At 73.7% G+C, this 113,686-nt stretch carries 107 protein-coding genes, 1 tRNA gene and 2 pseudogenes (1 of these 110 only partly in view); 67 read left to right on the top strand and 43 right to left on the bottom strand.

All coding sequences use genetic code 11. The features are described 5' to 3' along the window. Positions 1-657: 657 nt before the first annotated feature. Together ABT006_RS06175 and ABT006_RS06170 are read right to left on the bottom strand one after the other, a co-directional pair. Positions 658-1,125, bottom strand: a complete 468-nt coding sequence (locus tag ABT006_RS06175; RefSeq protein ID WP_350703466.1) for a hypothetical protein — start codon at positions 1,123-1,125, stop codon at positions 658-660. A 145-nt stretch (positions 1,126-1,270) separates the two neighbouring features. After that, positions 1,271-1,483 carry an acyl-CoA carboxylase epsilon subunit gene (locus tag ABT006_RS06170; protein ID WP_350703464.1) on the bottom strand — a complete coding sequence of 71 codons (213 nt, stop codon included), beginning with the start codon at positions 1,481-1,483 and terminating at the stop codon, positions 1,271-1,273. Between the two features lie 92 nt (positions 1,484-1,575). Here ABT006_RS06170 and ABT006_RS06165 point away from each other — a divergent pair, with 92 nt between their 5' ends. Further along, complete coding sequence (locus ABT006_RS06165; RefSeq protein ID WP_350703462.1) at positions 1,576-3,486, top strand: serine/threonine-protein kinase; 1,911 nt, start codon at positions 1,576-1,578, stop codon at positions 3,484-3,486. Positions 3,487-3,575: 89 nt separating this feature from the next. Beyond that, positions 3,576-3,806 (top strand): hypothetical protein, encoded by a 231-nt coding sequence (locus tag ABT006_RS06160; protein WP_350703460.1) that lies wholly within the window; start codon positions 3,576-3,578, stop codon positions 3,804-3,806. A gap of 113 nt (positions 3,807-3,919) precedes the next feature. Here ABT006_RS06160 and ABT006_RS06155 read toward each other — a convergent pair whose 3' ends face one another. Together ABT006_RS06155 and ABT006_RS06150 are read right to left on the bottom strand one after the other, a co-directional pair. Further along, positions 3,920-4,675 carry a GH25 family lysozyme gene (locus tag ABT006_RS06155; RefSeq protein ID WP_350703458.1) on the bottom strand — a complete coding sequence of 252 codons (756 nt, stop codon included), beginning with the start codon at positions 4,673-4,675 and terminating at the stop codon, positions 3,920-3,922. Between the two features lie 105 nt (positions 4,676-4,780). After that, positions 4,781-5,047 carry a Uma2 family endonuclease gene (locus ABT006_RS06150; protein WP_350703456.1) on the bottom strand — a complete coding sequence of 89 codons (267 nt, stop codon included), beginning with the start codon at positions 5,045-5,047 and terminating at the stop codon, positions 4,781-4,783. A gap of 27 nt (positions 5,048-5,074) precedes the next feature. Between ABT006_RS06150 and ABT006_RS06145 the strand changes: the two genes are divergently transcribed. The 3 genes from ABT006_RS06145 to ABT006_RS06135 all read left to right on the top strand — a co-directional run bounded on the left by ABT006_RS06145 (position 5,075) and on the right by ABT006_RS06135 (position 7,458). Continuing rightward, positions 5,075-5,818 (top strand): M50 family metallopeptidase, encoded by a 744-nt coding sequence (locus tag ABT006_RS06145; RefSeq protein WP_350703454.1) that lies wholly within the window; start codon positions 5,075-5,077, stop codon positions 5,816-5,818. A gap of 244 nt (positions 5,819-6,062) precedes the next feature. Continuing rightward, positions 6,063-6,563: a SigE family RNA polymerase sigma factor gene (locus ABT006_RS06140; RefSeq protein WP_350703452.1), complete on the top strand. Its 501-nt coding sequence runs from the start codon at positions 6,063-6,065 to the stop codon at positions 6,561-6,563. Beyond that, positions 6,556-7,458 (top strand): hypothetical protein, encoded by a 903-nt coding sequence (locus ABT006_RS06135; RefSeq protein ID WP_350703450.1) that lies wholly within the window; start codon positions 6,556-6,558, stop codon positions 7,456-7,458. The genes ABT006_RS06140 and ABT006_RS06135 overlap by 8 nt, the downstream gene beginning before the upstream one ends. Before the next feature lie 48 nt (positions 7,459-7,506). Here ABT006_RS06135 and ABT006_RS06130 read toward each other — a convergent pair whose 3' ends face one another. Continuing rightward, a complete protein-coding gene (locus ABT006_RS06130) occupies positions 7,507-9,090 on the bottom strand; it encodes an acyl-CoA carboxylase subunit beta (RefSeq protein WP_350703448.1) in 1,584 nt (527 codons plus the stop codon). Between the two features lie 136 nt (positions 9,091-9,226). Between ABT006_RS06130 and ABT006_RS06125 the strand changes: the two genes are divergently transcribed. Then, positions 9,227-10,102, top strand: a complete 876-nt coding sequence (locus ABT006_RS06125) for a biotin--[acetyl-CoA-carboxylase] ligase (protein ID WP_350703446.1) — start codon at positions 9,227-9,229, stop codon at positions 10,100-10,102. Positions 10,103-10,275: 173 nt separating this feature from the next. Further along, complete coding sequence (locus ABT006_RS06120; protein WP_350703444.1) at positions 10,276-10,848, top strand: PH domain-containing protein; 573 nt, start codon at positions 10,276-10,278, stop codon at positions 10,846-10,848. A 59-nt stretch (positions 10,849-10,907) separates the two neighbouring features. On the opposite strand, the gene ABT006_RS06115 is transcribed toward ABT006_RS06120, so the two are convergent. The 3 genes and pseudogenes from ABT006_RS06115 to ABT006_RS35070 form a co-directional block, all read right to left on the bottom strand. Beyond that, on the bottom strand, positions 10,908-11,636 hold the full coding sequence (locus tag ABT006_RS06115; RefSeq protein WP_350703442.1) for a GtrA family protein: 729 nt from the start codon (positions 11,634-11,636) through the stop codon (positions 10,908-10,910). Between the two features lie 64 nt (positions 11,637-11,700). Continuing rightward, entirely contained in the window at positions 11,701-12,273 is a 573-nt protein-coding gene (locus ABT006_RS06110) for a GtrA family protein (RefSeq protein WP_350703441.1), read from the bottom strand. 128 nt (positions 12,274-12,401) lie between these two features. Continuing rightward, a pseudogene (locus ABT006_RS35070) lies at positions 12,402-12,491 on the bottom strand (GtrA family protein); the annotation flags it as partial. 156 nt (positions 12,492-12,647) lie between these two features. On the opposite strand from ABT006_RS35070, the gene ABT006_RS06105 reads away from it, so the two are divergent. From ABT006_RS06105 to ABT006_RS06090, 4 genes are all read left to right on the top strand, one after another. Continuing rightward, positions 12,648-14,489 (top strand): phosphoenolpyruvate carboxykinase (GTP), encoded by a 1,842-nt coding sequence (locus tag ABT006_RS06105; RefSeq protein ID WP_350703439.1) that lies wholly within the window; start codon positions 12,648-12,650, stop codon positions 14,487-14,489. A 43-nt stretch (positions 14,490-14,532) separates the two neighbouring features. Further along, positions 14,533-15,411, top strand: a complete 879-nt coding sequence (locus ABT006_RS06100; protein ID WP_350703437.1) for a hypothetical protein — start codon at positions 14,533-14,535, stop codon at positions 15,409-15,411. A 545-nt stretch (positions 15,412-15,956) separates the two neighbouring features. Beyond that, positions 15,957-17,099, top strand: a complete 1,143-nt coding sequence (locus tag ABT006_RS06095) for a geranylgeranyl reductase family protein (RefSeq protein ID WP_350703435.1) — start codon at positions 15,957-15,959, stop codon at positions 17,097-17,099. Between the two features lie 31 nt (positions 17,100-17,130). Continuing rightward, complete coding sequence (locus ABT006_RS06090; protein WP_350678538.1) at positions 17,131-17,901, top strand: isoprenyl transferase; 771 nt, start codon at positions 17,131-17,133, stop codon at positions 17,899-17,901. 27 nt (positions 17,902-17,928) lie between these two features. On the opposite strand, the gene otsB is transcribed toward ABT006_RS06090, so the two are convergent. From otsB to ABT006_RS06070, 4 genes are all read right to left on the bottom strand, one after another. Then, a complete protein-coding gene (gene otsB, locus ABT006_RS06085; RefSeq protein WP_350703433.1) occupies positions 17,929-18,744 on the bottom strand; it encodes a trehalose-phosphatase in 816 nt (271 codons plus the stop codon). Between the two features lie 103 nt (positions 18,745-18,847). Further along, positions 18,848-19,201, bottom strand: coding sequence for a hypothetical protein (locus tag ABT006_RS06080; protein WP_350703431.1), 354 nt, complete (start codon positions 19,199-19,201; stop codon positions 18,848-18,850). After that, positions 19,198-20,763, bottom strand: a complete 1,566-nt coding sequence (locus ABT006_RS06075; RefSeq protein ID WP_350703429.1) for an RNA-guided endonuclease InsQ/TnpB family protein — start codon at positions 20,761-20,763, stop codon at positions 19,198-19,200. Before ABT006_RS06075 ends, ABT006_RS06080 begins: the two co-directional genes overlap by 4 nt. A gap of 109 nt (positions 20,764-20,872) precedes the next feature. Continuing rightward, entirely contained in the window at positions 20,873-21,313 is a 441-nt protein-coding gene (locus tag ABT006_RS06070; protein WP_350703427.1) for an XRE family transcriptional regulator, read from the bottom strand. 263 nt (positions 21,314-21,576) lie between these two features. Between ABT006_RS06070 and ABT006_RS06065 the strand changes: the two genes are divergently transcribed. The 7 genes from ABT006_RS06065 (at position 21,577) to ABT006_RS06035 (ending at position 28,586) form a co-directional block, all read left to right on the top strand. Further along, positions 21,577-21,921, top strand: a complete 345-nt coding sequence (locus tag ABT006_RS06065) for a hypothetical protein (protein WP_350703425.1) — start codon at positions 21,577-21,579, stop codon at positions 21,919-21,921. 31 nt (positions 21,922-21,952) lie between these two features. Then, positions 21,953-22,288, top strand: a complete 336-nt coding sequence (locus ABT006_RS06060; RefSeq protein WP_350703423.1) for a hypothetical protein — start codon at positions 21,953-21,955, stop codon at positions 22,286-22,288. A 381-nt stretch (positions 22,289-22,669) separates the two neighbouring features. Then, a complete protein-coding gene (gene phoH2 / locus ABT006_RS06055; RefSeq protein ID WP_350703421.1) occupies positions 22,670-24,085 on the top strand; it encodes an RNA 5'-3' helicase PhoH2 in 1,416 nt (471 codons plus the stop codon). A gap of 268 nt (positions 24,086-24,353) precedes the next feature. After that, positions 24,354-25,052, top strand: coding sequence for an aggregation-promoting factor C-terminal-like domain-containing protein (locus tag ABT006_RS06050; RefSeq protein ID WP_350703420.1), 699 nt, complete (start codon positions 24,354-24,356; stop codon positions 25,050-25,052). 133 nt (positions 25,053-25,185) lie between these two features. After that, positions 25,186-25,839, top strand: coding sequence for a rhomboid family intramembrane serine protease (locus ABT006_RS06045; protein WP_350703418.1), 654 nt, complete (start codon positions 25,186-25,188; stop codon positions 25,837-25,839). 116 nt (positions 25,840-25,955) lie between these two features. Beyond that, positions 25,956-26,927 carry an NAD(P)/FAD-dependent oxidoreductase gene (locus ABT006_RS06040; protein WP_350703416.1) on the top strand — a complete coding sequence of 324 codons (972 nt, stop codon included), beginning with the start codon at positions 25,956-25,958 and terminating at the stop codon, positions 26,925-26,927. Between the two features lie 66 nt (positions 26,928-26,993). Next, positions 26,994-28,586 carry a hypothetical protein gene (locus ABT006_RS06035; protein WP_350703415.1) on the top strand — a complete coding sequence of 531 codons (1,593 nt, stop codon included), beginning with the start codon at positions 26,994-26,996 and terminating at the stop codon, positions 28,584-28,586. Between the two features lie 18 nt (positions 28,587-28,604). On the opposite strand, the gene ABT006_RS06030 is transcribed toward ABT006_RS06035, so the two are convergent. Continuing rightward, positions 28,605-29,303: a TetR/AcrR family transcriptional regulator gene (locus tag ABT006_RS06030; protein ID WP_350703413.1), complete on the bottom strand. Its 699-nt coding sequence runs from the start codon at positions 29,301-29,303 to the stop codon at positions 28,605-28,607. Positions 29,304-29,444: 141 nt separating this feature from the next. Between ABT006_RS06030 and ABT006_RS06025 the strand changes: the two genes are divergently transcribed. Further along, positions 29,445-30,389, top strand: a complete 945-nt coding sequence (locus tag ABT006_RS06025; protein ID WP_350703411.1) for an NAD-dependent epimerase/dehydratase family protein — start codon at positions 29,445-29,447, stop codon at positions 30,387-30,389. A 79-nt stretch (positions 30,390-30,468) separates the two neighbouring features. On the opposite strand, the gene ABT006_RS06020 is transcribed toward ABT006_RS06025, so the two are convergent. Together ABT006_RS06020 and glpX are read right to left on the bottom strand one after the other, a co-directional pair. After that, the gene (locus ABT006_RS06020) at positions 30,469-31,446 is read right to left on the bottom strand and encodes a DMT family transporter (protein WP_350703564.1); all 978 of its coding nucleotides are present in this window, start codon (positions 31,444-31,446) and stop codon (positions 30,469-30,471) included. A 14-nt stretch (positions 31,447-31,460) separates the two neighbouring features. After that, entirely contained in the window at positions 31,461-32,495 is a 1,035-nt protein-coding gene (gene glpX / locus ABT006_RS06015; RefSeq protein WP_350703409.1) for a class II fructose-bisphosphatase, read from the bottom strand. Positions 32,496-32,648: 153 nt separating this feature from the next. Here glpX and ABT006_RS06010 point away from each other — a divergent pair, with 153 nt between their 5' ends. From ABT006_RS06010 to ABT006_RS06000, 3 genes are all read left to right on the top strand, one after another. Then, on the top strand, positions 32,649-33,347 hold the full coding sequence (locus ABT006_RS06010; RefSeq protein WP_350703407.1) for a DUF4245 domain-containing protein: 699 nt from the start codon (positions 32,649-32,651) through the stop codon (positions 33,345-33,347). A 113-nt stretch (positions 33,348-33,460) separates the two neighbouring features. Beyond that, entirely contained in the window at positions 33,461-34,276 is an 816-nt protein-coding gene (locus ABT006_RS06005; protein WP_350703405.1) for a hypothetical protein, read from the top strand. A 241-nt stretch (positions 34,277-34,517) separates the two neighbouring features. Then, positions 34,518-35,372: a hypothetical protein gene (locus tag ABT006_RS06000; protein WP_350703403.1), complete on the top strand. Its 855-nt coding sequence runs from the start codon at positions 34,518-34,520 to the stop codon at positions 35,370-35,372. A 78-nt stretch (positions 35,373-35,450) separates the two neighbouring features. Here ABT006_RS06000 and ABT006_RS05995 read toward each other — a convergent pair whose 3' ends face one another. Both ABT006_RS05995 and xseA read right to left on the bottom strand, forming a co-directional pair. Continuing rightward, positions 35,451-35,663, bottom strand: coding sequence for an exodeoxyribonuclease VII small subunit (locus ABT006_RS05995; RefSeq protein WP_350678613.1), 213 nt, complete (start codon positions 35,661-35,663; stop codon positions 35,451-35,453). A 37-nt stretch (positions 35,664-35,700) separates the two neighbouring features. Beyond that, on the bottom strand, positions 35,701-36,921 hold the full coding sequence (gene xseA, locus ABT006_RS05990) for an exodeoxyribonuclease VII large subunit (protein WP_350703402.1): 1,221 nt from the start codon (positions 36,919-36,921) through the stop codon (positions 35,701-35,703). Between the two features lie 178 nt (positions 36,922-37,099). Between xseA and ABT006_RS05985 the strand changes: the two genes are divergently transcribed. Both ABT006_RS05985 and ABT006_RS05980 read left to right on the top strand, forming a co-directional pair. After that, on the top strand, positions 37,100-38,086 hold the full coding sequence (locus ABT006_RS05985; protein WP_350703400.1) for a 4-hydroxy-3-methylbut-2-enyl diphosphate reductase: 987 nt from the start codon (positions 37,100-37,102) through the stop codon (positions 38,084-38,086). 44 nt (positions 38,087-38,130) lie between these two features. After that, positions 38,131-38,574, top strand: coding sequence for a hypothetical protein (locus tag ABT006_RS05980; RefSeq protein ID WP_350703398.1), 444 nt, complete (start codon positions 38,131-38,133; stop codon positions 38,572-38,574). A 353-nt stretch (positions 38,575-38,927) separates the two neighbouring features. Here the strand turns inward: ABT006_RS05980 and ABT006_RS05975 are convergent, their stop codons facing one another. Then, positions 38,928-42,197, bottom strand: coding sequence for a S8 family serine peptidase (locus ABT006_RS05975; RefSeq protein ID WP_350703396.1), 3,270 nt, complete (start codon positions 42,195-42,197; stop codon positions 38,928-38,930). 160 nt (positions 42,198-42,357) lie between these two features. Next, the gene (locus ABT006_RS05970) at positions 42,358-43,530 is read right to left on the bottom strand and encodes a DNA recombination protein RmuC (RefSeq protein WP_350703394.1); all 1,173 of its coding nucleotides are present in this window, start codon (positions 43,528-43,530) and stop codon (positions 42,358-42,360) included. 53 nt (positions 43,531-43,583) lie between these two features. On the opposite strand from ABT006_RS05970, the gene ABT006_RS05965 reads away from it, so the two are divergent. Next, positions 43,584-44,357 carry a hypothetical protein gene (locus ABT006_RS05965; protein ID WP_350703392.1) on the top strand — a complete coding sequence of 258 codons (774 nt, stop codon included), beginning with the start codon at positions 43,584-43,586 and terminating at the stop codon, positions 44,355-44,357. A gap of 74 nt (positions 44,358-44,431) precedes the next feature. On the opposite strand, the gene ppc is transcribed toward ABT006_RS05965, so the two are convergent. Both ppc and ABT006_RS05955 read right to left on the bottom strand, forming a co-directional pair. Next, entirely contained in the window at positions 44,432-47,218 is a 2,787-nt protein-coding gene (ppc, locus tag ABT006_RS05960) for a phosphoenolpyruvate carboxylase (protein WP_350703390.1), read from the bottom strand. Positions 47,219-47,322: 104 nt separating this feature from the next. Further along, positions 47,323-48,342 (bottom strand): hypothetical protein, encoded by a 1,020-nt coding sequence (locus tag ABT006_RS05955; RefSeq protein ID WP_350703389.1) that lies wholly within the window; start codon positions 48,340-48,342, stop codon positions 47,323-47,325. An 83-nt stretch (positions 48,343-48,425) separates the two neighbouring features. Between ABT006_RS05955 and ABT006_RS05950 the strand changes: the two genes are divergently transcribed. After that, on the top strand, positions 48,426-49,466 hold the full coding sequence (locus ABT006_RS05950; RefSeq protein ID WP_350703387.1) for a S66 family peptidase: 1,041 nt from the start codon (positions 48,426-48,428) through the stop codon (positions 49,464-49,466). 177 nt (positions 49,467-49,643) lie between these two features. Here ABT006_RS05950 and ABT006_RS05945 read toward each other — a convergent pair whose 3' ends face one another. After that, positions 49,644-50,558, bottom strand: a complete 915-nt coding sequence (locus tag ABT006_RS05945) for a cyclase family protein (protein ID WP_350703385.1) — start codon at positions 50,556-50,558, stop codon at positions 49,644-49,646. A gap of 232 nt (positions 50,559-50,790) precedes the next feature. Here ABT006_RS05945 and mfd point away from each other — a divergent pair, with 232 nt between their 5' ends. From mfd to ABT006_RS05925, 4 genes are all read left to right on the top strand, one after another. Then, positions 50,791-54,453 carry a transcription-repair coupling factor gene (gene mfd / locus ABT006_RS05940; RefSeq protein WP_350703383.1) on the top strand — a complete coding sequence of 1,221 codons (3,663 nt, stop codon included), beginning with the start codon at positions 50,791-50,793 and terminating at the stop codon, positions 54,451-54,453. 146 nt (positions 54,454-54,599) lie between these two features. Continuing rightward, positions 54,600-55,373 (top strand): hypothetical protein, encoded by a 774-nt coding sequence (locus tag ABT006_RS05935; protein ID WP_350703382.1) that lies wholly within the window; start codon positions 54,600-54,602, stop codon positions 55,371-55,373. Positions 55,374-55,375: 2 nt separating this feature from the next. Beyond that, positions 55,376-56,347 carry a nucleoside triphosphate pyrophosphohydrolase gene (locus ABT006_RS05930; RefSeq protein ID WP_350703380.1) on the top strand — a complete coding sequence of 324 codons (972 nt, stop codon included), beginning with the start codon at positions 55,376-55,378 and terminating at the stop codon, positions 56,345-56,347. 130 nt (positions 56,348-56,477) lie between these two features. Next, entirely contained in the window at positions 56,478-58,097 is a 1,620-nt protein-coding gene (locus ABT006_RS05925; protein WP_350703378.1) for a DUF885 domain-containing protein, read from the top strand. A 23-nt stretch (positions 58,098-58,120) separates the two neighbouring features. Here ABT006_RS05925 and ABT006_RS05920 read toward each other — a convergent pair whose 3' ends face one another. Both ABT006_RS05920 and ABT006_RS05915 read right to left on the bottom strand, forming a co-directional pair. Then, entirely contained in the window at positions 58,121-59,053 is a 933-nt protein-coding gene (locus tag ABT006_RS05920) for an NAD(+) diphosphatase (protein ID WP_350703377.1), read from the bottom strand. Continuing rightward, on the bottom strand, positions 59,050-59,742 hold the full coding sequence (locus ABT006_RS05915) for a hypothetical protein (RefSeq protein ID WP_350703375.1): 693 nt from the start codon (positions 59,740-59,742) through the stop codon (positions 59,050-59,052). Before ABT006_RS05915 ends, ABT006_RS05920 begins: the two co-directional genes overlap by 4 nt. A gap of 234 nt (positions 59,743-59,976) precedes the next feature. Here ABT006_RS05915 and eno point away from each other — a divergent pair, with 234 nt between their 5' ends. The 9 genes from eno to ABT006_RS05870 all read left to right on the top strand — a co-directional run bounded on the left by eno (position 59,977) and on the right by ABT006_RS05870 (position 66,106). Then, positions 59,977-61,260 carry a phosphopyruvate hydratase gene (gene eno, locus ABT006_RS05910; protein WP_350703373.1) on the top strand — a complete coding sequence of 428 codons (1,284 nt, stop codon included), beginning with the start codon at positions 59,977-59,979 and terminating at the stop codon, positions 61,258-61,260. Positions 61,261-61,291: 31 nt separating this feature from the next. Further along, the gene (locus ABT006_RS05905) at positions 61,292-61,933 is read left to right on the top strand and encodes an FtsB family cell division protein (RefSeq protein WP_350703371.1); all 642 of its coding nucleotides are present in this window, start codon (positions 61,292-61,294) and stop codon (positions 61,931-61,933) included. A gap of 34 nt (positions 61,934-61,967) precedes the next feature. After that, a complete protein-coding gene (locus ABT006_RS05900; protein WP_350703369.1) occupies positions 61,968-62,525 on the top strand; it encodes a DUF501 domain-containing protein in 558 nt (185 codons plus the stop codon). 2 nt (positions 62,526-62,527) lie between these two features. After that, positions 62,528-63,064, top strand: coding sequence for an amino-acid N-acetyltransferase (locus tag ABT006_RS05895; protein WP_350703562.1), 537 nt, complete (start codon positions 62,528-62,530; stop codon positions 63,062-63,064). Between the two features lie 83 nt (positions 63,065-63,147). Beyond that, complete coding sequence (locus ABT006_RS05890) at positions 63,148-64,077, top strand: Ppx/GppA phosphatase family protein (protein WP_350703561.1); 930 nt, start codon at positions 63,148-63,150, stop codon at positions 64,075-64,077. 47 nt (positions 64,078-64,124) lie between these two features. Further along, positions 64,125-64,328 (top strand): FitA-like ribbon-helix-helix domain-containing protein, encoded by a 204-nt coding sequence (locus tag ABT006_RS05885; RefSeq protein WP_350703367.1) that lies wholly within the window; start codon positions 64,125-64,127, stop codon positions 64,326-64,328. Beyond that, positions 64,325-64,702 (top strand): type II toxin-antitoxin system death-on-curing family toxin, encoded by a 378-nt coding sequence (locus tag ABT006_RS05880; protein ID WP_350703366.1) that lies wholly within the window; start codon positions 64,325-64,327, stop codon positions 64,700-64,702. The genes ABT006_RS05885 and ABT006_RS05880 overlap by 4 nt, the downstream gene beginning before the upstream one ends. A 71-nt stretch (positions 64,703-64,773) precedes the next feature. Continuing rightward, positions 64,774-65,310 (top strand): VOC family protein, encoded by a 537-nt coding sequence (locus tag ABT006_RS05875; RefSeq protein ID WP_350703364.1) that lies wholly within the window; start codon positions 64,774-64,776, stop codon positions 65,308-65,310. Next, positions 65,303-66,106, top strand: a complete 804-nt coding sequence (locus ABT006_RS05870) for a MerR family transcriptional regulator (protein ID WP_350703362.1) — start codon at positions 65,303-65,305, stop codon at positions 66,104-66,106. Before ABT006_RS05875 ends, ABT006_RS05870 begins: the two co-directional genes overlap by 8 nt. Before the next feature lie 140 nt (positions 66,107-66,246). Here ABT006_RS05870 and ABT006_RS05865 read toward each other — a convergent pair whose 3' ends face one another. Then, complete coding sequence (locus ABT006_RS05865; RefSeq protein WP_350703361.1) at positions 66,247-66,636, bottom strand: DoxX family protein; 390 nt, start codon at positions 66,634-66,636, stop codon at positions 66,247-66,249. 94 nt (positions 66,637-66,730) lie between these two features. On the opposite strand from ABT006_RS05865, the gene ABT006_RS05860 reads away from it, so the two are divergent. After that, positions 66,731-67,375 carry a TetR/AcrR family transcriptional regulator gene (locus ABT006_RS05860; protein ID WP_350703359.1) on the top strand — a complete coding sequence of 215 codons (645 nt, stop codon included), beginning with the start codon at positions 66,731-66,733 and terminating at the stop codon, positions 67,373-67,375. Positions 67,376-67,509: 134 nt separating this feature from the next. On the opposite strand, the gene ABT006_RS05855 is transcribed toward ABT006_RS05860, so the two are convergent. Beyond that, positions 67,510-67,707: a DUF397 domain-containing protein gene (locus tag ABT006_RS05855; RefSeq protein WP_350703357.1), complete on the bottom strand. Its 198-nt coding sequence runs from the start codon at positions 67,705-67,707 to the stop codon at positions 67,510-67,512. Then, positions 67,698-68,507 carry a helix-turn-helix domain-containing protein gene (locus tag ABT006_RS05850; RefSeq protein WP_350703355.1) on the bottom strand — a complete coding sequence of 270 codons (810 nt, stop codon included), beginning with the start codon at positions 68,505-68,507 and terminating at the stop codon, positions 67,698-67,700. Before ABT006_RS05850 ends, ABT006_RS05855 begins: the two co-directional genes overlap by 10 nt. Before the next feature lie 152 nt (positions 68,508-68,659). Here ABT006_RS05850 and ABT006_RS05845 point away from each other — a divergent pair, with 152 nt between their 5' ends. From ABT006_RS05845 to ABT006_RS05790, 12 genes are all read left to right on the top strand, one after another. Continuing rightward, positions 68,660-68,959: a hypothetical protein gene (locus ABT006_RS05845; protein ID WP_350703354.1), complete on the top strand. Its 300-nt coding sequence runs from the start codon at positions 68,660-68,662 to the stop codon at positions 68,957-68,959. A 58-nt stretch (positions 68,960-69,017) separates the two neighbouring features. Then, positions 69,018-69,350 carry a PadR family transcriptional regulator gene (locus tag ABT006_RS05840; RefSeq protein WP_350703352.1) on the top strand — a complete coding sequence of 111 codons (333 nt, stop codon included), beginning with the start codon at positions 69,018-69,020 and terminating at the stop codon, positions 69,348-69,350. Beyond that, positions 69,347-70,402, top strand: a complete 1,056-nt coding sequence (locus ABT006_RS05835) for an HAAS signaling domain-containing protein (RefSeq protein WP_350703350.1) — start codon at positions 69,347-69,349, stop codon at positions 70,400-70,402. Before ABT006_RS05840 ends, ABT006_RS05835 begins: the two co-directional genes overlap by 4 nt. A gap of 118 nt (positions 70,403-70,520) precedes the next feature. Then, the gene (locus ABT006_RS05830) at positions 70,521-71,000 is read left to right on the top strand and encodes an LppU/SCO3897 family protein (RefSeq protein ID WP_350703348.1); all 480 of its coding nucleotides are present in this window, start codon (positions 70,521-70,523) and stop codon (positions 70,998-71,000) included. A gap of 207 nt (positions 71,001-71,207) precedes the next feature. After that, positions 71,208-71,894 (top strand): dienelactone hydrolase family protein, encoded by a 687-nt coding sequence (locus ABT006_RS05825; RefSeq protein ID WP_350703346.1) that lies wholly within the window; start codon positions 71,208-71,210, stop codon positions 71,892-71,894. Between the two features lie 19 nt (positions 71,895-71,913). After that, positions 71,914-72,627, top strand: a complete 714-nt coding sequence (locus ABT006_RS05820; protein WP_350703559.1) for a uracil-DNA glycosylase — start codon at positions 71,914-71,916, stop codon at positions 72,625-72,627. 80 nt (positions 72,628-72,707) lie between these two features. Beyond that, a complete protein-coding gene (locus tag ABT006_RS05815; protein WP_350703344.1) occupies positions 72,708-73,451 on the top strand; it encodes a DUF4129 domain-containing protein in 744 nt (247 codons plus the stop codon). A 43-nt stretch (positions 73,452-73,494) separates the two neighbouring features. Beyond that, the gene (locus ABT006_RS05810; protein ID WP_350703342.1) at positions 73,495-74,079 is read left to right on the top strand and encodes a hypothetical protein; all 585 of its coding nucleotides are present in this window, start codon (positions 73,495-73,497) and stop codon (positions 74,077-74,079) included. Then, complete coding sequence (locus tag ABT006_RS05805) at positions 74,076-75,083, top strand: AAA family ATPase (RefSeq protein ID WP_350703340.1); 1,008 nt, start codon at positions 74,076-74,078, stop codon at positions 75,081-75,083. The genes ABT006_RS05810 and ABT006_RS05805 overlap by 4 nt, the downstream gene beginning before the upstream one ends. Next, a complete protein-coding gene (locus ABT006_RS05800; RefSeq protein WP_350703339.1) occupies positions 75,083-76,498 on the top strand; it encodes a DUF58 domain-containing protein in 1,416 nt (471 codons plus the stop codon). Before ABT006_RS05805 ends, ABT006_RS05800 begins: the two co-directional genes overlap by 1 nt. Further along, on the top strand, positions 76,495-77,055 hold the full coding sequence (locus ABT006_RS05795) for a hypothetical protein (RefSeq protein ID WP_350703337.1): 561 nt from the start codon (positions 76,495-76,497) through the stop codon (positions 77,053-77,055). The genes ABT006_RS05800 and ABT006_RS05795 overlap by 4 nt, the downstream gene beginning before the upstream one ends. A 102-nt stretch (positions 77,056-77,157) precedes the next feature. After that, complete coding sequence (locus ABT006_RS05790; RefSeq protein ID WP_350703335.1) at positions 77,158-78,489, top strand: NAD(P)/FAD-dependent oxidoreductase; 1,332 nt, start codon at positions 77,158-77,160, stop codon at positions 78,487-78,489. Positions 78,490-78,586: 97 nt separating this feature from the next. On the opposite strand, the gene ABT006_RS05785 is transcribed toward ABT006_RS05790, so the two are convergent. Further along, positions 78,587-80,425 (bottom strand): DUF6311 domain-containing protein, encoded by a 1,839-nt coding sequence (locus ABT006_RS05785; RefSeq protein WP_350703333.1) that lies wholly within the window; start codon positions 80,423-80,425, stop codon positions 78,587-78,589. A 102-nt stretch (positions 80,426-80,527) separates the two neighbouring features. Between ABT006_RS05785 and ABT006_RS05780 the strand changes: the two genes are divergently transcribed. From ABT006_RS05780 to ABT006_RS05765, 4 genes are all read left to right on the top strand, one after another. Further along, positions 80,528-80,608, top strand: a tRNA-Leu gene (locus ABT006_RS05780). A 113-nt stretch (positions 80,609-80,721) separates the two neighbouring features. Continuing rightward, positions 80,722-81,537 carry a Bax inhibitor-1/YccA family protein gene (locus tag ABT006_RS05775; protein ID WP_350703331.1) on the top strand — a complete coding sequence of 272 codons (816 nt, stop codon included), beginning with the start codon at positions 80,722-80,724 and terminating at the stop codon, positions 81,535-81,537. 151 nt (positions 81,538-81,688) lie between these two features. After that, complete coding sequence (locus ABT006_RS05770) at positions 81,689-82,447, top strand: Bax inhibitor-1/YccA family protein (RefSeq protein WP_350703329.1); 759 nt, start codon at positions 81,689-81,691, stop codon at positions 82,445-82,447. Positions 82,448-82,503: 56 nt separating this feature from the next. Continuing rightward, the gene (locus tag ABT006_RS05765) at positions 82,504-82,824 is read left to right on the top strand and encodes a hypothetical protein (RefSeq protein ID WP_350703327.1); all 321 of its coding nucleotides are present in this window, start codon (positions 82,504-82,506) and stop codon (positions 82,822-82,824) included. Positions 82,825-82,878: 54 nt separating this feature from the next. On the opposite strand, the gene ABT006_RS05760 is transcribed toward ABT006_RS05765, so the two are convergent. The 3 genes and pseudogenes from ABT006_RS05760 to ABT006_RS05750 form a co-directional block, all read right to left on the bottom strand. Further along, positions 82,879-84,141: an acetyl-CoA C-acetyltransferase gene (locus ABT006_RS05760; protein ID WP_350703325.1), complete on the bottom strand. Its 1,263-nt coding sequence runs from the start codon at positions 84,139-84,141 to the stop codon at positions 82,879-82,881. A 124-nt stretch (positions 84,142-84,265) separates the two neighbouring features. Beyond that, positions 84,266-85,069: an SGNH/GDSL hydrolase family protein gene (locus ABT006_RS05755; protein ID WP_350703557.1), complete on the bottom strand. Its 804-nt coding sequence runs from the start codon at positions 85,067-85,069 to the stop codon at positions 84,266-84,268. After that, a pseudogene (locus ABT006_RS05750) lies at positions 85,058-86,118 on the bottom strand (SGNH/GDSL hydrolase family protein); the annotation flags it as partial. The gene ABT006_RS05755 and the pseudogene ABT006_RS05750, both read right to left, overlap by 12 nt. Positions 86,119-86,266: 148 nt before the next feature. Between ABT006_RS05750 and ABT006_RS05745 the strand changes: the two are divergent. Both ABT006_RS05745 and ABT006_RS05740 read left to right on the top strand, forming a co-directional pair. Beyond that, positions 86,267-86,623: a YkvA family protein gene (locus tag ABT006_RS05745; RefSeq protein WP_350703323.1), complete on the top strand. Its 357-nt coding sequence runs from the start codon at positions 86,267-86,269 to the stop codon at positions 86,621-86,623. A gap of 78 nt (positions 86,624-86,701) precedes the next feature. Then, positions 86,702-88,072 carry a cystathionine beta-synthase gene (locus ABT006_RS05740; protein ID WP_350703322.1) on the top strand — a complete coding sequence of 457 codons (1,371 nt, stop codon included), beginning with the start codon at positions 86,702-86,704 and terminating at the stop codon, positions 88,070-88,072. Between the two features lie 96 nt (positions 88,073-88,168). Here the strand turns inward: ABT006_RS05740 and ABT006_RS05735 are convergent, their stop codons facing one another. From ABT006_RS05735 to ABT006_RS05700, 8 genes are all read right to left on the bottom strand, one after another. After that, positions 88,169-88,678, bottom strand: coding sequence for a GNAT family N-acetyltransferase (locus ABT006_RS05735; RefSeq protein WP_350703320.1), 510 nt, complete (start codon positions 88,676-88,678; stop codon positions 88,169-88,171). Continuing rightward, entirely contained in the window at positions 88,675-89,604 is a 930-nt protein-coding gene (locus ABT006_RS05730) for a ribonuclease Z (RefSeq protein ID WP_350703318.1), read from the bottom strand. The genes ABT006_RS05735 and ABT006_RS05730 overlap by 4 nt, the downstream gene beginning before the upstream one ends. Before the next feature lie 337 nt (positions 89,605-89,941). After that, positions 89,942-91,126 carry an osmoprotectant NAGGN system M42 family peptidase gene (locus tag ABT006_RS05725; protein ID WP_350703316.1) on the bottom strand — a complete coding sequence of 395 codons (1,185 nt, stop codon included), beginning with the start codon at positions 91,124-91,126 and terminating at the stop codon, positions 89,942-89,944. Further along, positions 91,123-92,934 carry an N-acetylglutaminylglutamine synthetase gene (ngg, locus tag ABT006_RS05720; protein ID WP_350703314.1) on the bottom strand — a complete coding sequence of 604 codons (1,812 nt, stop codon included), beginning with the start codon at positions 92,932-92,934 and terminating at the stop codon, positions 91,123-91,125. Before ngg ends, ABT006_RS05725 begins: the two co-directional genes overlap by 4 nt. A 2-nt stretch (positions 92,935-92,936) precedes the next feature. Continuing rightward, a complete protein-coding gene (locus ABT006_RS05715; protein WP_350703312.1) occupies positions 92,937-94,721 on the bottom strand; it encodes an N-acetylglutaminylglutamine amidotransferase in 1,785 nt (594 codons plus the stop codon). Between the two features lie 203 nt (positions 94,722-94,924). Continuing rightward, entirely contained in the window at positions 94,925-95,587 is a 663-nt protein-coding gene (msrA, locus tag ABT006_RS05710; RefSeq protein WP_350703310.1) for a peptide-methionine (S)-S-oxide reductase MsrA, read from the bottom strand. A 212-nt stretch (positions 95,588-95,799) separates the two neighbouring features. Then, complete coding sequence (locus tag ABT006_RS05705; protein ID WP_350703308.1) at positions 95,800-96,210, bottom strand: HIT family protein; 411 nt, start codon at positions 96,208-96,210, stop codon at positions 95,800-95,802. 9 nt (positions 96,211-96,219) lie between these two features. After that, complete coding sequence (locus tag ABT006_RS05700; RefSeq protein ID WP_350703306.1) at positions 96,220-96,603, bottom strand: hypothetical protein; 384 nt, start codon at positions 96,601-96,603, stop codon at positions 96,220-96,222. Positions 96,604-96,797: 194 nt separating this feature from the next. On the opposite strand from ABT006_RS05700, the gene ABT006_RS05695 reads away from it, so the two are divergent. The 3 genes from ABT006_RS05695 to ilvA all read left to right on the top strand — a co-directional run bounded on the left by ABT006_RS05695 (position 96,798) and on the right by ilvA (position 100,733). Further along, on the top strand, positions 96,798-97,940 hold the full coding sequence (locus ABT006_RS05695; RefSeq protein WP_350703304.1) for a cystathionine gamma-synthase: 1,143 nt from the start codon (positions 96,798-96,800) through the stop codon (positions 97,938-97,940). A gap of 15 nt (positions 97,941-97,955) precedes the next feature. Further along, positions 97,956-99,353: an amidase gene (locus ABT006_RS05690; RefSeq protein WP_350703303.1), complete on the top strand. Its 1,398-nt coding sequence runs from the start codon at positions 97,956-97,958 to the stop codon at positions 99,351-99,353. 159 nt (positions 99,354-99,512) lie between these two features. After that, complete coding sequence (gene ilvA / locus ABT006_RS05685; RefSeq protein ID WP_350703301.1) at positions 99,513-100,733, top strand: threonine ammonia-lyase; 1,221 nt, start codon at positions 99,513-99,515, stop codon at positions 100,731-100,733. Positions 100,734-100,824: 91 nt separating this feature from the next. Here the strand turns inward: ilvA and greA are convergent, their stop codons facing one another. Continuing rightward, entirely contained in the window at positions 100,825-101,322 is a 498-nt protein-coding gene (gene greA / locus ABT006_RS05680; protein ID WP_350703300.1) for a transcription elongation factor GreA, read from the bottom strand. A gap of 152 nt (positions 101,323-101,474) precedes the next feature. Beyond that, entirely contained in the window at positions 101,475-101,909 is a 435-nt protein-coding gene (locus tag ABT006_RS05675) for a DUF4307 domain-containing protein (protein WP_350703298.1), read from the bottom strand. 192 nt (positions 101,910-102,101) lie between these two features. Between ABT006_RS05675 and mca the strand changes: the two genes are divergently transcribed. The 6 genes from mca (at position 102,102) to purE (ending at position 109,944) form a co-directional block, all read left to right on the top strand. Further along, on the top strand, positions 102,102-102,983 hold the full coding sequence (gene mca, locus ABT006_RS05670) for a mycothiol conjugate amidase Mca (protein ID WP_350703296.1): 882 nt from the start codon (positions 102,102-102,104) through the stop codon (positions 102,981-102,983). A gap of 48 nt (positions 102,984-103,031) precedes the next feature. Next, complete coding sequence (locus ABT006_RS05665; RefSeq protein ID WP_350703295.1) at positions 103,032-103,325, top strand: hypothetical protein; 294 nt, start codon at positions 103,032-103,034, stop codon at positions 103,323-103,325. Between the two features lie 241 nt (positions 103,326-103,566). After that, positions 103,567-106,035, top strand: a complete 2,469-nt coding sequence (locus ABT006_RS05660; RefSeq protein WP_502890866.1) for a putative bifunctional diguanylate cyclase/phosphodiesterase — start codon at positions 103,567-103,569, stop codon at positions 106,033-106,035. A 77-nt stretch (positions 106,036-106,112) separates the two neighbouring features. Beyond that, a complete protein-coding gene (locus ABT006_RS05655; RefSeq protein ID WP_350703291.1) occupies positions 106,113-108,164 on the top strand; it encodes a thioredoxin domain-containing protein in 2,052 nt (683 codons plus the stop codon). Between the two features lie 77 nt (positions 108,165-108,241). Then, positions 108,242-109,423 carry a 5-(carboxyamino)imidazole ribonucleotide synthase gene (locus ABT006_RS05650; RefSeq protein ID WP_350703289.1) on the top strand — a complete coding sequence of 394 codons (1,182 nt, stop codon included), beginning with the start codon at positions 108,242-108,244 and terminating at the stop codon, positions 109,421-109,423. Between the two features lie 50 nt (positions 109,424-109,473). Further along, a complete protein-coding gene (gene purE, locus ABT006_RS05645; RefSeq protein ID WP_350703555.1) occupies positions 109,474-109,944 on the top strand; it encodes a 5-(carboxyamino)imidazole ribonucleotide mutase in 471 nt (156 codons plus the stop codon). A 20-nt stretch (positions 109,945-109,964) separates the two neighbouring features. On the opposite strand, the gene ABT006_RS05640 is transcribed toward purE, so the two are convergent. Further along, positions 109,965-110,309, bottom strand: coding sequence for a cupin domain-containing protein (locus tag ABT006_RS05640; protein ID WP_350703287.1), 345 nt, complete (start codon positions 110,307-110,309; stop codon positions 109,965-109,967). A 49-nt stretch (positions 110,310-110,358) separates the two neighbouring features. Continuing rightward, positions 110,359-113,686 carry the 3' portion of an SCO7613 C-terminal domain-containing membrane protein gene (locus ABT006_RS05635; protein ID WP_350703285.1) on the bottom strand. 1,589 nt of this gene lie beyond the right edge of the window, so only the last 3,328 of its 4,917 coding nucleotides appear in the window; its start codon lies off the right edge, out of view; the stop codon is at positions 110,359-110,361.

Here is a 113,686-nt window from a genome sequence, read left to right as displayed (position 1 = left end):
GGGTAATCGGGACCGGCACGATCGGCGGGATCACCGGAGCTTGCAGACCTGGCATTTCGGATACAGGCTGACCGCCATCGATTCTGGGTTTGGTGGGCGGTGGCTTTTGGAGCATTACTTGGGCGTGTTGGAGTTCGCCGCTGAGGCCGTACATGATGCCCCGCGCCTGGACGTTGAGCCGTTCCAGGTCGGCGTCCGTCACCGGGCGGTCGGGGACCCGACTGCCCATGGCCGCCTTCGGGTCCGCGAGAGTCGCCTCGTACGTCCGTTTCTCCTGGACCTTGACGGCGTACTCGTCGTAGATCTTCTTGAGCTCGGCGCGAGTGGTCCCGATGGCCTGTGTCGCGGCGGAGAGCGCGGTGTAGTTGGCGCTGGCCGCGTCGTGGGTGCGCTGCACCTTGTCGATCAGCTCGTCGAGCTCGCGGACGTACGCCCGGGCTGCCTCGTTGGTCTCCGGGGGCCATGCCTCCGCCAGCCCGCGCCGGTATTCCTGGAGCCGGCTCAGGTGGGTCCGGGCGAGGTCACAGACCTTGCGCCAGCCGGCGACCTGCTTCCAGTGGTTGGTGGTGTCGTGGTCCTGGAGGCAGGCCCACATGCTGGCGACGTCCATCAGTCGCCAGTCGGTCAGGCCGGACGTGCGGCCGCTGCCCCGCTCGATCACGGCAGCACCACCGACCCCGGCAGCGGACCCGTCTCGGGACCGGTGGGGTCGCGCAGCACCGGCACCGGGCCGCGCGCCGTGGCGGCCGCCGGGTTGGCGAGCGCCCGCTCGACGTCGGCCACCCGGGCGGAGGAGAAGGCGTCGGACTGGGTGTAGCTGTTGGCGACCGTGCCTGCGGCGACGGCCAGGTGGCCGGTGGCGTCGCGGACGCCCCAGACCATGTCGGCGGTGGCCTGCTGGGTCTCGTGGTGGGCGCGCAGGAAGCTGACCAGCTCGATGAAGGCGTCGGCCGGGTTGGGCACCGGTGCCTTCATGTCCTCGGCGATGTACGACAGGTGGGGCGCGTAGTTGCGTTCCACCTCGGCCTGGAGCTTGTCGGCGAACTCGCGCAACCGGCGGATGTCGGCCTCGATGCCGCCGTAACCGCGGAGCCAGGACGCTGGACGGTCCTCCTCGGGGATCATCGGCCCTCCCTACCCGTCACTGCGCCGTTTCCCTGAGTGAGGTTAATGGGTGCCCGGCGATGTCGGCAGCCCCAACCCCGCACACCCGAGCCGTTCGGCAGGTGGGCAGGGGCACCGAGCTGGGGTGATCCGTACCGGGAAAAGGTCAGCGGGGCAGGCCGGAGGCGCGCCACCCGCCGGGACCGGCGACGGGCGTCGTGGTGGCCGGTCGCCCGCTGCGCGCCCAGGCGGACGCGGCGGCCGGCGAGGATGCCGCGGCCGGACGGGACCGGACGACGATCGCGCCCACCAGCGCGGCCAGTTCCTCGGCGGTGGGGACCCCGCGGACGACCCGGAACAGCGGCTCTTCGGCAGACATGGCGTCAGCGTACGCGGCGGCACGCTTGACCTGAACCGCACAGTGGCGTGCCGGCGGTGTGAGCGTCGTGCCCGCCGGGTACCGTCTGGGCGATGTCTAACGCGCTGCCCCAACTCGTCGCTGACCGATACCGGCTCCTCTCGCCGCTCGGTCAGGGCGGCATGGGTCGGGTGTGGAAGGCGCGCGACGAGGTGCTGCACCGGGACGTGGCGATCAAGGAGCTCGTCCCGCCGCCCAGCCTCACCGACGACGAGCGCCGCGAGATGCGGGAGCGGTCGCTGCGCGAGGCCCGGGCCATCGCCCGGCTCAACCACATCAACGTGGTCCGCATCTTCGACGTGCTGCGCACCGACGGCGACCCGTGGATCGTCATGGAGTACGTGGCGTCGAGGTCGTTGCAGGACACGCTCGCCGAGGACGGCCCGGTGCCGCCGGCGCGCGCGGTCGAGATCGGGCTCGGCGTGCTGGGCGCGCTGAACGCGGCGCACAAGGCCGGCGTGATGCACCGCGACGTCAAGCCGGGCAACGTGCTGCTCGGCAACGACGGCCGGGTGGTACTGACCGATTTCGGTCTCGCCACGATCCCCGGTGACCCGAACGTGACCCGGACGGGCATGGTGCTCGGTTCGCCCGCGTACATCGCGCCGGAGCGGGCCCGCGACGGCACCGCCGGGCCGGAGGCCGACCTCTGGTCGCTGGGCGCCACCCTCTACGCCGCGGTCGAGGGCAAGTCGCCGTACGCCCGGCCGTCGGCGATCGCCACCCTGGCGGCGCTCGCCACCGAGGCACCCCCGCCGCCGAAGAACGCCGGCCCGCTCAAGCCGGTGCTCAACGGCCTGCTGCGCAAGGACCCGAACGAGCGGATCACCGCCGAGGTGGCGGAGAAGCTGCTGCGCCGTGCCGGCGGCAAGCGCACCCGCGCCATTCCGCTGCTCGACGGCGTACGCCGGCCGGGGCCGAACGGCCCGCGCGAGCCGCGCCCGCCGCTGGTGCCGGCGCCGCGACCGGCCGAGGACCCGGCGGCCAGGCCGGTCAGCCCGCCGACGCCCCGCGCGCCGCAGGAGGCGGCCGCCTCCGCCGGTGTCACCGTGGCGGCCGAGAGCGCGTCCGCCGCCTCGGATGTCGCGCCGACCGCCAAGGTCGAGTCGTCGACGTCCGACACCGCGCCGACGGCGAAGGTCGAGGCGCCGAAGCCGGCAGCCGGCGCCTCGCCGGCCGAGCCGGTGAGCCCCGCGCCGCGCAGGCCGGTGAACCCCACGTCGGTGATGTCCGCGCCGGTGAGCCCGCCGTCCGGCCGCGCCACGGTGGTGCCGTCCGACGGTACGAAGCCCGACAACACCCGGCGCAACGTGCTGATCGGGGTGCTGGTGGCGCTGCTGCTGGTCGGCCTGGTGCTGGTCGTGCCGATGCTGACCAGCGGCGACGGCGACGGCGACACCCCGCAGGCCGACCCGACCACTGTCGCCTCGCAGTCGCCGCAGACGTCGGGGCCCGCCGCGCCCCCACCGACCAGCGCCGCCCCCAGCCCGACCCCGTCCGTCACCCCCTCGGCGGCGGAACTGCCGGCCGGCTGGAAGCTGCACAAGGACCCGGCCGGGTTCGAGTTGCCGCTGCCGGCGAACTGGGTGCGCCGGAGCGGCGGAGCGGACACCGTCATCTTCGATGAGCCCGGCGGTGTCGGCGAACTGCTCGTCCAGTGGACGAGCACGCCGAAGTCGGACGCGGCCGCCGAATGGAGGCGGATCGAGCCGGACCGCAAGAAGATCGTCAAGAATTACGAGTACCTCGACATCCAGCGCTGCGACTTCTGGAAGACCTGCGCGGACTGGGAGTGGTTGGAGACCCGCGACGGCACCCGCATCCACGTCCGCAACCGGGGCTTCGTGACGGCCAAGAATCGCGGTTACGCCCTCCGGTGGGAGGTCGCCGCGGCGGACTGGCAGGCCAACCTGCCCAACTTCGACCGGATCGCGAGCGGGTTCGTGCCCGACCGTAAGGACTGATCCGCGGGATTCGCGCCGCCGCGAGGTTCGTTCGCATGACCTTCCGTCGTACGGGGTATCTGACCCGCACGACGGAAGGGAGGCACGACATGGGTTACCGACGGAAGGACGTCTGGCCCCGGGTGGCACTGTGGATGTTCGTGGCCCTCGGCGACGTCTTCCTGCTGCTCGTCGGCGCTGGCCTGCCGGCGCTGTTCGCGCTGCTCAGCGTCGTCACCGTCACCCTTGCCGCAGTGGTGGCCTGGCGGATCAGGCGGCGTGGCGGGCTCGCCCACGACAACGCGGTGACCGTTCCGGTGGCGGCCCGGAGGAGGGCCTGACGCCGTCGGGCCTGACGCCGGCGCCGGGGGTGTGGCGGCAGCCGGACCAGTTGTCGACCGTACGGTGACAGCCGATCCCGCTGCCGCCAGCTGCCTCCCGAGGCGAGTCGGGCTCAGGCGGTGTTGTTGGCCAGCGCGATCAGCCGGGTACGGTCACCGTTCCAGTAGTTGCGGTCGACGGGGCCGCTGATTCCGGCGACGCTGCCGCTGTCGGTGTACTGCCAGAAGCTCCAGAACGGCGCGCCGGCCGGCAGGGTGCCGGGGGAGGTGGACCAGCGGGCGATCCAGAGCGGGTGGTTCGCCCAGGGGCCGGTCCAACTGCCGGTGCACTGGTTCCACCAACTGGTGGTCGTGTAGATGACCGCGTAGCGGCCGGTACGCGAGCGGTAGGTGTTGAGGAAGTCCTGGACCCAGCTGCGCATCCCGGACGTGCTCAGGCCGTAGCAGTACCCTCCGCTGTACGGGTTGGCCTCCAGGTCCAGCGCGGCGGGGAGGGTGCGGCTGTCGGCCGACCAGGCGCCGCCGTTGGAGGCCAGGTAGTTCGCCTGGATCGCCCCGGAGGAGATGTTCGGCCGGGCGAAGTGGTACGCCCCCCGGATCACCCCCGCGTAGTACGAGTTGGTGTAGTTGCTGTTGAAGTTCGGGTCCTTGTAGCTCGTGCCCTCGGTGGCCTTGATGAAGGCGAACTGGATCCCGGCGTTGCGCACGCTCGTCCAGTTGATGGTGCCCTGGTAGCGCGAGACGTCGATGCCGGGCGTGGTGGCCGCGGCCGCCGGGGTGCTGGTGGCGACGAGCCCCGCCGCCACGGTGGCGAGCACGGTGAGGCCGGTGGCGAGCATTCTGCACAGCGATGGTCTGGTACGGGTCATGGATGCCTCCAAGGACGCCGATGGAATTGACGACCATCTTTGGAGGTATGCGTCCTCGATCGCAAGGGGCGCTAAACAAATTTACATTGACGACTGCCGTTGGACTCAGCGGAGCGAATCCGGGTCGACACCCCAGCGGAACGGCTCGGTCAGGATGAGGTGCTCGCCCGCCTTGGCGACCTGGTCCTCGACGTAGTGCGCACCGTCCAGCCGGAACAGCCGCAACGAGTGGGTCTGGCCGTCCTGCTCGACCAGCAGATACCAGGGAATCCGGGCGATGGCGTAGAGCTGCATCTTGACCAGTCGGTCGGCCGCCGCGTTCCCCGGAGAGACGATCTCGCAGACGACGGACCCACGAGGGCGTAGCGACACAGGTCCGGGCCGGTAGGCTCGCGCCCCATGGTGTCGATCGACGGGCTCGGCGGTCTCTGGGACAAGCTGTTCGCGGCGCAGCCGGACCCACCGCCCCTGCTGGTGCTGCTGACCGCCGCCGTCGCGCTGGTGGTCGTCTCCACCCGGCTGCCCTGGCGGATCGCCCGAAACGCCGTCACCATCGCCCACGAGGGCGGGCACGCGCTGGTCGCGCTGCTCACCGGCCGCCGGCTGCACGGCATCCGGCTGCACTCGGACACGTCGGGGCTCACCCTCTCCGCCGGCCGGCCCGCCGGCCCGGGGATGATCCTCACCCTGCTGGCCGGTTACGTCGCCCCGCCGCTGGTCGGGCTGGCCGGCGCGTGGCTGCTCGGCGGCAACCGGATCACCCTGCTGCTCTGGGTCGCCGTGGCGCTGCTACTGGCCATGCTGGTCATGATCCGCAACGTCTTCGGTGTGCTCTCGCTGCTGGTCACCGGCGGGGTGGTGCTCGCCGTCTCCTGGTACGCCACGCCGCAGGTGCAGGCGGCGTTCGCGTACACCGGGGTGTGGTTCCTGCTGCTCGGCGGCGTGCGACCCGTGGTGGAGCTGCAACGGCTGCGCTCCCGGGGACGGATGCCCGCCTCCGACGCCGACCAGCTCGCCGGGATCACCCCGCTGCCGGCGTTCTTCTGGGTCACCGTGTTCGCCCTGGTCAACCTGGTCGCCCTCGGCGCGGGCGCGCTGCTGCTCGCCGGCCCGATCCTCGCCGAGGCCGGCATCACGCTCTGAGCGGCGCCGACCCGGCACGGGGAAGTACGGGGCAGACACCACGCCCGACCAGGCAGCCCGCCGTCGCCGGGCAGGGCGCGGAAGCGCGGGCGGGCAGAATGGGCCCGTGCGACACGTGATCATCGGAGCGGGCGCGGTCGGCGGGTTCCGGCCGGCGGAGCCGGCGAAAAAGATCGGTTGACCGGGCAACCGACGGCCCCGGCCGACGCGTGTCCCCTGCGACCGTCACGGGGGAGGTAGCAGGGTGCCGGACGTCGACGGCTTCGACGAGTTCTACCGGGGCAGCCGGCAACGGTTGCTGGGCTTCGTCTACGTGCTCACCGGTGACCTCGCCGAGGCGCAGGACGCCGTGCAGGAGGCGTACGTGCGCGCCTGGCAGCGTTGGTCGACCGTGAGCGCGTACGAGGAGCCGGAGGCGTGGGTGCGGGTGGTGGCCAGTCGGATCGCGGTCAGCCGCTGGCGCAGCCTGCGCAGCCGTGCCCGCGCCTACCTGCGGCACGGCGCCACCGAAACCGTTCCCGGCCCGGATCCCGACACCGTCGACGTGGTCGCCGCGCTGCGCCGGCTGCCCGAGGAGCAGCGCACCGCGATCGCCCTGTACTACCTGGTCGGCATGCCGGTGGCCGAGGTGGCCCGGCAGACCGACGCCCCCGTGGGCACGGTCAAGGCCCGACTCTCCCGGGGGCGCGCCGCGCTGGCCGGGCTGCTCGCCGTCTCTGATCTGAAGGAGGCCGCCGATGCGTGACGAGACGAGGTTCGTCGACCGGCTGCACCGGGACCTGCGGGACGTCCGCTGGCCGGAGCCCGCCGAGATCCGCGCCCGGGCCCGTCGGCGCAGCCGGCGTACGGTGCTGACGGCGGCGGTCGCGGTGCTCGCCGTGATGTCGGGTTCCGCGTACGCGGTGGCCGGCCGGCCGGTGTCGCCGCCACCCCCGGCCGCCGCCACCCTGGTGTCTCCGGTGCACGCCGCGTCGGCCGAGATCCCGCAGGAGGCCCTGCTCGCCCCCTGGGACGTGCCCCTGAAGACGGGTGTGCAGCTCGGTGAGACGGGCGTGGTGGAGCCGGTACGGGTCGACCCGGTGCTGGAGTCCTGCGGCCGCGAACGGGGTGTGCCGTCGGACCCGGCAACGTCCCGCTATTCGCGGTCCCAGACCCTGCTCCGGGCGCCGGTGGACCCGACGGCGCGACAACCGGTGCTCACCCAGGACGTGTACCGGGTCGACCCGGGCCAGGGGCGGCTGGTCTTCGGCCTCGTCGGGCTGCTGCTCAACGCCTGTGCGGAATGGCAGCACGCCGGCTCCGCGTTCGTGGACGGCCGCACGGTGCCGACCGTCCAGACGCACCGGTGGGAAACGCCGGCCAGCGGCTTCGCCGGCGACGAGTCCGTGATGCTGCGACACGTGTCGCTGGCCCCCGGCAGCGCGGGCGGCGGGAAGGTGGTGGCCGCGACCCCGGCGGTCGAGGTCACCATGGTGGTGCGGGTCGGTGACCTGGTCACCGTGGTCGCGACCGGCCCGGGCGCCGTCGCGGACACGGCCGACGGCGTCCGTCCCGGCCGTGGCCTGAGTCACACCGAGCTGGAAGCGTTGGGCCGGACCGCGGCGCACCGTATGTGCGCGGCGGCGAACCCCGGCTGCTGAACGGAGGTCCCCGCCTCCACGACGACGCGGGGACCTCCGGAAATGTCCTTACAGCGGGATGTTGCCGTGCTTCTTCGGGGGCAGGGTCTCGCGCTTGGTGCGCAGCACCCGCAGGGCGCGGACGATCTGCGTGCGGGTCTCGTGCGGCGGGATGACGCTGTCGACGTAGCCGCGCTCGGCCGCGATGTACGGGTTGGCGAGGGTGTCCTCGTACTCGGTGATCTTCTCGGCCCGCACGGCGGCCGGGTCCTCGGCGGCGGCCAGCTCCTGCCGGTAGAGGATGTTCACCGCGCCCTGCGCGCCCATCACCGCGATCTGCGCGGTCGGCCAGGCGAAGTTCAGGTCCGCGCCGAGGTGCTTGGAGCCCATCACGTCGTACGCCCCGCCGTAGGCCTTGCGGGTGATGACGGTGACCTTCGGGACGGTGGCCTCGGCGTACGCGTAGATGAGCTTCGCGCCGCGGCGGATGATGCCGTCCCACTCCTGGCCGGTGCCGGGCAGGAAGCCGGGAACGTCCACGAAGGTCAGCACCGGGATGTTGAACGCGTCGCAGGTGCGCACGAACCGGGCGGCCTTCTCCGACGCGGCGATGTCCAGGGTGCCGGCGAAGTGCATCGGCTGGTTGGCGACCACGCCGACCGGGCGCCCCTCGACCCGGCCGTAGCCGATGATCAGGTTCTGCGCGTAGAGCGGCTGGACCTCCAGGAACTCGCCGTCGTCCAGGACGTGCTCGATGACCCGGTGCATGTCGTACGGCTGGTTCGCCGAGTCGGGGATCAGCGTGTCCAGCTCCCGGTCCTCGTCGCTCACGGAGAGGTCCGCGGGGGCCTCGTAGACCACCGGCTCGTCCAGGTTGTTCGACGGCAGGTACGACAGCAGCGCCTTCACGTACTCGATCGCGTCCTCCTCGTCGCTGGCGAGGTAGTGCGCGTTGCCGCTGCGGGAGTTGTGCGTACGGGCGCCGCCCAGCTCCTCCATCGCCACGTCCTCGCCGGTGACGGTCTTGATGACGTCGGGGCCGGTGATGAACATGTGCGAGGTCTGGTCGACCATCACGGTGAAGTCGGTGACCGCCGGGGAGTAGACGGCGCCCCCGGCGCACGGGCCCATGATCAGGGAGATCTGCGGGATGACGCCGCTGGCCCGGACGTTGCGGAAGAAGATCTCGCCGTAGAGCCCGAGCGAGGCCACGCCCTCCTGGATGCGGGCGCCACCGGAGTCGTTGATGCCGACGACCGGGCAGCCGATCTTCATGGCCAGGTCCATCACCTTGACGATCTTCTCGCCGAAGACCTCGCCGAGGGAGCCGCCGAAGACCGTGAAGTCCTGGGCGAACACGCAGACCTGACGGCCGTCGATGGTGCCGTAGCCGGTGATCACGCCGTCGCCGTACGGGCGGGTCCTGTCCAGCCCGAAGTTGGTGGACCGGTGCCGGGCCAGCTCGTCCAACTCGACGAAGGAGCCCTCGTCGAGCAGCATCTCGATCCGCTCGCGGGCGGTCTTCTTGCCCCTCGCGTGCTGCTTCTCGACCGCGCGCGCCGATCCGGCGTGCACCGCCTCGTCGACCCGTCGCTCCAGGTCAGCCAGCTTTCCCGCGGTGCTGTGGATGTTGATCCCGGTCTCGGTAGTCACCCTGGGAATATAACGATGGTTCAGGCCGCCGCCCCTGTGCAGTTCGCCTCAGCCCGGCGACCGCTCGGCGACGACGCCCACGGACGCCCGCCCGGCAGCCGGCGGGTGGGCGTCGAGCGGGCCGTAGGCTGACGGGATGCCGGGTTCGCCGTACACCGATCTGGACCGTCCGCCGCTGTCGGCGGCCCGGCTGCGGCGGGCGCTGGTCGCCCCGCACGGGCCGTGGGCGCGGCTGGAGCTGCGCGTCGAGACCGGCTCGACCAACGCGGACGTCGCCGAGGCGGCCCGGGCCGGCGAGCCGGAGGGGCTGGTGGTGGTCGCGGAGCGGCAGACCGCCGGGCGCGGCCGGCGCGGCCGGGCGTGGCAGTCACCGGCGCGGGCGGGCATCGCCACGAGCGTGCTGCTGCGGCCGGGGGAGGCCGTCGCCGACCGTGGCTGGCCGCCGGTGCCCCAGTCGGGGTACGGCTGGCTGCCGCTGCTCGCCGGCGTGGCCCTGGTCGAGGCGGTGGCCCGGCTGGCCGAGTTGGACGCCGGCCTGAAGTGGCCCAACGACCTGCTGATCGGCGGCGCGAAGTGCGCCGGGATCCTCGCCGAGGCGGTGCCGGGGGACTCGCCGGCGCAGCCGCCCGCGATCGTGCTCGGCATCGGCCTGAACGTCACGCTCCGCGCCGACGAGCTGCCGGAGCACCCGACCGGCCTGCCGGCGACCTCGCTGCAACTGGCCGGCGCGGCGGCCACCGACCGCGATCCGCTGCTGCGGGCACTGCTCCGCTCGGTCGCCGACTGGTACGGCCGCTGGCGTTCGGCCGGCGGGGACGCGGTCGCCAGCGGGCTGCGTGAGGCCTACCTGGCCGCCTGCGCGACGATCGGCCGCCAGGTACGCGTGCTGCTGCCCGGCGGCGAGGAGATCACCGGAACCGCGACCGGCGTGGACGCCGACGGCCAGCTGCTGGTCACCACCCCCACGGGCGTGCGCGCCCTGGCCGCCGGCGACGTCCTCCACCTCCGCTGACCCCGCCGTCCCCTTCCCGCGATCTTGCACTTTTCGCCCTGGCGAACGGGGCGAAAGCCGCGAGACGGGGGCCGAACTGCAAGATCGCGGGGGCGGGACCGCCGCGCGGCTGATGCCGCGGCGGGAGGGAGAGCGGTTACGGTCAGCGCGTCCGTTTCTGCGAGGAGGTTCCCGTGGCGTTCCCCGATGACGTGCTCACCGAGGACGAGCATGTCGTGCTGCACCTGCACCCGCACTGGAAGGCGCTGATCCGGCCGGTCGCGGTGCTCGTGCTCGCCGTCGCGGCGGTGGTGGCCGGCCTGGTCCTGCTGCCGTCCGGCGGGGGCGGCTCGATCGCGCTCGCCGTGATCGGGGTGCTGGCCCTGGTGGCGGTGCTCTGGCTGGCGCTCTGGCCGTTCCTGGTCTGGCGGACCACCCACTACCTCTTCACGAACGAGCGGGTGCTGCTCCAGCACGGCGTGCTCTCCCGCGACCGGCGGGACATCCCGCTCACCCGGGTCAACGACCACGCGATGAACCAGCGGTTCGTCGAGCGCCTGCTCGGTTGCGGCACCCTGACCATCGAGTCGGCCGGCGAGCGCGGGCAGTCCGTCCTGCACGACGTGCCCGGGGTCGGCCAGGTCCAGACCAAGCTCTACGAGCTGGTCGAGGCCCACCACGACAAGCACTCCCTCGGCGACGCCGAGATGCGCGACATCCTGGCGGACATGAACGAGGGGAAGCCGCTGCGCGACCCCACCGCCTGAGCCCGGCCTCACGCCCGTCCGCCGCACCGTAACGGCGCGGCGGCGCGGGGCGTGGCGGGTCAGCGGCGCGGGGCGCGGCGGGTGCTGGCCTGGAGTTCCGCGGCCAGCTCGGCTTCCAGCTCCCGGTCGAGGGAGCCGCCGATGCCGGCGTCGAGCGGCACGGGGCGGCCCTGGAGCGGGGCGCTCTGGCCGGTCGCCGACACGGGAGCCGGGCCGCGCCGTTCGGCGCCCGGTGGTGGCTGCGCCTCCTCCAGCTCGGAGATGGATTCGGCCAGCTCCGCCACCGGGTCCATCTCGGCCATCGTGTCCCACTCGTCGCGCGGGATGCTGTGCCACGTCTCGGCGGCGTGGGCCGGTGCAGGTTGGAAGACGAACGTCCGATAGGACCAGAACCGGAACAGCGTCGCGAGCAGCACGCCGCCGGTCTTCGCCACGTTCAGGGCCAGCAGGCTGGTCATGCCAAGGCCGTACTTGGCGGCGGCGAGGACGCCCAGCTCGATGAGCAGGCCGGCTCCGTTGAAGAGGAAGAACAGGGCGTATTCGCGCCGCATCGCCGACTTCGGGCGGTCGCGGTACGTCCAGTGACGGTTCATCAGATACGACGTGATGGTCGCCACGATGGTGGCGATGACCGTCGCCTTCAACTGGCCGTCGACAAAAACGGTGAGTGCCAGGGCATTGAACACCGCGTAATTGATGACGGTGTTGACGCCGCCGACGATGCCGAATTTGAGCGCCTCGTGGATGAACTTCTGCCAGCGCTCGGGCAGCAGACGGACAAGACGCATGCGGAACACCTTAGGGCAGTGGGCGGGGCCGGGAGGCTCCGGCCGGGACGAGGTGGGCGGCAGGTCACGCCCGGTGGTCTCGGTCGTGCTTCACTTCCGGAACGGCTGGGGTTCCCGCTTCCACGAAGACGAACCGTCGGTAGGACCAGAATCGGAACAGCGTCCCGAGCCCGGTGCCGACGATGAAGCTGGCGATGTTGTCGGCCAACGGGGTCTGGAAGACCTCCGGCCAGATGCTGCCCAGGCCGTAGCGGCTGATGGCCAGGCAGGCCACCGCGATCCCCAGGCCGACACCGTTGAAGAAGAAGAACAGCGCGTACTCGCGGGCCGGGTTGGAGCGCTTGCGGTGCCGCCACGTCCAGAACCGGTTGCCGACGAACGCCACGGTCGCCGCGATCACCGTCGAGACGGTCTTCGCGGTCACCTGCTCGACGCCCCGCACGCTCGTCAGGTAGTTGAAGAGCGCGAAGTCGATCAGAAAGGCGATCCCGCCCACGGTGGCGAACTTGCTCATCTCGCGGACGAGGTGGCCGAAACGCTCGACCAGTGCGTGGGCCAGACCCGGGCGGGTCTGCCGGGAGCCTGGCTCCCCGGTCATCGTCGCGGCCACGACGCCGAGCCTACCGGCTGGTTGCATCCCACACGGGTAGCAACGACGGGCGGCGCGCACGGGTGTGCGCCTGTGGACAGAGCGTAACGATTCGGGGTGGTCGAACGGGGCGGTTCGCGAGTCCGTCGACGGGGCGCGGCGGGTCGGCCATCGGGGTTTCCCACAGGATTTGCGTGAAACTGCGCGCGAAAGCGGGTATTAGCTCGTGATGCCGCAGCGTGACCGCACCTTGTGCAGTTCTTCACAACCAGTCCCACTGACTGGCGACGCCACCCGGTTTACGCTGAGGCCAATCCCAGGTTTCCACGAAGGGCGACGCACCGCGCCGTAAGGGCGCACAGCGCCGTCAAGACTCGTGCATCCCATAGACCGGTCAGCGTCGACCACCAAGGAGATGTGTCATGGTTGCTCCGGCTACCGTTCGGGGTATCGATCAGGCCCCGACGTCCCACCCCAAACTGCTCGCCTGGGTCCGTGAGGTCGCTGAACTGACCACCCCCGACCGTGTCGTCTGGGTGGACGGGTCCGACGAGGAGTGGCGGCGCCTCACCGATGAGCTCGTCGAGGCGGGCACCCTGATCCGCCTCAACCCGGAGAAGAAGCCCAACTCGTTCTACGCGCGGACGGACCCGACGGACGTCGCCCGGGTCGAGGAGCGCACCTTCATCTGCTCCGTCGACGAGGCGGACGCCGGCCCCACCAACAACTGGATGGCGCCGGCCGAGATGAAGCGGACGATGACGGAGCTGTACCGCGGTTGCATGCGCGGGCGCACCATGTACGTCATCCCGTTCTGCATGGGCCCGGTCGAGGCCGAGAGCCCCATGTTCGGTGTCGAGATCACCGACAGCCCCTACGTGGTCGCCTCCATGCGCATCATGACCCGGATGGGCGCCAAGGTCCTGGAGGCCATGGGCGACGACGTGGACTTCGTCCACGCGCTGCACTCCATCGGCGCCCCGCTGGCCCCCGGGCAGCAGGACGTGGCGTGGCCGTGCAACGAGACGAAGTACATCTCGCACTTCCCGGAGACCCGGGAGATCTGGTCCTTCGGCTCCGGCTACGGCGGCAACTCCCTGCTCGGCAAGAAGTGCTACTCGCTGCGGATCGCCAGCGTGATGGGCCGCGACGAGGGCTGGCTCGCCGAGCACATGCTCATCCTCAAGATCACCTCGCCGGAGGGCAAGGTCTACCACGTCGCCGGGGCCTTCCCGTCGGCCTGCGGCAAGACCAACCTCGCCATGCTCGAGCCGACCGTCCCCGGGTGGAAGGTCGAGACCATCGGCGACGACATCGCCTGGATGCGCTTCGGCCCCGACGGCCGCCTCTACGCCGTCAACCCCGAGTACGGCCTCTTCGGCGTCGCGCCCGGCACGGACTGGAAGACCAACGCCAACGCGATGCGGACGCTGGACCGCGGCAACTCCATCTTCACCAACGTGGCCCTGACCGACGACGGGGACATCTGGTGGGAGGGCATGGGTGAGCCGCCGGCGCACCTGATCGACTGGAAGGGCAACGACTGGACGCCGGAGAGCGAGAACCTCTCCTCGCACGCGAACAGCCGGTTCTGCACCCCGATCACCCAGTGCCCGATCCTGGCCGAGGACTACTACGACCCGAACGGCGTGCCGATCGACGCGATTCTCTTCGGTGGCCGTCGCCGGGACACCATCCCGCTGGTGACCGAGGCCCGCGACTGGGTGCACGGCGTCTACATGGGCGCGACCCTCTCCTCGGAGACCACCGCCGCCGCCTCCGGCGCGGTCGGCGTCGTCCGGCGCGACCCGATGGCGATGCTGCCGTTCATCGGCTACCACGCCGGCGACTACTTCCGGCACTGGATCGAGATGGGCAAGGGCGCCGACGGCGACGAGTCCAAGCTGCCGAAGATCTACTACGTCAACTGGTTCCGCAAGGACCCGGAGGGCAACTTCCTCTGGCCCGGTTTCGGCGAGAACTCCCGCGTCCTCAAGTGGATCGTCGAGCGGATCGAGGGGCGCGCCGAGGCGGTGGAGACGCCGATCGGCATGGTCCCGGCACAGGACGCGCTCGACGTCGAGGGCCTGGACATGACCCCGGAGGACGTCCGGATCGCGCTGAAGGTCGACCCGGAGGAGTGGCGCAACGAGCTTCCGCTGGTCACCGAGTGGTTCGAGAAGTTCGGCGACAAGCTGCCGGGCGTGCTCTGGGCCGAGCTGGACGCGCTGCGCGCCCGGCTCGACGCGGAGCCGCAGCGCTGACGACAGGTGTGATCGACGCCCGCACCGGGCATCATCGGTTCCCATGAGGACGGCCGCCGAGACCGAGGTCCGGCGGCCGTCCGCCGTCCGGGCGCTGACCACGCTGCTCGCACTGGCCGCGGCGGCCACCGTCGTGGTCGAGCTGCTCAACTGGTGGTACGCCCCGGAGCAGGGCTTCGGGCTGGCCGTACGCACCGGCTGGGCCCTGCTCCGCTCGCTCGGCTTCCTGCTGCTGATCGGGCACGTCCGTCGCGGCCGGACGATGGCCCGGCCGTTCGGGCTGATCCTCGCGGTGACCACGGTGTTCGCCGTCGGGCGGCTGATCGTGCCCCGGCAGGGCGTGCCGCCGCTGCCCGGGCTGCTCGGGTTCGCCCTGATCACCGCCCTCTGCGCGGCCGTGATCTGGCTGCTCTACCGCTCGCCCGCGGTGTCCGGGCACCTGGTCCGCCACCGGCCCCGGCTGGTCATCGACCGTGGTGGCATCTCCTGGCGGGAGACCCCACCCCGCCGGCCCGAGGTCAACGGCTGGCTGCTCACCAGCCGGGTTGCCGCCTTCACCTACAGCCCGCTGATGCTGGTCCCGGCCCTGGTCGCCGGCGGCGCCGTGCTGGACGACCGGCTGACCACCGTGCCGGCAGTGCTGTTCTGGTTCGTCGCCGGCATCGTGACCAGCTACGCGGTCCTGTTCTGCACCGCCTTCCTGATGCGCGGCAAGGGCTGGGCGCGCATCCTGCTGGTGGCGGTGACCGTCGTCGTGCTCGCCGTCGACCTGCCGCTGTGCTGGTGGCTGCTCGGGCTGGACGGGCTGGTCCGCGACGGCGGACCGCTGCTGGCCGCCGCCGCCCTGACGCTCTACGGCCTGTGGCGCGCGACCCGCGCCGCGCGAACCGAGCGCGCCGGGCTACCCGAGCGTGCCGGGTGAACCCGAGCGCACTGGGCGAACCGATCCGGGCCGGGGCAACCGAGCGCGCCGCACCGGCCTGACGGAGCGACGAGTCCGGGACAGATCACGGGTGCCGCGGGACCCTGTCGAGCGCTGTCGAGCTGCCCCGTCCATGGGACCGCCGGAATGACGAGGCTGGCCGCCCGGCTGGTGCCCCGTCTGTGCGGGCAGCTCGACAGGGCTCGAGCCGTTGGTCGGTGCCGGGTCGACGACGTGCTGACGGACGTGCCGGTGCGGCATCGGCGCGCTGCGCGTGTGCGACGGCAGGATGGCCGGAAGGCCGGAAGGCCGGAAGGCCGGAAGGCCGGAAGGCCGAAGGTCAGGAGGCCGGGAAGGTGGGAAGCCGGGAGCAGTCGGACCGGCGGGGCGGTGACTGGACCCGACGGTTCGCCGGGCACTGCCGGTTCGCCTCGCACGACGAATAGCCGGGCAAGACGAATCGCCGGCCGGTGAATGGCCGGGCAGGACGGGTTGCCCCACCGGCCGGGGCGGGCCGGTGACGCCGGCCGGAGGGAGGCGACGCGGTGAGCGATGAGTTCGACGTGGTGGTGGTCGGGGCCGGTCCGGCCGGGTCGGCCGCCGCGCTGGCGGCCCGGCGGGCGGGGGCGAGCGTCCTGCTGCTGGACCGGTCCGACTTTCCCCGGGACAAGGCGTGCGGGGACGGCATCGCGGCGCACGCGCTGGACGTGCTCGCCACGCTGGGCGTGCCCGACGCGGTGGCCGGGCACGCGCCCCTGCCGGCGTTGCGCCTGGTCGGGCCCGCTGGCGGCACGGTGGCCCGGGCGCTGCCCCGGCCGGCGTACACGGTGCCCCGGACGGTCTTCGACGCCCGGCTGGTGGCGGCGGCGGTCGCGGCCGGCGCGCGGTTGCGCCGGCACGCGGTGCGGCGGGTGGAGGTCCGCGCCGACCGGGTGGTGCTCGACGGGGAGCTGGCCGCCCGGGTGGTGGTCGGCGCGGACGGCGCCGGGTCGGTGGTCCGGCGGACGCTCGGGCACCGGGTGAACCCCGACCGCCACCTGGCGCTCGCCATCCGGGGGTACGCCCCGGCGCTGCCCGGCCCGCCCGAACAGCTCATCGTCACCTCGGCGCCGCGCTGGCCGGCGTACGCCTGGTCGTTCCCGATCGGCGACGGCCGGGCGAACGTCGGGTACGGGGAGGTGCTGCGGGGGGAGCCGCTGAGCCGGGCGCACCTGGTTGACCGGCTCGGCGCGCTGCTGCCCGACACGGACCTGGCCACGGTGACCGACCTGCGGGCGCACCACCTGCCGCTGTCGACGCACCGCCCGCCGCCCGGGCGCGGCCGGGTGCTGCTGGCCGGCGACGCGCTCTCGCTGATCAATCCGTTCACCGGCGAGGGGATCTTCTACGCCCTGCTCTCCGGCGCGCTCGCCGGCGCGGCGGCCGCCGGCCCGCCCGAGCAGGCCGCCCGGCGGTACGCGGCGGCGCTGCGCCGCCGGCTCGGCGCCCACCTGCGGCACAGCTCGTTCGCGGCGTGGCTGGCCCGGCGCCGGCGGGTCGTCGACGCGGCGGTCCGGGCGGCCCGCCGGGACGACCGGGTCTACCGGACGGTGGTCGAGTTGGGGCTGGGCGACGGGCGGCTCGACGCCCGCACGCTGGGCATGATCGGCATCGGTCTGGCGGCGTGGGAACGCCATCCGAGGGGGTGATCGGCGGGACAGGTCGCTACGCTGCAAGGTGATGACTCTGCGGGACCTGATCTATTCGGTGTACGAGCGTCGCCTCACGGCCAAGCTCGCGGGCAAGCCGGTGCCCCGGCACGTCGGCGTGATGTGCGACGGCAACCGCAGGTGGGCCCGGGAGATGGGCTACGTCGACCCGAACGACGGGCACCGGGTCGGCGCCGCGAAGATCAAGCACGTGCTGGGCTGGTGCGACCAGGCCGGCATCGCGCACGTCACGCTCTATCTCCTGGCCACCGACAACCTGCGCCGGCCGGCCAGCGAGCTGGACCCGCTGCTGCAGATCATCGAGGACCTCGTGGTCGAGCTGGCCGAGGAGGGAAACCCCTGGCGGCTGCGCATGGTCGGCGCGCTCGACCTGCTCCCGGCGTCGACCGCCGCGGCGCTGAAGGCCGCCGAGGAGCGCACCCGCGAGCGCAGCGGCGGTGCCGAGGTCAACATCGCGGTCGGCTACGGCGGCCGGCGGGAGATAACCGACGCGGTGCGCTCCCTGCTGCTGGAGCACGCCGCCTCCGGCGGCACCATCGAGGAACTGGCCGAGGTGCTGGACGTCGAGCACATCGCCGAGCACCTCTACACCCGGGGCCAGCCCGACCCGGACCTGGTCATCCGCACCAGCGGCGAGCAGCGGCTGTCCGGCTTCATGCTCTGGCAGTCCGCGCACTCGGAGTTCTACTTCTGCGAACTCAACTGGCCGGACTTCCGCCACATCGACTTCCTCCGCGCCCTGCGCTCCTACGCCAACCGGCAGCGCCGCTACGGGGCCTGACCTCCCGGCCCCGGCCACCCCGGCCCGTCAGGTGAGGCGGTGGGCGGCGGCGGCGAGGAACTCGCCGAGCGCGGCGGGGGAGTCGAGGGTCAGGTCGGCGGCTTCCGCGACCTCGTGGCCGGTCTCCGGGTTGGCGACGGCGACGCAGACGCCGAAGAAGTGCGGATCGGCGGCGGCCCGGGCCCGCAACGCGGCGAACGCCTTGATGTCGGAGACGTCGTCGCCGAAGTACCAGGCGCCCCGGGCGTCCCGGACCACCTCGTCGATCACCATGCCCTTGTCCCGGTCGACCGGCGGCTTGATCTCCAGCACCATCCGCCCGGCCTGGACCTTGAGCCCGAGCCGCTCGGCCTGGGCCCGGCCCCACCGCTCCACGGTGTCGCCGAGCTGCGGCACCGTACGCCAGTGCAGCGCCACGGAGAGCCGCTTGTACTCCACCAGCGCCCCCTCGGGCAGCTCGGCCCGGGCCAGCTCGGCCAGCTCGGCCATGGTGGGCACCCACGGCAGGGCCGCCGGCTCGGTCACGGTCTCGCCGCCCGAGTGGCTGTGCTCCAGGCCGTAGAGGCCGTACAGGTCGATTCCGGCCAGCCCGCCGAGATGGTCGCGGAGGAACTCGACCGGTCGCGCGGAGACGATCGCGACCCGCCGTACGACGGGGGCGAGCGCCTCGATCGCGGCGAGCACGTTCGGCGCGGGCCGCACCGCGGTGGGGTCGTCGTCGACCGGCGCCAGGGTGCCGTCGAAGTCGAAGAAGAGCACCGTCGCGTCGGCCCGCCCGGCGGTCGTCCGCCAGGCACGGTCGGCGTCCAACGGGGTCTTCGGCTGCTGGTTCAACGGCGGCACGCGCGTCAGCGTACCCCGGCCGGGTCGGCTCAATCCCGGTCGCACGAGTAGGGTCCGGCCGGCGTCCGGAGGCGCGGTCGGCGCGGGAGGCGGGCCTGGCGGGTCAGCGTTCGGCGGCTCCCCGTCCCCGTCGCCCGAACGGCACGACGGCCGCCTCCTGGCCGTGGCTGAGCAGGTAGCCCTCCACGAACCCGGTGTTCCGGTCGCCGCTGCGTTCCTCGATCTCCGTGAGCCGGCTCACCAGGAAGTCGGCGAGCGCGCTGATCCGGTCGTTCAGCCGGTCGTGCAGCTCGGCGACCACGGCCAGGACGACCGCGGTGCCGGCGGTGGTGAGCGCGAGGAGGTTGACGAGCAGGGGAAGCTGCCCGCCGTTGACCGCCAGCGTCACCACGTTTCCGGTCACGCCCAGTGTCACCGACACGGTGGCGACGACGACTGCCATCCACTTCAGGGTCATGGACAGACCCCTCCTTCTGTCCCGCAGGGCTGGGTTCGGCCTTGTCCCGTCCCCCCGCCGACGACGAGCCCAAGCAGTACGAATAGGGACGCTAGCGTGCCCGTTCCGGCCCCGGAGCCAAACGAATGGGTCTGACCTGCCGTTCTTTCGCCATCTGAGGAACTAGGGCTGTGTCCACTAACGTTCACCGGGTTCCGGTGGGGTGTTGTGGATCCTCGCCGAATTGGCGAGCGACTCCCCACTGGCTGGTGGGGCGGGCCACAGCCGGCCATCTGGACCCTCGCGCCGCCCGGTGGGCGGCGGGGGTCACGTCGGGACCGGCCGGTGCCGGGGAGGTGCCGGCCGGCTCGACGGTGCGTGACCACCCCGGGCAGCACGACGGCTGTGGGGGTGGTGGGTCCGCCGCCCGGGGTGCGGGTGGCGATGCTGGCCGCCGCGACCAGGTCACGGTGGCCCGAAAATGCGCAGTGCGGGCACGTCATGGTCCGGCCCCGCGGCTTCGGCACGCGTCGCCGGCATGTCGGGCAGGTTGACGAGGTCCCGCGTTCGTCGACGAGGTGGACGGTGATGCCGGCGAGGGTGGCCTTGTCGGTCAGGATGTGCAGGAGTCGGCCGATCTGCCACTGCCGCAGCCGCAGGTTGTGCCGCCGCCCCGCCGGCAGGTCGAGGACGCCGCGGGGGTCGCCGACGTGCAGCACCCCCACCCGCTGGCCGACGGCCCAGTCGACGACGGTGCGGGCGGCTTCGTGTTGGGCCTGCCGTACCCGCCGCCGATGCCGGCCCTCCACCTGGCGGGCGCGGGCCCGGTACTGGCGCCACCGGCGTGACCCTCGCTGGCCGGGTTTCGGCGCGCGGCGGGCGACGGCACGTTGGCGGGCTTTGGTGTCGGCCAGGTGCATGCGGTGCTCGGCGCGGATCGCCCGCCCCGACACCAACAGCCCCTTCCCGCCGGGGCCGGCGACGGCGTAGGGGTGGATGATTCCCACGTCCACGCCCGCCACCCGGCCGGGGTCCGGCCCCTCACCCGCCGGGTAGACCGTGATCGGGACTTCGGCGGTGACGTCGAGGAACAGCCGGCCGCCCTCGCACAGCAGGGTGATCGAGCGGACCTGCTCCACCGGATACGGCACTTCACGGGCCAGACGCACCCACAACCCCGGCATGCCCTTCGCAGTCGGGATTCGCACGCGATGGCCGTCGAGGGTGAACGTGTCGTGGTACCAGCGCACCGGCACCAACCCCCGCCGCCGACGCGGGAACCCCGCCGATGCGTCACCGGCCTTGCGGCGTTTCGCCGCCGCGAACCACGCATCCGAGAACCGCCGCAACACCGACCGCGCCCCGGTCGAGTCCAACTCGGCGAACGTGCCCGGACCCGAGGCCGACAACTCGCGGCACAACTCCTGGTAGCTCGTCAACGGCGCGTCCTGGCGGCGGCGCCGCCACGCGTTGACCTCCAACACGCACGCCCACACGTCACCGGCCGAGCGCAGCAGCCCGAAACACCGCCGCCGCTGCCCGGGCGTCGCCCGCACCGCGACACGAGCGGTGCGATGCACCACTGGCGGTGCAGCAGGATCCCGACGGCGAGGCACAAACCGAAGCCAAGACCACCGGTACGACAATTCCCAGGCCCGACCGATTACCCGGTCAACGTTCGAAGACGAGGAACTAGCCGGCCTGTTTACCTCGTTTTCGGACGTCGGCCGGCAGGGTCGGGCGATATGCGAGGTAACGGATGGTCTCCCGGATGTGGAACTTCTCCGCGTCCGAGACGTCGGGGTCGACGAGGCGGCGCAGCAGCGCCTCGACGTCGGGGTCCATCGGCGGCGGGGTGGCGGTGCTGCGGGGCGTCGCCGTGCGGTCCCAACCCAGCGCGGCGAAGGCGGTCGCCGGGTTGAGCCCCAGGCCCTCGCAGAACGCCACCACGCGCTCGGCCTCCGGGTCGCTGGCCCAGTCGCCCCGGACCCAGCGGTTGATGGTCTGCCGGGAAACCCCGGTGCGACGGGAGACCTCGGTGCCGGTCCAGGCCCGGGTGGCCCGGGCCTCGTCGAGCGCCCGACGGACGAAGGTGGCGAAGGCGATCTTCCGTGCGTTGGCCGTCTCGGTCACGTCGTGACGGTACGACCCGCCGGCCAGTCGTGCCCGTCCCGGCACGCTGGTGTCACGCGGACGAGACGTGAATGTCGGCCTGCCGGTAAACGATCCGGCACTGCTTCTGAGGGGTGTCACCTGGGCAGAGTAGGTGCCCGTAGAGGCGGAGTAAACAGACGAAAAGCTGATACTGTCACGCCCATGAGACAATCTACGGTGTGTCACGTGCATGAGACGATCAGTGCTCACATGCGTCACGCCCCCGGCGCGAGGGGGGTGTGGTGACCGAACTCGCCACCCGAGCCCAGGCCTTCGGCCTGATCGCGGAGGGAGTGGCCGCCGGCCTGAGCGCGCCCTGGCGCCTCTACGTCGCCCGGGGCTGCCGCTACCTCTCGCTCAGCGTCGGCGACCGCACCGAGTGGGACACCTGGCGTACCCACCTCGGCTGTCCGGAGCTCAGCGTCCGCGTGTACGACGCCGGCGGCGAGATCCGCCGGGCCTCGGTGGCCGAGGTCGTCCTGGACGGCTGCCGGATCAGCGTCGAGCTGGTCGAGGAGGTCAGCACGGACGACCTGGAGCGGCTCCTGGTCGCCGATCCCACCTCGATCGAGCCGGAGGAGCGATGACCGGGCACCCGCGGCGCACCGGAGCCGCCGGATGAGCCCCTTCCTCGCGGTCTTCCTCGTCCTCGTCCTCGGCGCCACCAGCTACGCCGCGGGCCGGCTGCACGGGCAGCTCAGCTACCGGATCGGCTACCGGTTCGGCTACCGCCAGGGCTACTTCGACGGCGACCGGGGCGCCTGGAACCGACGCCGCCGCGACGCCCAGGCGGCCATCGCGTCGGCGCTGGCCGGCCCGTCGCCCACCACCACCCGCGTCACCGGCACGGTGGTCCGGCCGGGCACCACGTATACCGGCTCGTCGTTCGCGGCGCCGGCCGCCCCGGTCACCGGTCGGCACCCGACCGGCACCCTCGTGCGGCGGACCGGTTGAGCCCGACCGACGGGGATCCCGATGCCCCGTCGGCCGGTACCCAAAGCACGGTGCGTCGTCCGCGGCGGACACGCACCGTCGGGACCACGTCAGACCGGTGACGGTGGTCCCACCGGCCGGGATGCGCGCAGGGGGCATGCATCCCGGCCGGTTCCGCCGCCCACGCCTGTTAACGTGCCGGTCCCCGGAGATCCACGTTCGCCCTCTAGCCCGGAGGGTCCGACGCCGCTAGCGTCTAGGCATGGCACGGGGTTCTCCCGAGCCAGCCGGTCCGCCCGGATCTGCGACCTCGCGCACGGGGTTCCGCATCCGACCCCGTGTCCCCGGGCACCGGAGGAGGCGGAACGCGGGTGGCGGATGCCCATCCGTCGGAGCAGGCCTGTGACGACTCGCCGTACGACCGCCGGGGCCGACCGGACCACGGCCGCGACTGCCACGACCCGCCGCACCACCCGGAGCCGCCGCGGGCCGTCCGCCGCTCCGGCCGACGCCGAGGAGCCCCGACCAGCCGGCCAGGCGTTCGTCCTGGACACCTCGGTGCTCCTCTCCGACCCGGCGGCCTTCCACCGCTTCGCCGAGCACGAGGTGGTCCTGCCCCTCGTGGTCATCTCCGAGCTGGAGGGCAAGCGGCACCACCCGGAGCTGGGCTGGTTCGCCCGGCAGTCCCTGCGCATGCTGGACGAGCTGCGGGTCAGGCACGGGCGACTCGACCGCCCGGTCCCGGCCAACGACTCCGGCGGCACGCTGCGGGTGGAGCTCAACCACGCCGACGACGGTGTGCTGCCGCCGGGCTTCCGCACCGACTCCAACGACACGCGGATCCTCTCCGTCGCGTTGAACCTCGCCGCCGAGGGGCGGGAGGTGACCCTGGTCAGCAAGGACATGCCGCTGCGCGTCAAGGCGGCCTCGGTGGGCCTGCGGGCCGACGAGTACCGGCACGGCCAGGCCAGCGACCCCACCTGGACGGGGATGTCCGAGCTGGAGCTGGCCGAGGAGCAGATCGGCCGGCTCTACGCCGGCGAGACGCTCGACCTGGACGCGGCCGCCGGGCTGCCCTGCCACACCGGCCTGGTGCTGCACTCCGCCCGCGGCTCGGCGCTCGGCCGGGTGCTGCCCGACAAGACGGTGCGGCTGGTCCGCGGCGACCGGGAGGCGTTCGGGCTGCACGGCCGCTCGGCCGAGCAGCGGATCGCCCTCGACCTGCTGCTCGACGAGTCGGTCGGCATCGTCTCGCTGGGCGGGCGGGCCGGGACGGGCAAGTCCGCCCTGGCCCTCTGTGCCGGGCTGGAGGCGGTGATGGAGCGCCGGCGGCACAAGAAGGTGGTGGTCTTCCGCCCGCTCTACGCCGTCGGCGGACAGGAGCTGGGCTACCTCCCCGGCTCGGAGTCGGAGAAGATGTCGCCCTGGGCGCAGGCGGTCTTCGACACCCTCGGCGCGGTGGTGCACGAGAACGTGCTGGAGGAGGTCACGTCGCGCGGCCTGCTGGAGGTGCTGCCGCTGACCCACATCCGGGGCCGGAGCCTGCACGACGCCTTCGTGATCGTGGACGAGGCGCAGTCGCTGGAGCGCGGGGTGCTGTTGACCGTGCTCTCCCGGATCGGCCAGGGCTCGCGGGTGGTGCTCACCCACGACGTGGCCCAGCGGGACAATCTCCGCGTCGGTCGGCACGACGGGGTGACCGCGGTGATCGAGGCGCTCAAGGGCCATCCACTCTTCGCTCACGTCACCCTCAGCCGTTCGGAGCGTTCGCCGATCGCCGCGATGGTGACGGACCTGCTGGAGGACATCCCACACTGATGACCGTTATCTGGCCGTTTGTGCCTATAATTTGAGTGACCCAAGTCACAATTGAGGCTGTTGGTTTCCCATCGGTCTCACCGTGCGCGATGGTGTCCAACGAGCGCCCACGTACCGACAAGATCGTTGGTGATCGTTCGTCACACCGACATCTCCACCCCCGGTGCGTCGGCTGCGACCGGCACAGGGTCGGGGCGCTCGCGGCGCGGACCCGCTCCATGATCGGGTGCCCGCGCCGTGTCCTTGCCCCCGACGAAGGGACCACTTCGTGAGTCGGCTGTGGAGCCGGTTCGGCGCCCGCACGGCCGCTGTCGCGCTGCTCTCCGTGGGCGTTGCCGGCGGTGTCTACCTGGGCGAAGACCGACAGACCCAGCAACAGGGCCTCACCGCGCAGGTCGGCGCCGCCGTGGAGGAGGCCGAGTTCGACTACCAGCGCGAACGCCAGGCCGCCCACCAGGTGCAGTCGGCGAAGCAGCGGGCCGCCGAATACCAGGCGAAGCTGCGCGCCGCCGCGGCGGCCAAGGAGGCCGCCCAGCGGGCCCGCGAGGCCGAGGCCGCCGCCGCGTCGCGGAAGAAGGCGCGGGAGGCCGCCGCCAAGGCCGCGGCCGAGAAGGCCGCCGAGAGCAAGCCGTACGACGGGCCGATCCCGGCGTCCTGCGCGGAGTTCAGCGGCAACCGCGAGGTCGGCTGCGCGCTCATGGTGAAGGCCGGCTTCGGGATGGACCAGTTCCCCTGTCTGGACAAGCTCTGGACCAAGGAGAGCGGCTGGAACCACAAGGCCCGCAACTCCTCGTCCGGGGCGTACGGCATCCCGCAGGCGCTGCCGGGCAGCAAGATGGGCTCGGTCGCCGACGACTGGCAGACCAACCCGGCGACCCAGATCAAGTGGGGCCTCGGCTACATCGAGGGCCGCTACGGCTCGCCCTGCAAGGCCTGGGCGCACTCCCAGGACGTGGGCTGGTACTGACCGACCGGAGGCGGGGTGTGTGGACGTCCACACACCCCGCCTCCGTCGTCGGGGCGTACGGATCGCCGCAGGAGGGGCGCACGGATCGCCGCAGGAGTGGCGGCGCGGGCCGTCACCTGATAGCTCTTGACGGGTGACCCTGCACCCGCGAAGCGGCGATCCGTACCGGTTCGGCACCGAGGCGTTCTACGCCGCGCTCGGCCGGGCCTTCGTCGCCATGTGCGCGGTGGTGCCGTTCCTCTTCCTCATCGAGGCCCTCGACCAGGGGCTGGCGGCCGGCTTCGACGCCGCCGCCGGGATCATCCCCAAGCGCATCGACGGGCTCGACGGGGTGTTCTTCTCGCCGTTCCTGCACCACGGCTTCGACCACCTCTACAGCAACAGCATCCCGCTGATCCTGCTCGGCACCTTCGTGCTCGCCGCCGGCGCCCGCCGGTTCCTCTGGTCGACACTCGTCATCGTCCTGGTCAGCGGGCTGGGGGTGTGGTTCACCGGCTCGTCCAACTCCGTCGTGGTCGGCGCGAGCGGCGTCATCTTCGGCTACCTGGGCATCCTGCTCATGCGGGGGATCGTCGAGCGGAGCTGGTGGAACTTCGCGGTCTTCCTGCTGGTCGGCCTGCTCTACGGCTGGCAGTTGGTCGGCATCCTCCCCACCGACGAGCGGATCTCCTGGCAGGGGCACCTGTTCGGGCTGCTCGGCGGGGCCGTCGCCGCGATCATCTTCCGGCGCCGCCGGGACGACCTCGGTGGTCCGCACCGCTCGGAGTCCACGCTCACCCTGCCCTGAGCGCCGACGCGCCCGGTGCCGTGCGGCCGGTGGGACGTGCTTGCCCGGGCCCATCGCCGGCCCTACCGTCGGGATCAGCACGCGTTGATCCGTGAGCGGAAAGCGACGGTACGCCCATGCGCGAGGTCGATGTCGCGGTGATCGGGGCCGGTCCGGCCGGGTTGTTCGCGGCGTACTACGCCGGCTTTCGCGGGCTCTCCGTCGCGGTCGTCGACGCGCTGCCCGAGCCCGGCGGCCAGATCACCGCCATGTACCCGGAGAAGCTGATCCACGACGTGGCCGGCTTCCCGGCGGTCAAGGGGCGGGACCTGATCGCCAACCTCGTCGCCCAGGCGGCGCCCTTCGACCCGCGCTACCTGCTCGGCACCCGCGCCGAGAAGCTCTCGTACGCCGACGGGCGGCCGGTGCTCGGCCTCGCCGGGGGCGAGCAGCTCGGCTGCGGGGCGGTGATCGTGACCGGCGGGCTGGGCAGCTTCACGCCGCGCCCGCTGCCGGTGGCGGAGCACTTCGCCGGTACGGGGATCGTCTACTTCGTACCGCAGCCGACCGAGCTGGCCGGCCGGGACGTGCTGATCGTCGGCGGCGGCGACTCCGCCTTCGACTGGGCGCTGACGCTCCAGCCGCTGGCCCGCTCGGTGACGCTGGCGCACCGGCGGGAGAAGTTCCGCGCCCACGCCGCCACCGTCGCCCGGGTGCTGGAGCTGCCGGTGCGCGTGATCGTCAACGCGGAGGTGACCGGGTTGCACGGCGACGGGGCGGTGACCGGCGCCGAGATCACCGTACGCGGCGGCGCCGCCGCCGAGCTGCTTCCGGTGGACACGGTGGTCGCCGCCCTCGGCTTCACCGCCGACCTCGGCCCGCTGGCCGAGTGGGGGCTGCGGCTCGACCGCCGGCACATCGTCGTCGACAGCGCGATGGCGACGAACCTGCCCCGGGTCTTCGCGGCCGGCGACATCACCGAGTACCCGGGCAAGGTGCGGCTGATCGCCACCGGCTTCGGCGAGGCCGCCACGGCGGTGAACAACGCGGCCGTGGCCATCGACCCGAGCGCGCACCTCTTCCCCGGGCACTCCTCCGACGGCACCTGACGCACCGGTACCGGATGCCGCCCCGGCCGTGGCCGGATCGAGATCAATGGCTGCGACGGTGGGCGGATGAGCGTCCCGGCTCCACACCGTGACGGCGCGCCGGCGACCCTGGCCTGGCTGGGGCACCCCGGGACGGTCGCCGCCCTCGTCCTCCTCGTGGTCAACGACCACCTGCTCAAGGCGGCCTTCCCCGGCGCGCTGACCGGCAAGCTCAGCGACGTCGCCGGCCTGGTCCTCGCGCCGCCGCTGGTCGCGGTGCTGCTCACCCTGCTGGCGCCGCGGCTGCCGGCCCGCACCGCCGCCGGGCTCGGGCTCGGTCTCGTCGCCGCCGGCTTTACCGTGGTCAAGTCCAGCGGGTACGCCGCCACCGTCGCCTCGGCGGCCTGGAGCGCCGTCAGCGGGCCCTCGCTGATCCGGGCGGACCGTACCGACCTGCTCGCCCTGCCGGCCCTGGCCCTCGCGGGCTGGTGCTGGGCCCGGGCGCGGCGGGAGCCGGTGCGGCGGCGGTCCGCCCGGCTGGTCCGCCTGCTGGTGCTGCTGCCGGCGGCGACGCTCGCGGTGGCGGCGACCAGCCCCGTCCACCATCCCGACGCCGTCCGGGCAGCGGTCCTCGACGAACGGTTGGTGGCCGGCATCGGCCACGGCTACGCCGACCAGGTCTTCGGGAGCACGCCCGACTGGCGGGTGAGCGATGACGCCGGGGTGACGTGGCGCGATCCGACGCGGAGCGAGATCGAGGCGCTGACCGGCACGAAGGGGCCGGTCGCCGGCCCGGTCAGCCGGGGCTGCTCGACCGCCGTGCCGACGCGCTGCTACCGGGTGCTTGCCGGCCGGCTCGCGGTGGAGCAGAGCGACGACGGGGGCCGGAGCTGGCACCCCGCCTGGGCGGTGACCGAGGCGCAGCGGGCCGTCCTCCTCCGGCAGTACCCGGACCCGGGGCCGCGGGGGGAGCGGATCGCCGCCCAGGAGTTGACCGTGCGGGACACCGGCGACGGCCGGCACGTCGTGCTGGTGGCCAACGGTCGGGACGGCTTCGCCCTCCGCCGGCCGGACGGGACCTGGGAGCGACTCGGCTTCGTCGACGCTCAGGTGGGCGGGTACCCGTTCGACGGACGCCCGCCGGCGCTGGGCCGGAGCACTCCGGCGGACCGGGGCGCCGATCCGCTCCTCGCCCTGCTGGCGGGGCTCATGCTGGGCGTGTCGGTGCTCGCCGTGTCGGGCGCCCGGGCGGGGTTCCGGGTCGGGAACGGGCCCTGGCTGCCGACGTGCCTGGCCGCGCTCGGGGCCACCGCCTGGGCGCTGCTGGCCGTCGTCTGGCCGGGCGAGCTGCATCTCTGGCCGGCTCTCCTCGCGTGGCTCCCGGTCCTGCTGGGCGTGCTGCTGTTCGCCCTGGTGCCGGCCTGGTCGCGGGGCGCCTCCGGTCGGTGGACCCTGGAGGTTCTGCTGGCCACCGCCCTGACCCTGGCGCTGACCGCACTGCCGCTGGTCGGCTGGCTCTACGGCCGGCCCGCGTACACCCGCACGGCTCTGCTGCTCGCGGCGGTGGCCGCGCTGCCAGGGCTGCTGCTGGGCTGGCGGGCGGCCCGGCTGGTCGGAGCGTCCGCCGAGCCGGTCGATCCGCCGTGGCCGGCGCCGCGTCCCGCCGGGCCGCCCCGCTGACCGTCCCGCGGGACGGGTTCAGCCCGTTCGGGGAAGCCCGATCAGGTCGGCCATCAGTGCCGTCTGGTGGTCGAAGTACGCGTCCCGATGCGGCAGCGTGCGGTTGATCCGGCCGAACAGCTCGAAGCTGATCAGCCCGAAGAGCTGGGTCCAGCCGGCCATGCCCCGGGCGAGCAGTGTCTCGGGCAGCTCACCGCCCAGCATCCCGGCCAGGTCCGCCAGGTCGGCGCGGAGCGGCCCGGCCATCTCGGCGGCCGGTGGCGGGTCGAGCCGGCCGGCGTCGAATCCGTCGCGGAGGATGCCCATCAGGGTCAGCGGCGGTCGCTGGGCGGGGCCGATGGTGTCGTCCGGGGCGGCGTAGCCGGGCACGGGGCTGCCGTAGAGCAGGGCGTACTCGGCGGGGTGGGCGAGCGCCCAGCCGCGGGCCGCGCGGCAGGCGGCGTGCCAGCGTCCGCGCAGGTCGAGGCGGTCGCATCCGGCGTCGGCCGCCTCCACGGCCTCGCCGAGCGCGTCGTACGCCTCGATGATCAGCGCGGTCAACAGCTCGTCGCGGCTGGGGAAGTAGCGGTAGATCGCCGACGAGACCATGCCCATGTCCCGGGCGACCGCACGGAGTGACAGGTTGGCGCCGTCGCTGGCGAGGTGTCGCCGGGCCACGGCCTTGATCTCGTCGATCATCTCGGCGCGGACCCGGGCGCGGATGGAGGGTGCAGCCATGCCTCCACCCTGCCACGGATGTGAGCGCAGATCAAAACCGAGAGCAGTGCTCTTGGCGAAGGGCGCGGTCGTGGGTCATGCTTGGCGTCGAACGAGAGCGCCGCTCTCGAAAAGAATCGCCGTTCTGAAAGGTGACTCCTGATGGCACTGCACGTGATCGTCGGCGCCGGCCCCGTCGGCACCGCCACCGCCCGCCTCCTCGCCGACCGGGGCGAGCGGGTGCGGCTGGTGACCCGCCGGGGCGGCGGGCCGGAGCACCCGGCGATCGAGCGGATCGCCGCGGACGCCACCGACGCCGACCGCCTCACCGCGGCGGCCACCGGCGCGGCGGCGCTCTACAACTGCGCCAACCCGGCCTACCACCGGTGGACCACCGACTGGCCGCCGCTGGCCACCGCACTGCTCACCGCCGCCGAGCGGAGCGGGGCGGTGCTCGCCACCGTCGGCAACCTCTACGGCTACGGCCCTGTCGACGCCCCGATGACCGAGGCGACGCCGCTGCGGCCGAGCAGCGTGAAGGGGCGGGTCCGGGCGCAGATGTGGGCCGACGCGCTCGCCGCCCACGAGGCGGGCCGGGTCCGGGTCACCGAGGTGCGGGGCTCGGACTACCTGGGCGCCGAAGCCCAGTCGCTGCCGACCATGCTGGTGCTGCCGCAGGTCCTGCGTGGCCGGCGCGCGCTGGTGCCGGCGGACCTCGACGCGCCGCACAGCTGGACGTACGTGCCGGACGTGGCCCGCACCCTGGTGGCCGCGGCCACCGACGAGCGGGGCTGGGGCCGGGTCTGGCACGTGCCGACCGCGCCGGCGGTCTCGATCCGTGGCCTGGCCGCCCGCGCGGCCACGCTCGCCGGGGCGCCCGCGCCGAAGCTCACCCGGATGCCCGGGCCGGTGCTGTGGCTGGGCGGATTGTTCGACCCGGCCGCGAAGGAGATGCGGGAGATCGCCTACCAGTTCGACCGGCCGTTCGTGCTGGACTCCACCGCGGCCGTCGCGACCTTCGGCATCGACCCGACCCCGCTCGACGACGCCCTCGCCGACACCGTCGCCGCCCTCCGCGCCCGGCCGGCTCCGGCGCGCGCCTCCTGAGCCCCGGCGGGTCCGGTCCGCGGGCCAGCACACCGCCACGTCCGTTCCGCGCGGGCCGGGTCCGTTCGGCGCGACGACGTCAGCGGGCCGGGCCGCCCGGTTGGCGGGGCGCGGCCGGGGCGAGCGCCGTGACGAGGACCGCGACCATGGTCAGCGCCGCGCCGAGCAGGGTGGTGAGGCCCGGGTGGGAGGCCGCCGTCGTGGGCCGCAGCACGTCCAGCAGCACGGCGCCGACGATCTGACCGGCGATGGTGGCCAGGCCGAGCAGCAGCACGCCGGTGAACCGGACGATCGCGGCGGCGATGGCGATGAACACGATCCCGATCGGTCCACCCAGGTAGAACCAGGGCTCGGTGGGCAGCTCGCCCGCCGGCCAGCCCCGGACCGCGACGTCGACGGCGAAGGTCGCCAGCAGGGCCGTCGTCCCGGCGGTGAAGTTGACCAGCGTGGCCGTCAGGGCGCTGCCGGAGGCCATCCGCACCCGGCCGTTGACCGCCTGCTGCCAGGCGATGGCCACCCCCGCGAGCAGCGGCAGCAGCGCCAGCCCGAGGGTGCCCGGGTCGCCGACCCGGTCGCCGACGGCCAGCAGGACGGCGACCACGGTCAGCGCCGCGCCGGCCAGCCGCTGGGCGGTGACAGGCTGGCGCCCGTTCGGGCCGACCCCCGCCCGGTCGACGGCCAGGCTGCTGCCGGACTGGCCGGCGACCACCGCCACGGTGAACACGGCCACGCCCAGGGCGCCGATGGTCAGCCCCTGCGCGGCCACCAGCAGGGCGCCGCACACCCCGCCGAGGCAATGCCACGGCCGCAGCGTGCCGTCGGCGAGCGCGCCACGCAGGGCAACCAGTCCCCGCCGCCCACCCGGGGTGGCGGGAACCAGCACCAACAGCACCAGCAGGCCCACGCCGAACGAGACCACCGCGGCGGCGATCCCGTCGGACAGTCGTACGCCCAACTCGCCGTTGATCCGGGACTGTACGGCCACGGCGACCCCGGAGGCGGTCGCGAGACCCACGCCGGCGATCCGGCGGGTCGCCGACGGGGCCGGCGGGGCCATCGTCCCGGTGGCGGTCACTCCTGCTCGGCCAGGGGGCGACCGTCGAAGTCCACCGCCGAGTAGAGGGCCAGCTTCTCCAGCCGGTGGTACGAGTCGATCACCCGGATCGTGCCGCTCTTCGAGCGCATCACGATCGACTGGGTGTACGCCCCGCCGGCCCGGTAGCGGACCCCGCGCAGCAGGTCACCGGAGGTGACCCCGGTCGCCACGAAGAAGCAGTTGTCGCCGGTGACGAGGTCGTCGGTGGTGAGCACCCGGTCCAGGTCGTGCCCGGCGGCGAGCGCCTTCTCCCGCTCCTCGGCGTCGCGCGGCCAGAGCTTGGCCTGCATCGCCCCGCCCATGCACTTGAGGGCGCAGGCCGCGGTGATCCCCTCCGGGGTGCCGCCGATGCCCATCAGCACGTCGACGTCCGACTCGCCGCGGGCGGCGGCGATGGCGCCCGCGATGTCGCCGTCGGAGATGAAGCGGATGCCCGCTCCGGCGCGCCGGATCTGCGCCACCAGGTCGTCGTGCCGGGGACGGTCCAGGACGCAGACCGTCACCTCGGAGATGTCGCCGCCCTTGACCTTGGCGATCCGGCGCAGGTTGTCGGCCACCCCGGCGTTGATGTCGACCACGTCGGCGTAGACCGGGCCGACCGCGAGCTTCTCCATGTAGAACACGGCGCTCGGGTCGAACATGGCCCCGCGCTCGGCGACCGCGAGCACGGCCAGGGCGTTCGGCATGCCCTTGCTCATCAGCGTGGTGCCGTCGATCGGGTCGACCGCGACGTCCACCTCCGGCCCCGTGCCGTCGCCGACCTCCTCGCCGTTGAAGAGCATCGGCGCGTTGTCCTTCTCGCCCTCGCCGATCACCACGACGCCCCGCATGGGGATCGAGTTGATCAGTTTGCGCATCGCGTCGACGGCGGCCCCGTCGCCGCCCTCCTTGTCGCCCCGGCCGACCCAGCGGCCGGCGGCCATCGCCGCGGCCTCGGTGACCCGGACCAGGTCGAGGGCGAGGTTGCGGTCGAGATCCTGTGGGATCCGCGTCCTGGTGGTGTTGGTCATGACGGCTCCTCCTCGCGACGTTGCGGGGCGGCAGGGTGCGGCGTCGCCGCTGCCGGCTGTGTCGCTGATCCTCACACGATGGCTGACCGGGCGCCGTGCCGGGGCGGTGATGGCCCGGATACGGCCGGTCGGGCGGTGCGGGAAGATGGCGGGGTGGAACCCGCACAGCCTGCCGATCGCGTACCCGCCGACCAGACGCCGCCGGACGGTCAGCCGCCGGTCGCCCCGACCCCGGCCGCCGCCGTGCCGGAGGGCGAGCCGGCGCTCGCGGAACCCCCCGCCGCGCCGGTCGGCGAGGCGGAGACGGGCGAGTTGCCCGCGCCGCCGCCCGCGGTCGACGCCCGCAAGTCGGAGCGGTCGCCGAAGGACATGGCGCTCTCGCTGCTCGTGCTGCTGATCCCGATCGCCCTGCTGCTCGCCTTCTACCGGGGGTTCCTCGGCGGCGACCAGCCGGTCACGGTCGACCCCGCGCCCGCCGTCGAGTCGGCCCGGGCCGCCAACGCGTTCCCGGTCAGCGAGCCGGTGGAGCTGGGCGACGGGTGGCGGACGGTCAACGCGACCTTCCAGAACGTCGAGGGCGGGGCGACTCTGCGCCTCGGCTACCTCACCCCCGAGGGGCGGGGCGCCCAGCTGGTGCAGAGCAACGTGCCGCCGGAGCGGCTGCTGCCGGCCGAGCTGACCGCCGAGGGGCAACCCCAGGGGCAGACCGACCTGGGCGGGCGTACCTGGCAGCGGTACACCGCCCGGGCCAACGAGCAGGCGATGGTGCTGCTCGAACCGAACCGGACGGTGATCGTGGTCGGCGACGCCCGGGACAACGAGCTGCGACACCTGGCCGGGACGATCCGGTAGCGGGCGGCCGTCGAGGGCCCCTGGGCGTCGGTCCCATCGGCTACGCTGCCCCGGCTCACCTCCCGGCGACCGCGGTCGGCCGGGTGCTTACCGTTCTGCGAAGAGAGACAACAGTGAACATTCGACGGTGGAGCGTCGGCGTGCTCGCCGCCACCCTGCTCGTTCCCGGCCTGGCCGCCTGCAAGTCGGACACCGCCGAGTCCGGCGCCGCCGGCTCGTCCGCATCGTCGGCCCCGGCCGTCCCCGCCGACCCGAAGGAGGCGATGCTCGCCTCCACCAAGGAGATCGAGAAGGGGAACTTCAACTTCACCATCGCCGGTGACGGCATCAGCGGCAAGGGCTCCGTGCACAAGCCCAGCAACAGCGCCCAGTTCACGATGAAGGCCGACGACGGCTCCGGCACCACCTTCGGCATGGAGATGATCTACATCGAGCCGGAGAGCTGGGTGAAGATCGACCTCGGCGAGCTGGGGGCGATGATCCCCGGCGCCGACAAGGTGAAGGACAAGTACCAGCACCTCGACCAGTCCAAGGTCAAGGACGCCGGCGAGCTCAGCCTCAACATGAAGGACGTGGACCCGGCCGGCACCGCCGTGCTCGCCAAGGGCATCACCGAGGTGCAGAAGACCGGCGAGGGCAGCTACGCCGGCAAGCTGGACGCGTCCGCCGTGGGCGACGGCTCGGCCGCCCTGGACTCCGACCAGGTCAAGGCGCTCGGCGCGCAGGCCAAGTCGCTGTCCTTCACCGCCAAGCTGGACGACCAGGGTCGGCTCACCGAGCTGGTCATCTCGGTCCCGGCGGCCGGTGACACCAAGGCCCACGACATCACGGTCACCTACGCCGACTACGGCAACGCCACCACCCCGCAGAAGCCGGCGGCGGACCAGGTCGTCGAGGCCCCGGCCTCGACGTACGAGATGTTCTCGTAACACCGGCACGACGGAAACGGGCGGCTCCGGCCGCCCGTTTCCGCGTATCGGCGGTCACCCGACCGGGGGCAACCGGACAGAGCGGTGATTGTGCGACGCGGTGGCAGGGAACAACAGGGGAGCGGGCCCGCCCGGCCGCTCCGGCAGCCGGCCCCCGGGCTCGCGCGACGTAGCCGACGCGGTGCGTCGCCCGGTTTCCGGCGCCGTCAGGTGCGTCGGGTGACCCACGTGGGAGACACGCATGACTCTTCGACGCCTGAGCGCCGGCCTGGTGGCCGCCGCGCTGTTCACTCCCGGTCTGGCCGCCTGCAATGCCAGCGGGGCGCCGGAGGCGGGCTCGTCCGCCTCCCCGTCCGTGTCGGCGTCCGGCACGGTGGCGGCCTCCGGCGCCGCGACCCCGGTCCCCGGCGACGCCAAGCAGGCGCTGCTGGCCTCCACCCGCGAGATCAGCAACGGCAACTTCCGGTTCACCATGTCCGGCGCCGGCTCCACCGCCGAGGGGCAGGTGCACGAGCCCAGCCAGAGCGCCGAGATGCGGGTGACGATCGGCCAGCCGACCGACGACCTGTTCATGAAGCTCGACCTCATCCACGCCAAGCCGGACAGCTGGGTGAAGCTGGAACTCGGCGGCACGACCGCGGGCAGCCTGCCGGGCGTGCAGAAGCTGAACCTCGGCAAGTACCAGCACCTCGACCAGACTCGGATCAAGGGCAACCGGAACCTCGGCTTCGACTTCGACAAGGTCGACCCGGCGGGCAGCGAGGTGTTGACCCAAGGCATCACCGAGGTGCGGCAGACGGGCGAGGGCGCGTACGCCGGCACCATCGACGTGTCGAAGGCGGCGCAGGCGGGTTCGGTGGACCCGGCGGTGGTCACGGCCCTCGGGGCGCAGGCGAAGTCGGTGCCGTTCACCGCGAAGCTCGACCCGCAGGGGCGCCTCAGCGAGATGGTCATCCAGATCCCGGCCGCCGGCCAGACGAAGGCGCAGGACATCCGGATCACCTACTCGGACTACGGCAACGCTGCCGCCGCGCAGAAGCCGCCGGCGGACCAGGTGGTCGAGGCGCCGGCCGAGCTCTACAACCTGTTTAACTGACGCGCGCCGCGTCGATCACGGGGTTTGTGGTGGTGACATTCGTCCCCCACAAACCCCCGTGATCGACGCGCGGGGGCGTCAGGAGGCGGGCTCCTGCCGCGCCGCGTCGATCCGGGCGCGGGCGCCGTCGAGCCAGCGCTGGCAGACCTCCGCCAGCTTCTCGCCGCGCTCCCAGAGCGCCAGCGACTCCTCCAGCGTCGTGCCGCCGGCCTCCAGCCGCTCGACCACCGACGCCAGCTCGGCGCGGGCCTGCTCGTAGCTGAGGCGCTCGTCCTTCTTCTCGTCAGTCATCGCTGCCATCCCACCACATCGTGCCTGCCCTACCCGTTCAGCCGTCGACCGTGGCGGCCAGTTCGCCGTCGGCGAGCCGGACCCGCAGCGCGTCGCCCTTGCCCACCTCGGACGCGGCCCGAACGACGTGCCCGTCGGCCCGCTGGACGATGGCGTAGCCCCGGTCGAGGGTGGCTGCCGGCGAGAGAGCGCGCAGCCGGGCCAGGGTGTGCCGCAGGTCGTCGTCGGCGGCCGCGAGCCGGTGGTCCAGACAGCGCCCGGCCCGTTGGCGGAGCCCGGTCAGGTCGGTGGCCCGCTGGTCGACCATCACCTGCGGGCGGGCCAGCACGGGCCGGGAGCGCAGCCCGTCGAGCCGGTGCGACTCGCGGTCGACGAGGTTGTGCACCGCGCGTTCCAGACGGTGCCGGGCCTGCCGGATGAGGCGTACCTCCTCGGTGAGGTCGGGGACCACCCGCTTGGCCGCGTCGGTCGGCGTGGAGGCGCGCAGGTCGGCGACGTAGTCGACCAGCGGCGCGTCCGTCTCGTGGCCGATCGCGCTGACCACGGGCGTGCGGCAGGCGAACACCGCCCGGCAGAGCGCCTCGTCCGAGAAGGGGAGCAGATCCTCGATGCCGCCCCCGCCCCGGGCGATGATGATCACGTCGATGGTCGGGTCGGCGTCCAGCACCTTGAGCGCGTCGACGATCTGCGGGACCGCGCTCGGCCCCTGGACGGCCACGTTGACCGTGCGGAACTCCACGGCCGGCCAGCGCCGTCGGGCGTTGGTCAGCACGTCCCGCTCGGCGGCCGACGCGCGGCCGGTGATCAGCCCGATCCGGTTGGGCAGGAACGGCGGCCGGCGCTTGCGGGCCCGGTCGAAGAGCCCCTCGGCGGCGAGCAGCTTCTTGAGCTTCTCCAGCCGGGCCAGCAGCTCGCCGAGGCCGACCTGCCGGATCTCGTCGGCGCGCAGGCTGAGCGTGCCCCGGGCCGCGTAGAACTCCGGCTTGGCGTGCAGCACCACCCGGGCACCCTCGCGCAGCTCCGGCGCGCCGGCGTCGAGGACGTCCCGGTTGGTGGTGACGGTCAGGCTCAGGTCGGCCGACGGGTCCCGCAGGGTGAGGAAGACGGTGGTGGCACCCGGCCGGCGGCTGATCTGCGCCACCTGCCCGTCGACCCACACCCAGCCCAGCCGGGCGATCCAGGCGCCGACCTTCTGGCTCACCACCCGGACCGGCCACGGCTCCTCGGGTGTGCTCCGCCCCACCTCGCCTGTGCTCACCCGCCCACCCTACGGCCCGCCGCCCGGACTCGGTTGATCATGAGGTTGTTGCCCTGCCGACGGCGTGTCGCGGGCAACAACTTCATGATCAACGAGGTGGGTCAGGGCGGGGGCGGGCCGCCGCTGTGGTGGTGGTCGCAGTCGGTTGCGCCGTCCGGGCGGCACGTACGATGGGTGGGTGACTCAGGCTGAAGCGACGTCCCGGACCGGCAAGCGCGTGCTCCTGGCCAAGCCCCGCGGCTACTGCGCGGGCGTGGACCGCGCGGTGCAGACCGTGGAGGAGGCGCTCAAGCTCTACGGCGCCCCGATCTACGTACGCAAGCAGATCGTGCACAACAAGCACGTCGTGCAGACCCTGGAGGCCAAGGGCGCGATCTTCGTGGAGGAGAACGAGGAGGTGCCGGAGGGCGCCACCGTCATCTTCTCCGCGCACGGGGTGGCGCCGGAGGTCTACGAGCAGGCCCGCACGCGCTCGCTCAAGGCGATCGACGCGACCTGCCCGCTGGTCACCAAGGTGCACCAGGAGGCGAAGCGGTTCGCCGCCGAGGACTACGACATCCTGCTGATCGGCCACGAGGGGCACGAGGAGGTCATCGGCACCTCCGGCGAGGCCCCGGAGCACATCCAACTCGTGGACGGCCCGGAGGACGCTGACAAGATCACCGTCCGCGACCCGAACAAGGTCGTCTGGCTCTCCCAGACCACCCTCTCGGTCGACGAGACGCTGGAGACGGTGGCCCGGCTCAAGAAGCGGCTGCCGATGCTCCAGTCGCCCCCCAGCGACGACATCTGCTACGCCACCTCCAACCGTCAGCACGTGGTCAAGGAGATCGCGCCCGAGTGCGACGTGGTGATCGTCGTCGGCTCGCGCAACTCCTCCAACTCCGTACGCCTCGTCGAGGTCGCCCTGGACGCCGGCGCGCGGGCCGGTCACCTCGTCGACTTCGCGCACGAGATCGACGACGCCTGGCTGGAGGGGGCGCGCACGGTCGGGCTGACTTCGGGCGCCAGCGTCCCGGACGAGCTGGTACAGGAGGTGCTCGCCCATCTCGCCGGGCACGGGTTCACCGACGTGGACGAGGTGGTGACGGCCAACGAGCGGCTGACCTTCTCGCTGCCGCAGGAGCTCAAGCGGGACATGAAGGCCGCCGCGGCCCGCGGCTGACCCGGCAGGGAACGGCGCCGGGCTTCGCTGCGTCCGATACGGGTATGAGGACCTTTCGGCTCGCCGCCTCCGCGCTGGCCGTCTGCGTGGCGCTGGGCGCCTGCGGCGGCCAGGACGGTGGCGGCGGCATCCCCACCCCCAGCCCGACGGGAGCCCCAGTGACGACCCCGCCCAGCCCGGATCCGACCACCCCCGGCGCACTGCCGACCAGCGACGACGCGAGCGGTCCCGTCCTGCCCCCACCCACGAAGCGCCCGGGCGGGCCGACCTCGTCGCCGCCGGTGGGCGGCACCACGCTGACCGGGACGGTCACCCCCGGGGTCGAGCCCAACTGCCTGCTGCTCGGCAACTACCTGCTGATCGGCGGCCCGCGCGACGTGCTGAAGCCCGGCGCGAAGGTGACCGTCACCGGTCGGGTCCAGCCCGACCTGCTCACCACCTGCCAGCAGGGCACGCCCTTCCAGGTCGACACTGCCCGCCGCGGCTGACCCGCCACCCGCGCGCACGCGGCGGGCGGCGTCCCGCCGCGTGCCCTGTCGAGCTGCCCCACGGATAGGGGCAGGGCCAGCGGTGTCCGGCCCGTCGGTCCGCCGCCTCGAACCGGTCTCATGGACGGGGCAGCTTGACAGCGCGGCGTGGACAATGCCCCGTCGCCCCGTCGCCCCGTCGCCCCGTCGCCCCGTCGCCCCGTCGCCCCGTCGCCCCGTCGCCCCGTCGCCCCGTCGCCCCGTCGCCCCGTCGCCCCGTCGCCCCGACGGCTGGTTGGCCGTGGTCGGACCCACGAACGGGCGGAGCCCGCCCCCGGGTGGGGGCGGGCTCCGGTGTTCCGGTGCGGGACGGGTCAGTTCACGGTGCCGATGGAGACGGCGCCGCGGCCGACGACCGCGCCCTCGGTGGTCACCACGGACAGCTCACCGAAGAGCGCCCGGCCGGCGGCCGGGGTCGCCTGGGCGGTCACCGTACCGGTCAGGGTGGCGGTGGCGCCGTTGGCGAGGGTGAGCGGGGTGGCCGACGCCGAGAGGTTGCCCAGCGCCGCCGCGGAGAACGAGTCACGGTAGTCGTAGGCGGTGCTGCCACCGGCGCCGTCGACCGCGTAGCCGTCGACGACCACCCGGTAGGTGCCCGCCGCCGGGTTGTTGATGGTCACGGCCTCCTCCGAGTCGCCGTCGGCGGCCCGGCCGACCTCCGTGGCACCACGGAAGACGAAGAGGTCGAGGTCGGCTGCGGCGCTGGCCGGGTTGCCGATCCGGGCGGTGAAGCGGGTCGCCCCCGCCGGCACCTCCACGATGAACTCCTGCGTCGTGCCCTCGGTGATGGTCGGCCGCTCGGCGTGGACGCTGGAGAGCGGCCCGCCCTGGCCGGCCACCGCGACCGGGCCGAAGGTGTTGGTCAGCGACCAGGTCACCGGGGTCGCCGCACCGGCGGCGACCGACGGCAGCTCGATCACGGCCGGCTCGACCGCGACACCCTGCACCCGCGCCGTGAGCTGGTACGGGTTGTTCAGCGACGGCGAGGTCCGGCGGGACTCCACCTCGATCTCCCAGACCCCGGCGATCGGGTTCTGGTAGTCGCGCTCCTGCGGCTTGCAGGCGTTGGCGTCGGAGAAGTTGGTGTAGCAGGCGAGGCTGGAGGTGCTCTCCACCGGGACGCCGTACGGGTTGAACGCGATGAACCGCGTCTGAGAGCCGGTGGCGATGCCGGACAGGTTCACCTGGAGGGCACCGGCGCCCGGCGGCACCGTCACGAAGTACGAGGTGAAGCCGTTCCGCTCGACCGAGCCCTCGGCCGAGAAGGAGTAGTCAGGCTTCTGCACGTCGTTCGAGGCCACGACGACGGTGGAGACCTCGAAGTCGATGACCGAGGTGCGCGGGTCGTCGATCGTCATGATCGCGCCGTGCGCGCCGGAGGTGGCGGGCTTGGCGGTGACCGTGACGGTGACGGTCTCGTTCAGCGGGAGCGAGACGGTCTTCGGCGCCTTGAAGGTGCCGTCGTTGCCGCGCAGGCCCACCACGTGCTTCACGGTGCCGGCCGGCCCGCTGGTACGGGTGATTCCGACCTGGTAGGTCTTCGACTGGCCGACCTGGTGCCCGCCGTCGGCCGAGCCGCAACGGTTGTAGACGCCGGTGCCCCGGTTCGGGGTGCCGAGCTGACCGGAGAGCACGGTGCAGACCGGGGCGTCGGAGGTGTAGGAGCGGGTCTCCACGCCCTTGCGCAGCAGCTTCCACGCGCCCGCCACGTCGAACATGCCGTAGCCCTGGGCGTACGTCGGGACGTTCTTGATCGGCTTGGCCGACGAGTAGACGGCCCGGCGCAGCGCGGCCGGGGTGACGCCCTTGTCGGTCGCCTTGGCGGCCGACAGCAGCAGGGCGGCGGCGCCGGCGGCCTGCGGGGAGGCCATCGAGGTGCCGTTCAGCATCGCGTAGCCCGGGGGCAGCGGGTAGCCGGCCTCGGGGACCGGGTTGCCGAGCTGCCAGGTCGGCGCGGTGGAGATGGCGGAGCCGGGCGCGGTGATGCTCGGCTTGACGCCGCCGTCCTCGCGCGGGCCACGGGAGGAGAAGTTGAACAGCGCGTTCTTCTGCTCCACGACCGAGCCGTAGTTGGCCAGCCAGGTGTCCTTGCTGATGCTCGCCGCGACGCTGATCACGTTGGCGGCCACCGACGGGTCGCCGATGGTGTTCAGGCCCGGGCCGGAGTTGCCGGCCGAGATGATCATCTGCACGCCGTAGGTGGTGATCAGGGTGTTGTAGAGCTCGGCGCGGGCGTTGTTGCCGTCGTTCAGCGCCGGCAGGCCGCCGATCGACATGTTGATCACGTCGACCTTGCGGTTGATCACCAGGTCGGCCATGCCGGTGGTGAGGGCGGCGTACGTGCAGCCGCCACCCCACGAGCAGGCGCGGGCGGAGACGAGCTTGGCACCGGGCGCGGCACCGTCGAAGGCGCCGTTGCCGAGCATGTCGTTGGCGGCGGTGATGCCGGCGACGTGGGTGCCGTGGGTGCTCTCGACGATGCCGATGTTGACGTAGTCGACCAGGCCGGGGCCGCCGACGGGAGCGGTGTCCACGTCCTCGCGGTACTCCACGACGAACGGCATCCGCTCGGCGACGGGGGTCGCCGGGTTGTCGGTGCCGAAGTGGCCGATGTCGAACTTCTCCTTGTACGGCCGCATCAGGGCGTCGTCGGTGAAGTCGTTGTTCTGGTTGGTGTCGACCCAGATGTTGTGGGTGGCCGGGTCGTAGAGGATGCCGAAGGCGTCGGTCCGGTCCCCGTCGCGGTTGACGTCACCGGCCGGGTCGCTGTTCGTGGTCACCGACTCGGCGAACCGGTTGAACCGGTAGGTGCCCGCCGGGGCCTTCCAGGTCGCGCCGGCCGCGGTGAACGACGGGCCGGTCACCTCGGTGATCATGGCGCGCCAGGTGGCGTCCTCGAACGGGTCCGTCGCGGTGACCCAGTCGACGATCTTCCGCTCGCCGGTGGTGGTCTGCTGCAGCGCCGGGTGACCGAGATCCACACCGGAGTCCATGATGCCGATCGTGACGCCGCGGCCGTCCCACTCCGGGTGCTGCTTCACGAACGAGACCGCGCCGGTCTCGTGCGTCGGCATGTACGGGTTGGCGGCCGGGGTGTCGGCGCCGGGGCCGGGCAGGGTCGCACCCTGCTTCGCCGCCTTCTTGCCGGCGGGGGCCACCTCGGGCGCCGGGTCGGGGAGCTGGATGGTCTCGTCCAGGTCCACAGCGGAGACGCCGGGCAGCGTGGCCGCCTTCACCACCTTCGAGGTGGGGACCTTGGCCAGGACGTAGCCGATGCTGTCGTACCGCTCGGTGACCGCGGCGCCGAGCGCCTTGAGGCCGGCGGCGACGTCCTTCGCCTCGCCCTTCTCGGTGGCGACGATCAGCGTGACGGTCGGGGCCTTCTTCGCTTCCGCCTCGGCGAGCAGCTTGGCGTCGTGCGAGCCCAGGGCCTCGACGGGGGTGACCTGCGAGGTGTCGGGGGCGGCGGTGGGCGCGGCGCTCGCGTTCGCGGCTCCGCCCGCGCCGGTCACGGCGCTGGCCGCCACGACCGACGCGAAGAGCGCGGCGGAGGTACGCCGGCTCAGATTTCGGGGTTTGCTCACGTTCTCTTTCCTCCAGAGAACAGGGCCCTCAGATGCAGGGCACACGTGACCAAATCCTTCGTGGTGGCGCAGGTGGTGTCACTACCGACGAGTTCGTTGTGACCACTTCGTGACGTGCGCAAATGCGCGTTGTCACATCGGAGGTGATAGGAATCGGCCGTCAGTCCAGTGTCGACCCGCCGGTCGGCGCGTCGGCCGTGTCCAGCAGCTCCGGCGCCTGCGGCTGGCGGGGGGCCAGCTCGACCTGCGCCGGGGCGGCCAGCTCCCCGTCGGAGACCCCCAGCTCGGCGAGCTTGCGGGCGCTGACCAGCACCCGGGCCTCCAGCGACCCCACCGCCCGGTTGTACGCGGTCACCGCCCCGCCCAGCGACGCGCCCAGCTTGCCGACGTGGTCGCCCAGCGTGGACAGTCGGCCGTACAGCTCGCGGGCCAGCGAGTGCACCGCCACCGCGTTGCGGGCCAGCGCCTCCTGCCGCCACGAGTAGGCGACGGTGCGCAGCAGCGCCACCAGGGTGGCCGGCGTCGCCAGCACCACGTTGCGGGCGAACGCGTGCTCCAGCAGCGTCGGGTCGCGCTGCAACGCGACGTCGAGGAACGGGTCGGCCGGCACGAAGAGCACCACGAACTCCGGCGTGCTGTCGAACGCGGCCCAGTAGGACTTGGCGGCCAGCGCGTCGACGTGTGCCCGCAGGTGCCGCGCGTGCGCGTCGAGGTGGGTGTCGCGGCCCCGCTCGTCGCGGGCCTCCATCGCGGTCAGGTAGGCGTCGAAGGGCGCCTTGGCGTCCACCACCACCGACCGGCCCCCGTGCAGCCGGACCACCAGGTCGGGGCGGACCCCCTGGTGGTCGGTGGCGGCGGTGACCTGCTCGGAGAAGTCGCAGTGCTCCAGCATGCCGGCCGCCTCCACGACCCGGCGCAGCTGGTGCTCGCCCCAGCGGCCCCGCACCTGCGGCGCCCGCAGCGCCGCCACCAACTGCTTGGTCTCGGTGCGCAGCTCGCCGGAGACGGTGCTCATCGTGCGGACCTGTTCGCGCAGCTCGGCGTAGGCGTCGACCCGGTCCCGCTCCAGCTCGGCCACCCGTTGCTCGTATCGGCGCAGCGTCTCGTGCAGCGGGGCCACCGCCCGGGCGACGGCCTCCTGGGACTGCGCGGTGGCCTCGTAGCTGAGCGCCCGCATGGACTGCTCCAGCCGGCCCTCGCCCTCCCGGGTGGCCCGCAGCGTGGCGTCCAGCCGGGCGATGTCGGTGGCCGAGCGGGCCCGGGCGGCGTACCAACCCACCGCGCCTCCGGCGGCGAGGCAGACGACCACCACGGCCAGCGTCGAGAAGTCCACCACCGGAGCTTGCCAGACGCGTACGGCGGGACCGGCCCGGGTACGTTCGTGCCATGGAAATTCTGCTGGTGGTGATCCTGGCGGCGCTGCTGGTGGGGGCGTTCGTCTGGTGGCGGCGGGAGCGCGCAGCCCGGGAGGCGCGGAGCCTGGCCGACGTGCGGGCCGACGCCCAGCGTTGGTACGAGCGCCTGGGCGGACAGGTGATGAACCTGCACGGCGACCACCCGGCGGTCCGCCAGGCGCTGGTCGACGCGGGCGAGCGCTACAACGCGGCCGGCGGCCAGCTCGAACAGGCCCGGACCGTCCAGCAGTACCGCCTGGCCCGGGAGACCGCGCTGGAGGGGCTGACGTACGCGCGGGCCGCCCGGGTGGCGCTCGGCATCGACCCCGGCCCCGAGCTGCCCCCGCTGGCCGCCGCGCAGGGCGTCGGCGAGCTGACCCGGCCGCGGCAGGTCGACGTGCGGGGGCAGACGTTCAAGGCGGGCCCGCAGCCGGGCCGGGACACGCCCTACTACTACCCGGGCGGGCGCTACCAGGGCCGGCCGGTGCCGGCGGGCTGGTACTCCACGCCGTGGTGGAAGACCGCGCTGGGCGCTGGGGCGGGCGTGGTCGGCGGCCTGTTGATCGCCGACGCGCTCTTCTCGCCGGCCTTCGCCGACCCGGGCTACGGCTACGCGGCCGGCTACGAGGAGGGCTTCGGTGGCGGCGCCGACCAGGGCGGCGACTTCGGCGGCGACCAGGCCGGCGATTTCGGCGGTGGCGATTTCGGCGGCGGCGACTTCGGTGGTGGCGATTTCGGCGGCGGCGATTTCGGCGGCGACTTCTGAGCGGCCGCCGGTCGTCGTGTCAGGAAGGGCCCCTGCCATCCGGAGACCGGTGACAAGGGGCCCTTCCTGACACCTCAGCCGGTGTTGCGCATGCCGGCGGCGATGCCGTTGACCGTGGTGAGCAGGGCACGCTCCAGCGCCGTGCCGTCGCTCGGGGCCCGCCGGCCGCCCGGCGCGGTCGCCACCGCCCGGCCCGCCGCCCCGGACTCCCGGTACTGGCGCAGCAGGGCGACCTGGAGGTGGTGCAGCGGCTCCAGGTAGGTGTCGCGGACGGCCAGGGTGCGCTGGAGCACCGGGGAGCTCTCCAGCAGGGCGGGCGAGGAGGTCACCGCCAGCACCTCCTGCTTGGTCAGCTCGTACTCCTGCTCGATCTTGTGGAAGATCGGGTGCAGCTTCTTCGGCACCAGCGTCTCGACGTACCGGCGGGCGATGCTCAGGTCGGTCTTGGTGAGCATCATCTCCACGTTGGACAGGAACGTGCGGAAGAAGTGCCAGTTGCGGTGCATCTCGGCCAGCACGTCTTCCAGCCCCGCCGCCCGCGCCGCGGCCAGCCCGGAGCCGACCCCGAACCAGCCGGGCACGATCTGCCGGGTCTGGGTCCAGCCGAACACCCACGGGATGGCGCGCAGGCCGCCGAGCCCGGCCCCGGTGTTGGGTCGCTTCGCCGGACGGGAGCCGATGTTCAGCGCCCCGAGCAGCTCGGTCGGCGTGGACGCCCAGAAGTACGCGGGCAGGTCCGGGTCCTCGACCAGCGACCGGTACGACCGGAAGGCCGAGTCGGAGACCAGCTCCATCGTCGCGTCCCAGCGTTCCAGCATCTCGGCGGGCTGCCGGGGCGCGGTGTGCAGCAGCGTGGCCTGGAGCACCGCGGCCAGGGTCAGCTCCAGGTTCTCCCGGGCCAGCGACGGGAGCGAGTACTTGTCGGAGATGACCTCGCCCTGCTCGGTCACCTTGATCGCGCCGTCCAGCGTGCCGTACGGCTGGGCCAGGATCGCCTCGTGCGTCGGGCCGCCGCCGCGCCCGACCGTGCCGCCGCGGCCGTGGAAGAGGCGCAGGTGCACGCCGTGCCGGGCGGCCACGTCGCGCAGCGCGCGCTGGGCCCGGTGGATCGACCACTGGCTGGTGGTGATGCCGGCCTCCTTGTTCGAGTCGGAGTAGCCCAGCATCACCTCCTGCACGTCGCCCCGCGCGGCGACCAGCGCCCGGTAGGCCGGCAGGGACAGCAGCTCGTCGAGCAGCTCGCCGCCCGAGTTCAGCTCGCTCGGCGTCTCCAGCAGCGGCACGAACCCGATCCGGGACCGGCCGCTGTGCACGTCGACCAGGCCGGCCTCGCGGGCCAGCACCACCGCGGCGAGCACGTCGTCCACCCCGAGGGTCATCGAGATGATGTACGACTCGATGACCTCCGCGCCGAACCGGTCCTGCGCCTCGCGGATGGTGCCGAAGACGTCGAACGTCTTGCGCGTCGCCTCGGTCAGGGGCGTGTCCAGCGTGGACAGGGGGCGGCGGCCGGCCAACTCGTCGGCGAGCAGCTTCGTCCGCTCGAGGCGGCTCAGCGAGGGGTAGTCGGAGACCTCGCCGACGGCCGCGTAGAGCTGGGCCAGCACCGCGTGGTGGGCCTCGGCGTGCTCCCGCACGTCCATCGTCGCCAGGTGCAGCCCGAACGCGGAGACCGTACGGATGGTGGAGGCGAGCCGGCCCACGGCGGTGAGCTGGCCGGAGTTGCGGGCCAGCGAGGCGCGCAGCAGCTCCAGGTCGGCGATCAGCTCGGCCGAGCCGCGGTAGTCCCGGCCGGGCGCGTGCGCGGTGCCCTGCCGCAGCCGCTGCCGGGTGTTGGCCAGCTTCGCCTTCACGCAGCGGGCCTTGAGCCGGTAGGGCTCCTCGGCGTTGACCCGGCGGAACCGGGGCGCCACCTCGGGCAGCGCGTCCAGGTCGGCGGCGAGGCTGGCGGAGAGGTCCAGCGACACCCCGCGCAACCGCCGGGACACCGACACCTCGTTGATCAGGTGGTCCATCGCCTTCTCGGTGGCCTCGATGCCGTGCTCGTGCTGGATGGTCAGCACCTCGCGGGTCACGGTCGGGGTGACGAACGGGTTGCCGTCGCGGTCGCCGCCGATCCAGGTGCCGAAGGTCAGCGGCCGGGCGGTCGGGGAGGTCTCCACGCCGAGGGCGCGCAGCGTGTCGGCGAGGTCGTCGAGCACCTGCGGCGCCGCCTCGGCGTAGAGGTCTCGCAGGTAGTAGATGGCGTTGCGGGCCTCGTCGGTCGGGTCGGGCCGGTCCAGCCGCAGCTCGTCGGTCTGCCACATCAGGTCGAGCAGCTCGGCGAGGCGGCGGTTTGCCGGGCCCTCGTCGCTGGCGCCGTAGAGGATCGCGTTGGCGGTCTCGGTGTCCAGCTCGTCGGCGATCGCGCGCAGCTTGGACAGGATCGACCGGCGGGCCGCCTCGGTCGGGTGGGCGGTGAAGACCGGGCGTACCGCCAGCCGGCGGGCCGCCGCGGCGATCTCCTCGGCCGGCACCCCGCGCTCGGCGATCATCTTGGCCGCCTGGTCCAGCCAGCCGCCCTGGACGGCCCGGCGGCGGCGCAGGTCCCGGGCCCGGTGCACCTGCTCGGTGATGTTGGCCAGGTGGAAGTAGGTGGAGAAGGCGCGGGCCAGCTTGGTGCCGGTGGTGACGTCGAGGCCGGCGAGACGCCGGGCGGCGCTCGGGGCGTCGGAGCGGACCAGCGCGCGGATCTCCTCGACCAGGTCGAGCAGCGGCCGACCCTCCTGGCGGGCGAGGGTCTGCCCGAGCAGGGTGCCGAGGCGGCGGATGTCGGCTCGCAACGCGGCGTCGGGGCCGTCGTGGTCGTGCTGGTCGCTCACGGGGCGCTCCTTACGTGAGTACGAAGGACAGCGCTGTCCGATCCCCTGGATCGTATCCACGACGACCCCGTCGTCAGGAGGGGGTCCCGGTTTCGTCCCATTCCTCAGTCCGTTGGGGACGCGGGGCGCCCGGCGTGGCGGGGCGCCGCCCGCCGGCCCCGGACCATGCTGGCGGTGAGCAGCCCGGCCGCGCCGAGGACGCACCACAGGGCGAGCCCGGTCACGGCCCAGCCGGTCGACCGGCGGTCGAAGTAGACGACGGACTTCAGCAGGTCGGTGGCCAGCCCCGGCACGTTCCACCGGTGCATTCCGCGCAGCCAGGTGGGGAGGAACTCGGGGGCGTAGATGCCGCCGGAGCCCGGGTTGCCGAGCACCACCAGCAGGAGGATCACCAGCCCGGTGCCGAGCAGCCCCAGCCAGCCCTGCACGGCGGAGGCGACCATCGCCGCCGCGAACACCGCCAGCGCCCCGGTGGCGGCGACGCCCACCAGGTCGTGGTCCCAGACGTCGAGGACCGGACCGACCACGACCGCGCCGAGGGCCCCGAGCACCAGGCTGTACGCCGCCAGCGCGGCGATCCGCAGCCCGGCGCGGCGCGGTCCGCGCGGCGCGGTGCCGTTGCCGAGGCCGAGGACGGTGGAGGCGAGGTAGCCGCCGAGGACGTACCCGACGGCCAGGTAGAACGGGACCAGCCCGCGGGGGTCGGTCCCGGCCACCGGCACCTCGTCGGTCACCCGTAGCGGGAGTTCGGCCTGCCGCGCGGCGGTGGAGAGCACCTGCACGACGACGTCGGCCGCGGCGGGCGCGGCGGCGCTGGCGGTGGTCAGGGTCAGCCCGCCCTCGGCCGTGGCGGCGAGCACGCCGTACACCTCGCGGGTGGTCAGGCCGTCGTCGGCGGCGTCCGCGTCGTCGTACTCGACGGGTTTGATCTTGTCGGTCTGGTTGCGCACGGCGTCGAGGAGGGCCTGCGCCTTCTGGTCGCCGCGCACCACCCCGACGGGCACGTCGCGCGGGGTCGGCTGGTGCAGCGCGCCGACGTAGGCGGCGATGAACGCGGTGGCGAGCGCGAGGGTGCCGAGCAGCAGCCCCACGGTCCGCAGCCGGTTGCGCGCCTCCTCGTCCACGCCGCCAGCCTAGGGCGGCTTTCGGGGCTTTCGTCGTGGTTATCCGGGCGGAAACCGTTCGACTGACCCGATAGCGTCCGATCATGACGTCGCCGAACTATCCCCCGAAGCCCCGCCCCGGCGACCGGGTCGCGGTCGTCTCGCCCTCCGCCGGCCTGCCCGCGATCTTCCCCCACGTGTACGAGCTGGGGCTGCGCCGGCTGCGCGAGGAGTTCGGCCTGGAGCCGGTGGAGTACCCGACGACCCGGGTGATGGGCGCCGACCCACGCGACCGGGCGCGGGACCTGACCGCCGCCTTCGCCGATCCGACGGTCACCGCGGTGCTCGCCACGATCGGCGGGGACGACCTGATCACGGTCACCCCGCACCTGGACGACGCCGTGCTGCGGGCCAACCCGAAGCCGTACTTCGGGTACTCCGACAACACGAACGTGCTCAACCACCTGCACCGGCTGGGGATCGTGGCGTACCACGGCGGGTCGGTGCTGGTGCACCTCGGCCGCCCCGGCAGGCCGCACCCGCTGACGTTCGACTCGCTGCGCGCCGCCCTCTTCACCTCCGGCTGGTACGACCTGACGCCCGCGCCGGAGTGGGGCGACCGGCCGAACGACTGGCAGGACCCGGCGACGCTGGCCCACGAGCCGGAGATGCTGCCGGGGGAGGGCTGGCGCTGGCAGGGGCCGACGACCGTGGTCGAGGGGCGCACCTGGGGCGGCAACCTGGAGATCCTGCACTGGCTGATGGCCGCCGACCGGGTCCCGTCGGCCGGGGAGCTGGCCGGGTCGGTGCTGATCGTCGAGACGTCGGAGGAGATGCCCTCGGCCGCCGAGGTGTTCCGGATCCTGCGCAACATGGGGGAGCGGAGCCTGCTCGCCGCGTTCCCGGCGGTGCTCGTCGGCCGGGCGAAGGCGTGGGACTTCGAGCGGCCGCACTCCGTGCCCCAGCGGCGGGAGTGGGCCGACGCCCAGCGGGACGCGGTCACCCGGGCGCTCGCCGCCTACCACCCGGACGCCGTGGTGGTGTTCGACGTCGACCTCGGCCACACCGACCCGCAGCTGATCGTCCCGTACGGCGGCGAGATCCGGGTGGACGCGGTCCAGCGCCGGATCTCGGTGCGCTACTGATGAGCGACTCGCGGGCGTACCCGATCCTGCGTACGCCGGACGTGGACCGGGCGCTGCACGCCGTCGGTCACCTGCTGAACGTCGCCGACCTGCGGAACACCGAGGTGGAGCTGTGGGCGGGACGGACTGGGCCGCACTCCGGAGCGAGGCCGCCCGCCCGCGCGGGCCGGGTCGAGGTCAGGCGTCGAGTACGGCGAAGGCGCGGACCGGGAAGGTGCCCATGCCGGCCACCCGCGGCGGGGCCGCCGTGAACCGGAAACCCTCCGGAGGCAGCGCGTCGAGGCCGGTCAGGTGCTCCACGATCGGGACGCCGGCGGCCAGCAGCGTGCTGTGCGCCGGGCGCTCGCCGGCGGCGGCCGGGCTCATGTCGTCGATGTTGATCGAGTCGATGCCGACCAGGGCGGCGCCCGCCTCGACCAGGCTCCGGGCGCCGTCCCCGGTGAGGTGGGGCGCCTCCGGCGCGCCGTACCGGTCGGTGCCGAAGTGCGCGTCCCAGCCGGTGTGCAGCAGCACCGCCCGCCCGGCGACGTCGTACGGGGCCAGCAGCAGCCGGTCGATCGCGCGGGTGCCGGCCGGCACCCGGACCACGATCCCGGGCAGGTCGGCGAGGCGGTCCAGCGGCGTGCCGGCGAGGTCCGCGCCCTCGGCGTAGCGGTGCGCGGGAGTGTCCAGGTACGTGCCGGTGTTCGCGATCATGTCGATGCGGGCCACCTGGAACTCCGTGCCCGGCGCGTAGTTCGCCCGGGACGCCTCGAGCGTCAGCCAGTCGCCGATCCGCGGCGCCGGCCAGCCGGGCAGGGTGACCATCCCGTCGGTGATGACGTGACTCAGCTCGACCAGCCGCCGGCCACCGCCGCTGGCCTCTCCGACCACACCCCGGCCGCCCTTGTGCGGCTCCTCGATGATCGTCTTCCCACTGATCCGCACCTCGGCCACCATCAGCAGCCCGAGGTGCCGGACGAACAGCGCCGCCAACTCGTCGTCGCCGATCTCCCGGCCGGGGATGTCGAGCCGGAACCCGTCGGTCCGCAGCCCGCCGCCGTTGGCGAAGGTGACCTCCGCGTCGAACTGTGCCCGCCACTGCCCACTCATGATCGAAGCCGACCACGCCGGCGTCGCCCCGGTCAAGATCCGGTCCCGCCCGGGGCCGGCCCGGGCGGTATCCGGGTTCCGCGCCTCGCGTCGCCGTCGGCTCTGGGCGAGATTGTCCCCGCCGCGAGATAGGCTGGCGGGCGTGCACCCCCCGTCCTGACGGACGCGGGGCTTCTGTCGTGCTGCGGCGCTGCCGCGTGCCGAGCCGGCGATCCCACGGGAAGTGATTGACATGCTCACCGGTCTGTTCTCCGCCGCCCTGGCCGACCCCGGGCTGGCCCGGGCACGTGACCTGGCGCGCTCCGGTGCCGCGCAGGTCGACGGCCTCGACATCACCGCGCCGCCCGCGCTGCGCCCGTTCGCGGTCGCCGCGGTCGCGGCGGACCCGGTCGGCGACGGGGCCGGCGGCGGCGCCCGAGGCGGCGGCGCGGGCCGGCCCGTGCTCGCCGTGACGGCGACCACGCGGGAGGCCGACGACCTGGCCTCGGCGTTGGGCGCCCTGCTCCCGCCCGATCAGGTCGCGGTCTTCCCGTCCTGGGAGACGCTGCCGCACGAGCGCCTGTCGCCCCGCTCCGACACGGTCGGCCGGCGGCTGGCCGTGCTGCGCCGGCTCGCGCACCCGGGGTCGGCCGACGCGCACGGCCGCACCGGCCCGCTGCGGGTGGTCGTGGCACCCGTCCGGTCGCTGCTCCAGCCGCAGCTCAAGGGGCTCGGCGACCTGGAACCCGTGCAGCTCGCCGCCGGCCAGGAGGCCGACCTGGAGGAGGTCGCCCGCCGGCTGACCGACATGGCGTACGCGCGGGTCGACCTGGTCACCAAGCGCGGCGAGTTCGCCGTACGCGGTGGCATCCTCGACATCTTCCCGCCCACCGACGAGCACCCGTCCCGGGTCGAGTTCTGGGGCGACGAGGTGGAGGAGATCCGCACCTTCGCCGTCGCCGACCAGCGGACCATCGAGCAGGTGCCGCAGCTCTGGGCGCCGCCCTGCCGGGAACTGCTGCTCACGCCGTCGGTGCGGAAGCGGGCCGCGGCGCTGGCCGAGGAGCACCCGGAGCTGGCCGAGATCCTCGACAAGCTGGCCGAGGGCATCCCCGTCGAGGGGATGGAGTCCCTCGCCCCGGCGCTGATCGGCGCCGACTCGATGGAGCTGCTGCTGGACTGCATGCCGGCCGGCACCCACGTGCTGCTGTGCGACCCGGAGCGGATCCGCACCCGGGCGCACGACCTGGTGCGTACCTCCGAGGAGTTCCTCCAGGCGAGCTGGGCGGCGGCCGCCGTCGGCGGGCAGGCCCCGGTGGACCTCGGCGCCGCCGCCTTCCGGACCCTGGCGGACGTCCGCGCCGCCGCCGCGCGGCTGCGCCGGCCCTGGTGGACGTTGTCGCCGTTCGGCCTGGCCGAGGCGGAGGGCGCCCCGGCGCGGGAGCCCTGGGAGGACGAGCCGGGCGAGGTGGACGTCACCCCCGACGACGCGATCGCGGTGACCCTGGCCGCGCAGCCGGCCCCGCTCTACCACGGCGAGACCGCCCGGGTCGTCGACGACCTGAAGCGCTGGGCCGGCGAGGGCTGGTCGATCGCGCTGGTCTTCGAGGGGCACGGCCCCGCCCAGCGGGCGGTCGAGGTGCTCCGCGACGCCGGCCTCGGCGCGCGGCTGACCGAGGAGATCCCGGCCGCCCCCGCCCCCGGCGAGCTGGTGGTCAGCTGCGGCAACCTCGCCAGCGGCTTCGTCGACGAGGCGTCCCGGTTCGTGCTGCTCACCGGCAACGACGTCACCGGCGGGCGGGGCACCTCCACGCGGGACATGCGCAGGATGCCGAGCCGGCGGCGCAATACCATCGACCCGCTGGAGCTGAAGGCCGGCGACCACGTCGTGCACGAGCAGCACGGCATCGGCCGCTACGTCGAGCTGGTGCAGCGCACCGTCAACGGCGCGTCCCGGGAATACCTGGTCATCGAGTACGCCCCGAGCAAGCGCGGCCAGCCCGGCGACCGGCTCTTCGTCCCCACCGACCAGCTCGACCAGCTCTCCCGCTACGTGGGCGGCGAGCAGCCCGCCCTGCACAAGATGGGCGGCTCGGACTGGCAGAAGTCCAAGGCCCGGGCCCGCAAGGCGGTCAAGGAGATCGCCGCGCAGCTCATCCAGCTCTACGCCGCCCGCAAGGCGTCCAAGGGGCACAACTTCGGCCCCGACACGCCGTGGCAGCGGGAGCTGGAGGACGCCTTCCCGTGGCAGGAGACGCCGGACCAGCTCGCGGCGATCGAAGAGGTCAAGCGGGACATGGAGCAGACCGTCCCGATGGACCGGCTGATCTGCGGCGACGTCGGCTACGGCAAGACGGAGATCGCCGTCCGGGCGGCGTTCAAGGCGGTGCAGGACGGCAAGCAGGTGGCGGTGCTCGTGCCCACCACGCTGCTGGTGCAGCAGCACTACAACACCTTCGCCGAGCGGATGAGCCAGTTCCCGGTGACGATCAGGCAGCTCTCCCGCTTCCAGACGCCCAAGGAGGCCGAGCAGGCCCTGGCGATGGCCGCCGAGGGCACCGCCGACATCGTCATCGGCACCCACCGGCTGCTCCAGGCGGCCACCCGGTTCAAGTCGCTCGGCCTGGTCATCGTCGACGAGGAGCAGCGCTTCGGCGTCGAGCACAAGGAGCACCTGAAGACGATGCGCGCCTCGGTCGACGTGCTGAGCATGTCGGCCACCCCGATCCCGCGCACCCTGGAGATGGCGATCACCGGCATCCGGGAGATGTCCACCATCGCCACCCCGCCCGAGGAGCGGCACCCGGTGCTGACCTTCGTCGGGGCGTACGACGAGCGGCAGGTGGCCGCCTCCATCCACCGCGAGCTGCTCCGCGACGGGCAGGTCTTCTACCTGCACAACCGGGTCGAGTCGATCGAGAAGGCGGCCCGGAAGCTCCGCGAGCTGGTGCCCGAGGCCCGGGTGGCGGTGGCGCACGGCCAGATGAGCGAGGAGGCGCTCGAGAAGGTGATGGTCGGCTTCTGGGAGAAGGAGTTCGACGTCCTGGTCTGCACCACGATCGTGGAGTCCGGCATCGACATCCCGAACGCCAACACCCTGATCGTGGAGCGCGCCGACCTGCTCGGCCTGGCCCAGCTGCACCAGATCCGCGGCCGGGTCGGCCGGGGCCGGGAGCGGGCGTACGCGTACTTCCTCTACCCGCCGGAGAAGCCGCTGACCGAGCACGCCCACGAGCGGCTGGCCACCATCGCCCAGCACACCGAGCTGGGCGCCGGCATGTACGTGGCGATGAAGGACCTGGAGATCCGGGGCGCCGGCAACCTGCTCGGCGGCGAGCAGTCCGGGCACATCGAGGGCGTCGGCTTCGACCTGTACGTGCGGATGGTCGGCGAGGCGGTGCAGGCGTTCAAGGGGGAGCGCCCGGAGGAGGAGACCGAGGTCAAGGTCGACCTGCCGGTCGACGCGCACCTGCCGCACGACTACGTCGGCGTGGAGCGGCTGCGCCTGGAGATGTACCGCAAGCTCGCCGAGGCGCGCGACGAGGAGCGGCTGCGCGAGGTGGTCGCCGAGATGACCGACCGGTACGGCGAGCCGCCCGCCCCGGTGCAGAACCTGGTCGCGGTGGCGCGGTTCCGGCTGCTGGCCCGCCGCTACGGCCTCACCGACGTCTCCATGCAGGGCAAGCACATCCGGTTCGGTCCGCTGCCGCTGCCCGACTCGAAGCAGCTGCGGCTCAAGCGCTACCACCCGGACTCGGTCTACAAGTCGGCGCTCGACCAGGTCAGCGTGCCCCGGCCGAGCACCCGGCGGATCGGCGGCGAGCCGCTGCGCGACCAGGCCCTCCTGGAGTGGTGCGCCCAGCTCCTCTCCGACGTGCTGGGCGAGCCGGCGCTCGTGGCCACGCCGGCCCGCTGACCCCGCTCGTCGATCATGAGGTTGTCGCCTCGACACCGCCGATGTGGAGGGCGACAACCTCATGATTACGGGCGGTGGTCCGGGCCGGGTCGTGAGCAGGGTGGGGGGCGTCACAGGCGCCGGTTCGGCATGAGAGAGTGGCGAACATGCGTGCTCGCCGTCTGATCGCCGCCGCCAGCGTCGCGGCCCTCGGTCTCGTCTCCCTCGCCGCCTGCGGTAGGTCCGCGCCGGACGTCGCCGCGTACGTCGGTGACACCACCTACTCGATGAGCCGGGTGGACGAGATCTACGCCGACGCCCAGCGGATGTTCGGCGACGCGGTCCGCGCGGAGGCCAGCCGGGCCGGCGCCACCCCGTCGCCGGACCAGCTGCGTTCGCCGGTGACCCGGCAGGACGTCGTCAACCTGCTGGTCAGCATCGACCTGGGCAAGCGGGTCGTGGCCGCGAAGAACATCAGCGTGCGCGACCAGGTCAGCCCCGAGGATCTCCAGCAGCCGCTGCGGATGCCGGCCGGCGCCGAGTACGCGAAGCTGTGGGGCGAGTGGATCGACATCTCCCAGGCGCTCGGGGAGCAGCTACCGCCGGGCGAGCTGAGCGACGACTCGGTGATGGCCGTCTACCGGGCGCTGGAGAAGACCGGCCAGATCGACTCCGGCCTGGGGGTCGCCCAGGTCCGGCAGCTCTTCGGTGACGGTGGGTTCGTCCGCAGTGGCGCCGCGGTCAGCGCGGCCCTGCAGGAGGAGGCCGAGCGCGCCGACCTCTCGGTCAACCCGCGGTTCCGGCCGCTGGGCGTGCCGTCGCTGGTCGGCAACGGCCAGGCCCTGATCGCCTACTCGCTCCCGTACATCGACGAGGACGGCCCGGTCACCGATGTCTCGACTCCGGAACCGGTCCCGTCGAGCGGCCCGGCCGACAGCTGAGCATGCCGGCGCGGATCGTCCTGCTCGTCACCTCGCCCCGGCTGCCGGCCGGGCTGCTGACCGCGGCCGCCTGGGACGTCGTACGCCGGCATCCGGTGCTGGTGGGGGCGGAGAGCGAGCTGACCACGGCGGTCCGCGCGGCGGGCGCCGAGGTGACCGTCGTCGACGGTCCGGCGACGCAGGCGCTGCTGGACGCGGCGGCGGCGCACGGCACCGTGGTGTGGCTGGCCGGCCCGGCCGGCGACGAGTCGCTGGCCCGGGAGCTTGGCCTGCGGCTGGCCCGCGAGCCGGGGCTGGCCGAGCTGGAGCTGATGTACGGCTCGTGGGACCCGCCGGGTGCCCGGCTGCTCGACGCGGTGGCGGTGATGGACCGGCTGGCCTCGCCGGGCGGCGACCCGTGGAAGCGGGCGCAGACCCACCGCAGCCTCGCGGGCTTCCTGCTGGAGGAGTGCTACGAGGCGTACGACGCGATCAGCGCCGAGGACACCGACGCGCTGCGCGAGGAGTTGGGCGACGTGCTGCTCCAGGTGGTGCTGCACGCCCGGCTCGCCGAGGAGTTGCCCGAGGGGCGGCGGTGGACCGTCGACGACGTGGCCGGGGGCCTGGTCGACAAGATGGTCCGGCGCAACCCGCACGTCTTCGCGGAGGGCGAGGCGGGCACGCTGGAGGAGATCGAGGCGAGTTGGGAGCGGATCAAGCGGGCCGAGAAGGCGCGGGAATCGGTGCTGGACGGCATCGCGCTGAGCCAGCCCGCGCTCGCCCTGGCCGCCAAGATCCTCGACCGCGCCGGCCGGGTCGGGCTCGCCGTGCCGCCCCCGCTGGCGGAGTCCCAGGTGGACCCGGAGGCGCGGCTCGGCGCGGGCCTGCTCGCCACGGTGGCAGCGGCCCGCGAGGCCGGCCTGGACGCGGAGGCGGCCCTGCGCCGAGCCGCCCTCGCCTACGCGGACGCGATCCGCGCCGCCGAACGCCCCTGACCCCCGCCGCCAGACCGAGTCGATCATGAATTTGCGGGGTGGTCCGGCCCACCATGATCGACCCGGGGACGGCCGGGCCGACCCGACGCGAGGGGCGGGGGAAGCCGGGGCCGGCCGGTAGGGTCGGCGGGTGGAATCCTTTGTGCCGCTCGCCGAGCGGATCGTCGACGCGTTGCTGGAGAGCCGGCCGGGGCTCGCGACCTCCACCGGGGACCACCGGTACGACGACCGGCTGCCGGACCTGTCCGCGACCGCCGCCGTGGCCGACCAGGCGATGCTGAGGGAGGCCGCCGACGCGCTCTCCGAACTCGACCCGGACGCGCTGGGCGTCGAGGAGCGGGTCGACCACGCCCTGCTCACCTCGTTCGTGGACCAGGCGCTGTTCGAGTGGACCGAGATCCGCGCGCACGAGTGGGACCCGCTGGTACACAATCCGGGGCCGCTGCTGCACGCGCTGGCCGCCCGCCCGTACGCCCCGGTCGAGGAGCGGCTGACCAGCCTGGCCGGCCGGCTCGCGGCGGTGCCGGACGCGCTGGCGACCGCCCGCGCCACGCTGCGCGACATGCCGCGCATCCACGCCGAGACGGCGGTCGGGCAGTTCACCGGCACGGCGGCGCTGATCCGCGACGAGGTGCCGGCGCTGCTCGCGCAGGCGCCCGCGCTGCACGACCGGGTCGAGCCGGCCGCCATCGCGGCGATCGCCGCGCTCGAGGAGTTCGTCGCGTGGCTGCGCACGGGCCTGGCGGCCGACGCCGGCCCCGGGCGTGACCCGCGCCTGGGCCGCCGCCGCTGGGAGGCGCGGCTCTGGCACACCCTCGACACCGAGCTGGGCGCCGCCGAGATCCAGCGCCGGGCCTGGGCCAACCTGGACCGGGTCACCGAGGAGATCCGCGCGGCGGCCGTCGAGCTGGTCGGCGGCCCGGCCGACGACGAGACCGTGCGCCGCGCGCTGGACATGCTGGCCGCCGAGCACCCCGACGACCACACCATCGTGGCGCTCGCCTCGGTCACCCTGGACGAGGCGACCGACTTCGTCCGCGCCCACGACCTGGTCACCCTCGTCGACGACCCCTGCGTGATCCAGGAGATGCCCGAGTTCGCCCGGGGCGTCGCGGTCGCCTACTGCGACTCGCCCGGCCCGCTGGAGACGGCGGCCGTGCCGACCTTCTACTGCATCGCGCCCACCCCGGCGGACTGGCCCGCGCACCGGGTCGAGTCGTTCTACCGGGAGTACAACGACCACATGATCCGCAACCTGACCGTGCACGAGGCGATGCCGGGGCACTTCCTCCAGCTCGCCCACGCCCGCCGGCACGTCGGGCCCACCCGGGTCCGGGCACTGACCGAGTCGGGGCCGTTCATCGAGGGCTGGGCGGTCTACACGGAGGAGCTGATGGCCGGCCTCGGCTTCGGTGGCCTGCCGGTGCGGTTGCAGCAGCTCAAGATGCAGCTCCGGATGACCATCAACGCGCTGCTGGACCAGCTCGTGCACTGCGAGGACCTGCCGGAGGCGGAGGCGATGGCGCTGATGACGGGGCGGGGCTTCCAGGAGGAGGGCGAGGCGGCCGGCAAGTGGCGGCGCGCGCTGCTCACCTCGACGCAGCTCTCGACGTACTTCGTCGGCTACAGCGAGGTGGCCGAGATCGCCGCCGCCCGGCCCGCCGGGGTGTCGGTGCGCGACTGGCACGACGCGATGCTCGCCCACGACTGCCCGCCCCCGCGCCACCTGCGCACCCTGCTCGGCGTGTGAGCGCGGCCGGCCGCCGCGCGGGTTCAGCGCCGCGCGGCGGTCGCCGTCGCGTCGATCAGCCACCGCGAGATGGAGTACGCGGGCGGCAGCTCCGCCGGCAGCCGGTCGAGCGGGAACCAGCGCGCCTGGGTCAGCTCCCGCCCGTCCACCACCGGCTCGGCGGTGGGGTCGGCGGCGGTGGCGGTGAAGCCGGCGAGCAGCACGCTCGGGCCGGACAGCGCCCACGGCTGGCTGCCGAAGTAGGCCGGCTCGGCCAGCTCCAGCCCGACCTCCTCGCCGACCTCGCGATGGGCGGCCGCCTCCAGCGTCTCGCCGGCCTCGACGAATCCGGCCACGAGCGCCCACAGCCCGGTCGGCCCGGACGAGTGCCGCACCAGCAGCAGCTCGTCGGGGCGATCCACCGGGCCGGGGCGGGTGACCGCCACCAGCACGGCGGCGGAGAACCGCATCGGCACGTACAGGTCACAGTCGGGGCAGCGCCGGGCCGACTCCCCGGGCACGTCGGCCAGTTCGGCCCGGCAGGCCCCGCACCACCGGTGCGTACGCCGCCAGTCGACCACCGTCAGCGCCCGGCCGGCCAGCGTGGCGAGCGGCTCGGGCGCCTCGGCGGTGAGTGACGCCCAGCCGCGCCAGCGGCCGGTCAGCTCCTCCTGCCCGGTCGGCTCGGCCGCCCAGGCGGGAACGCCGTCCAGGGTGCCCAGCGGCACCCACGCGGTGTCGGCCGGCAGGTCGGCGATCCGCAGGACGGTGCCGTCTGCGCCGGTCAGCAGCTTGCGCCCGGCCACCGGCAGGGCCAGGTCGGTCGGCGCGGGCGCGACGGAGCGGTCGGCCCCGGGGACGAACCCGCCCGGTCGTCCGCGACCCGACGCCGCGTGCCCACCGGCCGCACCGGACGGGGTGGCGGCCGTGCCGGCCGGGTTCGGGGCGGCGGCGCCCGGGCCGGCCGGGCCGGTCACGAGGTGGTCGACCGGCGGTCCACCACGCCGGCGCCGGACGGCAGGGCGAACGCGGTGGCGTCGACCGTCTCGCGGTAGTGGTGCAGGGCCAGCTCGACCGGCTTGCCGTCGACCTGGCCGGTGAAGCTGCCCAGCGCCCCCTCGGTGGTCACGCAGGCGATGAAGTCGCCGCTCGACCGCTCCACGTCGACGCAGGTGGCGTGGCGACCGGCGAGGGTGGTGTCGCTCTGCGTGATCACCGCGTCCGGATCGAGCGCGGCGGCGGTCAGCAGCCCCACCACGATCGGCGGCGTGACCAGGCCCTGCTGCTTGGCCTCGGTGAACAGGGCCACCGAGGGCTTCGCGTTGGGCGCGGGCGGGGCCTCCAGGGTGCAGGTGGCCCGGCCGGCGGCGGTCTCGCAGCGGGCGGTCGCCTCCGGGGTGACGGTGAGCTTGCCGCCCGGCCAGGTGTAGGCGGAGCGGGCCGGCTCCTGGGCCTGGACGATGGTGGCGGTCTGCCCGCCGGGAAGTTGGTAGTCGGCCGAGTACGTCAGCTCCAGCGCCCCGTCCAGCCGGGCGGCCATGTCGTTGACCAGGTCGGCCCGCCCGATCGCCCGGCCGGCGTCGTCCAGGGTCTGACAGCCGGTCACCGTGAGCGACGCGATGACCGACACGGCGAGCATGCGGAGAGTGGTCGAGGCGGCGGGCATGGCGAACAGCGTGGCCGATCGGGTCAACCGCGCGCAAACCCGTTGCCGGTTGAGGCCCGAGAATTCGGGAATGTCTGCGTAAAGCGCCGGCGGAGGGCAGGTTCCGGATCCGGTCCCCGTGCGCCCGGACCGCCCGCGTCCGACGGCCGCCCGATACGCTGCGTTCAACACCTGCCTCAGCCGCACCGTCGCGGCCCGAACCGGACCGGAACCACACAAACGAGGAGCGACTCAGTGGCAACCATCGAGGGAATCGTCGCGCGGGAGATTCTGGACTCGCGGGGCAACCCGACCGTCGAGGTCGAGGTCGGGCTCGACGACGGCACGATCGCCCGCGCGGCGGTGCCCTCCGGCGCCTCCACCGGCGCCTTTGAAGCGATCGAGCTGCGCGACGGTGACGCCGACCGCTACCAGGGCAAGGGTGTCGAGAAGGCGGTCTCGAACATCGAGGACAAGATCGTCGACGAGCTCATCGGCTACGAGGCCAGCGAGCAGCGGCTGATCGACCAGAAGATGCTCGACATCGACGGCACCGACAGCAAGTCCGAGCTGGGCGCGAACGCCATCCTCGGCGTCTCCCTGGCCGTGGCCAAGGCGGCGGCCGGCAGCGCGGAGCTGAGCCTCTTCCGCTACCTGGGCGGCCCGAACGCGCACCTGCTGCCGGTGCCGATGATGAACATCCTCAACGGCGGCGCGCACGCGGACTCCAACGTCGACATCCAGGAGTTCATGATCGCGCCGATCGGCGCGCCCAGCTTCCGCGAGGCGCTGCGCTCCGGCGCGGAGGTCTACCACGCGCTGAAGTCGGTGCTGAAGAAGAAGGACCTGTCCACCGGCCTCGGCGACGAGGGCGGCTTCGCGCCGAACCTGCCCACCAACTCCGCCGCGCTGGACCTGATCGCCGAGGCGGTCGAGAAGGCCGGCTACCGGCTCGGCACCGACATCGTCTTCGCGCTCGACGTGGCCGCCACCGAGTTCTTCGACAACGGCACCTACACCTTTGAGGGCGCCGCGAAGACCGCCGAGGAGATGAGCAACTACTACACCAAGCTCATCGGCGACTACCCGATCGTGTCGATCGAGGACCCGCTGTCCGAGGACGACTGGACCGGGTGGCAGACCCTCACCGCCTCCGTCGGCGACCGCATCCAGATCGTGGGCGACGACCTGTTCGTCACCAACCCGCAGCGGATCGCCCGCGGCATCGCCGAGAACGCCGCCAACGCGGTCCTGGTCAAGGTCAACCAGATCGGTTCGCTGACCGAGACCCTGGACGCGGTGGACCTCGCCCACCGGGCCGGCTTCAAGTGCATGATGAGCCACCGCTCCGGCGAGACCGAGGACACCACCATCGCCGACCTGGCGGTGGCCACCGGCTGCGGCCAGATCAAGACCGGTGCCCCGGCCCGCTCGGACCGGGTCGCGAAGTACAACCAGCTCCTGCGGATCGAGGAGGAGCTGGCCGACGCGGCGCGGTACGCCGGGGCGGGCGCGTTCCCGCGCTACCGTTCGGCCTGAGACCGCGAAGCCTCGGGGGAGGGGTGTGACGATGCAGCAGCGCCGCACACCGGGTGGTCAGCGTCCCGCCCGCCGGCCGGGTCACTCCGGCCGGCCGGGCGGGGCCCGGGGCGCCCGGGCCTCGGTCCGCGACGGCGGCGTCCGCGCCGAGCCGCGTGCCACCGCCGGTCGCGCACCGGGGACGGCCCGGGGCGCCGAGGGCGTACGCTCCGCGAACCGGCCCGCCGGGGCCCGTCGTACGGCGGCCGGCGGCACGGTCAAGCGGCTCACCGCACCCCACTCCCGGGGCCTCACCGGGCGGGCCACCGTGCTGTTCGCGGTGCTGATCGCGCTCGCCCTGGCCTACACCTACCCGGTGCGGGTCTACCTCGACCAGCAGGCCGACATCGAGCGGATGGAGGCCGCCCAGGCGGCCCAGCGCGAGGTGATCGAGGGCCTCTCCGCCGAGGCGGCCAAGTGGCAGGACAAGGCGTACATCGAGACGAAGGCCCGGGAGCGGTTCTTCATGGTCCGCCCCGACGAGACGCTGCTGGTCGTGCTCTCCGACCCCGAGGGCGCCGCGCGGGACGCCGGCGGGCCCGCCCAGCCGGCGAAGCCCGCCACGCCCGACCCCTGGTATGACACCCTCTGGTCCAGCGTGCGGGCCGCCAACGGCGACCAGCCCGACAAGTGAGCAGCACCCGAGCACCGAACGAGAGATGGGCACCGTGACAGTCGTACCACCGCAGGAGCCGGCGGCGGACTCCGTACCCCCGCCGAAGCGCGAGCCGGCCACGGAGGCCGACCTGGCCGCGGTGGCCGCGCAGCTCGGCCGCCCGCCCCGGGGCACCCGGGCGGTCGCCCACCGCTGCCCCTGCGGCCTGCCCGACGTGGTGGAGACGACGCCGCGCCTGGCCGACGGCACGCCCTTCCCGACGCTGTTCTACCTGACCTGTCCCCGCGCCACGGCGGCGTGCAGCCGGCTGGAGTCGGCCGGGCTGATGAAGGAGATGGCCGACCGGCTGGCCACCGACCCGGAGCTGGCCGCGCACTACCGCGCCGCGCACGAGGACTACCTGGCCCGCCGGGAGGCGATCGGCGACGTCCCGGAGATCGCCGGCATCTCCGCCGGCGGCATGCCCGGCCGGGTGAAGTGCCTGCACGTGCACCTCGGGCACGCGCTGGGGGCCGGGCCGGGGGTCAACCCGTTCGGCGACGAGACGCTGGAGTTGGTGGAGAAGTGGTGGGCGGCCGGCCCCTGCGTGGACGTGCCGGCGGCCGACTGACCATGGCGGACGCGGGCGGGGGCGTGGCGGGGGCCGACGAGATCGTGGTGCGGCGGGCCCGCACCTCCGACGTGCGCGGCATCCGGCGGCTGGTCGACACCTACACCGACGACCGGCGGCTGCTCAGCAAGGCCACCGTCACCCTCTACGAGGACGTGCAGGAGTTCCGGGTCGCGGTCCGGGCGGACGACGGCGCGGTGGTCGGCTGCGGCGCGCTGCACGTGATGTGGGAGGACCTGGCCGAGATCCGGACGGTGGCGGTCGACCCGTCCTGCCGGGGCCGGAAACTCGGCCACCGGATCGTCGCGGAGCTGATCGACGCCGCCCGCGAGCTGGGCGTGGCCCGGATCTTCGTGCTCACCTTCGAGACCCGGTTCTTCGGCTCGTTCGGGTTCACCGAGATCGACGGCGCGCCGGTACCGCAGCCCGTCTACGAGCAGTTGCTGCGCTCCTACGACGAGGGCGTCGCCGAGTTCCTGGACCTGGAGCGGGTCAAGCCGAACACCCTCGGCAACACCCGGATGCTGCTGCGCCTCTGACCGCCCGTGGCCTCGGCACCGGTGCGGGTGGGCGGCGAACAAGCCCCGGATCCTGCCGTAGGGTTGCTGCCGTGACGACGCGCGTGGCCGCCATCGACTGCGGGACCAACTCGATCCGACTGCTGGTCGCCGACCTGCCCGATCCCTCGGCGGGCCCGGACGCGCCGCTGGTCGACCTGAGCCGGCGGATGGAGATCGTCCGCCTCGGCCAGGGTGTCGACAAGACGGGCCGGCTGGCCCCGGAGGCCATCGAGCGCACCCGCGTCGCGCTGGCCTCCTACGCGGCCGAGATCGAGAAGCTCGGCGCGGAGCGGGTCCGGATGTGCGCCACGTCGGCGTCCCGGGACGCCTCCAACGCCGCCGACTTCCGGGAGATGGTCGAGCGGACCCTCGGGGTCGCGCCCGAGGTGGTGACGGGTGACGAGGAGGCGCGGCTCTCCTTCACCGGTGCGGTGCGCGGGCTGCCCGCCGGCACCGAGGAGCCGTTCCTGGTCATCGACATCGGCGGCGGCTCGACCGAGTTCGTCGTGGGCACCCGCGCCGGCGGCGTCGAGGCGGCCATCTCGATGGACATCGGCTGCGTCCGGATGACCGAGCGGCACCTGCACGGCGACCCGCCGGGCATGGCCGAGGTCGCCGCCGCGCAGGCAGACATCGCCGTCGCGGTCGACCGGGCGCTGGCGGCCGTGCCGGGCCGGCAGGCCGCCACCCTGGTCGGGCTCGCCGGGTCGGTCACCACCGTGGTCGCCATCGCCCAGGGCCTCCAGGAGTACGACCCGGGCCGCATCCACCACGCCCGGGTGTCGTACGAGGCGGTGGCCGACGTGACGGCCGACCTGCTCGGCAAGACCCGGGAGCAGCGGCTCGCGATCCCGGTGATGCACCCGGGCCGGGCGGACGTGATCGGCGCCGGCGCCCTGGTGCTCCGGGTGATCATGGAGCGGGCCGGGATGGCCTCGGTGGTCGCCTCCGAGCACGACATCCTCGACGGCATCGCCTGGTCGCTGGCCTGAGGTCGCGCGACCCGGAATCCGCTGGTCAGCAGCGGTATGATTTCCATATGGTCACCACGGTCAATCTCCCCGACGGTCTGCACGAGCGGCTGAAGGCTCTCGCCGAGCAGGAGCACAGGTCGATGAACGCCACCATCGTCGTGGCGGTGGAGGAGTACGTGGCTGCTCGCAGCCGTCGCGCCCGCGTACAGGGTCTTGCCCGCGAGGTCGCGGACCGTGACGCCGAGCTGCTGCGGCGACTTGCCGAGTGATCAACTACCTGGACGTCGACGACCTGATGGAGATCGCCTCGATCGTCCTCGGCGAGGCACCGCAGGTGCGTGATCCCGGCCTGCTCTCCTCCGCGGTGGTGCGGCCCGCCACGGTTGCGTTCGGCCAGGAGGCGTATCCCGAACTGTGGGGCAAGGCCGCCGCGCTGCTGCACTCGATCTGCATGAACCACGCGCTGATCGACGGGAACAAGCGTCTCGCCTGGTCGGCGGCGCGCGTCTTCCTGGCCCTCAACGAGGTCCCGATCCGGGATGTCGACGTCGACCAGGCCGAAGCTCTCGTGATGTCGGTGGCCAGCGGCGCGATGACCGAGGTCTCCGACATCGCCCGAGAACTCCGCAAGCTCTATGTCTGATCCATGCGTGGAGACCCGGTCCACGAATCCGGCTTGACCCTCACGCCGCGTAAGGCCGGAGGGTGGGGTGCATGAGCGACCACTACGACGCTTTCGAAATTAGTCCCGTGCCCGATCCCGGCCCGGATGCGGTTGCGCCGGAGCCGTTCCGGGGCATCTACGGAATGCCCGCGTTCGCGTCGATCCCCACGAGCGATCTGGCGGCGTCGGTGGACTTCTGGACTCGTGGGCTCGGGTTCTTCGAGCTGTTCAGCATCCCCGGCACGCTCGTGCACCTGCGGCGGTGGGCGTTCCAGGACGTGCTCCTCGTCTCGGCGGCGAGCGTTCCGGAGCAGGCGCCGGCGATGAGCGTCAGTTTCGCGTGCGTGCTCAACCAGATCGATTCCCTTGTCGAGGCATGTCGGGCGTTGAGCCCGGACTCGGTCGACGGCCCACGGGACACCCCCTGGAACACTCGCGACGTGGAAGTGGTCACCCCCGAGAACGCGCGGATCGTCTTCACTGCGGCGAAGCCCTTTGATCCGGCCAGTCAGGAGGCGCGGAACCTTGAAGCCATGGGGATCACCCCACCGGGCGGCGGTCGCGGCGACACTGAGGAGCATGCCTGATGCCACTGACGTCGATGGGTTGACCGTCGGTCAGGTTTCGACGCGTCTGGGCGTGACAGTCCGCGCGCTGCACCACTGGGACGACATCGGTCTGGCGCGACCGTCGCTGCGCACGACTGCCGGATACCGGCTCTACACCGCTGCTGACCTGCAACGCCTGTACCGCATCGTCGTCTACCGGGAGATCGGCCTCGATCTGGACGGGATTCGGGCCATCCTGGACGACGCGACCGTGGACGTGCCCGGCGCACTGCGCGCGCAGCGCACCCAGGTGGCCCAACGGATCGACCGCCTCCAGCAGCTCAGCGCCGGCCTGGATCGGATGATCGACGCCCACGAGCGCGGCCTGCTGCTGACCGTCGAGCAGCAGGCCGCGATCTTCGGCCCCAGGTGGAACACGGACTGGCCCGCCCAAGCCCGTCAACGCTACGGAGACACGACGCAATGGCAGCAGTACGCCGAACGCTCAGCCTCTCGCAGCCCGGAGGAATGGCAGGCCATCGCCGACGCCGTCGCTGACCTCGACCGTGCCCTCGGCGACGCGATGGACGCCGGTGTCGCCCCTGGCAGCCCCGAAGCGAATCAACTCGTCGAGCGGCACCATGAGGTTTTCACGTCGTACTTTCCCCTCACCCGGCAGATGCAGGTCTGCCTCGGCCGCATGTTCGAGGCCGATCCGGGGTTCGCCGCCCACTACGACGGCATCCGCGCCGGCCTTGCCACGTGGTTCCGGCAGAGCGTCGACGCCAGTGCACGCGTCCACGGCATCGACCCCGACACCGCCACCTGGCAGTAGAGCGCGGATCCGGTACGACCAGGGCTGTGTCGAAGTCGGTCACAGCCACTCGTTGATGGCCTGTAGCCGGCCCATGCGGGGGCAGTCATCCTGTCGTGCCGACAAGCGTCGGCGGCTGGGCCTCGCCTACCGGCCGCCGGCTACCCCCAGTTCCGGGCAGCGAGGGCGTAGGGGCCGAACCTGCCCCAGGCGACCAACACCGCCAACGCGAGCACCACCAGGTTGCCGATGCTGTGGGGGTATTCTCCCCGGCCGATGTGCACGATCCCGCCGCCGAGCATGACAACGGCGAGACCGGCGGCGGCGATCGGAGTGAGCACAGGCGCGATCAAGGTGAGGGCGGGAAGGATCAGCCCGACCGCGCCGAGCACCTCCAGGACGCCGATCACCTTCACCATTCCGGAAGAGAAGTCGACCACCCACGGCATCAACGGGACGAGCGAGTCCTTGGCCATGACGACCTTCATGCCGCCCGCCCCGGCGAACAGGACGGCGAGGAGGCCCTGGGCGACCCAGAGAACGATCTTCAACGTAACTCTCCAAAAACGAAGGGAGCCCTGCGGTTAAGCGGTGCGCTAACCGTACCAGAAGCGCAGGGCACCCTTCACTTCGTAGGATTGGGTCATGAGATCTGGTAAGGGGCTGCGGAGGGACGCCGAACTCAACCGGGGACGCGTCGTGGCGGCAGCCCGTGCCGTGTTCGGCGAGCGCGGGCTGGAGGCACCGCTCGAGGACGTGGCCCGGCGGGCCGAGGTCAACATCGCCACCCTCTACCGGCACTTCCCGAAGCGGGAGTCACTGATCGAGGCGGTACTGACCGATCGGCTGAACGAGCTGGCCGACCTCGCCGAGCAGGCCGTTCGGGCACCCGACCCCGGGGCCGCCTTTCGCGACTTCGTCGAGCGGGTGTGTGCGATGCAGGCCGCCGACCGAGCGGTGACCGAAGGCTTCACCGCCTGTTTCCCCAACTCCCCCGGCATGGAGGAACCCCGGACCCGGGCGCTGGGCGCACTGGATGCCCTGATCCGGCGCGCCCAGCAGGAGGGCCAGCTGCGCTCCGACGTGACGGGCGCCGATGTCATGCTGTTCCTGATGGCCAACGCCGGCGTGCTGCGCTCCACCCGGCAGTCGGCGCCGGGGGCGTGGCGGCGCCTGGTGGCGCTACTGCTCGATGCCTGTCATCCGGAGGGCTTCGCATCCGCACTGCCCCCCGTCCCCACTTCCGAGGAACTGCACGACGCCATGGTCGCCACCCGCCCCGGCCGCTGACCAGCGAACGGTCGGTCAGAGGGAGGCCACGCCCGTGGCGTCCACCAGCTGACCGGTGATCGGACCCAGGTGACCTATCCATGCGGTCATGGTTGTCGGCGCATGGGCGAGGACCCGCGCCGCGTTCCACCCCGTTAGCGCGGGTGACGCCCTGCGACGCCGGCGACGAAGTGGGACCAGGCGGTCGGGCCGAAGGTGAGCACGGGGCCGGAGCGGTCCTTGCTGTCGCGGACCAGCACCACGCCGGGCAGGTTGTCGGCGACCTCCACGCACGAGGCGCCGCCGTTTCCGCTGCGGGTGGACTTGCGCCACCGGGCGCCGGTCAGCTCCATGTCTTCGCCACTTCCTGCATCAGGGTCAGCGACTGCCGCCGGGGCAGCGCCTCTGAGCGGACACTTTCCCACCTGCGGTGCAGGCTGGCAATCTCCTCGGCGCGGTCCAGCACCTGGGCGCGCAGCGGGCTGTCGAGATGCGCCACCCAGCCTCCGTCGGCGTACCCCGCCAGGATGAACGGCCCGGCCACGCCAGCGTGCACGCCTACCTCGGCCGGGATCACGTGCAGGTGGATGTGCGGGTGGGCACCCAGCTCGATCAGGTGGTCGAGTTGCTCGCGCATCACCCCGAACCGGTCCGCCACCGGGCGACGAAGAATCGTCTCGTCGAGCACGGCCACCAGTTGCGGTGGCTGGGCGCGGTGCAGGATCTGCTGTCGCTGAATCCGTGCCGTCACCCGCTCTTCGACCTCGGAGTCGGGCACAAGGCCGCCGTCGGAAAGGACCGCGCGGGCGTAGCCCTCGGTCTGGAGGAGGCCGGGCAGGACGGAGATCTCGAACCACCACAGCGTGGCCGCCTCCTGCTCGACGGCCACCCAGGGCCGGAACCAGGCCGGCGCGGTCTCCACGCTGACCAGCGGCAGGATCCGTCCGAGCAGGCCGCCGCTGTCCAGCGCCTCGTCCGCGCGCCGGACGAAGTCGAGCGAGGGCGTACGCCGGCCGATCTCCACCATCCCGACGAGCGAGCCGGAGTAGTTGATCCGCCGGGCCAGTTCCTCCTGGCTCAGCCCGCGCTCGGTGCGCAGCCGCCGCAGCTCGCCGGCCAGGAGATCCAGCGTCGACAGTTGGGGTCTGGTCATCACACCTCTCTCACCGGGCTTCACATGTCGGGCCGGGCGGGCCACCGCCGGCCGGTGCCCGCCGCGTGACTTCCGACCGTAGTCGGATGGTCACGATGATGGGGGCGACCCGGGGCCCACAGTGCCCTCACAACCCGACGAGGGGCGATGACGTGACGATCCGACGCCTCCATCCGACGTGGTGCGTGCCCGAGAGCGGCTGCGGGACCAGCGCGCTGCACCTGTCCCGCCTGCGGCCGGTCGCGCCGCGTGGCGACGAGGTGATCCAGGTGCGTGCCGCGCTCTGGCAGATGGACGTCGGGCGGCTGGCTCCGGCCGGCGTCCTGCTGGAGTTGTCGGCCGGCGACGATCCGGAGCGCTGGCCGATCGACCTGGCGCAGGCTCGCGCGCTGGTGCACGTACTCCGGGATCTGCTGCGGATCGCGGAGGAGGCGGCGCGCCGCGCGGCCTGACCCGCCGCGCGGCGCGTTCCTTTGACACTACTTCGCAATGCGCAGTAGTGTGCGAAGCGTGGATACCACACAGCTCCTGAAGGGCGTGCTGGACCTCGCGGTTCTCGCCGTCCTGCGCGAGGAGGACGGCTACGGTTACGACATCCTGCGCCGCCTCCGCGAGGCCGGGCTGGAGGAGGTCGGCGACGCCTCGGTCTACGGCACGCTGCGCCGGCTCTACGCCGCCGGCCTGCTGACCACCTACGTCGTGCCGAGCGAGTCCGGCCCGCACCGCAAGTACTACTCCCTCAACGCCGCCGGCCGGGACCAGCTCACCCGCTACGGCAAGCTCTGGCGCTCGTTCGCCACCACCATGGACGCACTGCTCGACGAACGGGGGATGGCGGCATGACCGTCACGGAGCAGGAGATCGCGGACTACGTCGCACGGGTGCGGGCCGCGCTGGCCGACCTGCCGCCGGCGCACCGTGACGAGTTGACCGAGGACCTGCCGGAACACCTCGCCGAGGTCGCCGTCGAGGCCGGCGGCAGCCTGGTCGAGCGGCTCGGCGAGCCCGAGGCGTACGCGGCCGAGCTGCGCGCCGCCGCCGGGGTCGGCGCCGTCGCCGGTGGCCGCCGCCGCGATCGCCGCCTGGCCGCCGCCGTGGACCGGCTCCGCGCGCGGGCGCAGCGCTGGGACGTCCAACTCGGGCCGCCCCTGGGGTACGCCTCGGCGAGCGAGTTCCTCCGGCTGCTCCGGCCGGCCTGGTGGGTGCTGCGCGGCTACCTGGCCGCCATGCTCGTCACGGTGGCCACCACCGGTGACTCGTTCGGCGTGCTGCCCGAGCTGAACGGCAGCGTGCTGGCCGGCCTGGTGCTGCTCGCCGGCAGCGTGCTCGCCTCGATCTGGCTCGGCCACCACACGCCGAGCCTGACCCGGCCCAAGCGGCGGCTGCTGCACGCCGGCACGGCGGTGCTGGTGGTCTTCGGGCTGATCGGCCTGACCGACGTGAACGGCCGCGTCGGCTCGGGGGACTTCGGCTACGAGCACATCTCGGTCGACGACCGGTACTCCCACGTCCGGGACGTCTACGTCTACGACAGCGAGGGCCGGCTGGTGGAGAACGCCCGGCTCTTCGACCAGAACGGCGACCCGATCCGCCTCGGTTACCCGGACTGCCCGGACGGGTGGGACCCGAGAGGGGTCGGCAACCCGCTGCTGCGCCCGTACCCGTACTGCCCCGAGCGGGCGCCGTTCGCGCCGCGCCCGCCGGCGGCCACCTCGCCCACGCCCGGCCTGCCCCCGTTGGCGCCCACCGCGTCGGCCGACCCGTCCGGCCCGGTCCCGACGGGCGGCCCGACGGCCGGAGCGACCGCGGTCCCGACCGCGGAGGCCCCGGCCGCGACGGAGGCCCCGGCCGCGACGGAGGCCCCGGCCGCCACCCCGGCGCCGAGCCGGACGTGAACCGGATCGCGTCCGGGAAGCTGGGAAATAGCTGAACGGATGAGGTCGACGGGGCGGCGACCGTCGTACCTGATCGCTACGGTGTCGTCTGCTCATCCACCCCTCGGAAGGACAACCCGTGTCAGAGCAGGTCGCACCGCCCCCCGCGCCGGACGCCGCGCAGCCCCCGTCGGCCTTCCAGGCGCCCCCGGCGGAGCCGGAGACGAAGAAGTCCGGCTCCAGGAAGGTGCTCGGCATCGTGGGCGCGATCGTCGCGTTCCTGGTCATCGCGGGGCTCAAGTTCGGCGTCGGCTCGGCCATCGGCAACTTCCTCAACAAGGACGAGACCGCCGACGCCAAGGTCGGCGACTGCATCGCCGAGCTGCCCGAGGTGACCGGCACCAAGGAGGAGAAGGTCGACGGCGCGAAGGTCGTCGAGTGCACCTCCACCGACGCCGTGTACAACGTGGTCGGTCGGGTCGACGGGCAGACCGAGACGCAGGCCCGCTCCGGCGAGGCGTGCGAGCAGTACATCAAGGAAGACCAGGACGGTTACGTCTTCTACAGCATCGAGCCGGGCAAGAAGGGCTACCTGCTCTGCCTGACCAAGAAGGCCTGACCGGCCCCACGGCAGCACAGCACCGCCGACGGCGGCGCGGACGACGGTCCGCGCCGCCGTCGGTGTCTGCGCGTACGGCCGGCGAACGGGAGGTGAATGCCACTGTTCCGGCGTCTTCCCCGGGGCGCGCACGGCGTGGCAGGCTACCGGCACGTAGGACCACTGGGCGACCAGCCAACGATGACTGACCGCTAGGAGGACGGGCCGATGGGCGAAATGGTGAGCTTCACCAGCAACGGGGGTACGCGCGAGGGGTATCTCGCGATACCGTCCGGCGGTGCGGCCAGCCCAGCGGTCATCGTCATCCAGGACTGGTGGGGGCTCGTGCCCCACATCACCTCCGTCGCGGACCGGTTCGCCGAGGCCGGGTTCGTGGCCCTCGCCCCGGACTTCCGCCACGGCGGCCCGGCCAGCAAGCCCGACGAGCCGCGCCAGATGCTGAACAGCCCGCAGATGGACGAGGCGGCGGCGGACATCGCCGCCGCGGCGGACTACCTCGCCGGGCGTTCCGAGGTCACCGGCAAGGTCGGCTGCGCCGGCTTCTGCGCGGGCGCGAGCCTGGCCCTGTGGGCGGCCAGCCGCACCGAGCGGATCGTCGCCACCGCCGCCTTCTACCCCCGGCTGCCCTGGGACGGGATGCGCTCCGAGTGGGCCGACTACGCGGGCAAGGCCGCCCTCATCCACTGCTCCGAAGCCGACGGCACCTCCGCCGCCGACGGCGTGCAGACCGTCCGCCGCGCCGTCGAGACCGCCGGCGGCACGTGCCAGACCTACGACTACCCCGGCACCGCGCACGCCTTCTTCAACGAGGACCGGCCGGAGAACTTCGACCAGCGCGCCGCCGCCACCGCCTGGGCGCGCACCCTCGAACTCTTCCGGGCCAAGCTTGGCTGAGCCGCGTACGCCCGACGAGGTGGTCGCCCGCGCCGCGCGGGCGACCGACCTCGCCGACCTCGACGCCGCCGTCAGCGACTGCTTCGCCTGCCCCCGCCTGGTCGAGTGGCGCGAGGAGGTGGCCCGCACGCGCCGGGCGGCCTTCCGCGACCAGGAGTACTGGGGTCGGCCGGTGCCCGGCTTCGGCGCCCCCGACGCGCGCATCGCCATCCTCGGCCTGGCGCCCGCCGCGCACGGCGGGAACCGCACCGGCCGGATCTTCACCGGCGACCGCTCCGGCGACGTGCTCTTCGCCGCGCTGCACCGCGCCGGGCTGGCCAACCAGCCGACGAGCGTCGCCGCCGACGACGGTTTGTCCCTGCGGGACACCCGCATCTTCGCCGCCGTGCGCTGCGCGCCGCCGGACAACAAGCCCACCCCGGGCGAGCGGGACACCTGCGCACCGTGGCTGCACCGCGAGGTCGCGCTGATCCGGCCCACCCTGCGCGTCGTGGTCGCGCTGGGCGCCTTCGCCTGGTCCGCGTGGTGGCCGACGCTGCGTCAGGTGTACGGCCAGCGCCCGCCCGCCCCGCGACCGGCGTTCGGTCATGGGGCACACTGGTCCGGCACGGCCGCACCGCAGCTGCTGGGCTGCTACCACGTCAGCCAGCAGAACACCTTCACGGGACGGCTGACACCAGGGATGCTGGACGACGTGTTCGCCCGGGCGAAGCAGTTGGCCGGGGTGGACTGAGGCACGCGGGGGCGGTGGCGATGACGGACGGAACGCGTCGGCCCGCGACGCACCCCCCGGCGGCCCGGAGGTAACCCCGGATGGATCTGAGCGTGCTGCGCAGGTGGTGGCCGGTCGCCGCGGTCGGCGTCCTGCTCGCCGTCGCCGCGTTGGCGTCCGGCCACTCGTCGATCGGCGCCAGCCGGATCCCGCCCGCCGCCGACAACATCCCCTACGTGCCGGAATACCCGACCGGCGAGCCGGCCGCGTCGATCCCCGTCGAGCCCCGGGACGCCGGCGAGGCCACCCAGGCGAGCATCCCGCCGTGGCTCGGCACGGTCGCCCTCGTGCTGCTGGGGTCGGCCCTGCTCGCCGCGTTCGGCTACCTCGCCTGGACGCTGGTCCGGGGCGCGATGCGCCGCAGCACCCGGGCGCTGCCGAAGCAGCGGAACCGGCGTACGGCCGAGGGCACCGCCCGCGAGGTGGCCGCCGCCCTCGACGCCGGCCTGGTGGAGCTGGACGACGCGGACGCCGACCCGCGCGCCGCGGTCATCGCCTGCTGGGTGCGCCTCGAAGAGGCCGCAGCCGGCGCCGGTGTGCCCCGGCTGGCCGGGGACACCCCCACCGACCTGGTCACCCGCCTGCTGCGGGGCGACCCGTCGGCGGGGGTGCCGGCGATCGTCAGCGCCGACGTGTTGGCCGAGTTCGCGCACGTCTACCGCGAGGCCCGCTACGCCACCCGGCCCGTCGACGAGCGCACCCGCGACCAGGCCCGTGCGGCGCTGCGCCGGCTGCGCGCCGAGCTGACCGCCGTGGTCGCCGGCGACGCCGGAGTGCCGACGTGACCGGGTCGTGGCGGTCGCGCGCCCGGCGTGATGAGGTGGCGCGGTGAGCAGCACCAGCATCGACGACCTGCTGAGCTTCGAGGAGGAGCGCCCGGGGCGCGCCGGCCGCTCCCGGGGCGGGCGGGCCGGCCGGGTGTTCCGCGCCCTGGCCGGCATCGCGGCGGTCGTGGTGGTGCTGGTCGCCGGCCTGCGCGTGGTGGGGCTCCGGGTCTCCCTGCTGGTCCTGGTCGCCGGGGTGCTCGCGCTGTTCGTGGTGCGCCGGGTCGTCGCCGCCCTCGCGCCCCCGCCCCCGTCCCGGGCCGGTGCCCGGGCCCCGGCCGGCGACGACGACGGCACGTGGAACTGGGGCGCCCGGGACGCGCTGCGCACCGCGATCAACGGCTGGGAGCGCCCGCTGGACTGGTGCGGGAGCAGCCGGGAGCGGTTCGCCGCGCGGGTCCTGCCGCGGCTCGCCGAACTGGCCGACGAGCGGCTGCGTCAGCGTCACGGCCTGACCCGGGAGTCGGACCCGGCCCGCGCCCGCGCCCTGCTGGGCGACCAGCTCTGGACCTTCCTCAGCACGCCCTCCCGCCGCCCCCCGTCGCCGCGCGACCTCGCGGCGATCGTCGCCGAACTGGAGAAGATATGAACGACGTGGACCGCAGCATGCCCGCCGCGGAGGTCGGCCACCTCGCCCGGTCGGTGCTGGAGGCGGTCGGTCAGGTCGTGGTCGGCAAGCGGGACGCGCTGGAGCTGGTCCTCGCCGGCATCCTGGCCGGCGGGCACGTGCTGCTGGAGGACCTGCCGGGCCTGGGCAAGACGCTGACGGCGCGCTCCTTCGCACAGGCGCTCGGGCTGGACTTCCGCCGGCTCCAGTTCACTCCCGACCTGCTGCCGGCCGACGTCACCGGATCGTTCCTCTACGACCAGCGCAGCGGCGACTTCGCGTTCCGGGCCGGCCCGGTCTTCACCAACCTGCTCCTCGCCGACGAGATCAACCGGACCCCGCCGAAGACCCAGTCGGCCCTGCTGGAGGCGATGCAGGAGAAGCAGGTCTCGGTCGAGGGCGTCACCTACCGGCTGGACGAGCCGTTCCACGTGCTGGCCACCGCCAACCCCATCGAGTACGAGGGCACCTACCCGCTCCCCGAGGCGCAGCTCGACCGGTTCCTCCTCCGGGTCTCGTTCGGCTACCCCGAGCACGAGGAGGAGTGGGAGGTGCTGCGCCGGCGGATGGCCCGCCGCCGCGAGGAGGCGGACATCAAGCCCGTGGTCGACGCGGCCACCCTGCGGGCCATGCAGGCCGCGCTGGAGGACGTGGTGGTCGAGGACTCCGTCGGTCGCTACATCGTCGCGCTGACCGCCGCCACCCGGGAGCACCCGTCGGTGCTGGTGGGTGCCTCGCCGCGCGGCTCGCTGGCGCTGCTGCTGCTGGCCCGGGTGCGGGCCGTGATGGCCGGCCGCGACTACGTGGTGCCGGAGGACGTCAAGGAGGTCGCGGCGCCCGCGCTGGCGCACCGGATCACGCTGCGTCCCGAGATGTGGCTGCGCCGCGTCGACCCGTCCTTCGTGGTCGGCGAGGTGCTGGAGGCGACCCCGGCGCCGGCCAGCGGGGCGCTGCCCAGCTACGCCGCCGGCCGGCCCGGGCACTGATGGTCGCGCCCGCCGTGCCGCCCCGCACCGAGTCGCCGGAGCAGGGGCCGCAGCCCGCGACCGGCTGGGTGCCCACCTGGGCGCTCGGCCGGGCGGTGCTGCTCACCGGCCTGCTGCTGATCGCGGGGGTGCTGCTCGGCCGGGTCGACCTGATCGTGCTGGCCGCCCCGTTCGCGATCGGCACCGCGTATGCGCTGCGCCGCCGGCCGGCCGCCCTGCCGCAGGTCTGGATCTCCGCCGACGAGGGGCACCTGGTCGAGGGCGGCGAGCTGACCGGCACGGTCAGCGTCGGCAACCCGGACGTGCTCGACTACGACGTGGCGGTGGTCCGCAGCCGGGTCTCGCCGTGGCTGCGGGTGGAGCGGGCCACGATCGCCGGGGCGGTGGCCGCGTCCGGCGCCCCCTCGGCCGTCGTCCCGTCCGTCGCCGACCGGCCCTTCGTGACCGCCGTCCCGACCGAGGCGGCCGTCGACCTGGAGCTGGCCGGCACGGCGCTGCGCTGGGGCCGGCACCCGGTCGGCCCGGCCGGCGCCCGGGTCGCCGCCGCGCAGGGCCTGCTGGTCTCCCGCGCGGTGGTCACCGAGCCGGCCCGGGTCCGGGTCTACCCGAGGACCGAGCCGTTCGACGCGGTCGAGGCGATGCCCCGGGCCGCCGGCCTGGTCGGGGCGCACCACTCGCGCCGGCCCGGCGAGGGCGGGGAGCTGGCCGGCGTGCGGGTCTTCGCCCCGGGCGACCGGCTGCGCCGGATCGACTGGCGCGTGTCGCTGCGCGCCCGGCAGCTGCACGTCGCAGCCACCCTCTCCGACCGGGACGCCGAGGTGGTGGTGCTGCTCGACGTGCTCGCCGAGGCGGGCCGCTCCGGCGGCGTGTCCGGTGCCGCCTCCGTGCTGGACACCACCGTCCGGGCCGCCGCCGCGATCGCCGAGCACTACCTGCACCGCGGCGACCGGGTGTCGATGCTGGAGTACGGCCCGGCCGCCCGCCGGCTGCGCCCGGCCACCGGCCGCCGGCAGTACCTGACCGTCCTGGAGTGGCTGCTCGACGTGCGCGCCGAGGCCTCCCCGCACGAGCCGTACGACCAGGTCTTCGGGCCGCAGTTGCTCTCCGCGGACGCGCTGGTGGTGGTCCTCACCCCGCTGCTGGACGAGCGGTCGGCGCAGATGCTGGCCCGGCTGGCCCGCTCGGGGCGGTTCGTCGTCGCGGTGGACACCCTGCCGGCCGACCTCGCCCCGCCGAAGGACAGGGGCTGGGCCGAGGTGGCGTACCGGCTGTGGCGGCTGGACCGGGACACCATGATCGGGCAGTTGCGGGAGCACGGCGTGCCGGTGGTGCGCTGGGCCGGCGCGGGCAGCCTCGACCAGGTGCTGCGGGACGTGGCGCGGCTGGCCACCGCCCCGAGGGTGGGGGCCCGATGAATCCGGTCATCGAGCGGGTCCGGGCGGTGCGGTACGCGGCCGCCCGGGTCAGCCTGACGCCGCTGCTGGTCAGGGTCGGCATCTTCCTCACCACGCTGGTCGGGCTGGTGGTGGCGTACCCGTCGCAGGTGCTCCTCGGCCGGCCGCTGCTCGCCCTGGTGGTGGTGGCGCTGCTGCCGGCGTTCGGGCCGCGCCGGGTCTGGCCGACCTTCGCCGCGCTGGTCACGGTCGGCGGCTGGCTGGTCGCCACCGACGGGTACGGCCGGCCGATCGCGCTCTGGCGGCTGCTCGCCGTGGCGGCCGTGCTCTACCTCACGCACACCCTCTGCGCGCTGGCCGCCGTCCTGCCGTACGACGCGGTGGTCGACCCGGACGTGATCGTGCGCTGGCTCGCGCGGGCCGGCACGGTGCTGCTGGGGGCCTTCGTGCTCGGCGTCCTCCTCGTGGAGGTCGGCGGTCTCGGCGACGGTGCCGGGTCCCAACTCGCGACCGCGGCCGGACTGCTGGCGGCGGTCGCGTTGACAGCGTTGCTGGGGTGGCTGCTGCGCCGCCGTTAACCTGCCGGTAGCAGCAGTTGCGCAGGTCACAGGGGTTGTGCTCCGTCACAGAAGAGGGGCGCGATCGGGATTAGCCGGGCCGCGCCGGGAAAGATAGATGACGTGAATCCGAAGCGGATCCTTGTGGTGGGTGCCGGGCACGTTGGTCTCTACGCGGCCCTGCGCCTGTCGAAGAAGCTCAGCTCCCGTGAGGCTGAGGTCATCGTGGTGGACCCTCAGCCCCACATGACCTACCAGCCCTTCCTGCCCGAGGCGGCGGCCGGCAACATCTCGCCCCGGCACTCCGTGGTGCCGCTGCGACGGGAGTTGCGGCGGTGCAAGGTGGTGGCGGGCGCCGTGACGCGGATCGACCACGACCGCAAGACCGCCGTCGTGCAGCCGATCAGCGGCCCGACCCGGGAGATCCCGTACGACCACGTCGTCGTCGCCCCCGGCTCGGTCTCGCGGACGCTGCCGATTCCCGGCCTGCACGAGCACGGCATCGGCTTCAAGACCATCGGTGAGGCCATCTACCTGCGCAACCACGTGCTGGACCGGCTCGACGTGGCTGCCGTCACGCCGGACCCGGAGGTCCGCCGGTCCGCGCTGACCTTCACCTTCGTCGGCGGCGGCTACGCCGGCATCGAGGCGCTCGCCGAGATGGAGGACATGGCCCGGGACGCGCTGAGGTACTACCCGGAGCTCAAGCCGGAGGACATGCGCTGGGTGCTGGTCGAGGCGACCCAGCGGGTGCTGCCGGAGGTCGACCGGGACATGGGCGCCTACACGGTCCAGCAGCTGCTCAAGCGGAACATGGACATCCGGCTGGACACCCGCCTGGAGTCCTGCGTCGACGGGGTGGTGAAGCTCTCCGACGGCGACAGCTTCCGCTCCGACACCATCGTCTGGACGGCCGGTGTCAAGCCGTCCCCGATGCTGGACGCGACGGACTTCCCCCGCGACGAGCGGCGCCGGGTCACCTGCCTGCCGACCCTCCAGATCGTCGACGGCGACCGGGCGGTCGAGGGCGCCTGGAGCGCCGGTGACTGCGCGGCGGTGCCGGACCTGACCAAGGAGCCGGGCAACTACTGCTCGCCGAGCGCCCAGCACGCGGTCCGCCAGGCCGCCCGGATGGCCGACAACATCGCCAACGTGGTGCGCGGCCGGGAGCCGGTGGAGTACAAGCACAAGCACGCCGGCAGCGTGGCCAGCCTCGGCCTGCACAAGGGCGTCGCCCAGGTGTACGGGATCAAGATGACCGGCTGGCCGGCCTGGTTCATGCACCGGACGTACCACATGAGCCGGATCCCGTCGTTCAACCGGAAGGTCCGGGTCGTGGTCGACTGGTCCCTGGCGTTCTTCCTCAAGCGTGAGGTGGTCGCCCTGGGTCAGCTGCACGACCCGCGCGAGGAGTTCGCCGAGGCGTCCCAGCCCATCGGCGCCAGCCGGTCCTGACCGAGCAAGACACAGCAGGCCCCTCCGTCTCACGCGGAGGGGCCTGCTGTCTGTGCGGGCGGGTTCCCGCCGCGCCGCGACGGGCGGGCGTACGCGGTCAGACCCGCCAGATCCAGGCGTCGGCGATCCGGGTCGACGGCCCGTAGAGCTGCTCCAGCGTGCCGCGCAGGCTGTCGGCGTGCGGGGTGTCGACGGCCAGCGCGACGCAGGAGGCACCCCAGAAGTCGGCGTCCTTCGCGGCCTGCCGCCGCTGCTGGTCCCCGATCACCGGCTGCCCGCCGCGCCTGGCGACCTCGGTCAGCAGGGCGGACGTGGGCAGCTTGTAGGTGCCCATCGCCGCCGTGCCGTCCCGGCCGTACGGGCCGATGAAGAAGCCCTCCGGCATGCCGAACGCGGCGTCGGCGGCCGTGGCCCAGCGCATCGGCCACGGCTCCTGCGGCGTGGCGAGCGGCACCGGCACCAGCACCCCGCCCGGCTCGACGCACTGCCGCCAGTGGCCGGCCGTGACGAACTCCGGCACCGGTGGGCGCTCGGCGGTGGGCAGCGGGGCGGGCAGCAGCGGCAGCAGGGCCACGCCGACCGCCGCCGGGACCAGCCGCCGGGCCCGGCCCGCGCCGCGCAGCGCCCGGTCGGCCGCGAGCACCAGCAGCGTGGCGATCAGCGGGAGCGTCGCGAGGGCGAACCGCATCGGTAGCGCACCGTCCACCACGGGCAGCCCGGAGAGCAGTGTGTACGGCCCCGGCACGGCGGTGCGCTCGCCGTCGAGCACCACCCGGGGGCCGAGCGACAGCGCCCCCATCGCCAGCGCCCCGACCACGCACGCGACGGCCAGCGGGCGGCGACCCAGCCAGACCGCGCAGGCGGTGGTGACCAGCAGCAGGGGCCACCCGAGGAAGGTGTTGTACTCGGCCGGGCCGGTGGTCAGCCGGGCGGCCTCGTCGCTGCCGACCACCGACAGCGGCGACACCGTCCACCAACTGCGCAGGTCAGCCGAGAAGTAGTGCGGGCTGAACATGCCGTCCGCGACGCCCTGCGGCCCGGCGAACTGGAACCACAGCGGCCAGGCCAGCACGAGCAGGGCCAGCCCGGCGGCGAGCACCATCCCGCCGGCGAAGCCGGGCAGGGCGCGGCGGGCCAGGCCAGGGGCCGTCACGGCGTACGTGACCGCCATCACCAGCAGCGTCAGCGCGCAGAGGAAGAGCACCTCCTCGCCGATGAAGACCTGCGCCGTGACCGCCGCCGCCAGACCGACGGCGGAGCTGACCATCCGCCGGCGGTCCGGCCCGTCGGTGGTGGCCCGGCCGGCGGGGTCGGCGGCGCGCAGCAGCCGGACCACCAGCCAGACGATCACCGGGACCAGCCACTGGGCGGTCATGTGCAGGTGGCTGTTGGTCTGCGAGACCATGCCCGGGCCGAAGCCGCAGAGGGCGGCGCCCAGCGCGGCGGCGACCCGGTGGGCGCCCAGCGTCCGGGTGAAGAGCAGATACCAGGCGACGGCGGTGCCGGCCAGGTTCGCCAGCGCCAGCAGCGCGAAGGTGACCGGCGCCCCGAGCAGCAGGGTGACCGGGGCGAGGAGGATTCCCAGCGCGATGACCGTGGTGTTGGTCATCAGGTTCACCCCGTCCGGCGCGTTGAGCCGGTCGGTGAGCAGGTCGAAGTCGCCGAGCAGCGCCCGCGCGTCGACGGCGAGGAACCACTCGTAGAGGGCCTGGTCCGCCGGGTTCAGCGCGAGGACCCGGGTCGCCGGGTCGGGCCAGAGCCCGTGGGTGAGCCAGCCGGCCAGCGCGACGAAGAGGAGCCCGACCGTGACGCCCGCCCGGTGCCGGGAGACCGTGGTCAGCAGGCGGGCCGGCGAGAGCCGGCGCGGCAGCCGGTCGGCGGCGAATACGGCCTGGTCAGGGGCGGCGTCGGGGGCCGTGGGGGCTGCGCTGCTCACGGCCTTGACCCTAGTGTGACCCGGGCGTCGGGGTACGCCGGGTCGCCGCCGACCGGCTACCGTGACACTGCACCAGGCGTGTCGACGCGCCCGGTGTCACCCGCCCGGGTGGTGGAACGGCAGACACGGCCGCCTTAAAAGCGGCTGCCGCAAGGCGTGCGGGTTCGACCCCCGCCCCGGGCACCCCCCACCACTCTCAGCATCCGCTCAGCTTGGCGATCACCACGCGGCTGCCCTGGGCGTTTACTCTTGAGGGGCACGTTCACGTGCAACGACCCCCTGAGGGAGGCCTGACAGTGAAGACTTCGAACCCGGTGCTCGCCCGGCTCGGCCAGGCGGCCGAGCGGGAGCGCTCCGCCGGGTACGCCCCGACCGGGCCCTATGGACAGCCCGGCTACCCCCAGCAGTACCCGACGGAGGCCGGCTACCCGGCGGCTCCGCCGGCCGTCAACACCATGTCGGTCGACGACGTGGTGGTCAAGACCGTCACCCTCCTCGGCATCCTCGGCGTCTCCGCCGCGGCCGCCTGGGTGCTGGTGCCGGACGCCCTGCTCGGTGCCGCCTGGATCGGCGCGGCGGTGGTCGGCCTGGTGCTCGGCCTGATCATCTCGTTCTCCCGGATGGCGAACCCGGCGCTGGTGGTCGCGTACGCCGTCGTCGAGGGCGTCTTCGTCGGCATGGTGAGCAAGTTCTTCGACTCGCTCTACGACGGCATCGTGCTCCAGGCGGTGACCGCCACCTTCGGCGTCTTCTTCGTGATGGCGATGCTCTACAAGGCGAAGGTCATCCGGGCGACCCCGAAGTTCGTCAAGGGCATGATCGCCGTGATGGCGGGCCTCTTCGCCGTCATGCTGATCAACCTCGTGCTCGCGCTCTTCGACATCAACACCGGCCTGCGCGACGGCAGCCCGCTGGCGATCGGCTTCAGCCTGGTCTGCATCGTGGTCGCCTCGCTGAGCTTCGTGCTCAGCTTCAAGGAGATCGAGGACGGCGTCCGGATGGGCCTGCCGCAGCGCTACTCCTGGGTCGCCGCCTTCGGCATCCTGGTGAGCCTGGTCTGGCTCTACATCGAGATCCTGCGCCTGCTGAGCTACTTCCAGGGCGACGACTGACCGTCGCCCGCGACCGACCGGCGCCCGTCCCCGCTGCCGCGGGGGCGGGCGCCGTCGTATCCGCACCCGCGCCGGTCCCGGCGTTTCGCGCCGCCGCCCGGCCGCCCGGGGCAGAGTGACTGCGTGGGGGTACGCCGAGCAGGGAGGCGACGTGCGCAGCAGCAACCCGGTGCTCACCCGGTTCGACGAGACCGCCCGGGTGCAGAGCCGGGTGCTGGGCGTCGGCGACCCGGAGGCGATGACCGTCGACGACGTGGTGGCCCGTACGGTCGGGCTGCTGCTGCTCACCGGGGCCACCGGCGCCGCGGCCTGGGTGCTCGTGCCGCCGGCGGCGTGGCTCCCCGCCGCGCTGGCCGGCACCGCGCTGGCCGGGATCGCGCTGGTCGTCGTCATCTCCTGGCGCGGCATCACCAACCCGGTGCCGATGGTCGGCTACGCCCTGCTCCAGGGGCTGCTGCTCGGGGTGGCCAGCCGGGCCTTCGAGCTGGTCCACCCGGGCATCGTCGTCCAGGCGGTCACGGGCACCTTCGGGGTCTTCCTCGGCATGGCGCTGCTCTACCGGGCCCGCCTCGTCCGGGCCACGCCGCGGCTGGCCCGGCTGGTCGCCGGCACGCTGTTCGGGATCGTCGTGCTCAGCGTGGTGAACCTGCTGGCGTACCTGGTCTCCGGCCGGCAGGGCCTGGAGGTCTACGGACTGACCGACGAGGTCGGCTGGCTGCCGTACGCCTTCTCGGTGGTGGCGATCGTCGCCGGCGCGTTCAGCTTCGTCCTCGACTTCGACCTGGTCGAGCGCTCGGTACGCGACGGCCTGCCCCGCCGCTACGCCTGGCTCTGCGCGTTCGGCCTGCTGACCGGCCTGGTCTTCCTCTACTGGCAGCTCCTGCGCCTGCTCGGCTACCTGCGCCGCTGACCCGGCCGCCACCCGCCCGCCCCGCGCCCGGCGGGGTGGGTTCGTAGACTCGGGCGGTGAGCGCAGGGGAGCTGAGCCGGGCGGTGGATCTGCTGGTACGTCAGGTCGGGCACTGGCAGCAGCCGCGCTGGTCGGCCACGGCCGCCGGCGGCAACGTGTCGCGTGCCGACCTGGTGCACCGGCTGGTGCAGGAGGTCGCCAACCTGGCCGCCGACGCCGCGGGCGAGCCCCGGCGGGTGGTGCCCCGGCTCGACAACGACCTCGCGCTGCCCGACCAGCTCCGGGTGGTGGCCGCCGACCTGCTGGCCGCGGCCCCGCCGCCCGAGGCGCTGGCGCGGGCCGCCGCCGAGGTGACGGCGACCCGCGACGCGCTCTAGTTCCGTTCCCGCCGGTCCGCCCCACGGGCGGGAGTGCCGGCCGGCCTGCGGGGATCAGCTCAGCCGCTCGACCACCATGGCCATGCCCTGGCCGCCGCCGACGCACATGGTCTCCAGGCCGATGGTCCTGTCGTGCCAGTCCAGGGCGTTGAGCAGGGTGCCGGTGATCCGCGCGCCGGTCATGCCGAACGGGTGCCCGACGGCGATCGCGCCGCCCATCACGTTCAGCTTCTCCAGCGGGATGTCGAGCTGGCGGTACGAGGGGATCACCTGGGCGGCGAACGCCTCGTTGATCTCCACCAGGTCGACGTCGTCGATGGTCATGCCGGCCCGCCTGAGCGCCTGCCGGGTGGCCTCGACCGGGCCGAGGCCCATGATCTCCGGCGACAGGGCGGTCACGCCGGTGGAGACGATCCGGGCCAGCGGCGTGATCCCGAGGTCCTTCGCCTTCTGGGCGCTCATGACCACCACGGCGGCCGCGCCGTCGTTGAGCGGGCAGCAGTTGCCGGCGGTGATCCGGCCGTCCGGGCGGAACACCGGCTTCAGGCCGGAGACCGCCTCCAGGGTGACCCCGGGCCGGGGGCCGTCGTCGGTGCTGACCACCGTGCCGTCCGGCGTGGTGACCGGGGTGATCTCCCGGGCCCAGAAGCCGTCGGCGATGGCCTTCTCGGCGAGGTTCTGGCTGCGTACGCCGAACTCGTCCATGTCGGCGCGGGTCACGTCGTGGACCTGGGCCAGGTTCTCCGCGGTCTGCCCCATGGTCAGGTAGATGTCCGGCAGCGCGCCCTCCTCGCGCGGGTCGGTCCAGACCGGGGCGCCGCCCTGGGCGCGGGCCTTCGACCGCTCGGCCGCCGCGGCGAAGCGCGGGTTCTCCCAGCCGCCGCCGACCAGCGCCTGCGCCTCCGGCGGGAGGCCGTCGGAGTTGCCGCGGGCGTACCGGGAGACGGTCTCCACACCGGCGGAGACGAAGACGTCGCCCTCGCCGGCCCGGATCGCGTGCATCGCCATCCGGGTGGTCTGCAGCGAGGACGCGCAGTAGCGGGTGAGGGTCGCGCCGGGCAGGGTGTCCAGGCCCATCAGGGTGGCGACGACCCGGGCCATGTTGAAGCCCTGCTCGCCGCCGGGCAGGCCGCAGCCCAGGTAGAGGTCGTCGATCTCGGTCGGGTCGAGCTGGGGGACCTTGTCCAGGGCGGCCCGCACGATGGTCGCGGCGAGGTCGTCCGGGCGGACGTCGCGCAGGGACCCCTTGTGCGCCCGGCCGATGGGGGAGCGGGCGGTGGCGACGATGACGGCGTCGCGGGACGACTCAGTCGGCATGGAGCCAACGTTAACCCGTCGGTAACTTCGCGCGGAAGCTGGCGGCCGACCGGGAAATGTCACCTCCGGCGGGGCGCGACGCCCGGCGGGTCAGCGGCGGGACGCGACCGCGGCGCCCGGCGGGTCAGCGGCGGGACGCGACCGCGGCGGCCGCCGCGACGGCGGGCAGCAGGGCGTGCGCCCAGACCCGGTAGCCGTCGGCGGAGGGGTGGTAGCCGTCGTGGCACAGGGTGCCCGCGTCGGCGCGGAACACCGGACCCGTCTCGGCGGCCAGGTCGACCACCGTGCCCCCGGCGTCGAGCACCGCCGCCGTCTGCGCGCGGGCGACCCGCCGCCCGGACCAGCCGACCAGGTGCCGCAGCGGCGGCGCGATCGCGCGTACGGCGCCGAGGTCGGGGCAGGTGCCGACGACCACCTCCACCCGGGCCTCGCGGAGCCGGTGCACGGCCGCCGCGAGGTACGCGGCGGCCTCCGCCGGCCGACGCAGGGTGGTGGCGTCGTTGGCGCCGATCAGGATCACCGCCACGTCGGGGCGCTCGCCGAGCAGCGCCCGGGCCACCTGGGTGGCGAGGTCGGTCGAGCGGGAGCCGGAGACGCCGACGCTGGACAGGTGCACCTGCCGGCCGTTCGGGCCCTCGGCGAGCAGGTTGGCCAGCTGGCCGCCGATGGTGTCGTCGAGGCGTTCGACCCCGACGCCGAGGGCGGACGAGTCGCCGAGCAGCACCAGCCGCAGCGGTGGGGCGCCGGCCCGCCCGACCGTGGCGCGCAGCGCCAGCCCGAGCTCCGGCTGGGCGTACTGGCGGTGCCGGGCGACGAAGGCCTGGCCGGCGAGGACGGCGGCGCCGCCGACCGTGCCGGCGACCAGGGAGAGCGCCGCGGCCCGACCCAGCCGACCGGCGAGCCCCGAGGGGATGAAGCGCTCGCTCATGCCAGTCCCTCCAGAGTGGGTGAGTCGGCGGCGGGGCCGGGTTGCGGCACCGCGCCGACACCGAAGAAGGCCCGTCGGCGCAGCTGCGCCCACCGACCGGCGGGGCCACGGTCGCGCCCCCGCACCTGGGTGCCGCTGACCTCGGTGCCCGCGTGCCGAGCGGCCTCCTGGGCGGCCGCGGGGAGCGAGCGTACGCCTTCGCCCCGGGCGGGGGTAGTGCGCCGGTCCTGCCCGGCGCCCAGCGCGGACAGCACGGTCGGCAGCAGCGCGGCGGCGGCCACGGCGTAGCCCTCCGCCGAGGGGTGGAACCGGTCCCAGGCGAACATCCGGGTCGGCTCGGCGGTGAAGCGGGGGCCGAGCAGGTCACCGAGGGAGACCGTCCAGCCGCCGGCCTCGACCACGGCCACCGTCTGGGCGGCGGCGAGCTGCCGGCTCCAGCGCCGGGCCAGCCAGCGCAGCGGCGGCTGGATCGGGCGGATCGCGCCCAGGTCGGGGCAGGTGCCGACGACCACCTCGCAGCCGGCGGCGCGCAGCGTGCGGACCGCCTCGACCAGATAGCGCACCGCCAGGCCGGGCGGCGTGCGGTTGGTCACGTCGTTGCCGCCGATCAGGATCACGGCGACGTCGGGCCGGCACTCCAGCGCCGCCTCCACCTGGTGCTTCAGCACGGCCGAGATGGCGCCGACCACCGCGAACCGGTGCAGCCGGACGGGCCGCTGGAGGCGGCGGGACAGGCCGGTGGCGAGCAGGGCGCCCGGCGTCTCCCGGCGGCGGTGCACGCCGTAGCCGGCGGCCGACGAGTCGCCCAGCACGACCATGGTGACCGGCGGGCCGGGCAGCTTCGCGCCGTAGACCCCGTCGCAGCGGGGCGGCGGCGCCTCGGCCATCGGGATCGTGCGGCGGGCCTGCCGGGCCTGCCCGAGGAGCACGCCGCCGGTCGCCACCGCGGCGGCCGCCGTGGCACCCGTGCCGATCGCCGCCAGGCGGGCGATCTGCCGAGCGCGCTGCCAGCGCGAACCAACCGGGACGGCGGAACCAACAACCCCCATGCAGCGACATTATCGCGCCGGAACGACACGCCGCCGTCGTCGTGTCTGCTCGCGGGTGGCTGGAAGGCGACCGTCCTGGGTACCTGTTGCGGTGACCGGGCGACAGTTGCGCCGGCACGTCACCCTGGCACGCGGAGAGGGGCCGAACATGGGGAAGACATTGAAGCGGAGCGCCGCGTTCACCGCGCTGGCGAGGGCGCTCGCGGCGGGGTCGCGGGGCGGGCCGTCGCTCGGGGCGCGGCTCGCGGCGCTGCCCCGGATGATCCGGGCGACCACCCGGGGGGAGTACGACGGCGGCCTGCGGCTGGCCCTGATGACCGCCGCGACGGCGTACATCGTCTCGCCGATCGACCTGCTGCCGGAGATCCCGCTGGCGATCTTCGGGCTGGCCGACGACGCGGTCATGGTGACCTGGCTGGCCGGCAGCGTGCTCGCGGAGACCGAGCGGTTCCTGGAGTGGGAGGCCCGCCGCAGCTCCGTGATCCCCGGGCACGTGGTGTCCTGAACCGACGTACCCTGGGGCGTCGAGAAAACGTCTGCCCGGCCGCCGCCGGCGGCGCCGGAGGAGAAGGGCAACAACGAGGTGCGGTACTACGACAACGTCGTCGAGCTGATCGGCAACACCCCGCTGGTACGGCTGCGCAACGTCACGGCCGGCATCCAGGCCACCGTGCTGGCGAAGGTGGAGTACCTCAACCCGGGCGGGTCGGTGAAGGACCGGATCGCGCTGCGGATGGTGGAGGACGCGGAGAAGGCGGGCATCCTCCAGCCCGGCGGCACGATCGTCGAGCCGACCAGCGGCAACACGGGCGTCGGCCTGGCCCTGGTGGCCCAGCTCAAGGGCTACAAGTGCGTCTTCGTCTGCCCCGACAAGGTCAGCCAGGACAAGCAGGACGTGCTGCGGGCGTACGGCGCGGAGGTGGTGGTCTGCCCGACCGCCGTGGCGCCGGAGGACCCGCGCTCCTACTACAACGTCTCCGACCGGCTGGCCCGGGAGATCCCCGGCGCCTGGAAGCCCAACCAGTACAGCAACCCGGCCAACCCGCGCTCGCACTACGAGACCACCGGCCCGGAGCTGTGGGAGCAGACCGGGGGCGGGCTCACCCACTTCGTGGCGGGCGTCGGCACCGGCGGCACCATCTCCGGCATCGGCCGCTACCTGAAGGAGGCGTCGGAGGGCCGGGTCAAGGTCATCGGCGCGGACCCGGAGGGCTCGGTCTACTCGGGCGGCACCGGCCGGCCGTACCTGGTCGAGGGCGTCGGCGAGGACTTCTGGCCGGAGACGTACGACCGGGGCCTCGCCGACGAGATCATCGAGGTCTCCGACAAGGCGTCGTTCGAGATGACCCGGCGGCTGGCCCGCGAGGAGGGCCTGCTGGTCGGCGGCTCCTGCGGCATGGCCGTGGTGGCCGCCCTGGAGGTGGCCCGCAAGGCCGGCCCGGACGACGTGGTCGTGGTGCTGCTGCCGGACAGCGGCAAGGGCTACCTGTCGAAGATCTTCAACGACACCTGGATGGCCCGGTACGGCTTCCTGGACAACTCCGGCACGGAGCCGACGGTCGCCGACGCGCTGGCCAACAAGCCGGGCGGCCTGCCCGAACTGGTGCACGTGCACCCGACCGAGACGGTCCGCGACGCGATCGACTACATGCGCGAGTACGGCGTCTCGCAGCTGCCGGTGCTCAAGGCCGAGCCCCCGGTGGTGACCGGCGAGGTGGCCGGCTCGATCGCCGAGAAGGACCTGCTCGACGCGCTGTTCACCGGTCAGGCGCACCTGCACGACACCATCGAGCGGCACATGGCCGAGCCGCTGCCGATGATCGGCGGCGGGCAGCCGGTGAGCGAGGCGGTCGGCCTGCTGGAGAAGTCCGACGCCGCCCTGGTGCTGGTCGACGGCAAGCCGAAGGGCGTCCTCACCCGGCAGGACCTGCTCGCCCACCTCGGCGCCCGCTGACCCGGACGACCCCGCGAGGGCCCTTCCCCCGCAGGGGGAGGGCCCTCGCCGTGTCTGCCGCGCCGGACCGGGACGGGCAGTGCCGCCGGCCGGCGGTCAGAGCGGTCGGTCGTACCGGAGCTGGGGCACGACCACCGGGCCGAGGTGCTCGTCCCGTGCGGTGCCGGTGCGGACCCAGCCGCCGCGCTCGTAGAAGCGCCGGGCGTGCGCGTTCGACGCCAGCACCCACAGCACCGCCCGCGACCAGCCGCGCGAGCGCATGGCGTCCAGCGCGTCGACCATGAGGGCCCGCCCGGTGCCCCGGCCGCGCTCGGGCGGGTCGAGGTGGAGGGCGTTGAGCAGGCCCGTCGCCGGGTCGCCCTCGTCGTCGGGGCCGAGGTAGCTGAAGCCGACCAGCCGGCCGTCGCGTTCGGCGACGGTCATCCGGTGGTCGTCGCGCTCCCACCCCCACCGCTCGGCCCAGTACCGCCCCATCGCCTCCGGCCCCGGCTCGGCCAGCGCCTCGGGCGGGACGAACGACGCGTACGCCGCGACCCGGGACCGCTGGTGCAGGGCGCCGACCGGCATCAGGTCGGCCTCGGTGGCGGGGCGGAGGGTGACCGTCACCCGGCCGAGGCTACCCGCCGGGGCGGGACCTGCACGGTGGTCAGGTCCTCGGCGATCACCAGGTCGCCGTCGAAGTGCGCGCGGGCCTCGTCGGCGAAGCGGGTCGCGTCCGCGTACCGCTGCGAGAAGTGGGTGAGCACGAGCCGGCGTACGCCCGACTCGGCCGCCACCCGCGCGGCCTGGCCCGCCGTGAGGTGGCCGACCTCGGCGGCGAGCGCGGCCTCCGAGTCGAGGAAGGTCGACTCGATGACCAGCAGGTCGGCGTGCTCGGCGAGGGCGTAGACCTCGTCGCAGAGCCCGGTGTCCATCACGAACGCGAACCGCTGCCCGGGCCGGGGGACGCTCACCTCCTCCCGGGTGACGCGGCGCCCGTCGAGGTCGAGGTGGCCGACCCGGATCAGCTCCCCGACGGCCGGCCCGGCGATGCCGTACGCGGCCAGCTTCTCCGGCAGCATCCGGCAGCCGTCCGGCTCGACGAGCCGGTAGCCGTACGTCTCGATCGGGTGCCGCAGCCGGCGGGCCTCCAGCGTGCCGACGCGCAGGCTGATCCGCTGCCCGTCGGCCTCGATCGGCTCGACGCGCAGCTCGGCGGTCTCGTGGAAGGAGCTGGCGTGCCGCAGCCGGGCGAAGTATTCCGCGCCGCCGGCCGGGAAGTGCACCGCCACCGGGTGCGACACCCGGTCCAGCGAGAGCCGCTGGATGGTGCCGGGCAGGCCGAGGCAGTGGTCGCCGTGGAAGTGGGTGACGCAGATCCGGGTCAGGTCGGTGGCGGTGACCGTGGAGTGCAGGAGCTGCCGCTGGCTGCCCTCGCCCGGGTCGAAGAGGATCACCTCGTCGTCCCAGCGCAGCACGTACCCGTTGTGGTTGCGCTGCCGGGTCGGGGCCTGGCTGGCCGTTCCGAGCACCACCAGCTCGCGCATCGACACGGTTGACCTCCGGCTGCGTCGACCACCCGGCCCGGAAACGGGTCGACCCCCGGGGCTTCCGCGCTGGCGCGCGGGCCGGCTGGACTGGGCCGGCACCCCGGGGGTCGGGTGGCTGTCGTGGATTCGCCGCACCGCTGCCACACGGTCTCGACGATGGTGCCTGTGCCCGCCTCGCGGCGGACGGGATTACTGTCGAGGACAGCGGCTAGCGGACAGCCACCTCACGAGTCCGATTGCTATACAAGTCTGGACCACCTCCTTTCCCGTGTACGGCCACGCTATCCAGCGACCGGGCCGCCGGCAACGGATTTCGATCACAGGCTCCCGGGGAATACGTCTAGGCGGTTTCCGCGATGCCGATGGGTCCCTCGCGGGGGCCCTCCGCGCTGGCCGGCTGCACGGCCAGCGACGGGAAGTCGGCCAGGTCGCCCTCCGGCTCGGCGTCCCACTCGGGGAAGACCAGGTCGCTCTGGAGGTAGAGGCAGAGCAGCTGGGTGAGCTGGCGCAGCCCGTCGAGGTGGGTGCGCTCGTGCCCGTGGGTGGCGTCCACGCCGAAGCCGAGCAGCGCCACCCGGGCGTGCGCCCCGGCCTCCACCGCCGCCGCCACGTCCGAGCGGTAGTAGTCGAAGACGTCCCGGACCAGGCGCACCCCGTGCTCGGCGGCGATCGAGGCCAGGTTGCGGGTCAGGTGGTAGTCGAACGGCCCGACGCCGTCGCCCATCGCTAGGGTGGCCGCGTCCTCCCGGGACTGCTGGCCGGGGGCGACCACCGCCGCGTCCACGGAGACGATCTCCGCGACGTCCGGGTCCAGCCCGTGGCTGGCCCCGTGCCCGATCTCCTCCGTCACGGTGACCAGCAGGTGCGCGGTGACCGCCGGGCGTACGCCGGCGTCGACCATCGCCTTGAACGCGGTCAGCACCGCCGCCACGCCCGCCTTGTCGTCCAGGTGCCGGGACTTGACGTACCCGGAGGGGGTGACCGTCGGGTTCGGCAGGAACGCGACGAAGTCCCCGGCGTCGACGCCCAGCGCGCGGAGGCCGGCGATGTCGTCGACCGGCTCGTCGACCCGCACCTCGACCTGCTCCCAGCCGATGCCCTGGGAGTCGACGGCCTCGTTGTAGCGGTGCCCGCTGGCCTTCAGGGGGAGCACCTGCCCGGTGATCACCCGGTCCAGGTCGTCGGTGAAGATCCGCACGTGCGCGCCCTCGGCGAACCGGGCGCTGTGCGTGCCGATCGGCTTCAGCTCCAGCCGGCCGTTCTCCTTCAGCCGCTTGACCATGCCGCCGATGGTGTCGGTGTGCACCACGATCGCCCGGTCGGCGCCGGTGGAGCGGGGGCCGGGCAGGAAGGCGCTCAGCGCGCCGCGCCGGGTCAGCGTGGAGCCGATGCCGAGCGCGGAGAGCCGCTCGCCCACGTACTGCTGCACGTGGTCCGTACGCCCCGACGGGCTCGGGATCTCCAGCAGCTCCACCAGCACCTGGCGCAGGTAGTCCAGGTCGATCTCCAGGGGTCGCGGGCTCACGCGGCGCCTCCCGGGCCGACCGGGGACCAGAGCCGCTGCGGCGCGCGGGTGCCCGGGAAGAGCAGGTCGACGAAGCGCTCGGCGGTCGGCTGCGGCTCGTGGTTGGCCAGGCCGGGCCGCTCGTTGGCCTCGATGAAGACGTGCTCGGGCCCGTCCGGCGCGGGGACCAGCAGGTCCAGCCCGGTGACCGGGATGTCCAGCGCGCGGCTGGCCGTCACGCACGCCTCGGCGATCGCCGGGTGCAGCTCGGCGGTGACGTCGTGGATGGTGCCGCCGGTGTGCAGGTTGGCGGTCTTGCGTACGGCCAGCACCTGCCCCTCGGGCAGCACGTCGTGCAGCTCGTGGCCGGCCTCGGCCAGCACGTCCCGGGTCATGTCGTCGATCGGGATCGTGGACTCGCCGCCCGTGGCGGCGGCCCGGCGGCGGCTCTGCCGCTCGATCAGCTCGGCGATGTCGTGCACCCCGTCGCCGGTGATCGAGGCGGGCCGACGGACCGCGGCGGCCACCACCTCGTGGTCGATGACGACGACCCGCAGGTCCTCGCCGGCACGCATCTCCTCGATCAGCACGTCCGGGCAGAACCGGGCGGCCAGCTCGACGGCGGCGGCCAGCGCCTCGGGGGTGCGTACGCCCACCGTGATGCCGTTGCCCTGCTCGCCCCGCGCCGGCTTGACCACCACCCGGCCGGCCTCGGCGAGGAAGGCGGCGTCGCCGTCGTCGCCCGTGGCGGTCCGTCCGCGCGGCACCGACAGGCCCGCCTCGGCGAGGATCCGGCGGGTCACCCGCTTGTCGTCGCAGCGGCTCATCGCCACCGCCGAGGTCAGCTCCGACAGCGACTCGCGGGTCCGGACGGTGCGCCCGCCGCTGGTCAGCCGCAGCTCGCCCCAGGCCGGGTCGGTCACCTCCACCCGGATGCCGCGGCGCATCGCCTCGTCGGCGACGATCGTCGCGTACGGGTTGAGCTGTTCGTACCCCTCGGGCGTGGCGGGCAGGAAGAGCCGCTCGTTGATCGGGTTCTTCCGCTTCACGCAGAGCGTCGACGTCCGGTAGAAGCCGAGCCGCTCGTAGAGCCGGATCGCCCCGGCGTTCTCCGCGAGCACGGACAGGTCCACGTACGCCCGGCCGCGCGCGACCAGCCGGGCGGCCAGCGCGGTGATCAGGGCCTGGCCGGTGCCGGGCGGCGCGGTGTTGAAGTCGACGGTGAGGCACCACAGGCTGGCCCCGTTGTCCGGGTCGTCGAAGACCGCGACGTGGTCCACGCCGGTGATGGTGCCGACGACCTCGCCGGTGGCGTCCTCGGCGACCAGGTGCAGGAAGCGGTCGGTGCGGGCGTTGGCCACGAGCACGTCGACCGGGGCGGTGACCATGCCGTTGCGGGCGTAGATCCGGTTCACCGCGTCCGCGTCGGCGGCGTCGGCCAGCGGGCGGATCGCCAGCCCCGGGACGTCGTCGTCGGCCGGCCGGTCGCCGCCCAGCGGCAGCCGGTAGGTCAGCGACGGGTCGATGAACAGCTCGTCGGGCAGCCGGGACACCAGCACGTGCGGGTCGCGCAGGTAGATGCAGATGTCCCGGGAGCCGGCGGCCTCGGAACGCAGCACGGCGGCGACGGCGGCCTGGTCGGTGAAGGTCTGCCCGAAGACGAGCCGGCCCCAGCCGCAGTCCAGCACCACGTCGGTGTCGCCCTCGCGGGCGGGCGTCTCCGGGGCGCCCGGGGCCATCGGGTCGCCGCCGGGCCCGACCCGCTCCCGTCGCCGGCCGCCACGGGACCGGTCGGACCGGGCCGTGCCGGTCGCCAGGGTGTCGGTCACCGTCAGTCGATTCCGTGGCTCTGGAGCCACATTTCCAGGAGTCCGAGTTGCCACAGCTTGTTTCCGTTCAGCGGGGTCAGTTCGGCGTTCGGGTCGGCGAGCAGCGCGTCGACGTAGTCGGCGCGGAACAGGTCGCGGCGGCGGGCCTCGGGCGCGGAGAGCGCGTCGCGTACCCGGTCGAGCAGCTTGCCCTCCAGGTGGGTGAGGCCGGGGACCGGGAAGTAGCCCTTCGGCCGGTCGATGACCTCGTGCGGCAGCACCCGGCGGCCGATCTCCTTGAGCACCCCCTTGCCGCCCTGCGCCAGCTTGAGTTCCGGCGGGCAGCTCGCGGCCAGCTCGACGAACTCGTGGTCGAGGAACGGCACCCGGGCCTCCAGCCCGTGCGCCATGGTCATGTTGTCCACCCGCTTGACCGGGTCGTCGGTCAGCATGACCTGGGTGTCGATCCGCAGCCCGGCGTCGACCGCGGTCTCCGCGCCGGCCCGGCCGAGGTGCGCGGCCACGAACTCCCGGGCCGGGTCGCCGTCGGCCAGCCAGGCCGGGTTCAGCACCCGGGCCAGCCCGGCCGCGTCCCGGTCGAAGAACGCCCGGGCGTACGTGTCGAGCGCCTGGTCCCGGCCGACGCGGGCGAGCGGCGGATACCAGTGGTAGCCGCCGAGGATCTCGTCCGCGCCCTGGCCGGACTGGACCACCTTGACGTGCTGAGACACCACCTCGCTGAGCAGGTAGAACGCCACGCAGTCGTGGCTGACCATCGGCTCGGACATAGCGGCGACGGCCGCTTCCAGCGGCGGCACCAGGTCGGCGGCGGCCACCCGGATCTGGTGGTGGTCGGTGTCGAACGTCCTCGCGACGAGGTCGGAGTAGCGGAACTCGTCGCCCTCCCGGCCGCCCACGGAGTCGAAGCCGATGGAGAAGGTGGAGAGTCCGCGCTGGCCCTCGCCGGCGAGCAGGGCGACCACCAGGCTGGAGTCCAGGCCACCGGAGAGCAGCACACCGACCGGCACGTCGGCGACCATCCGCCGGCGCACGGCGGTGGTCAGCGACTCGAGCAGGGCGTCCTGCCAGTCCTTCTCGGACCAGCCGGCCCGCTCGGCGGCGCGGGTGAAGGCCGGGTCCCAGTAGACCCGCTCGGAGGTGCGCCCGTCGGCCTCGTAGACCCGTACGGTCGCCGGGGGCAGCTTGGCGACGCCGCGCAGGATGGTGCGCGGCGGCGGCACGATGCTGTGGAAGCTCAGGTAGTGCGCGAGCGCGACCGGGTCGATGGTCGTGTCGATCCCGCCGCCGGCCAGCAGCGCGGGCAGGGTGCTGGCGAAGCGCACCACGCCCGGCGTCTCGGCCACGTAGAGCGGCTTGATGCCGAGCCGGTCCCGGGCCAGCACCAGCCGGCCGGTGTCCCGCTCGCTGATCGCCACGGCGAACATGCCGACCAGGTGGTCGACGAAGTCGAGCCCCCACTCCGCGTACGCCTTGAGCACGACCTCGCTGTCGCCGGAGGAGAAGAAGCGGTGGCCCTTGGCCTGGAGCTCCTCGCGCAGCTCGCGGTAGTTGTAGACGCACCCGTTGAAGACTCCGGTCAGCCCCGCGCCCGGGTCGACCAGCGGCTGCCCGCTCGCGGCGGAGAGGTCGATGATCTTCAGTCGTCGGTGTCCGAGGGCCGTCGGGCCCTGGGCCCAGACGCCGCTGTCGTCGGGCCCCCGGTCGCTCATCGTGGCCGCCATGCGCTCCACCGCCGACACGTCGGCGCGCGAGCCGTCACGGCGGAACTCTCCCGCAAGTCCGCACATGCGAGGCAATGCTGCCAGAGGCCGGTGCGGTTCGCCCGTTGAGCTGATGCCAGCGGTGTTCGTGGTTGCTAGGATGCTCGACCCCGTCGGCCCGGCCCGTGGTGGCGGGGGCATTTCCGGCCTGGCCCCGCCCCGGTGCCCGAATCGAAACGGGTCTGCGGTGTGACAAACACCGCAGACCCGTTCGCGGGCGTCGCGCGGGCTCAGCCGCCGGTGCGGGCGATGCCCACCGGGCAGCTCAGCCCGTTCGGGCCGTGGTTGCAGTACCCGTTCGGGTTCTTCGTCGGTGCGAGGTACTGCTGGTGGTGGTCCTCGGCGAAGTAGTAGGCGCCGAGCCGGTCGATCTCCGTGGTGATCTCGCCCTTGCCGGCGCGCGCCACGATCGGCGCGAACGCGTCCCGCGACGCCTGCGCGGTGGCGAGCTGCTCGTCGGTGGTGGCGTAGATCGTCGACCGGTACTGGGTGCCCACGTCGTTGCCCTGGCGCATGCCCTGGGTCGGGTCGTGGTTCTCCCAGAAGACCTTGAGCAGGTCCTCGTAGCTGATCCTGCTGGGGTCGTAGACCACCTGGACCACCTCGGCGTGCCCCGTCATGCCCGAGCGCACCTCCTCGTACGTCGGGTTCGGCGTGATGCCGCCCGCGTAGCCGGCCGACGTGGTGAGCACGCCGGGCAGGGTCCAGAACAGCCGCTCGGCGCCCCAGAAACAGCCCATGCCGAACACGGCCACCTGCGAGCCCTCCGGGAACGGACCCTTGAGGGGGGTGCCCAGCACCTCGTGCCGGTCCGCGACGGGCATCGCGATCAGACGACCCGGCAGGGCCTGGTCGGGGGTGGGCAGCTCGGCCTTCATACGGCGCAGGAACACGATGGGACTCCTCTCGTACCTCTCCCAGCGTGCAACACCGCCGGACCCGCCTTCCTTACCCGCCGTCGGCCGGGACAGACCCGGCAGGTCCGGTGGGGCGGACGGGGCAGGCGTGACCGTCGGGGACCGGGTCCAGGCCGAGGGTGAGGTCGGTCATGACGCCTCCTCAGGACGACACTCCGGCTGCCGGAGGCGGGGGCATCACGTGCGGCTCACCCCGCGGCAGCTATCCGATCCGCGTACTCCCGGGCCTCGGTGTCGTCGGCATAGCGGGTGCGCGGCCAGAAGAAGCCACGCAGCCCGTCGCCCCTGGTCCGGGGCACGACGTGGGTGTGCAGGTGCGGAACCGACTGGGAGACCTTGTTGTTCACCGCGACGAACGTGCCGCCGGCACCCAGACCGGTCTCGACGGCCACCGCCATCCGGCGGACCAGGCCGAAGTAGCGGCCGACCTCCTCGGCCGGCAGGTCGGCTAGGGTGACCACGTGCTGGCGGGGCACCACCAGCACGTGGCCCCGGAAGACCGGCCGGGTGTCCAGGAACGCCACCCCGGCCGGCTCGTCCGCCACCCGGAACGCGGTGGTCCCGCCCGCCACGATGCCGCAGAACACGCACCCGCTCATCCGGTCAGGTTAGAGCGAGTCCCCGCCCGGCACGTTGCACCAGTCCGACCCCCCGGCGTACGCCGTCCGGCCGGCGCTGTCGGTCACGCGGAGGCTGACGTTCGCCCAGCTCCCCGGGTTGCAGCCGATGCGGACCGAATCGCCGGTCACCGGCCACTGGCTGTAGGGGTAGTAGTCGGGTGTCCAGACGAACGTGTACGGCGCGGTGCCGCCGGTGGCGATCGCCCCGCAGTCCAGCCCGCCGGCGTACGGGCCGGTGGTGGCCACGCACCAGGACTGGGGGACGGTCAGCGGGCTCGACGCCGCGGAGGGTCCGGCCGTGGCCACGCCGGCGACGGCGGCCAGCGCCAGGCCCAGCATCGCTCCGGCGGCGGTTCGAGTGGTTCTGCGCACGGATCCTCCATCGAAATCAAGGAATGCGATGGCGGTCAACATAACAGAAGGTCAATGAGTGGACGCGAAGCGTGTAACGGATTGAGGATGTTGCGAGATCGGTGGTCGGCGACAATCCGGGGAGCAACGGTGGGAAATGCGCGCGGTGCCACGTCCGTGCCCGTCGGACGGAACCGCGGACTAACGTCTCGGGAATGAGTCACGGCTTCGAGACGCTCGCCATCCACGCCGGCCAGGACCCGGAAGCCCGCACCGGCGCGGTGATCCCTCCGATCTACCAGACCAGCACGTACGCCCAGGACGCCGTCGGCGCGCCCCGGCTGGGCTACGAGTACAGCCGCTCCGGCAACCCGACCCGGGACGCGCTCCAGGAGTGCCTCGCCGCGCTGGAGGGCGGGTCGGTCGGCCTCGCCTTCGCCAGCGGGCTTGCCGCCGAGGACACCCTGCTGCGCACCGTCTGCAAGCCGGGCGACCACGTGGTGATCCCCGACGACGCCTACGGCGGCACGTACCGGCTCTTCGCCCGGGTCGCCGAGCGCTGGGGCCTGGACTACACCCCGGCGCGGGTCTCCGACCCGGACGCGATCCGGGCCGCCGTCGAGCCGGGCCGGACGAGGATCGTCTGGGTGGAGACGCCCACCAACCCGCTGCTCGGCATCGCCGACATCGCCGCGCTGGCCGGGGTCGCGCACGACGCGGGCGCCCTGCTGGTGGTCGACAACACCTTCGCCTCGCCGTACCTCCAGCAGCCGATCGCGCACGGCGCGGACGTGGTGGTGCACTCCACCACCAAGTACGTCGGCGGTCACTCCGACGTGGTCGGTGGCGCGCTGGTCACGGCGGACGCCGGGCTCGGCGAGGAACTGCGCTACCACCAGAACGCGATGGGCGCGATCAACGGCCCCTTCGACGCGTGGCTCACCCTGCGCGGCATCAAGACCCTCGGCGTACGCATGGACCGGCACTGCGACAACGCCGAGCGGATCGCGGCCTACCTGGACGGGCACGCCAAGGTCGGTCAGGTCATCTACCCGGGACTGCCCTCGCACCCCGGCCACGAGGTCGCCGCGAAGCAGATGCGCCGGTTCGGCGGCATGATCTCGTTCCGGGCCGCCGGCGGCGAGGAGCACGCCGTGGAGATCTGCAACCGGGCGAAGCTGTTCGTGCTCGCCGAGTCGCTGGGCGGCGTGGAATCCCTGATCGAGCACCCGGGCCGGATGACACACGCAAGTGCTGCCGGCTCGCCGCTTGAAGTTCCCGGCGATCTCGTGCGACTGTCTGTCGGCATCGAGACGGTCGACGACCTGCTCGCCGATCTGGAGCAGGCGCTGGGCTGACCGCTGGCTGGGAGGGTGGCCGTGCAGGACATCATGCCGACCTGGGTGGGGGCGACCGCCAAGCAGATCGCCCGGGGCGTACGCCGGGGCGACGTCACGGCCACCCAGGTCGTCGCGGACCACCTCGACCACATCGCCCGGGTCGACGCCGACCTCGCCGCGTTCCGCACGGTACGCGGCGGGGAGGCGATCACCGAGGCGGAGAAGGTCGACGAGCAGGAGGACCTGGCCAACCTGCCGCTGGCCGGGGTGCCGGTGGCGGTCAAGGAGAACACCCCCGTCGCCGGCCTGCCCACCTGGAACGGGTCGGCCGCGGTCCGTACGCCCGTCGCCGAGGCCGACCACGAGGTGGTCCGTCGGCTGCGCGGCGCCGGCGCGGTGATCCTCGGGGTGACCCGGATGCCGGAGCTGGGCCTCTGGGGGATCACCGACGACGAGACCGCGGTCACCCGCAACCCCTGGGACGCCGGGCGTACCCCCGGCGGCTCCTCCGGCGGCGCGGCCGCCGCGGTCGCCGCCGGGCTGGTGCCGATCGCCCACGGCAACGACGGCCTCGGCTCGATCCGCATCCCGGCGGCCTGCTGCGGCCTGGTCGGGCTCAAGCCGGGGCGGGGCGTGGTCCCGTGCCAGCTCGGCGCGGAGGACTGGTTCGGCCTCACGGAGCACGGCATGCTCACCAGCACGGTCGCCGACGCGGCCGTCGGCTTCTCCGTGCTGGCCGGCCGCCGCCCGGAGACGCTGGTCCCGCCGCAGCGGCTGCGGGTGGGCGTCTCGCTTCGCTCGCCGGTGCGGGGCGTGCACCCCGACCAGCCCAACCGGGACGCGGTCGCCGCCGCCGGCCGGCTGCTCGCCGCCGCCGGTCACGACACGGTGCCGGCCGATCCGGTCTACCCGACCGCGCTGGGCCTCCAGGGGATCGCGACCTGGTTCGCCGCGGCGGCCGCCGACGTGCGCGCCGCCGGGCTGGACCGGCGCGGCCTCCAACGGCGCAGCCGCCGGCACGTCGCCCTCGGCGAGTGGGCGCAGCGGCGGGGGTACGTCCGGGAGGCCGACCGGGCCGCCTGGCGCGAACGCTCGATCGGCTTCTTCGCCGACCACTCGGTCGACCTGCTGCTCACCCCGGCCCTGGCCACCGTGCCGCCGGAGGCCGCCGGCTGGTCCGGCCGCTCCTGGCGGGCCAACATGCTGGCCAACATCCGGTACGCCCCGTTCGCCGCGCCGTGGAACATCGCCGGCCTGCCCGCCCTGGTGGTGCCGGTCGGCCGCCGCCCGGACGGGCTGCCGGTCGGCGTGCAGCTCATCGGCCCGCCCGGCTCCGAGCTGCTGCTGCTCGGCGTCGCCGGCCAGTTCGAGATGCAGGCCCCCTGGTCCCGCCACGCCCCCGGCTATCCCCGCATCCCGGCCGCGGTCTGATCCCGCCGGCCTCAGGTCTGCCGCGACCGTGCGGATCATGACCGGGCAAACCGGTGTGAACCGGCGCGCGCCTCGCGGGCCGAGAAGTGCAGGATCGCGGACAGTCGTGGTGCGGGCGTCGGTGCGGGCGGCGGGGGCGGCGGGTGGCACGATCAGGGCATGACGGAACTGGTCGGCCTCGCCGACGTACGCGCCGCGCGGGAACTGCTCGCGGGCGTCACCCGGACGACCCCGCTGGAGCCCTCCCGGCCGCTCAGCGCGGCGCTGGGCGGGCCGACGTGGCTCAAGTGCGAGAACCTGCAGCGCGCCGGCTCGTACAAGGTGCGCGGCGCGTACGTGCGGATCTCCCGGCTGTCCGAGGCGGAGCGGGCCAACGGCGTGGTCGCGGCGAGCGCCGGCAACCACGCCCAGGGGGTGGCGCTCGCCGCTGGCCTCGTCGGCACGCACGCCACGGTCTTCATGCCGGTGAACGCGCCGCTGCCGAAGGTCGCCGCCACCAAGGGGTACGGCGCCCAGGTCGAACTCGTCGGCAACACCGTCGACGAGTCCCTGGTCGCGGCGCAGACCTTCGCCGAGCGGACCGGGGCGACGCTCATCCACCCGTTCGACCACCGGGACGTGATCGCCGGCCAGGGCACGGTGGCCCTGGAGATCCTCGAACAGTGCCCCGAGGTCAGGACGATCGTCACCGGGGTGGGCGGCGGTGGGCTGGTCTCCGGCATGGCGGTGGCCGCCAAGGCGCTGCGGCCCGACGTGCGCGTCATCGGCGTGCAGGCGGCCAGCGCGGCGGCCTTCCCGCCCTCCCTGGTGGCCGGCGAGCCGGTACGCCTCCCGTCGTTCAGCACGATCGCGGACGGCATCGCCGTCGGCCGGCCGGGGGAGATCACCTTCACCCACGTCCGCAAGCTGGTCGACGAGATCGTCACGGTCTCGGAGGAGGACATCTCCCGGGCGCTGCTGATGCTGCTGGAGCGCGGCAAGCAGGTGGTGGAGCCGGCCGGCGCGGTGGGCGTGGCGGCGCTGCTGGCGCGCGTGGTCGAGGTGGAGCCGCCGGTCGTGGCGGTGCTCTCCGGCGGCAACATCGACCCGCTGCTGATGCTCCGGGTGATCGAGCACGGCCTCGCCGCGGCCGGCCGCTACCTGCGGGTGACCGTGCGCTGCACGGACCGCCCGGGGCAGCTCGCCTCGCTGCTCAGCGAGATCGCCGAGCACCGGGCGAACGTGGTGGACGTGGAGCACCAGCGGGCCAACCCGCGCCTGCGTCTGGGCGAGGTGGAGGTGGCGCTGTCGGTGGAGACCCGGGGCGTCGAGCACTCCGACACGCTGATCAGCGCGTTGCGGGCCAGCGGCTACCAGGTGGTCTTCGCGGCTGAGGCGTGACACCGGTCGGTGTCACGCCTCAGCGGGGTGTGCGGAGCGTCGCCCGGCTCTCACCGCCGCGTGGCGGCGTGCGAGTGCCGGGCGGTGCGGATCAGCCGGAGAACGGCTCGAAACCGACCACGGTCACCTTGATGTCGGCGCCGCTGGGGGCCGTGTAGGTGCAGGTCTGACCGGCCCGGCCGCCCAGGATCGCCTTGCCCAGCGCCGACTCCGGGCTGTAGACCGTCAGGTCGGTGGTGGACGCGATCTCCCGGGAGCCGAGCAGGAACGTCTCGGTGTCGTCCTTGTCGTCGTCGAAGTAGATCGTGACGACCATGCCGGGGGACACCACGTCGGCGGTCGGCGCCTCGCCGACCTGCGCGGTGCGGAGCAGCTCCTTCAGGTAGAGGATGCGCCCCTCGGCCTTGCCCTGCTCCTCGCGGGCGGCGTGGTAGCCACCGTTCTCCCGCAGGTCGCCCTCCTCGCGCCGGGCGTTGATCTCGGCGGCGATGACCGGCCGGTTGGCGATCAGCTCGTCGAGCTCGGCCTGGAGCCGGTCGTATGCGTCCCGGGACAGCCAGGTGGCGGGCGCCTCGTTGCCAGTGGACACAGGCGGTCTCCTCAGATGTGCGTGCTGGCTGACAGGTGAACCTCCAAGCTACCAGTGCGGTACGACACGGGGGTGTCGACGATCACCGGCGGCACCCCGTCCGGCGCCGCCGTGTCGCCTGTGCCGGCGCGTCCGGCCCGCGTCGTGGCTGCTCAGGCCGGGGGCCGGCAGCGCACCACCTCGCCGATGAAGGGGCGGGCACTGGTGACCAGCCGGTGCTGCGCCGTCACCTGCCGCTGGCCCGGCGGGGCGGTCACCGTGACCTCTTCCCTGGCCACCTCGGCGCCGTCACGGTTCCGGGCGCGCAGCAGGCACACCGCCGACCCGCCCTCGGGCACGGTGACCCGGAAGTCGACCAGCACCTGGCTGTCGGTTATGCCGGTGTAGGTGATCACCTGGGCGTCGTAGTTCGGGTCGCCGTACTGCCGGTAGAGCCGGACCGTGACCAGGCTCAGGCCCGCGACGACGGCGATCGCGAGCAGCGCCGCCAGCAGCGGCCGGCGGCGGCCGGGTTCCCGGCGGCGGCCGTACCGGCCGGGCGGGAAGGCCGGCGCGCCCGGCGGAAGTGTGGCGTGCGTCTCGGTCACCGGCGGGTATCTCCTGGCGTTGTTGTCGGCGGCATCGGCAAGAATGGCAGAGTTCCATCTTCCCAGCCCGTCCCGTCGTCAAGAATGACACGTCGGCACCGTCAGGTCCCGGCGCGGGGGGAGGATGCCGGCAGGTCAGCCGGGCGGTCCCGCGGGGGGTCCGCCGGCCGCCAGAGACGAGGAGCGCCGACGTTGGCAGAGCGACTGCGACTGATGGCCGTTCACGCACACCCTGACGACGAGTCGAGCAAGGGTGCCGCGACCACCGCGAAGTACGTGGCCGAGGGGGTCGACGTCCTGGTGGTCACGTGCACCGGCGGCGAGCGCGGCAGCGTGCTCAACCCGAAGATGGACCGGCCCGACGTCTGGGCCAACATCGCCGAGATCCGCCGGGGCGAGATGGACGCCGCGCGGGCCATCCTCGGCGTCGAGCAGGCGTGGCTCGGCTTCGTCGACTCCGGTCTGCCCGAGGGCGACCCGCTGCCGCCGCTGCCGGAGGGCTGCTTCGCCCTCCAGGACGTCGAGGTGGCGGCCGGCCCGCTGGTGCGGCTGATGCGCCAGTTCCGCCCGCACGTCGTCACCACGTACGACGAGCAGGGCGGCTACCCGCACCCCGACCACATCATGACGCACAAGATCAGCGTGGCGGCCTTCGACGCCGCCGGTGATCCGGAGCGCTACCCGGAGCTGGGCGAGCCGTGGCAGCCGCTCAAGCTCTACTACGACATCGGCTTCTCGAAGGGCAAGATCCTGGCCCTGCACGAGGCGATCCTCGCCACCGGTCGGGAGTCGCCCTACGAGGAGTGGCTCACCCGCTGGGAGGACCGGCCCGACAAGGGCCCCCGGATCACCACCCGCGTGGAGTGCGCCGACTACTTCCCGGTCCGCGACGACGCGCTGCGGGCCCACGCCACCCAGATCGACCCGGACGGCTTCTGGTTCCACGTGCCGATGGAGGTGCAGCGGCGCGCCTGGCCCACTGAGGACTTCGAGCTGGTCCGCTCGCTGGTCGACAGCCCGCTGCCCGAGTCCGACCTTTTCGCCGGGGTGCGCGAGACGGTCCATGCCCGCTGATCCGGCAGGCGGCTACGCTGGTCACCAACCGCACACCGGAGGAACGCCATGCTGACCGCTGCACAGGTGCTCGCCCAGAACAACTTCGGGGACACCCGCTCGGGTGGCCTGGCGGGGCCGATGGGCCTTTTCCTCATCCTGATCCTGGGGACGGCGACCGTCCTGCTGATCCGCAACATGAACGCCCGGCTGCGCCGGCTGCCCGACCGGTTCCCCCAGCAGGGGCCGTCCGTCGACGCGCACCGGGCGGACGCGGCGGTCGTCGATCCGACAGACGGGACGCCGGCGCAGGATTCATCCTCGGACTCCCCCAAGGGGCGTCAGCAGCGCCGCAACGGGTAGTCCACGCATGATTCACGTCGAACCAGGTCGTCGCCCCCTGTTGCGGCCACCGGGTTTGCCTTAGCCTTCCGCCGGGGGACCAAGAGTTCCCGAGCCGTGCGCGGAAGGGGGCGCCGATGACCACCACAGCAGCGGCCGCCCGGCGTACCGGCGATCGGCCCGTGGGCGGAGGGGATCGGTGACGTCCGGCAGGGCCGGCGAGTCGCCCGACCGGCTCGAAGACCGCGGCACCCCGCCGCGGCTGCTCCTGCTCACCGTCGCCGTCGCGCTGACCGCCCTGGTCGCCGCCGCGGTGGGGTGGACCCTGCCGACGCGCCTCCCCGCCGACGACGCGCTCGGCGGGCCGGCCCGGTTCGGCATCGCCGTCGTCGTGTTCGCCGTCGCCCAGCTGGCCCGGCTGCGGTTCCGCACCGCCGCCGGAATGGTGAGCATCACCTGGGGCGAAGCCGCGCTGATCATCTGCCTCTACCTCGCGCCCGCCGGCTGGCTGCCCTCCGCCACGCTCCTCGGCGCCGGGCTCGCCTGGTCGGCGATGTCGCTGCTCGGCGACCGCCGGCCGGTGCTTGAGGTCGTCCGGATCACGGCCTCGCTGACCGCCGCCACCGCGCTGGCCGTCGCGGTCACCACCGCGCTCGGCCGGCCGCTGCTGGCCGCGCCGACGCCGGGGCTCGCCCTGGCCGTGGTCGCCGGGTCGGTCACCTACCTGCTCGCGACCGCCTGGCTGGGCGGGGCCACCCTGGCGCTCCGGCACGGCATCCCGGTCGCCCCACCGCTGCTCGCCGCGCTCCGCGGCAAGCTGCTGATGTTCGTCGGCAACGTCGCCGTCGGGCTGGTCGTGGTGGCGCTGCTGGAACTCGACGCGCGCTGGCTGCTGCTGCTCCCGCCGCCGCTCTGGCTGCTCCAGCAGACCTACCGGCACCGGCTCCGCGCCGACCAGGAGCGCCGCGCCTGGCGGGCCTTCGCCGAGGCCACCGCCGCGCTCAACCAGCTCGACGAGCGGGGGGTCGCCACCGCCGCGGTGACCGGGGCGCTGGCGCTGTTCAACGCCGAACTCGTCGACGTCGACGTCGCCCGGGGCGACGGCCGGTGGCGGCGCTACCGGGGCGACCCGGGCGGTCACCTGGTCGACCGGGAGGTCGCGCCGCCGGGCCGGACCGAACCGGAGGAGCACGAGCTGGTCCGCGCCCTCACCGTGGGCGCTGCCCGGGTGGGCGAGCTGCGGGTCCGCTTCCCGCGCTCGGCCCCGCCCAGCGCCCGGGAGCGCGACGCCGTGGCAGCGTTCGGCGACGCCCTCGCCGCCGCCCTGCACGACGCCGCCACCCACCGGGAGCTGCGTCTGGTGACCGCCCGCTCGTCGTACGAGGCGGTGCACGACCAGCTCACCGGGCTGGTGAACCGGTCGGCCATGCTCAGCAAGGGCGACCAGGCGCTGCGGCAGCTCGCCCACGACCATCCGGTGGCGCTGCTGCTGCTCGACATCAACCAGTTCAAGGAGGTCAACGACACCCTCGGGCACGCCGCCGGCGACCAGTTGCTGCGCTTGACCGCCAACCGGCTGGGCACCCTCGCCCGCCCCGGGGACCTGCTCGCGCGGCTCGGCGGCGACGAGTTCGCCCTGCTGCTGACGTCGGTCCCGGTGCTCGGCGACCGCGCCGCCCCGATGGCGTACGCGCTGCGGCAGGCCCGCGAGATCGCCGAGCGGCTCGCCGCGCCGACCGAGGTGGCGGGGGTCCGGATGTCCGTCGAGGCCTCCGTCGGGGTGGTGGTCGCCGACGCCGGCACCGCCGACCTGACCGAGCTGCTGCGCCGGGCCGACATCGCGATGTACCAGGCCAAGGAGGGCGGCGGCAGCGTCGCCGCGTACGACGCCACCAGGGACGCCGCCAGCACCGACCAGTTGGCCCTGCTGGCCGAGCTGCGCGAGGCGCTGAAGGCCGACGACCAGCTGGTGCTGGCGTTGCAGCCCGCGGTCGACCTGGCCACCGGCGCGCCGACCGGGGTGGAGGCGCTGATCCGCTGGCGGCACCCGCGCCGGGGCTGGCTCGGCCCGCACGACTTCATCCGGCCGGTGGAGAACAGCGAGCAGCTCGGCAGCTTCACCCGCTACGTGCTGGACAAGGCGCTCGCCGTCGCCGCCGGCTGGGCCCGGGACGGGGTCGACGTGCCGATCTCGGTCAACCTGTCGGCGCGCAGCCTGCTCGACCCCCGCCTGCCCGCCGAGATCGCCGAGGCGCTGCGGCGGCACGAGGTGCCGCCGGACCGGCTGGTCCTGGAGATCACCGAGACGGTGGTGATGAGCGAGCTGGAGGTCATCGACGAGGTGCTCACCACGCTGCGGTCGATGGGCGTGCAGCTCGCGGTGGACGACTTCGGCACCGGCTTCTCCTCGCTGACGTTCCTCACCCGGATCGCCGTGGACGAGCTGAAGGTGGACCGTTCCTTCGTGATCCGGATGGCCGACTCGCCGGAGGCGGCGGCGATCGTGCGGACGACCGTCGGCCTGGCCCACGAGCTGGGGCTGCGGGTGGTCGCCGAGGGTGTGGAGACGGCCGAGCAGCGGTCCGCCCTGGCCGAGCTGGGCTGCACGGCCGCGCAGGGTTACCACTTCTTCAAGCCGATGCCGGCCGACAAGATCGGCGCGGTGCTGGGCACCCTGCTCGACGAGGCCCGGCCGAACGTCTTCCCGCTGCGCGCCGACGGCGCCTCCTGACCCGGCCCGGCGCACCGCACCAGCGGGCGGGCGCGGAGCGCGGGCGGGCGGGGGCACCGGCTCGTTATGGTCGTCGGGTGAACCGACTCGCTGACGCCACGAGCCCGTACCTCCTCCAGCACGCCGACAACCCGGTCGACTGGTGGCCGTGGTGCGCCGAGGCGTTCGCCGAGGCGAAGCGCCGGGACGTGCCGGTGATCATCTCGGTCGGCTACGCCGCCTGCCACTGGTGCCACGTGATGGCCCACGAGTCGTTCGAGGACGAGCAGGTCGGCGCCCTGATGAACGACGACTTCGTCTCGATCAAGGTGGACCGCGAGGAGCGCCCCGACGTCGACGCCGTCTACATGACCGCCACCCAGGCGATGACCGGGCAGGGCGGTTGGCCGATGACCGTCTTCGCCACCCCGGACGGCACCCCGTTCTTCTGCGGCACCTACTTCCCCCGGCCGAACTTCGTCCGGCTGCTCCAGTCGGTCGCCACCGCCTGGCGGGACCAGCGGGACGCCGTGATCACGCAGGGTGCCGCCGTGGTCGAGGCCATCGGCGGAGCCCAGGCCGTCGGCGGCCCCACCGCGCCGCTGGACGCCGCGCTGCTCGACGCCGCGGCCGAGCAGCTCGGCAGGGAGTACGACGAGGTGAACGGCGGCTTCGGCGGCGCGCCGAAGTTCCCGCCGCACATGAACCTGCTCTTCCTGCTCCGGCACCACCAGCGCACCGGCTCGGCGCGGAGCCTGGAGGTCGCCCGGCACACCTGCGAGGCGATGGCCCGGGGCGGCATCTACGACCAGCTCGCCGGCGGCTTCGCCCGCTACTCGGTCGACGCGCACTGGACCGTGCCGCACTTCGAGAAGATGCTCTACGACAACGCGCTGCTGCTGCGGACGTACACCCAGCTCTGGCGGCTGACCGGCGACCCGCTGGCCGCCCGGGTCGCGGCCGAGACCGCCGCCTTCATGATCGACGACCTGGGCACGCCCGAGGGCGGCCTGGCCTCCGCGCTGGACGCGGACACCGAGGGCGTCGAGGGGCTCACCTACGCCTGGACGCCGGCCCAGCTCGTGGAGGCGCTGGGGGAGGACGACGGCCGCTTCGCCGCCGACCTGTTCGCGGTCACCGAGCAGGGCACGTTCGCCCCTCATTCCGCCTCCGCGCCGCAAGACGGCGCTCCGGACGGAAGGAGGGGCGTCGAGCACGGCACGAGCGTGCTGCGGCTGGCCCGGGACGTGGACGACGCCGCCCCGGAGGTGGCCGCCCGGTGGGAGCGGATCCGGGCCCGGCTGCGCGAGGTCCGCGACACCCGGCCCCAGCCGGCCCGGGACGACAAGGTGGTCGCCTCCTGGAACGGGCTCGCGGTCACCGCGCTGGTCGAGCACACCGCGCTCACCGGCGACCCGGTCACCGCCGCCGCCGCGATCCGGATCGGCGAGGTGCTCGCCGAGCGGCACATCGTGGACGGGCGGCTGCGCCGGGTCTCCCGGGCCGGCGTGGTGGGCGAGCCGGCCGGCGTGCTCGAGGACCACGGCTGCGTGGCCGAGGCGTTCTGCGCGCTGCACCAGCTCACCGGGGAGGGTCGCTGGCTGACGCTGGCCGGTCGGCTGCTCGACGTCGCGCTGGAGCGGTTCGCCGCCCCCGGCGGCGGGTTCTACGACACCGCCGACGACGCCGAGCGGCTGGTCGCCCGCCCCGCCGACCCCACCGACAACGCCACCCCGTCCGGGCGCTCGGCGATCGTCGCGGCGTTGGTCGCGTACGCGGCCCTGACCGGTGAGACCCGCTACCGGGAGGCCGCCGAGGCCGCGCTGTCGACCGTGGCGCCGATCGTCGGCCGGCACGCCCGGTTCACCGGCTACGCGGCCACCGTCGGCGAGGCGCTGCTCTCCGGGCCGTACGAGATCGCGGTGGTCACCGACGAGCCGACCGGCGACCCGTTGGTGGCGGCGGCGCACCGGCACGCCCCGCCCGGCGCGGTGATCGTGGCGGGCCGCCCGGGACAGGCCGGGGTGCCGCTGCTCGCCGACCGGCCGATGGTCGACGGGCGGCCCACCGCGTACGCCTGCCGGGGTTTCGTCTGCGAGCGCCCGGTGACGACGGTGGAGGACCTGGTCGGCCAGCTCGGCCGGCGCTGAGGCCCACGGCCGCGGCGGTGTGCGATCGGCCATCCGGCGGGGCGGGGGACGGGTCGCCCGGTTAGGCTGGCGCCGCTATGGATTCCCGTACCGGTCTGCCTGTTGTCGGCATGGTGGGTGGTGGCCAGCTGGCCCGGATGACCCACCAGGCCGCGATCGCCCTCGGCCAGTCGCTGCGCGTGCTCGCACTGGCCCCCGACGACGGCGCCGCGCTGGTCGCCGCCGACGTCCAGTACGGCGACCACACCGACCTCGCCGCGCTGCGCACCTTCGCCAAGGGCTGCGACGTGGTCACCTTCGACCACGAGCACGTCCCCACCGAGCACATCCGGGCGCTGGCCGCCGAGGGCGTGAAGCTCTTCCCGCCGGCCGACGCGCTGCTGCACGCGCAGGACAAGCGGGTGATGCGGGAGCGGCTCGGCGAGCTGGGCGCGCCGAACCCGGCGTGGCGACCGGTGGCCGAGCCCGCCGACCTGGTGGCCTTCGGCGACGAGACCGGCTGGCCGGTCGTGCTCAAGGCGGCCCGCGGCGGGTACGACGGCCGGGGCGTGTGGCTGGTCGGCGACGCGGCGCAGGCCACCGAGCTGGCCGCGACGCTGCTCGCCGGCGGCACCCGGCTGATCGTCGAGGAGCGGGTGCCGCTGCGCCGGGAACTCGCCGTGCAGGTGGCCCGCTCGCCGTTCGGGCAGGTCGCCGCGTACCCGGTGGTCGAGACGGTGCAGCGGGACGGCATCTGCGTCGAGGTGCTCGCCCCCGCGCCGGGCCTGCCGGAGGAGCTGGCGGTCGCCGCCCAGCAGCTCGCCATCGATCTGGCCACCGCGCTCGGCGTGGTCGGCCTGCTCGCGGTGGAGCTGTTCGAGGTCGCCGACCCGGCCGCGCCCGCCGGCAGCCGGATCGTGGTGAACGAGCTGGCGATGCGGCCGCACAACTCCGGGCACTGGACCATCGAGGGCGCGCGCACGTCGCAGTTCGAGCAGCACCTGCGGGCGGTGCTCGACTACCCGATGGGGGACACCTCGCTGACCGCACCCGCCGTGGTGATGGCGAACGTGCTCGGCGGCGAGCCGGGCGGGATGTCGATCGACGAGCGGTTGCACCACCTCTTCGCGGCGGAGCCGGGCGCCAAGGTGCACCTCTACGGCAAGCAGGTGCGACCCGGCCGCAAGATCGGGCACGTCACGGTGCTCGGCGACGACCTGGACGACGTACGGACGCGGGCCGCGCGGGCCGCCCGCTGGCTGCGGGAGGGACACCAGTGAGCGGGACCGGTGAACGTGCGGACGCCGCTGTCGGCGCCGTCGGGCTGATCATGGGCAGCGACTCGGACTGGCCGACCATGAAGGCCGCCGCCGAGGTGCTGGACGAGTTCGAGGTGTCGTACGAGGTCGGCGTGGTCTCCGCGCACCGTACGCCGACCAAGATGATCGAGTACGGCCGCGCCGCCGTCGACCGGGGCCTGAAGGTCATCATCGCCGGGGCCGGGGGCGCCGCGCACCTGCCCGGCATGGTCGCCTCGGTGACGCCGTTGCCGGTGATCGGCGTGCCGGTGCCGCTCAAGCACCTCGACGGCATGGACTCGCTGCTCTCCATCGTGCAGATGCCGGCCGGCATCCCGGTCGCCACCGTGTCGATCGGCAACGCCCGCAACGCCGGGCTGTTGGCCGTACGGATCCTGGCGGCCGGCGATCCCGCCCTGCTCGACCGGATGGCGGCCTACCAGGCGGACCTGGAGCAGTTGGTGGCCGAGAAGGACGCCGCGCTGCGCGCCTCGCTCGCCTGACCTGCGCGCCCGGCCCCGACCTAGGCGTCCCTCCGGCCGGGCGTGCGCGACCCGTACGCCGGGCCGAACACCACCAGCAGTGCCAGGTCCTCGGTCACGTCCTCGAACCGGTGCTCCTCGCCCGCGGGCACGAAGATCACCGAGCCGGGGCCGACCTCGGCGGTGGCGTCCGGGGTCACGATCCTGGCCCGCCCCGAGGTCACCACGTAGATCTCGTCCTCGGTGTGCGGGCTCTGATCGTCGAGCCCACCGGCCGGAATGCAGTACGTCCCCACCGACAGGTCCGGCACGCGCAGGTGCTCCACCCAGTCGTTGGCCGCCCCCACGGGCCGGGTCCACGCCCCGGCGCCTTCGATGATCCGCATGGCCGGAGCGTAGTCAACCCCCGCCCGGGCCCGGGAGTGCCCGGATGCCTCATCTCATGCCGCGCAGGGCGGTCTGCAGGCGCTCCTGGGCTCGGCGGCGGCGCTCGTTGCTCGCGCCGAGCACCAGCAGCAGGAGCCCGACCGGGATCAGCGCCAGCCACGGCCCGAGGCTGAACAGCGCGTGCACCGCCGCGATCGCGGTGACGGCGGCACCGACGATCACCGGCGCCTGCTGCTGGCTCGTCGAGCCGAAGACGAGCACCGCGACCGCGCCGAGCAGCAGCAGCACCTGGCGCAGCGTGCTGGAGTCGGTGGCCAGCACGATCGCCAGGGTCGGCACGAACGCGGTTACCAGCGCCGGCCCGTACGCGACCCAGCTGCTCAGGTCGGGCCGGTGCCGCAGCTCCAGCACCCCGACGAGCAGGGCGAGCGCCGCGAAGGGCAGCGTGTACGCCTCCGGCAGCGCCACGTCGGCCACCCGCATCAGGATCCACCAGGCGGCGATCTCGCAGACCACCACCGCCCAGAACAGGATGCGCCGCTCCACCGGCCGGCGGCCCGGCCGGGTGGCCGCGACGCCGAGGACCGCGCCCCAGGCGGCCAGCAGCGCCGCGATGTGCCGGGGCGAGTCGAAGGCCAGGGCCAGGGCGATCAGGGCGGCGGCGTGCCCGCTCCACTCCACGGTGGCCGCCTCGCGCTGGGCCTCGGGACGGCGGAGCCGGGGCAGGGTCGCGGCGAACACCTGTAGGGCCGCGCCGACCGCCAGCACGCCGAAGGCGGACCAGACCGCCGCGAGCCCGGCCACCAGCCCGGCGGTGAGCACGAACAGCTGCGCCATCAGCGAGGCGAAGAGCCAGCCGAGGATGCGTGCCCGCTGGGTGGTGCCGAACAGCGCCGCCACGGTGCCGACGCCGACCGCGCCGCCGAGCGTGAAGAGCGTCAGCTCTCGGGTGGCGAGGCTGCCGGCCAGCCCCGCGCCCCCGGCGGCCAGCCCGATGGCGAAGACCAGCACCCGGGTCAGCCGCAGGGAACGGGCCGGCTCGACCAGCGGCGGGGGCAGGGTCAGCGCCAGGCCCAGCATCGAGATGGTGAACACGGCCAGCGCCGCGAGGGTGCTCGCCGGCCAGCCGTTGCCCAGCGCCACCGGGGTGATCAGCAGGGTCACGGCCGCGCCGGGCAGCACCACGGGCACCGCCCGGGAGCGCCGGCCGCCGCTGAACCCGATGGCGGCCAGCGCGGCGGTCGCGGTGAGCAGCAGCGCGGTCAGCACGTGGGTCGGGTCGACCGCGCCGGGCGGCGGGGTGAGCAGCTCCGGCGGTGGCCCCTGCCAGACCCGGGCGAGGCTGCGGTGCGGCTCCACCAGGGCGACGACCAGGGCCGGTGCGATCGACACCAGCGCCAGGACGGTGGGCAGCGCGGCGACGGCGAGCGCGCCGGCGGCCGGGCTGAGCCGCCAGCGCCGCGTGCCGTCGTCCGGCAGCCGCCGCAGCGCCCCGTCGAGCAGCACCGACCAGCGCCGTACCGGCTGGGCCGAGCCGGCCGGCGGTTCGGTCGCGCCGCGGGCCAGCTCGGCGAGCACCCCGAGCAGGGCCGCGGCGGCGGCGTAGACCCCGACGGGCAGCCCGGCGGGGACGGCGGCCAGCGCGGTCACGGTGGCGCCGCCGGCCACCGTCGCGCTCGCCCAGGGCAGGTACTGCGGAACCCGTCGCCGGGCGGCGGCCATCGCCGCCAGGCCCAGGCTGGACGCGGCCAGCGCGGCGGTGAGCACCACCTCCGGCGAGTGGCCGAACTCGGCCGCCAGCGCCGCGACCGCGCCCGGGGACGCGAGCAGGGCGGCGCCGGCGGCGGCGCCTCCGATCTGCGCCAGGTGCGGCGGCATCCCCTCGGCCTTGATGTCGTCGACCAGCGGCACGGCCAGCGTCCGGGCCAGCGCCGCCACCGCCACGCCGATCAGCGCGATGCTGCCCAGCGCCAGCGCGGTGGTCCACGGCCGGACCAGGCCGGCCCCGGCGGCGTGCAGGGCCACCACGCCCGCCACGACCGCCCGGGACAGCCCGGCGCGCGGGTCGGTCGCCGCCACGGCGGCCATCCCGAAGAGCGTGGCGACCATGCCGCCGACCAGGACCGGCGACCACCACGGCAGGTCGAACGCGGCCGGTGCGCCGATCGTGGCGAGCACGGCCGCCGCCCCCGACACGTCGTACTTCCACGGTGGCGGCAGCAGGACCGCGGCGGCGACGCCGAGCAGGGCCAGCGCGACCGGCGCCTGCCACGCCGACCCGCCGGTCGGCGCGGCCGGCCAGCCGGTCAGGTCGCCGGCCCAGATCGGGCCGGGGGTGGCGAGCACCCCCAGCCCGCCGCGCAGCGCGCTCCAGCCGGCCAGCACGCCGATGAGCACGCCGCCGACGGTGAGGCCGAGGATCGGCCCGCGCCGCCACTCCTCGGGCATCGCGCGGGCGGCCACCGCGACCACCAGCACCAGCCCGGCGGCGACGGCGAGCTGGCCGCCGGGGGCGAGCACCGCCGCGATCCGGGCGAGGGTGGCGATCAGGGCGGCGGTCACCGCCGCGGCGGCGAGGTCGGAGCCGTCCAGGGAGAGGTCGGAGCGCCGGCCCGCGTCGATGGGGCCGGCGAACACCACCATCGCGGCGGCGACGAGCAGCAGCCCGCCGACCCAGGCGTCGGCGGCGGTGGCGCCGGGGGCCCCGAACGCGGCGGCGGTGACCACGACCGTGCCCAGGGCGGTGCCCACCGCCAGCGGCGCCGGGACGTGTCGCTGGGACACCTGCACGATGGCGGCGTAGCCGAGGGTGACGCAGACCGCCAGGAAGCTGGCCGCCAGCACCGGGACGGTGGCCTCGCGCAGGCTCGCCGGGGTGGGTGTCGGGTCGGTCGGCACGGTGGCGGCGACGAAGGCGGCCACCGCGCCCGGCAGCGCGAACGCCGCGCCGCCGGCGGCCCAGGCCGAGACGGTGTCGGCCGCGGCCGGGGCGAGCCGCATCCGGGGCGCCACGGCGACCAGCACCCCGGCGGCGAAGAGCGCGAGCAGGGCCGCGGTCGTCAGCGCCGGCCGGGCCAGGGCGGCGCCCGCCCCGAACAGCCCGACGCCGGCCGCGGCGGCCGCGTGCGCCACCGCCGCCCGTCCGGTCCGGGCGGAGAGCCCGACGACCCCGATGCCGATCGCGGTCAGCACCATCGGCCAGGGCGCCACCGCCCACCCGAGACCGAACGACGCCGGTACGGCGAGGGCGGTCAGCGCCGCGCCGACCACCGCGAACTCCCGGCGGATCTCCGGCGGCAGGGCCAGCACCGCGGCCACGGTCAGCAGGAAGGCGCTCGCGGCGAGCTGCCAGGCGGCCGGGCCGACCGCCGCGGCC

The sequence above is a fragment of the Micromonospora sp. NPDC002717 genome (assembly GCF_040295705.1).
Lineage (GTDB): Bacteria > Actinomycetota > Actinomycetes > Mycobacteriales > Micromonosporaceae > Micromonospora.
The sequence above is the reverse complement of the archived record's forward strand: the minus strand, read 5'-3'. Positions and strand labels throughout refer to the sequence as shown.

Excerpts from the sequence above, each read along its gene's own strand:
- ABT006_RS06175 (WP_350703466.1), bottom strand. The coding sequence starts at position 1,125 with ATGATCCCCGAGGAGGACCGTCCAGCGTCCTGGCTCCGCGGTTACGGC.
- ABT006_RS06170 (WP_350703464.1), bottom strand. The coding sequence starts at position 1,483 with ATGTCTGCCGAAGAGCCGCTGTTCCGGGTCGTCCGCGGGGTCCCCACC.
- ABT006_RS06165 (WP_350703462.1), top strand. The coding sequence starts at position 1,576 with ATGTCTAACGCGCTGCCCCAACTCGTCGCTGACCGATACCGGCTCCTC.
- ABT006_RS06160 (WP_350703460.1), top strand. The coding sequence starts at position 3,576 with ATGGGTTACCGACGGAAGGACGTCTGGCCCCGGGTGGCACTGTGGATG.
- ABT006_RS06155 (WP_350703458.1), bottom strand. The coding sequence starts at position 4,675 with ATGACCCGTACCAGACCATCGCTGTGCAGAATGCTCGCCACCGGCCTC.
- ABT006_RS06145 (WP_350703454.1), top strand. The coding sequence starts at position 5,075 with ATGGTGTCGATCGACGGGCTCGGCGGTCTCTGGGACAAGCTGTTCGCG.
- ABT006_RS06135 (WP_350703450.1), top strand. The coding sequence starts at position 6,556 with ATGCGTGACGAGACGAGGTTCGTCGACCGGCTGCACCGGGACCTGCGG.
- ABT006_RS06125 (WP_350703446.1), top strand. The coding sequence starts at position 9,227 with ATGCCGGGTTCGCCGTACACCGATCTGGACCGTCCGCCGCTGTCGGCG.
- ABT006_RS06115 (WP_350703442.1), bottom strand. The coding sequence starts at position 11,636 with ATGCGTCTTGTCCGTCTGCTGCCCGAGCGCTGGCAGAAGTTCATCCAC.
- ABT006_RS06110 (WP_350703441.1), bottom strand. The coding sequence starts at position 12,273 with ATGCAACCAGCCGGTAGGCTCGGCGTCGTGGCCGCGACGATGACCGGG.
- ABT006_RS06105 (WP_350703439.1), top strand. The coding sequence starts at position 12,648 with ATGGTTGCTCCGGCTACCGTTCGGGGTATCGATCAGGCCCCGACGTCC.
- ABT006_RS06100 (WP_350703437.1), top strand. The coding sequence starts at position 14,533 with ATGAGGACGGCCGCCGAGACCGAGGTCCGGCGGCCGTCCGCCGTCCGG.
- ABT006_RS06090 (WP_350678538.1), top strand. The coding sequence starts at position 17,131 with ATGACTCTGCGGGACCTGATCTATTCGGTGTACGAGCGTCGCCTCACG.
- ABT006_RS06080 (WP_350703431.1), bottom strand. The coding sequence starts at position 19,201 with ATGACCCTGAAGTGGATGGCAGTCGTCGTCGCCACCGTGTCGGTGACA.
- ABT006_RS06060 (WP_350703423.1), top strand. The coding sequence starts at position 21,953 with ATGAGCCCCTTCCTCGCGGTCTTCCTCGTCCTCGTCCTCGGCGCCACC.
- ABT006_RS06040 (WP_350703416.1), top strand. The coding sequence starts at position 25,956 with ATGCGCGAGGTCGATGTCGCGGTGATCGGGGCCGGTCCGGCCGGGTTG.
- ABT006_RS06035 (WP_350703415.1), top strand. The coding sequence starts at position 26,994 with ATGAGCGTCCCGGCTCCACACCGTGACGGCGCGCCGGCGACCCTGGCC.
- ABT006_RS06030 (WP_350703413.1), bottom strand. The coding sequence starts at position 29,303 with ATGGCTGCACCCTCCATCCGCGCCCGGGTCCGCGCCGAGATGATCGAC.
- ABT006_RS06025 (WP_350703411.1), top strand. The coding sequence starts at position 29,445 with ATGGCACTGCACGTGATCGTCGGCGCCGGCCCCGTCGGCACCGCCACC.
- ABT006_RS06020 (WP_350703564.1), bottom strand. The coding sequence starts at position 31,446 with ATGGCCCCGCCGGCCCCGTCGGCGACCCGCCGGATCGCCGGCGTGGGT.
- glpX (WP_350703409.1), bottom strand. The coding sequence starts at position 32,495 with ATGACCAACACCACCAGGACGCGGATCCCACAGGATCTCGACCGCAAC.
- ABT006_RS06000 (WP_350703403.1), top strand. The coding sequence starts at position 34,518 with ATGACTCTTCGACGCCTGAGCGCCGGCCTGGTGGCCGCCGCGCTGTTC.
- ABT006_RS05995 (WP_350678613.1), bottom strand. The coding sequence starts at position 35,663 with ATGACTGACGAGAAGAAGGACGAGCGCCTCAGCTACGAGCAGGCCCGC.
- ABT006_RS05980 (WP_350703398.1), top strand. The coding sequence starts at position 38,131 with ATGAGGACCTTTCGGCTCGCCGCCTCCGCGCTGGCCGTCTGCGTGGCG.
- ABT006_RS05965 (WP_350703392.1), top strand. The coding sequence starts at position 43,584 with ATGGAAATTCTGCTGGTGGTGATCCTGGCGGCGCTGCTGGTGGGGGCG.
- ABT006_RS05950 (WP_350703387.1), top strand. The coding sequence starts at position 48,426 with ATGACGTCGCCGAACTATCCCCCGAAGCCCCGCCCCGGCGACCGGGTC.
- ABT006_RS05945 (WP_350703385.1), bottom strand. The coding sequence starts at position 50,558 with ATGAGTGGGCAGTGGCGGGCACAGTTCGACGCGGAGGTCACCTTCGCC.
- mfd (WP_350703383.1), top strand. The coding sequence starts at position 50,791 with ATGCTCACCGGTCTGTTCTCCGCCGCCCTGGCCGACCCCGGGCTGGCC.
- ABT006_RS05935 (WP_350703382.1), top strand. The coding sequence starts at position 54,600 with ATGCGTGCTCGCCGTCTGATCGCCGCCGCCAGCGTCGCGGCCCTCGGT.
- ABT006_RS05930 (WP_350703380.1), top strand. The coding sequence starts at position 55,376 with ATGCCGGCGCGGATCGTCCTGCTCGTCACCTCGCCCCGGCTGCCGGCC.
- ABT006_RS05915 (WP_350703375.1), bottom strand. The coding sequence starts at position 59,742 with ATGCCCGCCGCCTCGACCACTCTCCGCATGCTCGCCGTGTCGGTCATC.
- ABT006_RS05905 (WP_350703371.1), top strand. The coding sequence starts at position 61,292 with ATGCAGCAGCGCCGCACACCGGGTGGTCAGCGTCCCGCCCGCCGGCCG.
- ABT006_RS05895 (WP_350703562.1), top strand. The coding sequence starts at position 62,528 with ATGGCGGACGCGGGCGGGGGCGTGGCGGGGGCCGACGAGATCGTGGTG.
- ABT006_RS05885 (WP_350703367.1), top strand. The coding sequence starts at position 64,125 with ATGGTCACCACGGTCAATCTCCCCGACGGTCTGCACGAGCGGCTGAAG.
- ABT006_RS05875 (WP_350703364.1), top strand. The coding sequence starts at position 64,774 with ATGAGCGACCACTACGACGCTTTCGAAATTAGTCCCGTGCCCGATCCC.
- ABT006_RS05870 (WP_350703362.1), top strand. The coding sequence starts at position 65,303 with ATGCCTGATGCCACTGACGTCGATGGGTTGACCGTCGGTCAGGTTTCG.
- ABT006_RS05860 (WP_350703359.1), top strand. The coding sequence starts at position 66,731 with ATGAGATCTGGTAAGGGGCTGCGGAGGGACGCCGAACTCAACCGGGGA.
- ABT006_RS05855 (WP_350703357.1), bottom strand. The coding sequence starts at position 67,707 with ATGGAGCTGACCGGCGCCCGGTGGCGCAAGTCCACCCGCAGCGGAAAC.
- ABT006_RS05850 (WP_350703355.1), bottom strand. The coding sequence starts at position 68,507 with ATGACCAGACCCCAACTGTCGACGCTGGATCTCCTGGCCGGCGAGCTG.
- ABT006_RS05835 (WP_350703350.1), top strand. The coding sequence starts at position 69,347 with ATGACCGTCACGGAGCAGGAGATCGCGGACTACGTCGCACGGGTGCGG.
- ABT006_RS05825 (WP_350703346.1), top strand. The coding sequence starts at position 71,208 with ATGGGCGAAATGGTGAGCTTCACCAGCAACGGGGGTACGCGCGAGGGG.
- ABT006_RS05815 (WP_350703344.1), top strand. The coding sequence starts at position 72,708 with ATGGATCTGAGCGTGCTGCGCAGGTGGTGGCCGGTCGCCGCGGTCGGC.
- ABT006_RS05805 (WP_350703340.1), top strand. The coding sequence starts at position 74,076 with ATGAACGACGTGGACCGCAGCATGCCCGCCGCGGAGGTCGGCCACCTC.
- ABT006_RS05800 (WP_350703339.1), top strand. The coding sequence starts at position 75,083 with ATGGTCGCGCCCGCCGTGCCGCCCCGCACCGAGTCGCCGGAGCAGGGG.
- ABT006_RS05795 (WP_350703337.1), top strand. The coding sequence starts at position 76,495 with ATGAATCCGGTCATCGAGCGGGTCCGGGCGGTGCGGTACGCGGCCGCC.
- ABT006_RS05760 (WP_350703325.1), bottom strand. The coding sequence starts at position 84,141 with ATGCCGACTGAGTCGTCCCGCGACGCCGTCATCGTCGCCACCGCCCGC.
- ABT006_RS05755 (WP_350703557.1), bottom strand. The coding sequence starts at position 85,069 with ATGAGCGAGCGCTTCATCCCCTCGGGGCTCGCCGGTCGGCTGGGTCGG.
- ABT006_RS05745 (WP_350703323.1), top strand. The coding sequence starts at position 86,267 with ATGGGGAAGACATTGAAGCGGAGCGCCGCGTTCACCGCGCTGGCGAGG.
- ABT006_RS05715 (WP_350703312.1), bottom strand. The coding sequence starts at position 94,721 with ATGTGCGGACTTGCGGGAGAGTTCCGCCGTGACGGCTCGCGCGCCGAC.
- ABT006_RS05705 (WP_350703308.1), bottom strand. The coding sequence starts at position 96,210 with ATGAGCGGGTGCGTGTTCTGCGGCATCGTGGCGGGCGGGACCACCGCG.
- ABT006_RS05695 (WP_350703304.1), top strand. The coding sequence starts at position 96,798 with ATGAGTCACGGCTTCGAGACGCTCGCCATCCACGCCGGCCAGGACCCG.
- ilvA (WP_350703301.1), top strand. The coding sequence starts at position 99,513 with ATGACGGAACTGGTCGGCCTCGCCGACGTACGCGCCGCGCGGGAACTG.
- ABT006_RS05665 (WP_350703295.1), top strand. The coding sequence starts at position 103,032 with ATGCTGACCGCTGCACAGGTGCTCGCCCAGAACAACTTCGGGGACACC.
- ABT006_RS05650 (WP_350703289.1), top strand. The coding sequence starts at position 108,242 with ATGGATTCCCGTACCGGTCTGCCTGTTGTCGGCATGGTGGGTGGTGGC.
- purE (WP_350703555.1), top strand. The coding sequence starts at position 109,474 with ATGGGCAGCGACTCGGACTGGCCGACCATGAAGGCCGCCGCCGAGGTG.
- ABT006_RS05640 (WP_350703287.1), bottom strand. The coding sequence starts at position 110,309 with ATGCGGATCATCGAAGGCGCCGGGGCGTGGACCCGGCCCGTGGGGGCG.